Consider the following 111,557-nt stretch of genomic DNA (forward strand, 5'->3'; position numbering starts at 1 on the left):
CAGACGTTTTTCTGCGATCCCTACGCCCCTTGGCAGAAAGGTGGCGTCGAGAATACCATCGGTCGCATGCGCCGCCGGCAGACGTTTTTCTGCGATCCCTACGCCCCTTGGCAGAAAGGTGGCGTCGAGAATACCATCGGTCGCATGCGCCGCCGGATTCCGCGCAAGACAGATCTAGCTACGCTCACCTCCCAGGATCTTGCCGATGCCGTGCTGGCTTACAACAGCACACCCCGAAAGTGCCTTGACTGGCATACCCCCGCCGAGCTCTTTGCTCGACAGCTGTTGCACTTCGAGTGTGAATCCACCTCCCCGCCTTCGCGGGGACGACAATGGAGAGGTTCGCGCGAGTCCGCTAAGCCTTCCCAAGGTGCTCCGTCGCCCACGCATAAAAGCTTCCCGGCATCGGCGCGTCTTTCCCGCGCCCCTTCGGCGAGATGTGGAAGCCCAATATTTCGGGATCGCCAATCAGCCCCGCAAAGTCCGATGGTTCGAAGAACAGCTTCGGCTCGGCATGAACCGCATAATACGACTTCCGCGGCAGCGCGTGATGCTGCGCGCCATGGCGCTTCGCCAGCGCCGTCAGCGATGCCGGGCCGAAGATCGCGACGCGGACGTCGCTCGCGCGCTTCGACCTGTCGCGCAGCTTGCGCCACGTAAAAGCCAGCCGGTGACGCAGTGACATCCAGTCGGGCGTCAATTCGTCCTGCTTGATCAGCGCCTCGAACGCCGCGACGATCGGATCGTCAGGCGGCAGATACAGCACCGAATTGCCGAGCTGACGTCGCTTCTCCCAGGCGAAATAAGGTTTTGCCGGATCGATCTCGATCGACTTCAGCAGCAACACATCCGCGTCGAGCCAGAGGCCGAGACCTTCGGCCATCAGCCGGATGCGAAAGAAATCGCTGAACTGCAGTGGGGTCCAGCCAACCCACGCGCCATCGGGAGCTGATGGGCGCAGCCGCTCGGCGAAAGCCCGCGGCAGCACGGCTTCCGCATCGGCATTGCTCACGCCATCAGGCAGATCGGTGATCGGTGCAAAACTGTAGAGCGTGACGCGGTGGCCGGCCTCGACCTGCGATCTCAGGCACAGCCTGCGCAGCGCATCGAGCGGGCCCTCCCAAAAGGTGACGACGTCAGGAATCACGCGTCACCTTCCGAAGTGAGATCAGGCCCAGGCGCGCGCGGTCTTGAGCTTCTCTTCGTAGCTGTCGATGGAGGCCTTCTTCTCCATCGTCAAGCCGATATCGTCGAGACCGTTGAGCAGGCAGTGCTTGCGGAACGGATCGATTTCGAATTTCACCGTGCCGCCGTCGGGGCCTCGAATTTCCTGGTTCGGCAGATCGATGGTGATCGTCGCATTGGCGCCGCGCTCGGCATCGTCGAACAGCGCGTCGAGATCCTTCTGCGAGACGCGGATCGGCAGCACACCGTTCTTGAAGCAGTTGTTGTAGAAAATGTCGCCGAACGAGGTCGAGATCACGCAGCGGATGCCGAAATCCAGCAGCGCCCACGGCGCGTGTTCGCGCGACGAACCGCAGCCGAAATTATCGCCGGCCACCATGATTTTGGCATTGCGGTAGGCCGGCTTGTTGAGCACGAAATCCGGGTTCTCGCTGCCGTCATCGAGGTAGCGCGCTTCCGAGAACAAACCCTTGCCGAGACCGGTACGCTTGATGGTCTTCAGATACTGCTTCGGGATGATCATGTCGGTATCGACATTGATGATCTTCAGCGGCGCCGCGACGCCTTCCAGCGTGGTGAACTTGTCCATGAACATATCCTCGGATTGAGCGGGCGTTTTAGCCCGATCGGGCGGCCCGTCCAAGGGTGATTTATGCAGGGCTAATCGGCGACGCCAGCCTCGATCGCCTCCATATCGGCATCCGACAGGCCGAAATGGTGGCCGATCTCGTGGATCAGCACGTGGCGGACGATATGGCCGAGGGTTTCGTCGTGTTCGGCCCAGTAATCCAGGATCGGCCGGCGATACAGCCAGATCATGTTGGGCAACTGCCCGGTATTGTCCTGGCTCTGGAATGGCAGGCCGACACCCTGGAACAGGCCCAGCAGATCGAATTCGGTCTCGGCCTGCATCTCCTCCAGCACCTCATCGGTCGGGAAATCGTCGACCCGGATGATCACGCCCGCGCAGAGCCTGCGGAAATCCTCCGGCAGGAGGGCCAGCATGGCATGGGTCATGTCCTCCATTTCCGCGAGATCGGGAGCTTTTGCCTGGTGCCACATGTTTCCCTGTCTAGCCAATTCCCGTGACATGGCAATGCGCCGGTGCAGTGCGTTCACCAGCGGTTGACGGACGGGCGTCAATCAGAGACTTTGCGGCGTTGTTTGAAGCATGATCCCTCGACAAACGAACCCGTTTGTCGGCGAAAACCGGCATTTACTTTTCGGGATCATGCCCATGGCGGTTTGGGGCGTTAAAATGCGGATCATGATGGCGGCACTGGGATTGGCGGTTGCGCTCGGCGCGTTGCCGATGGTTGGCGTCGCACAGGCACAGACGGCCACGCAGGTCGCCCAATCCGACGACAGCGTTCAACCTCGCCGTGCCCGTCCGCGCGTTCGCATCTATCGCACACCGGACGAACGCGGTGTCTATCCCAGCTACAATCCCGGCCCGAATGCCGTGCGCGATTGCACCGCCAATCTGGTGCAGGAATATCGCCCGAGCGGCACCGTGATCGTGCCGCGCATGAACTGCTACTGGCGCCGCGGCTGAGCCGACACTTCATACTTTAATTTTCAATGACGTCGGGCCGAAACTTTGCAACTGCGGAGATGGCGGTCGCATGCGCTGACTTTCGTTCCAGCGATGCGTCACAAAACCCTGCGACATATCGCACCGAGCATATTCACATCGCGTTCACCTCCTGCGCCCTAGCGTCATGCACATGGGCGATGATCCATTCGTGAAGCTGCATCTCGACATGAACGCAGCAGACTCAGGAGAGAACACGTGAACGTGAAGAAATTTTTTGGCCTAGCCGCCATCGCAGGATTGCTGTTCGTCGCAGCGCCGACGCAGCAGGCAAATGCAGTCTCGCTGAACAGCCCGGGCATCGTATCGTCCGTGCAAGGCGGTGAGAAGCTGACGACTGAGGTGCAGTATCGTCATCACCACAATCGCGGCTATCGCGGGCATCACGGCATGCGGCGTCACCACGGTTGGCATCGTCCGCATCACATCCGCCGCCATCACGGCTGGCACCGGCCGCATCACGTGCGTCGTCACGGCTGGCGCTACTGAGACTCCCTCTAAAGTCCAAACAGGCGTGCGCAAGCGCGCCTGTTTTCTTTGACGAGATGTTGACCGCGTCGGTCTGTCGCGGGAAATCGTTGCAGCTATATGCGTTATGGGGTGAAGGCGACGAAAGACGATCGATGGAAAGCGATCGAGGCAAGGAAAAATCATGAAGAACTGGGTAGGCGCAGCCATGCTGGCTGCAACACTTTCACTCGGTGGCGCATTGACCAGCGCGCCCGCAATGGCTGACGCACAGACGCCTCAAAAGGCTGCGGCAGACAACAAGGCCAAGGCGACGGACTTCAGCGCGCAGCGGCGCCATCGTCACTTTCACCACCGCCATCATCACTTCGGCCACCGGCACTACGGATATCGCGGCTATTACGGCCCGCGCTATGGCTACGGATACGGCTATCGCCCGTACCGCTCCTATTACGGCCCGGCCTATTACGGACGCCCCTATGCCTATCGCCCTGCTTACTACGGCGGATACGGCTACCGGCCCTACGGCTATTACGGCGGCTATCGTCCCTACGGCGCCTATGGTTACGGCCCGGGCGTCGGCTTCGGCGGAGGCCCTCTCAGCGTCGGCTTCAGCTTCGGCCGCTGGTAATTTCCGACATTATTAAACGACGTCGACAGGCGCCCTTTGCGGCGCCTGTCTTTTTGTGCGCGCCGCGCGGCTTCCGCCTGCGTCATTCATGACGCGTTCAGATCGACATCCTTAATTTTCGGTCAAGGCGCGACAATTCACGTGACACGACCATGCGCAAACGCACCGTTCGCGCAAGCGAGGACCTGCACTGTTAGGTTTGCGCGATCGATGTCCCATGCGCCGATCGAGGGAGGATGTTTCCGATGAGAGATGTTCAGAATCGACAACCTGTCCTGAATGCCGATCGAGGTTTTGCGATCAGACAATTCATGACGCGCTCACTCGGCGTGGCTGCCGCCGCAGCGATGATGATATCGCTGACGCCATCGGCACGGGCAGTCTCGCTGATCAATCCCGGCGCGGCACCCGCAGCCAAGCAGGCGAGCGACGCGCTGCTCACGCAGGTCCAGCATCGCGGTGGACGCGGCGGCGGTGGCGGTGGCGGTTTCCGCGGCGGTGGCGGCGGTCACGCCTTTCATGGCGGAGGCGGCGGCGGATTTCGTGGCGGCGGCATGCCGGCGTTTCGGGGTGGAGGTGGCGGTGGCGGTGGAGGCTTCCGAGCCGCAGCGCCGGCATTCCGTGGCGGAGGCGGTTTCCGTCCGGGCCCGGCCTTTGTCGGCGGCGGTTTCCGGCGTGGCCCCGCGTTCCATGGCGGTGGCTATCGATACGCGGCGCCATTGATCGCCCGGCGCCCTTATTATGCGCCGACACGCTACTACGGCGCGCGCCATTACGGCTATCGCCGCCATTTCCGGCCGCACTATTACGCCTATGCGCCGAGCTACTATTACGGGCCACGCTACTACCAGCCGCGTCGTTTCTGCCGGATCGTCTGGACCTATTACGGCCCACGCAAGATCTGCCGCTATCGCCCCTGGCATCACCGCCACTGGCACCACCGGCGGCATTACCATCGCTTCAATATTTATTGGTGAGATGGATCGGGTTGACTGAAGCGACTCTCCACACACTCCATCATGGCCGGGCATAGCGCGAAGCGCGGCTTCGCTGGATGTCCCGGCCATCCACGTCTTTGCTTGTTGCCAAGACGTGGATCCGCTGGTCAAGGCCGCGGATGACGACGGAGTGTAGTGCACGCGCCGGAGCTCACTGCCCGAGCTGAAACGCCTCGAACCGCCCGAGCTCTTCCTCGATGCGGCGCTTCCATTCCTTGCGCGGCGTTTTCGACTTCGCACCATCACCGACCCAGCTCCATTGCTGCATCAGCAATTTGCGCTTCTGCCGATCGGTCTTGAGATCAACCGCTGCAACGATCTGATCATCCACCAGCACCGGCAGTGCGAAGTAGCCGAGCTGGCGTTTTTCCTTCGGCACATAGGCCTCGAAGCGATGGTCATGCCCGAAGAACAGATTCGTGCGCTTGCGCTGGATCACGAGAGGATCGAACGGTGACAGCACATGGACCAGCCCGGCCTCGCCCGTGCTAGGGTCCTCGATCGCCGCGGGCGTCGTCCAGTGTTCCTGCTTGCCGGCGCCATCAAGCGCGACGGCCACCAACTCACCCTTGCGTACCCGCGCTTCAATCAGCTTGCGTATGCCGGCCTTGCTCGGTGCATCCAGGTGGCAGATCGAGTCCAGACTGACGATGCCCTGCGACCGCAGCGCGCGGTTCAGCAGATAGGCGAATTTCTCCGTGGCGCTCGCCGCTTTCGGCAGCGTCTCCCAACCGAAATGCCGCAGCAGAAGATCATAGGTCTTCAGCATGCCCTGCCGTTCGGAGATCGTGAGATGCCCCTCATAAAACGCGAGCTGCAGCGCCCGCTTTGACGGCTTGCGGCTGGCCCATTCATGATCCTTCTCGCGCAGCACATCGTCATCGATATCGCGGATCGACAACGGGCCGGCCCTGGCCAGCCGCATGACCTTGCGCTTGTCCGCCGGCGTCACCGAAGCGAACCAGCCATGGCCCTCACGGCGATAATATTTCATGTCCGGCACGAAGAAACCGATGTCATCGGTCGGCACGTAAGCGAGCGCGTGGGTCCAGTATTCGAACACGCTCTTGTCGTGCGTCTGCGCTTGCCTGAGATCGGCGCGTTTGTAGTTCGGGATCCGTGAGAACAGGATGTGATGGTGACTGCGCTCGATCACATTGATGGTGTCGATCTGCACATAGCCGAGATGCTGGACCGCGGCCTTCACGGCCTCCGCGCCATCACCGAACGGCGCCCGCGTATCGAGCCGCTGCGCGCGCAACCAGATGCGGCGGGCCGTCGTGTTGGTCAGTGCGATCGGTTTGACGGGTGCGCGAGGCATGCGTGACAAATTGCGAAGCTCATAGAAAGACGACCTGCATCAGCAGGCCGTCGATCTTACCGAGGATGCGTCGCCCCGTGCAGCTAAATTAATACCACTCGCGGATATCGACGAAGTGCCCCGCGATCGCAGCCGCAGCCGCCATCGCCGGCGACACCAGATGGGTGCGGCCCTTATGGCCCTGACGACCCTCGAAGTTGCGGTTCGAGGTGGCAGCGCAGCGTTCTTCCGGCGCCAGCTTGTCGGGGTTCATCGCCAGGCACATGGAGCAACCCGGCTCGCGCCATTCGAAGCCGGCCTTCAGGAAGATCTTGTCGAGACCTTCGGCTTCCGCCTGTTCCTTCACCAGACCCGAGCCCGGCACGATCATCGCCGAGACATGACCATTGACGGTCTTGCCGTCGACGACCTTGGCCGCGGCGCGCAAGTCCTCGATGCGGCCATTGGTGCAGGAGCCGATGAACACACGATCCAGCTTGATGTCGGTGATCTTGGTGCCCGCGGTCAAACCCATATAGGCCAGCGCGCGCTCCTTGGAGAGGCGCTTGGCTTCATCGGCGATGTCAGCGGGATTCGGCACCTTGCCGGTGATCGAGATGACGTCCTCGGGCGACGTGCCCCAGGTGACGATCGGCGGCAGCTTCGCCGCATCGAGACGAATCTCGTGATCGAAATGCGCGCCTTCGTCGGAGCGCAGTGTTTCCCAGTAGCGCACGGCCTGTTCCCACATCTCGCCTTTCGGCGACATCGGGCGACCTTTCAGGAATTCATAGGCCTTCTCGTCGGGCGCGATCAGGCCGGCACGGGCGCCGCCTTCGATCGACATGTTGCAGACCGTCATGCGGCCTTCCATCGACAGCGCACGGATCGCCTCGCCGGCATATTCCAGCACATAGCCGGTGCCGCCGGCGGTGCCTATCTCGCCGATGATGGCCAGGATGATGTCCTTGCCGGTGACGCCGTCGGGCAATTTGCCGTCGACGGTAGCGCGCATGTTCTTCGCCTTCTTCTGGATCAGCGTCTGCGTCGCCAGCACGTGCTCGACTTCCGACGTGCCAATGCCATGCGCCAGCGCGCCGAATGCGCCGTGCGTCGAGGTGTGGCTGTCACCGCAAACGATCGTCGTGCCCGGCAGCGTAAAACCCTGCTCGGGACCGATGACGTGGACGATGCCCTGGCGCTTGTCGAACTCGTTGTAATATTCGATGCCGAATTCGCGCACGTTCTCGGCCAGCGTTGCGATTTGCTCGGTGCTTTCCGGATCGGGATTGGGCTGTGTGCGATCGGTGGTCGGCACGTTGTGATCGACGACGGCGAGCGTCTTCTCCGGCGCATGCACACGGCGGCCGGCGGCGCGCAGGCCTTCGAACGCCTGCGGGCTCGTCACTTCGTGCACCAGATGGCGATCGATATAGAGCAGGCAGGTGCCGTCAGCGGCTTCCTCGACCAGATGGTCGTTCCAGATCTTGTCGTACAGGGTGGTCGGCTTTGCAGAGTCAGTCATGAGATCAGGCCTCAAAAGAAAACGTGGGCCAGTTGCGTGCTGCTAAATGATCTGCCGCATCGGCGGCGCAAAGCGCACAACTGAGAAACGGGAAAAGAAACGCGTGAGATTGCTCACGCGCTTCTAAGCGCGCCCACGATCGACGTGGTGAAGCGACCGAAGAAGCGACCGGGCAGCCGACTATGATCGTCGATGACGATGCGCAAAGAGTGCTGGTGCAGGTCTAGAAACATTCCAGTCATATAGCACTCAGCGATCACGACGCCAATGCGACGGAGGTATGCAGTCTTCACGTAACAAAAAAGCGCGGCTTGCGCCGCGCTTTTCGCCTCGCACATTCGATGGTGCGGAAAATTACTTGGCAGCAGCCGCAGCAGCGACCTTGGCCGGACGCTCGGTCTTCTTCTCGACGATGCGGGCCGACTTGCCGCGCAGATCGCGCAGGTAATACAGCTTGGCGCGACGCACCTTGCCGCGACGCACAACCTTGATCGAGTCGATCATCGGGGAGAGCAGCGGGAACACGCGCTCGACACCTTCGCCGTAGGAGATCTTGCGAACGGTGAAGCTCTCATTGATGCCACCGCCGTTACGGCCGATGCAGACGCCTTCATAGGCCTGCACGCGGGAGCGCTCGCCTTCGACAACCTTCACGTTGACGATGAGGGTGTCGCCGGGACCGAATTCCGGGATCGACTTGGTGGCGGAAAGGCGGTCGAACTGCTCTTTTTCAAGCGTCTGAATCAGGTTCATCGAAAATCTCCATCGGCGGCGCGCCCAGACGTTGCGCGGGCTGCGCTCGAAACTCTTACCCTGCCATTGCACGGATTTGGCGCTGCTATACGGGAAAGCGAAGCCGTTGTCACCCGTCTCTGTCACTCGCCCGTCGTGATTTTTGGCGGTTTTCGCTTTTTGCCTGATTCTGGCGCTTTCGGACGGGCCGCCCACAAATCGGGCCGCCGCGCCGCGGTCAGCGCCTCCGCCTCGGCCAGCCGCCATTTGGCAACCCTGGCGTGGTCGCCCGAAATCAGGACATCCGGGATGGGGCTGCCCTCGAAAACCTGCGGGCGGGTATATTGCGGGTATTCCAGTAGCCCATCGGAGAAACTCTCGTCGGTCCCCGAAGCCAGTTTGCCCATGACCCCCGGCAAAAGCCGCACACAGGCATCAATCAGCGTCATGGCGGCGATTTCGCCGCCGGACAGCACGTAGTCGCCGATCGAGACTTCCTCGAGCGCCCGGGCGTCGATGACCCGCTGGTCGATGCCCTCGAAGCGGCCGCAGACGATCAGCGGCCCCGGCCCGGCCGCCAGCTCCGCCACCCGCGCCTGGGTCAATGGCCGACCGCGCGGGCTCATCACCAGCCTGGGGCGATCCTGCGCATCCGCCGCATCAATCGCCGCCCCCAGCACGTCAGCCCGCAGCACCATGCCCGGTCCGCCGCCGGCAGGCGTGTCATCGACGCTGCGATGCTTGTCGGTGGCCGAGGCGCGGATGTCCCGTGCCTCCAGCGCCCACAGGCCGGAAGCCAGCGCCTTGCCGGCAAGGCTGATGCCGAGCGGGCCCGGAAACATCTCGGGAAACAGCGTCAGCACCGTCGCGCGCCATGGCGCGGATGAAGGATCGGAAGTCATGGCCTTCCATCGCGCGTCCGGCGCGAGGCGTCAAACCCCGGTGATAGCCGCGTCAGGCCGCCGACATCTGCTCGCTGGTGTCACCGGCATCGAAGGCGGCGCGAGCGGCCTTGATCTCCGCAAAGCTGCGCTCAGCCCAGTCGATCAGGCCGGCCAGCGGCCCGAGGGCCGATTGTCCCAGCGGCGACAGCCGATATTCGACCGAAAGCAGAGCGACAAAACAGTCCCATACGTTCGTCTGCCGGAAGCCGAATTCAAGGCCATCATGCTCAATGCGGGCCTTCCGGAAGAACTCGCGGATCTGATCGCGACGTCAAACACGACGGCAGCCGACGGCGCGCTGTTCGATGACAGCCATACGCTGAGTAAGCTGATCGGGCGGAAGACGACGCCGTTCGCAACAACGATAGCGGAGGCGTTGAAAGCGTAAACCTTACGCCGCGGTGGGATCGTCGCCGATGATCTCACCGGGCAATTCGATCACGACCTTGCCGGCCTTGATATCGACCGTTGGCACCACCGCATTGGTGAACGGCAACAGCAGGGTCGCGCCCTCTAGCGGCGCGATCTCGATGATATCGCCGGCGCCGAAATTATGGATACCGACGACACGGCCGATCGCATCGCCCGCGGCATTGACCGCAGCGAGGCCGATCAGGTCGGCGTGGTAATATTCATCGTCTTCGGTGTCGGGCAGCGCGTCGCGCGCCACATAGAGCTCGACGCCATTGAGACGCTCGGCGTCTTCGCGGGTGGCGACGCCTTTCAGCGTCGCGACCAGATGACCCTTGGCCTCGCGCACATCATCGACCTCGAAACTCCGCTTGCCGTCCTTGGTGGCAAGCGGACCGTAGTCGCACACGGCGAATGGATCTTCGGTGAAGGTCCACAGCCGGACCTGACCGCGCACACCATGCGGCGCGCCGATGCGCGCGACGCAGATTTGCGCGGAGGTCATTCCGCCTTACTTCTTGGCGGCGGCTTCAGCGTTGGCCTTGCGCTCCTTGCGCGGCACGGCCTTCTCGGGATTGTTGCGGGCTTCGCGCTTCTGAACGCCAGCGGCATCGAGGAAACGAGCAACGCGATCCGACGGCTGTGCGCCCTTGGCGATCCAGGCCTTGGTCTTGTCGAGGTCGAGCTTCAAGCGCAGCTCGTTGTCCTTGGCGAGCAGCGGATTGAAGTAACCGAGACGCTCGATGAAGCGGCCATCGCGGGGAAAACGCGAGTCGGCGACGACGACGTGATAGACGGGGCGCTTCTTGGTGCCTGCACGAGCGAGGCGGATAACGACGGACATGGGATTCTCCTAAGTGTGTTCGATTTGAATGTGAGTTGAATGGGTCGCGTTATTTCTTTTTCCCGAGACCGGGAAAGCCGCCGAGTCCCGGCAGCGTCGGTTTGCCCAGGCCCGACAGGCCCGGGAAATCTTTCGGCAATGACGGCATACCCTGCGGCATCCCGCCCGGCATCTTCTCGGCCATCGCCTTCATCTGTTCGGGCGACGGCATGCCGCCGCCACCGAAGCCCATGGCCTGCGCGATGCCGGCCATCGGGCCGCGCTTGCCGGAGCCCATGGCCTTCATCATGTCGGCCATGTTCCGGTGCATCTTCAGCACCTTGTTGACTTCCTCGACCTTGAGGCCGGCGCCGGCAGCGATACGCTTCTTGCGGCTGGCCTTGAGGATGTCGGGATTCTTGCGCTCCTGACGCGTCATTGAATCAATAACCGCGATCTGGCGCTTCACCACGCGGTCATCGAGACCGGCAGAGGCGATCTGGTTCTTCATCTTGGCAATGCCGGGCATCATGCCCATCAGGCCGGAGAGACCGCCCATATTGGTCATCTGGATCAGCTGCTCACGCATGTCGGTCAGATCGAACTGACCCTTGCGCATGCGCTCGGCGGTGCGCGCAGCTTTTTCCGCATCGATATTCGCAGCAGCGCGCTCGACCAGCGACACCACGTCGCCCATGCCGAGAATGCGGCCGGCGATGCGGCTCGGATGGAAGTCTTCCAGCGCATCGGTCTTTTCACCGGTGCCGATCAGTTTGATCGGCTTGCCGGTGACCGCACGCATCGAGAGTGCAGCACCGCCGCGGCCATCGCCGTCCACACGGGTCAGCGCGATACCGGTGAGGCCGACGCGTTCGTTGAAGGAGCGTGCAAGATTGACGGCGTCCTGACCGGTCAGCGCGTCCGCGATCAGCAGCACTTCGTGCGGGTTAGCAATCGCTTTGATCTCGATCGCTTCCGACATCATCTCTTCGTCGAGCGTGGTGCGGCCGGCAGTGTCGAGCAGCACGACGTCGTAACCGCCAAGCTTGGCGGCCGACAGCGCGCGCTTGGCGATCTCAGCGGGCTTCTGGCCTTCGACGATCGGCAACGTCTGAATGTCGAGATCGCGGCCGAGCACCGCGAGCTGTTCCATGGCGGCCGGACGATAGACGTCGAGCGAGGCCATCAGCACCTTGCGCTTGTCGCGCTGGGTGAGACGGCGGGCGAGCTTTGCAGTGGTGGTGGTTTTACCGGAACCCTGCAGACCGACCATCATGATGGCGACGGGTGGCACGGCTTGCAGATCGATGCCGCCTTCACCGTCGGCGCCGAGCGTGGCGACCAGCTCGTCATGGACGATCTTGACGACCATCTGGCCGGGGGTGACCGACTTGACGACGGTGGCGCCGATGGCCTGTTCACGGACACGATCGATGAAGCTGCGGACCACGTCGAGCGAGACGTCGGCCTCGAGCAGCGCCCGGCGGACTTCGCGCATGGCGGCATCGACATCAGCCTCCGACAGCGCACCGCGCCCGGTGAGCCGATCGAGAATTCCGCCAAGCCGTTCCGACAGACTGTCGAACATCGATTGTCGCTTCCGCTCGTGCCATCCCCATGATGGCAAATAACCAAACACTTTTGCGCCCGAGGGCGCATCGCGCTGTCGGGCGTTGACCTCCGGTCTCCAGGACCGGTCGGCGGGTCGAAAAGAGAACTTTTCGAGAAGTGGCGGGATTTACAGTGCTGGAGCCCGATAAGTCAAGGTTTGCAGGGCGATCGCCTGGTCAGGCGGCCGCGCTCCGGGTTCCGCCGGCATCATAGTGCTGCTGTGCCTCAAGCACCTGGCCCATATGGTTTTCAGCCCAGACCCGCAGCGCATCGACGGTATCCGACAGGGTTCGTCCGAGCGGAGTGATCGCATATTCGACCGTGACCGGCACGGTGGGGATCGCCTTGCGGCTCACCAGGCCATCGCGCTCCAGGCTTTTCAGGGTCTGCGACAGCATTTTCTGCGAGATTCCCTCGATCTGCCGCCGCAGCTGGTTGAAGCGAACGGGGCCGTCCGTGAGCAGGCCCAGCACCAGAACCGCCCATTTATCGGCGATCCGGTCCAGAACCAGCCGGGTTGGGCAGCTGCTCGCATAGACGTTGCCGGCTTTCCAGCGCTGGGCGGCGCTTTCGATATCGGTCTGCATGGCGGCGGTCTCCTCGGGGTAACCAGCTAACGCAAAAGTGCCTTCTTCACAGCTACTGCCGAAATGAATAGCAAGTTTCTATTGGTTACTACATGGAGATATCAAATGAAAATCGCCCTGATCGGCGCCACCGGCCGCGCCGGCTCGCAAATTGTCGCTGAACTGTCCCGCCGCGGTCATACCGTCACCGCCATCGCCCGCAACCCGGAGAAAGCCCCTGTTCTGGCCGGGGTGACGCCACTGAAGGCCGACGCCAACGATGTTGCCGGTCTCACTGCCGCCCTGAAGGGCCACGACGTCGCCGTCAGCGCGATCCATTTCCTCGTCAGCGACCCGCACAAGCTGATCGCGGCCGTGAAGGCGGCGGGCGTTCCGCGCTATCTGGTGGTCGGCGGCGCCGGCAGCCTCGAAGTCGCTCCCGGCCTGAAGCTGATCGAGACCCCGGGATTTCCGGCGGAATACCGGGCCGAGGCCGCGGTGGGCGGCCTGTTCCTCGACATCCTGCGCCACGACAAGGAGCTCAACTGGACCTTCCTGTCGCCCTCGGCCCTGTTCATCCCGGGCGAGCGCACCGGGACATTCCGGCTTGGCGGCGATCAACTGCTCGCCAACGACAAGGGCAGCAGCATTTCCTTTGAGGATTATGCCATCGCCATGGCCGACGAGATCGAGACGCCTGCGCATGCGCGCAAGCGGTTCACCGTCGGCTACTGAGCGAACAAAGGATCGGCGCGGGTTGCGGAATCCACTGACAAATTCCATGTGATGCGGGCTGCGCCTCGTTGGGCGCAGCTCGTCGTCCCACCGGATTTGATCCAGCTCCATGATTCTCACCCGCCGCCGCCTTCTGACGTCGCTGGGCGGTCTCGCCGCAGCCGCTGGGCTGTCGGCCTTCTGGGCTTCCCGCATGACCAATTATGACGGCCCCGTCTCCGATCACTTCGACGGCAAGATCTTCTTCGATCCCGACGGCGTGCCGCCCAAGTCACTCGGCGAAGTGCTGCGGTGGCAATTCGGCGGCGGCCGTACGCGCGAGGTCTGGCCTGACTGGGTCGAGAACGAGTTTGCCGATACGCCGCCGGCCAAGGTCGAGGGTACGGGCGTTCGCTTTAGTTACGTGGGTCACGCGAGCTGGCTGATCCAGACCGCGGGAATCAACATCCTGTTCGACCCGGTGTGGTCTGACCGTGTCTCGCCATTCTCGTTCGCCGGCCCGAAGCGCCACACCGCACCCGGCATCGCGTTCGACAAGCTCCCCAAGATCGATGTCGTGCTGGTGTCGCACGGTCACTACGACCATCTCGATCTTCCGACCCTGTCGAAGCTATCAGCGAAATTTGCGCCGCGCGTGATCACGCCGCTTGGCAATGACATCACCATGAAGAGCGCCGACAGCACGATCAAGGCCGAGGCCTATGACTGGACAGATCGCGTCGAGCTCGGCAACGGCCTCGCCGTTACGCTGGTGCCGACGCGGCACTGGACGGCGCGCGGCCTGTTCGACCGCAACAAGTCGCTGTGGGCGAGCTTCGTGCTGGAGACGCCGGCGGGCAAGATCTACATCATCGGCGACAGCGGCTATGGCGACGGCCTGCACTTCCGCCGCGTGCGCGAAGCCCATGGTGCTATCAGACTCGCTATCCTGCCGATCGGTGCCTATGAGCCACGCTGGTTCATGAAGGACCAGCACATGAATCCGGAAGACGCCGTGAAGGCCCTTAGCGATTGCGGAGCGCAGCAGGCGCTGGCCAGCCATCACAGCACATTCCAGCTCACCGATGAGGCGATTGACGGACCGGTGAAAGGATTGGCTGCCGCATGCAGCGCGGCGGAATTACCCAGTGAGAAGTTTATGGCGCTTAAGCCGGGACAGGTGGTGGAGATTTAAGGAGAGCACGAACTCTCAGTCGTCATGCCCGACCAACGCGAAGCGAGCTTCGCTAGATGTGCCGGGCATCCAGGTCTTTAGCGAAGACTGAAGACTAAGGCATGGATGGCCGGGACATCTGGCGAAGCCGCGCTTCGCGCTTTGCCCGGCCATGACCGAGTTTGTAGTTACTGCGCCGGCTTGATTTCCCAGCTCACGCTGACATTCACGCGCAGCACTTCCTCGCCTTGCGCCACCGGAGCCGATGCCACATCGGCGCCCATCTTGCGCAACATCATTGGCGCTGGCGCGCTGCCGGAGTCCTCGGAAATGCTGATCGGCGCGCCGAGCTTGACGCCGGCAGCCTTGGCGTAAATTTCCGCCTTGCGCCGCGCATCCGCGATCGCGTCGCTGCGCGCATCGTCGAGCAATTGCGACGCCTTGGTCACCATGAAATTGATGCCGCCGACCTCATTGGCACCCGACGACACCAGCGCGTCGATCGTGCCGGCCACCTTGGTCACGTCGCGCACCCGGATGGTGACGCGGTTGCTGGCGCGATAGCCCGAGATGACATTGGGGCCAGGATTGGGATTGGGACGGGTCTGCTGCGCATACTGCGGAAACAGCGACAGCCGCGATGTCTGCATGTCCTTCTCGGCAATGCCGGCGCTCTTCAGGGCCGCAAGCACCTTGGCCATCGCGGCATTGTTGGCCTCTGCCGCCTCGCGTGCCGTCTTGGCATCAGTCGTGACACCGCCATCGACGACAGCGAGATCTGGCGGCACCGACACGGTGCCTTCGCCGGAGACGGAAATCACCGGCGGGGGATTGACCTGCGCGAGCGCAGGAGTGGCGATGAGCGCAATGCCGACAACGGCCAGAGTCAGATGATTTTTCATGCCCGATCTCTCGCGACCGTCCAAGGCTTTCTTGTGACCAGAGATTCGTTATCGCCGGCCGTCGCTTCTACTACTTCAGCGGCACATAGACATTAATGACCAGCTTGTCTTCCGCCGTCTTCAAGGGATCGGTCATGTATTCCTCGATGAAGGTGTCTTTCGCCTCTAGCTTCTTGTCATCGAGGTGATTGGTGATCGCCTCATAGGTGTTGTCCATATTGTCGTAGGAGCCGCGATGGACGAACTTCAGCGCCTTGCCATCCGGCGACAGGCCCATCTTCATCGCCTTCGGCAGATTTTTCACCTCCTGATCGACCGGGATTTCCGCGAGGAAGGTGAAGCCGGTGTCGTCGGTGGTCGTATAGACGATCATCGGATTGCCGGATGATTTGACGCTCTGTTTGTCGAGCACGGTGGTGATCTGCTTGAACGCATCCATCAGCGTATCGAAGGCTGAGTCCCAATTCGCCTTGCCGACGAACGTCACCATCTGCTTCGGCGACAGCGTGATTTCCTCGCCGAACGGATCGGCAACCTGGACCTGAGGCGCGGGTGGCGTTGCAGGGGCCTGCGCCGCGGCGGGCGGCGTTGCCGGCGCGGCGGGGGCCGGCGTCTCCGGTGTGGCGGGAGCGGGTGTGGCGGGAGCCGTTGCCGCCGGAGCTGGTGTCGCCGGCGCGGGCGGGGTGGCCGGGGAGCTTGCCGCTGGCGGCGTGGCAGGCGGAGATTGCGCCCAAGCCGCGGCGTTCAGCGTCAGCGCGGCTGCCGGGATCAGCGCCGCAGTGGCGAGGCGGGACAGGCGAGAACGGGTCATTCGAAGGGTCTCCAGTGACATCCTGCAGCGCAGCGTCCGGCAACATGCGCGATACGGCATCATGGTAACACGCAGCCGCAGCTTTCGTCCCCTCCCCAAATTGCGCAGGGCCATTCAAAACAACCGACACAGAATCGCCGCACTGGCCAATCTGCCCGGCCTCGCCATATAAGGCAGGGATAACGGGACACGACATGAGCGCACTGGCCAACCATTCCTTCGCCAAGATGAACGGCATCGGCAACGAGATCGTCGTGATCGACCTGCGCGATACGACATCCGGTATCACGCCTGCCGACGCCCGCGCTGTGGCCACCCCCGAAGGCGTGCCCTATGACCAGTTGATGGTGCTGCAGAAGCCCCGGCTGGCCGGCACCGACGCCTTCGTCTCGATCTACAACAATGACGGCTCCGAAGCCGGCGCCTGCGGCAACGGCATGCGCTGCGTGGCGCGGCAGACGTTTGCCGGCGGCGACAAGACGGCACTCACATTCGAGACCAAGGCCGGCCTGATCAATTGCTGGCAAGGCCCCGCGCCTGACCTTTACACGGTGGACATGGGCACGCCTAAGTTCGGCTGGCAGGACATTCCGCTGGCGGAGGAGTTTCGTGACACCCGCGGCATTGAGCTGCAGATCGGCCCGATCGACGCGCCCATCCTGCACACCCCATCAGTCGTCTCGATGGGCAACCCGCATGCGATCTTCTGGGTCGACGACATCCAGGCCTATGATCTCGAAAAGTTCGGCCCGCTCTTAGAAAACCACCCGATTTTCCCGGACCGCGCCAATATCACGCTGGCCCATATCGTCGATCGCGATCACATCGTGATGCGCACCTGGGAGCGCGGCGCCGGACTCACCAAGGCTTGTGGCTCCGCGGCTTGCGCAACCGCTGTTGCCGCCGCTCGCCTGCGCCGGACCAATCGCACTGTGCATATGACACTGCCTGGCGGTGAACTCACCATCGAATGGCGCGAGAGCGACGACCACGTGCTGATGACGGGGCCGGCCGCGTTTGAATATGAAGGCACGTTCGATCCGAAGCTGTTCGCTTCGGTCGCGTAAGCCCTATTCCCCGTTCCAGCCGCACTCCTTCAGCCGCTCATGCAGATGCGGCGGGGCCGGTGCGACTACACGAATCGGGTCCTTGTTGCGCGAAATCGGAATCACGATCTCGCGGGCATGCAGATGCAGTGTCGGCTCGCCGAAGCGTGGCCCGTTGCCGTAGATATTGTCGCCGACAATCGGAAATCCGGATGACGCAGAGTGCACGCGGAGCTGATGCGTGCGACCCGTCACCGGCTCCAGCGCCAGCCAGCTCATGCCACCGCCACGGCCGAGCACCGTGAAGTTCGAGACGGCCTTAAGCCCCTCGGGATCCGGCTTCATCCACCAGCCCCGGTCGGCATTGAGCCGCCCGAGCGGCATGTCGATCACGCCCGAATCTTCGGCAGGCCCGCCCTCGACCACCGCCCAATAGGTTTTGCGGATACGGCTGTGCTTGAACAGGAGGCCCAGCGACGCAGTCGCCTTGCGGTGCCGGCCGAGCACCAGGCAGCCCGACGTATCCCTGTCCAGCCGATGCGCCAGAACCGGCGCACGCGGCAGGCCATAGCGCAGGAATTCGAACGAAGTTTCCAGATTGGCGCCGCCCTTGGGGCCGCGATGCACCGGCAGGCCGGCGGGCTTGTCGATTACCAGCATCAGGCCGTCACGGTGCAGCACCCGCGCCAGAATCTCGGTCTCGGTCAGCTCCACCGCATCGGTGCGGGGTTCCAGCCGGGGCTCGGCCTCCAAGCTTACGTCTTCGTCACTTTCACTGGTCATACTTTGAATCATGGCGCGAAACGGCTAACACACCCCCGACATGAGCGACACTCCCGAAACGCCAAAACTGAGCTGGTGGCGACGGCTCTCCGGCGGGTTGAAGCGCACCTCGAGCGCCCTTGGCACCGCGGTCGCCGACCTCGTGACCAAGCGCAAGCTCGACCGCGCCATGCTCGAGGACATCGAGGACGTGCTGCTGCGCGCCGATCTGGGTACCGAAGTGGCGGCGCGGATTTCCGCCGCTGTCGGCCATGGCCGCTACGACAAGGCGATCTCGGCCGACGAGGTCAAAACCGTTGTGGCCACCGAGGTCGAGAAGGTGCTCTCGGCGGTCGCCAAGCCGTTGGTGATCGATACTTCGCACAAGCCGTTCGTGATCCTCGTGGTCGGCGTCAACGGTTCCGGCAAGACCACCACCATCGGCAAACTGGCGTCCACCTTCTCCGCCGAAGGCCGCAAGGTGATGCTCGCCGCCGGCGATACGTTTCGCGCGGCAGCCATCGAGCAGCTCAAGGTCTGGGGCGAACGCAACAAGGTGCCGGTCATCGCCGGCGCGCAGGGTTCGGATTCCGCGAGCCTCGCCTTCACCGCCGTCACCGCGGCCCGCGACGACAATCGCGACGTGCTGCTGATCGACACCGCCGGTCGGCTGCAGAACAAGACCGAACTGATGGTCGAGCTTGAGAAGGTCGTGCGCGTGATCAAGAAGGTCGATGCCACAGCGCCGCATGCGGTACTGCTGGTCCTCGACGCCACAGTGGGACAAAACGCGCTGTCGCAAGTCGAGGCGTTTCATCGTACGGCTGGCGTCACCGGCCTTGTGATGACCAAGCTCGACGGCACCGCGCGCGGCGGCATCCTCGTGGCACTGTCGGAAAAGTACAAACTGCCGGTGCATTTCATCGGCGTTGGCGAAGGCATCGACGATCTCGCGCCATTCACCGCCAGGGATTTCGCGCAGGCGATTGCAGGAATTGAAAGCTGATATGACTGACGTGATCGACAAGAAGCAGCCGCACCCGCTATTCAAGCTCGCCACCGAGCTCGGTCCGCTGATCGTGTTCTTCGTCGCCAATGCCAAGTTCAACCTGTTCGTCGCCACCGGCGCCTTCATGGTGGCCATCGTTGCGGCGATGATCGCGTCCTATGTCGTGGTCAGGCATGTGCCGATCATGGCGCTTGTCACCGCCGTCATCGTGCTGGTGTTCGGCACGCTGACGCTGGTGCTGCATGACGAGACCTTCATCAAGGTCAAGCCGACCATCATCTATGTCCTGTTCGCAGCGATCCTCGGCGGCGGCCTGTTGTTCGGCCGATCCTTCATCGCCATCATGTTCGACCAGATGTTCAATCTCACACACGAAGGCTGGCGCGCGCTGACGAAGCGCTGGGCGCTGTTCTTCTTCGCCATGGCGCTTCTGAACGAAGCGATCTGGCGCACCCAGAGCACGGATTTCTGGGTGGCCTTCAAGGCGTTCGGCGTCATCCCGCTGACCATGGTCTTCGCGGTGGCGCAGATGCCGCTGATCAAGCGCTACGGCATCGAGCCGGCTACGCTCGCGGAGAGCGCGGCGGACGAAGGCGATCTGAGGAAGTAGAAACGGCTCTTACTTAACCTCGCCCCGCTTGCGGGGAGAGGTCGGGTTGCGAGCGCAGCGAGTAATCCGGGTGAGGGGGAGCCAGTGTTTCACTCGCTAGCTCCCCCTCACCCGTCGCGGACTTCGTCCGCGCCACCCTCTCCCCGCAAGCGGGGAGAAGGAAAACATCACACCGCCAGCGTGCCGGCCTTTGCCGCCGCATAGCGCTCGCCGACCTTGGTCCAGTTGACCGTATTCCACCACGCCTTGAGATAATCAGCGCGACGGTTCTGGTAGGTCAGATAATAAGCGTGCTCCCAGACGTCGTTACCCATCAGCGCGCGCTTGCCGTCCATGATCGGATTGTCCTGATTCGGACGCGTCTCGATCGACAGCTTGCCGTCCTTGTCGACGATCACGAACACCCAGCCAGAACCGAACTGACGGCCGCCGGCGGCGTTGAAATCGGTCTGGAATTTCTCGAGGCCGCCGAGGTCGCGATCGATCGCCGCGAGCACATCGCCTTCCGGCTTGCCGCCATTCGGGCCCATGATCTGCCAGAACATGGTGTGGTTGGCATGGCCGCCGAGATTGTTGCGCACGCCGGTGCGGATCGCGTCAGGCACGCTGTTGAGATTGCCGAGCACCTCGACCAGCGGCTTCTCGCCGATCACCGGGGTATCCTTGGCAAAATTGTTCATGTTGGCAACGTAGGCGGCGTGATGCCTGTCGTGATGGATCTCCATCGTCTTGGCATCGATATGCGGTTCAAACGCCGTGACCGGATAGGTCAGCGGCGGCAGGATGAATGGCGCATTGCCGGCAGTAGGGGTGGCCGGCGCAGCCGCCTGGGCGAAAGCAAGACGGGGCGCGACGGCCGCGGCAGCGATGCCGGTCGCAGCGAGCATGAGATGGCGTCGGGACATCGATGACATGGGGCTTCTCCCTTGAATATGGACTGCTACGTCTGGCAAATACGCACCGCATCTCTGGCAGTTTCGTGTGCGGGCATTGTGACGCAGCGCGACATAGCACATCACAGATCTGAGATACCGTCTCACATGGGGCGAATCAGGATTCACCGGGCCGGACGCTGCGTTGGCCGTCGCGGCGCTTCAGGAGATAATGCAGGCCGACCAGGGCCGCAGCCATTCCCGAGATCGCGCCGATGGCTAGCGCCCAGCGCGGACCGAATCGATCAGCGGCCCAGCCGACAATCGGCGCACCGATCGGCGTACCACCAAGTGCAATGGCTAGCAGGATCGCCATCACGCGACCGCGCATGGCCGGCTCGGTCGAGAGCTGTACCAGGCTGCTTGTCGAGGTGGTCACGGTTTGAGCTGCCATACCGATCACGATCAGCGTAAGACCGAACAACCAGTAATTCGGCATGGCGGCGGCGAGGGCGAAGCCCGCGCTGAACACAGCGGCCCCGACGATCAGAAGACTGAGGCGCGGCCTGTCGCGCCGCGCTGCCAGCAGCGAACCGATCACCGACCCGATCGCCATGACCGATGTCAGGACGCCATATTGACCGGCGCCGGCATGAAATGCCGTGACCGACATGGTCGAGATGAAAATCGGAAAGTTCAAACCGAAGGTGCCGATCAGGAACAGCATCAGCAGGATGGCTTTCAGGTCCGGCCGTTTCCAGACATAGCGAAAGCCTTCGACCAGACTGCCGCGGCCACCTGCAGCACGCTGCGCCGGATACATCTCATCAACGCGCAGAAGCATGAGGGAGCCAAGCACCGCCATAAACGAGGCCGCATTGAGAATGAACACCCAGCCGGAGCCGACATGGGCAATCAGGAGGCCAGCAACCGCCGGACCGATCATCCGCGCCGCGTTGAACGAAGTAGAGTTGAGCGCAACGGCATTCGACAGATCGGCCTCGATGACTAGTTCGGAGACGAAGGTCTGCCGGGCCGGAAAATCGAACGCCGCAACACAGCCGAGCAGGAACGCGAACACATAGACATGCCAGAGCTGCACGTGACCGCTGATGAGGAGCAGACCCAGCCCGAGCGCCAGCACTCCCATCGCCACCTGTGTCGCGATCAGCAATTTGCGGCGATCCAGATGATCGGCGGCATAACCCGTGAACGGCAACAGCAGAAGCATCGGCCCGAACTGCAGCGCCATCACGATGCCAACCGCGGTGGCGTTGTTGTCGGTGAGTTGCGTGAGCACTACCCAGTCCTGCGTGGTGCGCTGCATCCACGAGCCGATATTCGACACCAGCGCACCACCTGCCCAGACGCGATAGTTGAAACCGCGCAGCGAGCGGAACGTACCGGTGGCCGATATACTCATGAACCGAGCGGTGTGTTGCCGCCGTGAAGGCGCCCGAACAGCCGCGCCGTAAAGATTGCCATCAGCAGAGCACCAAGACCGAAAGCGGTGACATCGATCGTGGAATGCAGATCGAAATCACCGACGCGGACGACGAGGAGATAGCCGATCACCAGGTTGGCGAAGCCCCAGATCACGTTGACCGTCGAGGACGACAGTCCCTTGCCCGGCGGCTTCGCGAACGGACTTTGAAACGGCCGGCCGGATACGCCGCTCACGAGGTGCGGGATCACATTGATGAGGAAAGCGCCACCGAAGAACCAGGCGAGATAATGAAGCCAAAGCATCTCACGCACTCCGTTTGTCGAGCAGGTTGATGACGTCCTGCGTGGTGCCGGTCTCACCGAGACGGGGGAAGACTTTGGCGATACTGCAATCATGCGCTTCGGCGCGCATATCCGTCATCGCATCGACGGCGAGCGTGACGTTGAAGCCCGCTTCATAGGCTTGGCGCGCAGTGGCTTCGACACCGGTCCCCGTCGCAACACCGGCGATGACGACTTGCGTGACACCGCGCGACTTCAGTTGCTGTTGGAGATCGGTCGTGGCGAACGCGCCCCAGCTATGCTTGGTCACGGTGATATCGCGGGGTTGCTGATTTAGTTCAGGGATGAGATCGGTCCAGTCCTCGGCAAGCGGCACCGATCGGCGCGGCTGTTCGGTGCGGCCCGGCGCACCGCCGGCCACGTTGACGAGCACGACCGGCAATTCGCGGACGCGAAACGCGTCGAGCAACAAACGTGTCTGTTTCACGACGTCCCCGATCGGATGCACCGTCGGCAGCGCGACGATGCCTTGCTGCAGATCGACGACAACAAGTGCCGTGTTCAGATCGAGCGTGGTGAGTGGCATGGGGCTGTCCTTTGAATGCGGCGGCGCGATCAGGATTCGACGATGCGCTTGAGCAACCCGATGCTGCCGGCGAGCTGATCCTGCTCCACGGCGGTCAGGGTTTTCTGGATGGCGTGGAACAGCCAGTCCTCACGGGCGGCGCGACCGACACGGATCCATTCCTTACAGGCGGGGGTGAGCGCCCAAATGGTCTGGCGACCGTCATTCGGATCGGGGGTGCCGCTGACCAGCCCGGTGGTCTCCAGCGCTGCCACCGTGGCGCCCATGGATTGCGGCCGCACGCCCTCGGCGCGAGCAAGGTGGGTCACCGTCGCCGGGCCATCGCGATCCAGCCGGCTCAGCACCGCCACCTGGGACATCGTCAGGTCGCCGATGCCGGCCTTTTCGCGCAATCTGCGCTTCACCTGACCGATCAGGTCGCGAATCTCGGTCGCCAATGCCAGTGCCTGGGCATCTTCGGGGTTGTCGTGATGGTCCGTCATGACCTCGGATTACAGGATACGAAGGAAAACTACAAAGGAAAGCTTCATATATGTCGATCACATCGCCGTGTCATTTCAGACCTCGCAGTGATGGGGGCAGGTGTCTTGCTGCGCCTAACAAAAAGGGCGGCCTTTCGGCCGCCCTTTCGTACTTCGCAATGTCGCGAAAATTACTCCGCTGCAGTCGCGCCTTCGGCAGCCTTCTGCTTGGCTTCGAGATCTTCACCGGTCTCCTGATCGACAGCCTTCATCGACAAACGCGTTTTGCCGCGATCGTCGAAGCCGAGCAGCTTGACCTTGACCTTGTCGCCTTCCTTGACGACGTCGGAGGTCTTCTGCACGCGGCCGCCGGCGAGCTGGCTGATGTGAACCAGACCGTCCTTGGCGCCGAAGAAGTTCACGAATGCACCGAACTCCATGACCTTGACCACGGTGCCTTCATAGATCGCGTTGAGCTCCGGATCCGAAGCGATCGACTTGATCCACTTGATCGCAGCCTTGATCGACTCACCATCCGACGAAGCCACCTTCACGGTGCCGTCGTCTTCGATGTTGACCTTGGCGCCGGTCTTTTCGACGATTTCGCGGATCACCTTGCCGCCGGTGCCGATCACTTCACGGATCTTGTCGGTAGCGATCTTGAAGGTCTCGATGCGCGGTGCGTATTCGCCGAGCTCGGCACGGGCGTTGTTGAGCGCCTTCGACATCTCACCGAGAATGTGAATGCGGCCTTCCTTGGCCTGACCCAGAGCGACCTTCATGATCTCTTCGGTGATACCGGCGATCTTGATGTCCATCTGCAGCGAGGTGATGCCGGTATCGGTACCAGCCACCTTGAAGTCCATGTCGCCGAGGTGATCTTCATCACCCAGGATGTCCGACAGAACCGCGTAGCGTGCGCCTTCGAGAATCAGGCCCATGGCGATACCCGCCGTCGGACGCTTCATCGGAACGCCCGCATCCATCAGCGCCAGCGAAGCACCGCAAACCGATGCCATCGACGACGAACCGTTGGACTCGGTGATCTCCGACACCACGCGCACGGTGTACGGGAATTCGTGGTGACCCGGCAGAACCGGATGGATTGCGCGCCAGGCGAGCTTGCCGTGGCCGATTTCGCGACGCTTGGTGCCGCCCATACGACCGGTCTCGCCGACCGAGTAGGGAGGGAAGTTGTAGTGCAGCAGGAACGTCTCTTTGTACGTTCCCGACAGCGAGTCGATGTACTGCTCGTCTTCACCGGTGCCGAGCGTGGTCACGACCAGCGCCTGGGTTTCACCGCGGGTGAACAGCGCCGAACCGTGGGCGCGCGGCAGCACGCCGACTTCGGCGACGATCGGACGAACCGTCGTCAGGTCGCGGCCGTCGATGCGCTTCTTGGTGTCGAGGATGTTCCAGCGAACGATCTTCGATTCCAGTTCCTTGAACACGCCGGCGATGCGGAGCTTGTCGTATTTCGGCTCCTGACCTTCCGGGAAGTAGTGCGCCATCGCCTTCGCCTTGACGGCGCCGACGGCAGCGTAGCGGTCCTGCTTCACAGGGATCGCGTAAGCAGCGCGCAGCTCGGTTTCGACGAGACCGAGCATTTCCTTCTCGATTTCGCTGTCATCGATGGTCTTGACCTCGCGCGGCTCCTTTGCGGCCTTCTCGGCGAGCTCGATGATCGCCTTGATGACCGGCTGGAAGTGGCGGTGACCGAACATCACGGCGCCGAGCATCACGTCTTCGTTGAGCTCCTTGGCTTCCGATTCCACCATCAGCACGGCATCGCCGGTGCCGGCGACGACGAGGTCGAGATTGGTGTCGGCCATTTCGTCGAGGGTCGGGTTGAGCACGTATTCATCATTGATGAAGCCGACGCGGGCTGCACCGATCGGGCCCTGGAACGGGGCGCCGGAAATCGTCAGGGCAGCCGAGGTGGCGACCAGCGCGAGAATGTCCGGATCGTTTTCCATGTCGTGCGACAGCACGGTAACGACGATCTGGGTTTCATTGCGCCAGCCATCGACGAACAGCGGGCGGATCGGACGATCGATCAGGCGGGAGACCAGCGTCTCCTTCTCGGTCGGACGACCTTCGCGCTTGAAGTAGCCACCGGGAATGCGGCCGGCTGCATAGGTCTTCTCGATGTAGTCGACGGTCAGCGGCAGGAAGTCGATGCCATCCTTGGCAGTCTTCGCGGCGACGACGGTGGCGATAACGACGGTCTCGCCATAGGTGGCGATGACGGCGCCGTCAGCCTGACGGGCAACCTTGCCGGTTTCCAGCTTGAGCGGACGACCGCCCCAATCGATCTCGACGGAGTGAACATTAAACATCTTAGGTTTCTTTCATGGGTTCACGGAGGACGTGACGGCCAAAAACACTGAAGTCCAAAACACAAAAGCCATGCGCAAGACGGCAAGAGGCTGCTCGCGATGTCGCGAAATCAGCGTCCGGCGATCCTGCCATGGCTCTGGTATTCTGAATGGCGTCCATCCTTCCGATGGTCGCGGGGATCTTTGGAGGATCGCGCCGCGCGACGGGCACCTTGCCCGTCATCGTCCAGTTGCCGGATTGCTTCTGAACGTTATCGCGAAAGCCGCACATGGCTTCCGCTACAAAAAACGCGCGCAAAGGGTTTTTGCGCGCGTGATTTCGCTTAGCGGCGAATGTTGTGCTTCTCGAGCAGCGCCTTGTAGCGCGCCTCGTCCTTGCGCTTGATGTAGTCAAGCAGCGAACGACGCGTGGAGACGAGCTTCAAAAGACCACGGCGGGAATGGTTGTCCTTGGTGTGGGTCTTGAAGTGTCCGGTCAGGTTGGCAATGCGCTCGGAGAGGATCGCAACCTGGACTTCCGGCGAACCAGTGTCGCCGGTCTTGTTGGCATTGGTCTTGATGACTTCCGCTTTGCGTTCTGCGGTAATCGACATCGTCAGTTACTTTCTTTGCGGGCCGAACTGGCGGTCAGTCCGGTCAGGTTAAACACGCGCTTGGGGATGAGTTCGCCGTTGCCAACTTCAGCGAGGGCCAATAATCGCCCTGCCACCGTGACATAAACTGTGCCGCTACAATCGGGCGCATCCCGTCCGCGCAACAAAACGGCTTGGCCCCGATGGAGCCTTGCCGCATCCGCCCGTGTGACGGCCAGTGCCGGGATGTCGTCCAGCGCGGTCTCAACGGGCAGTAGCGCGTCGGCGAGGCTACCCTCGCCAGACGCGGCTCTATCGCACAAAGCCTCCAACTGTTCCAGCGGAATCATGTCGGCTTCGGCGAAAGGTCCGACCAGGGTACGCCGGAGCGCACTGATATGGCCGTAGCAGCCGAGTAAACGGCCGATATCGCGGGCCAGCGCACGCACGTAAGTGCCCTTGCCGCACTCGGCTTCGAACACGGCATGGTCGCTATCTGGCTGTTCTGTCAGGACTAATTCGTGAATCACAACCGGTCGGGGAACCAGCGGCACCACCTCGCCGTCGCGGGCGAGATCATAGGCGCGCTCGCCCTGGATCTTGATCGCCGAGTATTGCGGCGGGGTCTGTTCGATATTGCCGGTAAATTGCGGCAGCAGAGCCCTGATCTGGTCGGCCGTTGGCCTATTCGGGCTGGTGAAGGTCGCACGGCCCTCGGTGTCGTCGGTATCGCGTTCCTCGCCCCAAGCGACCGTAAAGCGATAGCGCTTGCGGCCGTCCATCACGAACGGAACCGTCTTGGTGGCTTCGCCGAGCGCGATCGGCAGACCGCCGGACGCCAACGGATCAAGGGTACCGGCATGGCCGGCGCGCTTGGCCTGGAACAGGCGCTTGGCGATCGCCACGGCCTGGGTCGAGGTCATGCCGATCGGCTTGTCGAGGATCACCCAGCCATGAACGTCGCGCTTATCGCGCCGGACCTGGCCCTGCTGACGCTGCTTGCCGCCCTGATGGCGGGGATCGTTATTGCCGCGATGGCCCTGATGCTGACGCTGGTCATTGCCGCCGCGGTCACCTTGCTGACCGTGGTCGCCGTGCTGCACGGCCGGAGACAGGGTGGGCTCGCCATTGCCCGCTTCATCGAGGCGTGAATCGAGGGCGGCGGCTGGGGTCGTCACAGTCATTCGTTTTCGTCCGAGTCTGGTTTGAGGTCGCGCGCAACGGCAGGCGTGCGCAAAAGTTTGTCGATGCGTTCGGCTTCGTCGAAGCGCTCATCGATGCGGAAGCGAAGATCGGGGGCGTATTTGAGGTTCACGCGATACGCGACCTCGGTTCGCAGGAAGCTCTTGTTCGCCGCGAGCGCCTTCAGCACCGGTTCGGTGTTCTGGCCGCCGAGCGGCATCACATAGACGGTGGCGAGCTTGAGATCGGGCGACATCTTCACCTCGGGCACGGTGATGATGGTGGTCTGCAGAACGGGATCGTGGACCCCACCCTGCGACAGGATATCGGCAATCGCGTGGCGCATCAGCTCGCCGACGCGCAATTGACGCTGCGAGCCGCCCGGCGCGGCGGACTTCTGGTGATGCTTGGGCATCGGTTTCCCTACGAAAACAAAATTCGTCATGGCCGGGTTTGTCCCGGCCATCCACGACTGCTCTTTTGAAATTCAAAGACGTGGATGCCCGGCCATCTAGCGAAGCTAGCTTCGCGCAGGCCGGGCATGACGTCTCGTTTAAATCCGGTCTCTCTGTAAGATTTGGACTTACAGCGAGCGCTGGATGGTCTCCACGCGGTAACACTCAATCACGTCGCCGGCGCGCATGTCGCCGTAGTTCTCGAACGCCATGCCGCATTCCTGGCCTGACGCCACTTCCTTCACTTCGTCCTTGAAGCGCTTCAGTGTCGACAGCTTGCCTTCGTGCACCACGACGTTGTCGCGGATCAGGCGCACATTCGCGCCGCGTTCCACGGTTCCGTCGGTGACGCGGCAACCCGCAACCTTGCCGACCTTCGAGATGTTGAACACTTCGAGGATCTGCGCATTGCCCAGCATGGTTTCGCGCAGCGTGGGCGCGAGCAGACCGGACATGGCTTTCTTCACGTCATCCACGAGATCGTAGATGATGTTGTAGTAGCGGATTTCGATGCCGTTGCGCTTGGCAGCAGCAGCGGCTTCCTTGTTGGCACGAACCGAGAAGCCGATGATGGCGGCGTTGAAGCCTTCCGCCAGCGTGACGTCCGATTCCGAAATGCCGCCGACGCCCGCATGCAGGATGCGCGCAGCGACTTCATCGGTGCCGAGCTTCTCGAGCGAGCCGAGAATCGCTTCAAGCGAACCCTGCACGTCGGCCTTGATGATCAGCGGGAAGTCCTTGCGACCCGAGGTCTTCAGCTGGCTCATCATCTGCTCGAGCGAACCGCGCATGCCGTTGGTGGAAGCCGCGGACTTCTCGCGCTTCTGATGGGCACGGTAGCCGGTGATTTCACGGGCGCGAGCTTCGTTCTCGACCACGGCCATACGATCGCCAGCTTCCGGCGGACCGTTGAAACCGAGCACTTCGACTGGCACCGACGGACCTGCCGCGGTCAGCGTCTCGCCCTGATCGGAGATCAGCGCGCGGACACGGCCCATTTCGGCGCCGGCCACGATGATGTCGCCGACCTTCAGGGTGCCGCGCTGAACCAGCACGGTCGCCACCGGACCACGACCACGATCGAGCTTGGCTTCGATCACGGTACCTTCCGCCGGACGCTCCGAATTGGTCTTCAGGTCGAGAATATCGGCCTGCAGTGCGATCATTTCCAGGAGCTTGTCGAGGTTGGTCTTGTTCTTCGCCGACACTTCGACGTCGACCACGTCGCCGCCGAAGGATTCGACCTGCACGTCATGCTGCAGCAGTTCGGTGCGCACGCGCTCCGCCTTGGCATCGGGCTTGTCGATCTTGTTGATCGCCACGATCATCGGCACGCCGGCTGCCTTGGCGTGGTTGATGGCTTCGATGGTCTGCGGCATGACGCCGTCATCGGCCGCCACCACAAGGATGACGATATCCGTGACCTTGGCGCCGCGGGCACGCATCGCGGTGAACGCAGCGTGGCCTGGCGTATCGATGAAGGTGATCTTCTTGCCGCTCTCGGGCGACGTGACCTGATAAGCGCCGATATGCTGCGTGATGCCGCCGGCTTCGCCGGACACCACATTGGCATGACGCAACGCATCGAGCAGCGAGGTCTTGCCGTGGTCGACGTGGCCCATGACGGTCACGACCGGCGAACGCGGCTCGGTATCGGTGGAATCATCGACCTTGTCGAACAGACCTTCTTCAACGTCCGATTCGGCGACGCGCTTGACCGTGTGGCCCATTTCCTCGGCCACCAGCTGCGCGGTGTCGGCGTCGATGACGTCGTTGATCTTGTGGATCGCGCCCTGCTTCATGAGCAGGCGGATCACGTCAACGGCGCGCTCGGCCATACGGTTGGCGAGCTCCTGAATCGTAATCGCTTCCGGGATCGTGACTTCACGAACCAGCTTTTCCTTCGGCTCGTTCGACTGATGACCCTTCAGACGCTGGGTGCGGCGACGGAACGAGGCGATCGAACGCTCGCGGACGTCGCCGGCCGACAGCGCGGTGACGACGGTGAGACGACCGCGCTCCTTCTGCGGACCGGGCTTGGCAGTGGGCTTCGGCGCAATCACGGGGCGCGCGGCGCCGCCGGGACCACGGCGAATGACGCGTGGACCTTCATCCTCGTCGGTGCCGTCGGCAGCGACGCCGGGCGCACGCGCAGGCGTAGTTGAGGTGGCGCCGGGACGGGCCGTCGTCGTGGCCGGCTTGGCGGCCTTCGCATCGGCTTCAGCCTGACGGCGCTTGGCCTCGACTTCGGCGCGGCGCTTGGTTTCTTCTTCCTGGCGGTGACGCTCTTCCTCGGCCTTGCGACGGGCTTCGGCAGCTTCACGCTCTTCCTGTTCCTTGAATTCCTTGGTGTTGCGGCGGGCAGCCTCGATCTCGGCGAGGCGACGCTCTTCCTGCTCGCGCACGCGGGCATCGGCCAGCGCGCTGGCGCGGGCATTGCGCTCTTCTTCGGTCAGGGTGCGGAGCACGACGCCCGAACCCGAACGGGCCGGAGGCTGCGGGCGCTGCGGCGCGCGCGACGGCGGCGCTGCGGGAGGCGGAGCGGAGCTGCGTCCTGCGGGAGAAGGGGCAGCAGTGCGGGAAGCCGGTGCGGCCGGTGCAGGCGCAGCAGCGCGCGCAACCGGCGCCGCGGGCGCAGCAGTTGCAGCGGGAGCAGCCGGCGCAGCAGCAACGGGAGCTGGTGCAGCAGTCTCGACAGGTGCGGGAGCAGCAGTTGCTGGTGCGGCGACAGGCGCAGCCGCGGGCGCATCGCCGGGCATACGGCGCTTGCCGCGCTTCTCGACCACCACCTGCTTGGTGCGGCCATGGCTGAAGCTCTGGCGCACAGTGCCCTGCTCGACGCGCGGCTTGAGCGTCAAGGTCTTGCTGGGAACGCTCAGAGTCTTGTCACCAGGCGTTTTCGTATCAACCATTCAGCAGTCCTAATCTTGTTGCGTTGTGCGCGGTCGCACAGTCGTCGAAGTTTCGATCAGCGAGATCGTTGGCGTCAGCGGCTCCGTCTCCGGCGCAGCAGTTGTCAGCGAAGCTTTGGCGCTTGCGTTGATGTCGTCGTCAGCCAGCCGGTATTGGACCAGAGTCTGGCTGCGCGACAGGAACGTTTTGCCCGCCGGGCCCGTAAGCACGGCAGCATGTATCACATTTGACCGCCCCAATGCCAAATCCAATTCATCGGAGCTTAAAACCGTAATGATCGGCAGTTTCGGCGCGTCGTCGCCGGATTCCGCGTCAAATTCCACGCGTTGCCGGGCAACGCTGTCCAGTTTACGGATTCCGTCGGGGGCGCCGTTGGAGGCGTGGAGAAGAACACCGACCGTTCCGCGGCGCAGGGCGTCTTCGACCTTGGTGAAGCCGGAAACCACCTGACCGGCCTTGGCAGTTATGGCCAGCGCCTCGATGACGCCGCGCACCATGAGCTTGTCGGTGTCGTCGGCCAGGGTCGGCGACGCCTTGACCGCTTTCTTGAAGCCCTTGGCAAAAAGATTGCGCTTCGCCGCCTCGGTCACCGCCTTGCGGGAGGCCGTGACCCAGAGGCCGCGGCCGGGAAGCTTGCGCTTCAGATCCGGGATCGCCTCGCCCGTGGGCGCGACGACGAACCGGATCAGATCATCGATCGGGCGCACGCTCCGCGTGACCACGCACATCCGCTCGGTCCCGGGCTTGGTGCTCCGGGGGCCGTTATCCAGATCTGCTTGGTCAGCAATGGCGAGCATGCGCGTGGCATTGTCCTTACGCTTCTTCGGTGGCGTCGAGCGGCGCACCCTTGTCGAGATCGGCCTGGGTGATCCAGCCGGCCACGACGCGGGCCTGCATGATCAGATGCTCGGCGTCTTCGCGCGAAATTTCGCTGGCATCGAGAATGCCCGGGTGCTTGGTCGGCTCGGAGCCTTCCTTGCGTTCGGTCCAGCCCACCAGATCGTCAGTGGCGCAGCCGGCAAGATCCTCGACGGTCTTGATGTCGTTTTCGCCGAACTTGACCATCATCTTGAGGGTCACGCCCGGAACGTCCTTCAAAGCGTCTTCCACACCCAGTTCCTTACGTTTGCCTTCGAGTTCAGCTTCGAGCTGCTCGAGGTATTCACGTGCACGGCTCTGCAATTCGGCCGCTGTTTCGTCGTCGAAGCCCTCGATGCCCGACAGTTCCTTGGCATCGACCATCGAAAGTTCTTCCACCGAGGTGAAACCTTCCGACGCGAGCAGCTGACCGACGACTTCGTCGACGTTCAGCGCTTCCATGAAGACGCGCGTGGAATTTTCGAAATCGGCCTGGCGACGTTCGGATTCTTCCTGCTCGGTCAGGATGTCGATATCCCAGCCGGTCAGCTGCGAAGCCAGGCGCACATTCTGGCCGCGACGACCGATCGCAAGGGATAGCTGGTTATTCGTGTCGGGAACGACAACCTCGATGCGCTCACGATCTTCATCGATCACGACTTTCGAGACTTCCGCCGGCGCCAGCGCGTTCACCACGAAAGTGGCGATATCCGGCGACCATGGAATGATGTCGATCTTCTCGCCCTGCAGCTCGTTGACCACGGCCTGCACGCGGGAACCACGCATACCGACGCAAGCGCCGACCGGATCCACCGACGAGTCGCGCGAGATCACGCCGATCTTTGCACGCGAACCGGGATCGCGGGCCACGGCCTTGATCTCGACGATACCGTCATAGATTTCAGGCACTTCCTGCGCGAACAACTTGGCCATGAACTGCGGATGGGTGCGCGACAGGAAGATCTGCGGACCACGGGTCTCGCGGCGCACGTCGAACACATAGGCGCGAACGCGGTCGCCGTTGCGGAACACTTCGCGCGGCAGCATCTCGTCGCGGCGCACGATGGCTTCGCTGCGGCCAAGATCGACGATCACCGAACCGTATTCGACGCGCTTGACGATGCCGTTGACGATCTCGCCGATGCGATCCTTGAATTCCTGGTACTGCCGGTCACGCTCGGCTTCGCGCACCTTCTGCACGATGACCTGCTTGGCGGACTGCGCGGCGATACGGCCGTATTCCAGCGGCGGCAGCGTGTCGGCGATGGTGTCGCCGATCTGCGCTCCCGGATTGGCGCGCTGCGCGTCAAACAGCGAGGTCTGGAAAGACGAATTCTCGACGTCCTCTACCACCAGCATGTGGCGGGTCAGAGAGAGCTGGCCGGTCTTGGGATGAATCTCGGCATGCACATCGGTCTCGGAACCGTAACGCGCGCGGGCTGCTTTCGCGATCGCCTCTTCCATCGCCTGGATGACGATGTTGCGGTCGATCGATTTTTCGCGCGCGACGGCGTCGGCGATCTGCAGCAGTTCGAGTTTATTGGCGCTGACAGCGGCCATAGCTCATTCTCCTTCGATGGGATCGATTTCGCCTCGGCGCGCACGGTCGGCGGCCAGACGATGTTCTTTGGTATTCTTCGGCAAAGGCTTCTTGGTAGCTTTCGCGACCTTGAGTTTCGGCTTCGGCGCAAAGCTCTTTTTCGGATCGCTGCGCTTGGCATGCGGTGCCGGCGGCGGCGCGAGACCGAGCTCCCGCTTGAGATCAAGCTCGGCGTGCTTGCCGCGGCGCATGGACTCGGCGATCAGCTCGTCGGTCAACACCAGGCTGGCATTGGAGATATCTTCCAGCGGCAACCGCGTGATGGGGTCCTCGCCGTCGCGGGCGCCTTCCCGATCGATCAGTACGACGTCGCCTTCGATAGCGCCGAGCAGGCCACGGAAGCGTTTGCGGCCGCCGACGGCGACAGCCATCTCGATCTTAACCAGATAGCCATGATAGCGCTCGAAATCGGAGCGTCGGACCAGCGGACGATCGATGCCGGGCGAGGAAATTTCGAGGCGATAGGCGCGCTGGATCGGATCGGCGACATCCATCACCGGCGACAGCGCGTGTGAGATCGCCTCGCAGTCCTCGACCAGCATGGTGCCATCCGGCCGCTCCGCCATGATCTGCACGGTGCAGCCGAGCTCGCCGGAAATTTTGATCCGCACCAGCCGGTAACCGAGGTTTTCGAGCACGGGCGTGGCGACTGCCGATACCCGCGCCGCAGCACCCGGCTCGATCACCAGGCGCGGCTCGGAAAGCAGCTCGGTATCAACGGTTTCTGGGTTTTGGTCGGTCATGTCCAGGATCGAAGTATTCCGGTTGGAGGATGTCTGAATGCGCGTGCAGCCTGCAGAAGTGTATCGCGTCGGGCTTTCGGCCCTTTTGGACCCTGCGAGCCCCGCCGGATTATGGCCAAGGTCCGTTCAGGTAATAAAAAAGAGCGGGTCCCGAGGGGCCCACTCTCAAACGCGATCGTATGAGAACCTAATAAGTTGTGGGCGATATAGCCCTTTTCCGGCGCCCCGGCAAGGCCGCAGTGGCTGCCCCGCAATATTTCTGCAACCCGCGGTAGCCCAATCCTGCGGACTAACCGTTCCTTCATCAACCCCATCTAGGGTGCCCCAGCCTTTCCGTATGGTGGTGTTGAGTATTTTTTGATGGCTGAGGCGAAATCGCTCATTCCCGGGCTGGAGAACATCGTCAGAGATGGCGATCCCAAGCGGCGCGGCGAGGCGGTGCGTAAGATTTCCGAGCTTTTCCTAAGGGGCGCATCCCGTTTTCAGCCGGCCCATGTCGATCTGTTCGACGGCGTTCTGACGAGTCTGGTTCCACAAACCGAGGTCGAAGCACGCACCGAGCTGGCCGAACGGCTGTCTGATCTCGTCAACGCACCGCCGCAACTGGTGGCCTTGCTCGTCCGCGATGACGAGATCCTGATCGCCGGGCCGCTGTTGCGCCGCTCACCCTTGATCGACGAACCGACACTGGTCGACATCGCCAAGGCCCAAGGCCAGTCGCATCTGCTGGCGATCTCCGATCGCTCGACGCTGACCCCGCGCATTACCGACGTGATCGTCCGCCGCGGCGACCGCGACGTGATCCGCCGGGTCGCCGGCAATGCCGGTGCCGCTTTCTCGCAGCTCGGCTATACCGGCCTCATTCGCCGCGCCAGCGACGATGGCGCCCTCGCCGTCACGGTCGGGCAGCGCGACGATCTCGCGCCGGAACAACTCAAACACCTGTTGGCACAGTCGGTCGAGGTGGTTCGCCGTCGGCTGTTCGACGCCGCCGCCCCCCAACTGCGCAACGCGATCAACCGCGCGATGCAGGACATCACCGGTACGCCGACGCATCTGGCCGTCACCCGCGACTTCGCCACCGCGCAGCGTGCCATTCGCAAGCTCCACCAGGCCGACGAGCTGGACGAAGGCGCTTTGTTGCGCTTTGCCCGCGCCCATCAATATGAGGAAACCGCCGCCGCCCTCGCCGCTCTGTCGGGCGTGCGGATCGGGACCATCGACCAGCTCCTCAAAGGCGACCGCGACGATCCGATGCTGATCCTCGGCAAATCGATCGGAATTTCCTGGGCCACCGTCCGCGCCCTGATGACGCTGCGTCTCGGCCCTGGCCGTTCGCCTGCCGCCGCCGATGTCGAGGAAGCCCGGCAGAATTTCGAGCGCCTGGTGCCCGCCACGGCACAGCGCGTGCTGACCTTCTGGCAGACCCGCGAGACCACCTCAGCGATCCCCCTGCCGCTCTGATCCGCTGGGGTTCTCCGGGGCGGCTGCCCGCCGCTCCCGTTTGCGCCACTCCGCCACAAAATTCACGAACGCCGCCAAAGCCGGCGGCGGCTGCCGACGGCTTGGATAATACAGGAACGGCCCCGGGAATGGCGGCAGCCAGTCCTCCAGCACGCTGACCAACCTCCCGGTCGCGAGGTCGTCCCGCACATAGCCCTCAAACACCGCGTAAAAGCCAAGTCCGTCCCGAGCCGCTTCCAGCCCGAGCCGGGAATAACTCGCCAGCAGCGGCCCCCGCGGGGGAATCCTGACCACCTGGCCGTCCCTTTCGAACTCCCATTCCGGGATAGAACCGTTGTCGAAACGCGTTCTGATGCAGCAATGCTGCAGCAATTGCTGCGGTGCAATAGGTCGCCCATGCTGCGCAATATATTGCGAAGAAGCCACCATCACGAAGCGTTGCGGCGGCCCCAGCGAGACTGCGATCATGTCCTGCGCCAGATCCTCGCCATAGCGAATGCCGGCGTCGAAACCCTTGGCGACGATGTCGATCAATGACGTCTCGGCAACGATCTCAAGTTCAACCTGCGGATATTGCTGCAGAAATGGCGTGACCATCGGCGCCACCACGATATCGATGGCTGGTGCCGGACCGTTGATCCTGAGGCGGCCAGACGGCACATCACCGAAATCGCGAACTTGCTGCAGCGCAGCATGGACATCGCCCATAGCCGGAGCGATTTTGCGCTGCAGCAATTCTCCGGCTTCGGTAAGCGCAACACTGCGCGTTGTGCGATGCAGCAAACGAACGCCAAGCCGCTCTTCCATATCGCGCAGCCGCTGGCTCAGGCTAGACACCGAGACATGGGTCTCTACCGCAGCCCGCCGGAAATTCCGGGTCCTGGCCACGGCCAGAAAGGCCGCCAGATCGCGCAGATCGAGATCGCTCATTGTTCGACAGAGTGAACAAGCCTTTCGGGATTGTCCAGCTTATCGGATCAATGGAGCGGGCTCATATCGGGGCGGCAGCGGCAAAGGATCGGTCCGGCCGCCTTCTGGGAGAACCACAGTGAACCACCTTCAACTCGGAAAGACTGGCCCCACAGTGGGCGCGCTCGGCCTCGGCTGCATGGGCATGTCGGATGTCTACGGCCCGGCCGACCGAGGCGAAAGCATTGCCACCATCCACGCCGCGCTGGAGGCCGGCGTCACCCTGATCGACACCGGCGACTTCTACGCCATGGGCCACAACGAACTCCTGATCGCCGAAGCCCTGCGCGGCCGCGACCACGATAACCTGCAGCTTTCGGTCAAATTCGGCGGTATGCGCGATCCCGCCGGTGCCTTCATGGGCTTCGACAACCGCCCGATAGCGATCAAGAATTTCGTGGCCTATTCGCTGGTGCGGCTCGGCGTCGAGGTCATCGACATCTACCGCCCCGCGCGGCTCGACCCCAATGTACCCATCGAGGACACCGTCGGCGCCATCGCCGACCTGATCAAGGCCGGCTATGTCAAACATATCGGCCTGTCCGAAGTCGGCTCCGAGACCATCCGCCGTGCCCACAAGGTGCATCCGATCACCGACCTGCAGATCGAATATTCGCTGATCTCGCGCGGTATCGAGGATGACATCCTGCCGACCTGCCGCGAGCTCGGCATCGGCATCACGGCTTACGGTGTGCTGTCGCGCGGCCTGATCGGCGGCCACTTCACCAAGAACGGCATGAACGCGAAGGACTATCGCAGCCACAGCCCACGCTTCAGCGCCGCGAATATCGATCAGAATCTGGCTCTGGTTGAAAAAATCCGCACCATCGCCGACGACATCGGTGCCTCGGTCGCACAGGTCGCCATCGCTTGGGTCGCCGCACAGGGCCAGGATATTCTGCCCGTGGTCGGTGCCCGCCGACGGGATCGGCTCACTGAAGCGCTGGGATCGCTGGATGTGAAACTCAAGGCCGCGCATCTCAGGGCGCTGGCGGAGGCGATCCCGGCCGATGCGGCAGCCGGCGGCCGTTATCCGGACGAGCATCTCGCGCATATGGACAGTGAAAAGAAACGGGCGTGAGACGACACAGGCCAATGGCATCCCTCCCCCCCTTGCGGGGAGGGATTAAGAAAGCGCCTCACAAATATGCACTCAAATCCCTGATGCTCGGCGCATCCCCGTTCAGCGGATTCGCCGGATCGCGCCCGTAACGCAGCGTCTCGAAGCGCATGTTGCGGGCGTCGATCATCAGCAGACGCCCGACCAGCCCTTCGCCAAAGCCCACGATCTCGCGGATCGCTTCCAGCGCCATCATCGAGCCAACCATGCCGGCCAGCGCGCCCATCACGCCGGCTTCCTGACAGCTCGGCACCGTGCCCGGCGGCGGCGCTTCGGGGAACAGGCAGCGATAGGTCGGGTTCAACACACCTGCGGCATTAGTCTCATGCGCGCGGATCGTGGTCAGCGACGCATCGAAAGTGCCGAGCGCCGCGGAGATCAACGGCTTCTTTGCAAGATAGCAAGCATCCGACAGCAGATAGCGCGTGGTGAAATTGTCGGAACCATCGAGCACGATGTCGTAGCCCGACAACAGCGTCATCGCATTAGCTGCATTGAGCCTGACGGCATGGCCGATAAATCTGACATGCGGATTGAGCGCATGGATCTTTGCGGCAGCGCTGTCGGTCTTCAGCGCGCCGATATCCGGCGTTGCGTGAATGACCTGCCGCTGCAAATTCGACAGTGATACCGTGTCGTCGTCGACCACACCGAGCGTGCCGATGCCCGCGGCCGCCAGATACATCAGCGCCGGTGCGCCAAGCCCGCCGGCGCCGATCACCAGCACTTTCGCGCCCTGTAGCGCAGTCTGGCCGGGACCGCCGACCTCGCGGAGCACAATGTGACGCGCATAGCGCTCGAGTTCATCGGCATTCAGCATCGCAATAGTCGCTCCAAACTCCGACCCTCATGGTGAGGAGCGCGCTTCTTGCGCGCGTCTCGAACCATGAGATGAACAGCTCATCCTTCGAGACGGCGCTGAAGAAGCGCCTCCTCAGGATGAAGCCACAGATCAGGTCCCGCATTGTCGTGAACCCTTCCCGCGCTGTCACCGACCCACGAGATGTGCTTAATTCCACCGAAATCAATCACCAGCTTCAAGACCGGACATGTCATGAGATCGATGCTTTCAGCAACATTGATGATCGTGGCAGCCTCTGCGGCTCACGCACAGGTGCAGGCGACGCCTCCCGCGGTGCAGGGCATCAAGCCGAAGCCGGTCACCACCACACCGATCCGCCCGGCGCTGCAGACCCCTGCCGACACCGCCAATGCCATGGCGCAGGCCGAGCGGCTCGGCATTCAATCGGATCTGGCGTGGACCGGACAGTATAACGGCGCCATTACCGGCGAGGTCTCGGATCGCATGGTCAATGCGATCAAGACGTTCCAGAAGGACAACGGCGCCAAGCAAACCGGCGTCCTGAACCCGCAGGAGCGCGATCTGCTGCGCGCCGCAGCGAAGAAACTTCAGGACAATGTCGGCTGGAAAATGGTCACCGACATGGTGACCGGCGCACGGCTTGGCATTCCCGGCAAGCTGGTGCCGCAGCAGGCCTCCGACGCGAACGGCAGCAAATGGTCGTCCTCCACCGGCACGATCCAGATCACGCTGGCGCGCCGCAAGGAGGACGCGCCCTCCACCGCGAAACTCGCCGAGGCCGAGCGCAAGGAGCCCGGCCGCAAAATCGACTATCAGGTGGTGAAGCCAGATTTCTTCGTGCTGTCCGGCCTGCAGAACCAGAAGAAGTTCTACATCCGCGGCCAGTTCAAGGACTCCGAGGTCCGCATCCTCTCGATCTTCTACGATCAGGCCACCGAAGGCACCATGGAGCCGGTGGTGATCGCGATGTCGTCTGCCTTCAACGCATTCCCCGCAGGGGCGCAGGCGATGGGTCCGCCGCCGCGCAAGAAGGTCGAATATGCCAGCGGAATCGTCGTGAGCGATGACGGCGCCATCGTCACCGATCGCCAGGCGGTGGACGGCTGCATGTCGATCGTGGTCGCCGGTTACGGCAATGCCGACAAAGTCGCCGAGGACAAGGTGCGCGATCTCGCATTGCTGCGTATCTATGGCGCGCGCGAGCTGAAGCCGCTGTCGCTCGGCGCAGGCGCACCGAAGCCCAATCTCGATCTCGTGGGGATTGCCGATCCGCAGAACCAGGGCGGCGGCGCAGCCGTCACCAGCGTGAAGGCGTCCACCACGCCGGTCGGCACCGGCAGCGAACTGGCCCTCTCACCCGCACCGGGGTTCGGTTTTTCCGGCGCAGCCGCCATCGACAGCGACGGCAAATTTGCGGGCCTCGCGCAGTTGAAGCCACTGCTCGTTGCCGGCCCGCCGAATGCGGCACCGCTGGCGGCGCTGGTGCCCGCGGAACTCGTGCTGAATTTCGTGAAAGCGAATGGCGTGAACGCGAACGGCAGCTCGGCCGATGCGAAGGCTGCGATGGTGCGTGTGATCTGCGTGCGGAAGTAGCTGTCGGGCTCCGAAGCCCGCAGACGTTTGCTAGTCCACTTCCTCGTACATCGAATCCATCTGCGCCGCGAACGGCGTCGCGCGCGGCGGCGGCGCTGCGGGCGCGCGGATGATCCGGCGTTCGAGCTGTTCGCGGTTCTGCTGCTCGACGAATTTCACTGCGAAACCGCCCTCGAGATGGCGCACCACGCGGCCGACGCAGGCGCCGACGGCGAGCGGCGTTCCGACCTCCGGCTGCACATCGGCAGAGACTGCAGCGCCGGACACCGACATGTCGATGACAAAGCAGCTTTTCATACTGCCGTCGGCGAACGTCAGCATGGAATGCGGGCTCGCGGGAATGAGGCGGGCCTGCTTGCGCTCCTCGCGCACCGTAGGGTCTTTCTGGAATTTCTCCAGCCAGGTCAGCTTGTCCGAGAGCTTCTGACGCATCGGCGGCGTCATGTTGAGTTCGAGCAGGAAGCTGCCGGAGATGGTGTCGCTGATGCGGCCTTCGAGCTGACCGAAGTCGCCGAAATAAGGCGTGATGCGATCGCCGATACGACCGACCACCGGCACATCGACAATCATCCGGAACGGCGAGACGCGGCTGGTCCGGCAGGCAAAGCTGCGCGGATTGCCTGCGGAATCCAGCCAGTTCGACAGCGTATATTGCCCGCTGACGACAACGTTGACGGCCCGCTGCTTGAGGAATTTTTCGACGGACACAGGTTCATCCTCTACGGTACATTTCCACCACCATAGAAAACCCAACCACGCCAGCATTTGCGCCCGCCTTGGTTATTGCGTTACTTATATACCCCTTCAAGTTGAGGAAATATTACCGGCAAAATCCCGGCGATTGGCACTATGGAGGCCAGAGGATGCTCTGCCTCAGCCGAGCACCCGCCCCTTGATGGCATTGGCGCGGGCACTGCAGGTGATACGGCCGGTTGCATCCTCCGAAAGTCCCGTCCGGACGCGCGATTTGAGCTGCACAATCTCCTCCGGAGTCATCGCCGTCAGAGCTGCCTTCACCGATGGCCCTGCAGACGAGGCCGACCAGAAGTCGTCGAAATCGGTGAAGGCACGGGTGACATCGATCACGCGGGTTTCGACGTCCACCAGGCCGGCGGAGGTCCACAGCGACTGCATCACGTCGAGGCGCGATGCGTCCACGCTCGGCGGAAGCGACGGCATCTGGCCCATCTTCAGCAATTCACCCAGGATCGGCTGCAGCGGAAAGCCGCCGCCATCCATATCCCACGCATAGGCGGCCACCGTGCCGCCGGGTGACACGACACGCACCATCTCCGCAACGCCCTTCGACGGCTCCGGCACGAAGAAGATCACCAGCGCCATCACGGCGACATCGAAGGACTTGTCGGAGAACGGCAGCGCCATTGCGTCGCCCAGATGAAACGCCGCCATCGCAGCACCCGGCCGCGTCCGCGCATAAGCAAGCTGCGGCTCCGAGGGATCGATGCCGTCGATCACCGACGGCGCATGGCGCTCGGCGATCAGCTGCGTGAAGGCGCCGTTGCCGCAGCCGACATCGACCCAGGCAAGACCCGGCTTTGGCGCCACCCAATCCAGAAAGACCTCGCCGGCGCTGCGGCTCCAGACGCCCATCATCCGCTCATAGGACGCGCCGTCATTGAAGCGGATGGAGGGAGACGATGCGTCGGTCATGGGGAGTCCTCAATACAGTGTTGGCGGCAGATCATGGCCGGAAATGCCGGGCGCGCAACCACGTTGCCTTCACGGTGGGATCGGCGTGATGCGCACGCATCGGCACAGTTGTTGCTTGGTTTATCGCAAGCAGAACAGTTCGCGACGTCCCGAGGCGTCACCCTGTTACAGAGGAGAGCGAGATGAAGGTCGGCGTATTCATTCCAATCGGGAACAATGGCTGGTTGCTCTCTGAAAATGCCCCGCAATACATGCCGACTTTCGACCTCAACAAGGAGGTGACGCTAAAAGCCGAACATTACGGACTCGATTTTGTGCTCTCGATGATCAAATTGCGTGGCTTCGGCGGGAAAACCGAATTCTGGGATCACAATCTGGAATCCTTCACCTTGATGGCCGGGTTGGCCGCAGTGACCAAGCGAATAAAACTGTTCGCCACGGCAGCGACGCTCGTGATGCCTCCCGCGATTGCCGCACGCATGGCTGTGACCATCGATTCGATTTCACATGGCCGCTTCGGCCTCAACCTCATCACCGGCTGGCAACGTCCCGAATATTCGCAGATGGGGCTTTGGCCGGGCGATGAATATTTCGCACGCCGTTACGAATATCTTTCGGAATATGTCGAGATCCTCCGCGAGCTTTGGCAGACCGGCGCCTCCGATCGCAAAGGCGAATTCTTCCGGATGGAAGACTGCCGCGTTAGCCCGCGGCCGCAAGCCGATATGAAGATCATTTGCGCCGGCCAGAGCGGCGCCGGAATGGCCTTCTCCGCAAAATACGCCGACTACAATTTCTGCTTCGGCAAGGGCATCAACACCCCGACCGATTTCGCACCCGCCGCCGAACGGCTGGCCGAGGCTACGCATGACACCGGCCGGCACGTGACGACCTATGTGCTGTTCATGGTGATCGCGGCCGAGACCGATGAAGCCGCGTTCGCAAAGTGGGAGCACTACAAAGCCGGCGTGGATCACGAAGCGGTCGCCTGGCTGGGCGTACAGGGTGCCGTCGACACCAAGTCAGGCAAGGACACCAACATCCGCCAGATGGCGGACCCGACATCAGCGGTCAATATCAATATGGGGACCTTCGTCGGCTCTTTCGCCAATGTCGCCCGCATGCTCGACGACGTCGCCACTGTGCCGGGGACCGAGGGCGTGTTGCTCACCTTCGACGATTTCGTTCAGGGCGTTGAAAACTTCGGACAGCGCATTCAACCCTTGATGACATCGCGCAAGGGAGTGGCAGAGGCCGCAGCCGCCGCGTTGAAGGACATGTAACTGTCGATATCAAACAACGAGTCGCCGACAAGGCCGGCCCGACGCGGTGTTACCTCTGACACTTCGGGCACCAGAAGGTCGACCGCCCGTTCTGCACGAAACGTTTCACGATGCCCTCGCAGCCATCGGTCTGGCACGGCTCGCCTTCGCGGTCATAGACCTGAAACGAATGCTGGAAGTAACCGAGCTCGCCATCGGTCTGGCGGTGATCGCGCAGCGACGAGCCGCCGGCCTTGATGGCCTGGTTCAGCACCTCGTGGATTGCCGTGACCAGTCGTCTGGAATGATCGGTCGGCTCGCCCTTCTTGGTCGCCAGTGTCGCGGCCAGCCGCCGCGGCGACAAATGCGAGCGAAACAGCGCTTCGCAGACATAGATGTTGCCGAGGCCCGCGACGACGCGCTGATCGAGCAGCGCGGCCTTGAGGCTGGTCTTCTTGCCTGCGGTGGCGCCGGCCAGCATCGCCGCATCGAAGGCGTTGCCCAGCGGCTCGGGGCCGATGTCCTTCAGGAACGGCTCGTTCTCGATCTCGCTGCGCGCAAAGATCTTCATGAAGCCGAAACGGCGGGGATCGTTGTAGATCACTGACGGGCCCGACGACATATGGAAGACGACGTGATCGTGTGCCCGCTCGTCGCTGCGCGGATGATGGAAGGCGCCCGGCATCACGTTTTCTTCATCACCTGCGACAGCAGCGGGCGCATCGGACACCACCCGGAACGAACCGGACATGCCCAGATGCATCAAGAGCACATCGCCGGAATCCAGATCCGCCAGCAGATATTTGGCGCGGCGGCCAAGGCTGGCGACGGTCCGGCCCTGCAACCTGTTGGCAAAATCCGGCTGAAACGGAAACCGCAGGTCTTTTCGCCGCAGCTCCAGACGGGTGATCTTCGACCCCTCCATGGCCGGCTGCAGGCCCCGGCGGACGGTCTCGACTTCGGGTAATTCAGGCATGATTCACGTCATTCACCTTGAGATGCTGACGTGATAGCCCCATTGCCGCAGGCGCGCTATGGTCCGCCGCGATGAGGCTTTTGAGATGAAAACGATGGATCAGCCGGGCGAAACCACCCATTTCGGCTTCAGGGATGTCCCCGTAGGCGACAAGCAGACGCTGGTGAACGATGTGTTCCACAGCGTGGCCCGGCGCTACGACCTGATGAACGATCTGATGTCCGGCGGCATGCATCGCGTCTGGAAGGACGTGATGATCAACGCGCTCAACCCGCCGCGCTCGGACGCGCCTTTCGCCCTGCTGGACGTTGCCGGTGGCACCGGCGACATTTCCTTCCGCGCTGCCAAGGCGTCGGGCCTCGGCTTCTCGGCGACGGTCTGCGACATCAACACCGGCATGCTCGATGTCGGCCGCGAGCGCGCCATTACCCACCATCTCGAACATCAGGTCTCCTTCGTCGAGGGCAATGCAGAAGAGTTGCCATTCGCCGACAAGAGCTATGACGCCTATACGATCGCCTTCGGCATCCGCAACGTGCCGCGCATCGACCGCGCGCTCGCTGAGGCCTATCGCGTGCTGAAGCCGGGCAGCCGTTTTCTCTGTCTCGAATTCTCGACCGTGGATGTGCCCGGCCTCGACAAGATCTATGACCTGTTTTCGTTCAAGGTCATCCCGCCGCTCGGCAAGGCCGTCACCGGCGATTCCGAATCCTATCAGTATCTCGTCGAATCGATCCGCAAGTTTCCGAAGCCGCCAATTTTCGCCGACATGATCCGCGAGGCCGGCTTCTCCCGCGTGAAATACGAACTCCTCTCGGGCGGCATCGTCGCGCTGCATTCGGGCTGGCGTTTGTGATCTCGGCACTCAATCATATGGCGCGGCTGGCCCGCGCCGGCTTCGTGTTTGCGCGCGAAGGCGTGTTCGGCGTCGTCGATCCCTCGCTGGTGCCGCCGCCGGGACAGCTCGCGCTACGCATGGCGCGGCTCATTGAGCGGCCCGGCGCGAAATCGGGCGCGCGGCTGTCGCGCGCGCTGACCCGGCTGGGACCTGCCTATCTCAAGCTCGGCCAGTTTCTCGCGACACGGCCCGACGTGGTCGGCGTCGCCATGGCGCGCGATCTCGAAAGCCTGCAGGACCGGCTTCCGCCGTTCTCCCTGACCGAAGCCGAAGGCGTCGTCGCCGCTTCGCTGGAACGCCCTGTGGCGCAGCTCTATGCGAGCTTCAGTCCGCCGGTCGCCGCGGCCTCGATCGCACAGGTGCATCGCGCCGAGATCGACAAGGATGGTGTCCGCAAGGTCTACGCCGTGAAAGTGCTGCGCCCGAATGTCGCCGCGCAATTCCGCCGCGACCTCGGCGATTTCGCTTACGTCGCCCACAAGGCCGAAGAGCATTTTTCCGAAGCGCGGCGCCTGCGCTTGATCGAGATCATCACCACCATGTCGCGCTCGGTGGCGATGGAGATGGATCTTCGGCTCGAAGCCGCAGCACTCTCCGAGATGGCGGAGAACACCCGCAACGATTCGGATTTCCGCGTGCCGGAAGTGGACTGGGATCGCACCTCGCACAATGTGCTGACGATGGAGTGGATCGACGGCATCGCACTGAACGATCACAAGGGCCTGGAAGAATCCAACGTCGATCTGCCGGACCTTGGCCGCAAGGTTATCCAGAGCTTCCTGCGCCATGCGCTGCGTGACGGCTTCTTCCATGCCGACATGCACCCCGGCAATCTGTTCCTCGATCCTGACGGCCGCCTCGTCGCCGTCGACTTCGGCATCATGGGCCGGCTCGGTCTGAAGGAGCGCCGCTTCCTCGCGGAGATTCTGCTGGGCTTCATCACCCGCAACTATCGCCGCGTCGCCGAAGTCCACTTCGAGGCCGGCTATGTGCCCGGTCACCATTCAGTAGAAAATTTCGCGCAGGCGATCCGTGCCATCGGCGAGCCGATTCACAATCGCACGGCCGAAGAGATCTCGATGGCCAAGCTGCTGACGCTGCTGCTTGAGGTCACCGGCCTCTTTGATATGCGCACGCGGCCGGAATTGATCCTGCTGCAGAAGACCATGGTCGTGGTCGAAGGTGTCGCACGAAGCTTCGATCCCAAGCTCGACATCTGGAAGGTCGCCGATCCCGTCGTCCGCGAATGGATCGAGCGCAATCTCGGCCCATTGGGCAAGATTCAGGGTGCGCTCGCCGGCGCCGGCGAACTCGGCAAGGTCGCCGGCAGTCTGCCGGCCTTGGCAACACGGGCGCTGACGGTGCTTGAGCAGTTGGAGACCATGACCCGCGACGGCGTCAGGCTCGACGACGCGACCATCGCCGCCATCGCGCGGGCGCGGGCCAAGCAGCTCCGCTGGCGCACCGTGGGCGTCTGGGTGATCGCGCTGTCGTTCCTCGGGCTGCTGCTGTCGATCCGCTAGAATGATTGCAATGCCGGCACTTTATGCTAGCATTGCTGTCAAAATAGCGCGAGACGCCTCATGGCCAGCCTGACGATCCGCAAGCTCGACGACGCCATTCGCGACGAATTGCGACTGCGTGCTGCCCGCAACGGACGGTCGGTCGAGGACGAGGTGCGGGTCATTTTGCGTGAGGCGTCGCAAGACGGCCTCAAGGCTGACGCAAGATTTCCGCAAGACGCGCCAAACCCCGAAAAGCCATCCAAGCCATTGAAATACATCGGCGATCAGCTTCGCGTCACGCTGATCATCGGCGGCGGAATCGCGGCCTATAAAGCGCTCGATCTGATCCGCCGGCTGAAGGAGCGGCAGATCCATGTCCGCGTGGTACTGACCCGCGCCGCGCAGCAATTCGTCACGCCGCTGGCCGCCAGCGCGCTGTCCAACGAGCGCGCCTATACCGACCTGTTCGATCCACAGAGCGAATTCGATGCCGGGCATATTCGCCTTGCGCGTGAATGCGATCTCATTGTTGTGGCACCTGCGACGGCGGACTTGATGGCGAAGATGGCCAATGGCCTTGCCGATGATCTGGCCTCTGCGATTCTACTCGCGGCCGACAAACCGATCCTGATCGCGCCGGCGATGAATCCGCTGATGTGGAATAACGCCGCGACGCGCCGCAATGTCGCGCAGTTGCAGCGTGACGGCATCAGGATGATCGGACCGAATGCCGGCGAGATGGCCGAACGCAACGAAGCCGGCGTCGGTCGGATGGCCGAGCCGACGGAGATTGCGATTGCGGCTCACACCTTCCTGCGACCGCCGCGCGCACAACCGCTGGCGGGCAAGCGCGTGCTGATCACTGCAGGCCCGACGCATGAGCCGATCGATCCGGTGCGCTACATCGCCAATCGCTCGTCCGGCAAGCAGGGCTATGCGATCGCCGCGGCGGCACGGGACGCGGGCGCCGAGGTCATTCTCGTCTCGGGCCCGGTCGATCTCGACGAGGTACCGGGCGTGACGATGACGCATGTCGAAGCCGCGCGCGACATGCTCGCTGCAGTTCAGGCCGCGCTGCCGGTCGACATCGCGATCTTCGCGGCGGCCGTGGCCGACTGGCGCGTCGTCAATGAAGGCGCCCAGAAGCTGAAGAAGACCGCCGGTGCTGCGATGGCGCCGCTGCAGCTCACGGAAAATCCCGACATCCTCGCGACGATCTCGAAACTCCCCGAACATCGTCCACCCCTCGTGATCGGTTTCGCCGCCGAGACCGAACACCTGATCGACAACGCCAAAGCCAAGATCGCGCGCAAGGGCTGCGACTGGATCGTCGCCAATGACGTATCGCCCGCAACCGGCATCATGGGCGGCGACGACAATACCGTGCATCTGCTGACGCGCAGCACGGACAGCGCGGATATCGCCGTTGATTCGTGGGCGCCGATGAGCAAGGAACAGGTCGCGACGACCTTGGTCGCACGAATCGCCGACACCGTGACGCAATCCACGAAAGACCAATCATGAGCGCTGCCATCCCCGTTCAGGTCGACGTCCAGCAGCTCCCGCATGGCGCTGGCCTGGCGCTACCGGCCTATCAGACCGCGCATGCTGCCGGCCTCGATCTGCTCGCCGCGGTCCCCGAAGACCAACCGATGATTCTCGCCCGCGGCAAATATGCGCTGGTGCCGACCGCGCTGACCATCGCGCTGCCGCCGGGCTATGAGGCGCAGGTGCGCCCGCGCTCCGGCCTTGCCGCCAAGCACGGCATCACCGTGCTGAATTCACCAGGCACCATCGACGCCGATTACCGCGGCGAGATTGGCGTGCTGCTGATCAATCACGGCCCCGCGGATTTCACGATCAAACGCGGCGAGCGAATCGCCCAGATGGTGATCGCGCCGGTCACGCATGCGGAACTCGTGGTGGTCGCGGCGCTCAGCGAAACCGAACGCGGCAGCGGCGGCTTCGGATCCACCGGCCGCTAGCGCGTATTTCGTCACATCGTGCAGCATTTGAATCAAATCCGCCTGCATTTTTTAACCGGGGACTCTGCGTTCACGGTCTGGACTCTTACCCGGCGACTCCCGAAGCGGATATTGTCGAACGATTCGCGATCGGGAGGGGCTGGTCGGGAAGACGTGCGGTTTGGGGCGAATGATGTCAGGCGTGATCGCGGCGATGCGTCGGACCTTGCTGTCGTGCACTTCTATGGTGCGCGACGGGCTTGTCGGCATCAGTGCGTCTGCACTTCTGGCCACCTCCTCGGCGTCGGCCGCTGACGAACCCTTCATTACCCAGACGCTCGCCAATCTGCTCGATCTCGATCGCCAGGAAATCGCCGCGCTGACGACCGCCACAGCGGTGCTCGGCTTCTCCGTCGTTTCCGCCATCCTGTTGATGCACAATCGTATTCGCTCGGCCAAGACCGAGGCGAAGCTGCGCGCGGAGCTGCATACGCTGCAGGTCGAATCCGACCGCTTTCGCGCCTTGCTGTTCACTGAGCCGCAGGTTCTGATCGCCTGGGCCGCAGGCGAAACCCGTCCCGATATCTCCGGCGACACCGCATTGATGATGTCGCAGGACCCGCAGCAGCATCAGCCGCAGCGCATTCTCGCGTTCGTAACATGGCTGCCGCCGGAACCCGCGCTGCGGATGGATCATGCCGTCGACGCACTGCTCGATGCCGGCGAAGGTTTCCTGCTCAATCTGACGACCTCCAGTGGCCGCGCCATCGAGGCGATGGGCCGCGCCATCGGCGGTCAGGCCATTGTCCGGATTCGCGAATTGAGCGGTTTACGCCGCGAGCTCGCCGAAGTCTCGCTGCGTCACAAGGAACTGGCCGAGGAAGCCGAGATTCTCCGCGGCTTCGCCAATGCCGCGCCATGGCCGATCTGGGCCAAGCATGCCGATGGCCGATTGAGCTTCGTCAATGCCGCCTATGCGCGTGCGACTGAAGCGGCTGATACGGGCGATGCGGTCGGTCGCAATCTGGAACTGCTGGACAGCGACGACCGCAGCAGTCTGGCGCGTGCGCTGAACGACAACCAGCCATTTGCCGCGCGCGTGCCGATCGTGATTTCCGGCGAACGCCGCATCTTCGACGTCCACGCCGCCAAGGTCGCCAGCGGCAGTGCCGGCATGGCGATCGACGCCAGCGAAGCTGCCGCGCTATCAGCCGCTTTGGTGCGGATGGCCGAGGCGCATCGCCGCACGCTCGACCAGCTGTCGTCGGGCGTCGCCGTATTCGACGGCCAGCGCCGCCTCGCCTTCTACAACGACTCCTATCGTCGGCTGTGGGATCTCGACCGCACCTTCCTCGACGGTAATCCCGACGATTCCAGCGTGCTCGACCGTCTCCGTGCTGCGCGCAAACTGCCGGAACAGCCGGACTTCCGCGCCTGGAAGGCCAAGCTGCACGAAGCCTATCGTGCCGTCGAAGCCCATAAGGATGTCTGGTATCTGCCGGATGGTCGCGCGCTCTCGATCGTCACCACGCCGAATCCCGAGGGCGGCGTTACCTATCTGTTCGACGATGTCACCGAGAGCCTCGAACTGGCGCGGCGCTTCGATGGCCTGATCCGCGTTCAGCGCGAAACGCTCGACAATCTGGCCGAAGCCGTCGCGGTGTTTGGCAGCAACGGCCGCGCGCAACTGTTCAATCCGGCTTTCGCCAAGATGTGGAAGCTGTCGGACGAAGCGCTGGAGCAGCGTCCGCATATCGAAATGGTCGAAACCTGGTGCCGGCCATTGTTCGACGACACTCCTACATGGCAGGCGATCCGCAGCGCCATTACCGGGATCGACAATCGCAAGTCTGTTCCGCTCAAGCTCGAGCGCAAGGACGGCAGCGTGCTGGCGTGCATGACCATGCCGCTGCCTGATGGCGCGACCATGCTCACCTTCCAGGACATTTCGGACGCCGAGAATGTCGAGCGCGCGCTGCGCGAGCGCAACGAGGCGCTCGAGACCGCCGACCAGATGAAGGTCGACTTCGTCCACCACGTCTCCTACGAGCTGCGCTCGCCGCTGACCACGATCATCGGCTTCGCGCATCTGCTCAGCGATCCCGTGACCGGCCCGCTGATGCCGAAGCAGGCCGAATATCTCGATTACATCACCACCTCGACCGGCGCGCTGCTGGCGATCATCAATAACATCCTGGATCTCGCCACCATCGATGCCGGCGCGATGACGCTGAATCTCGGCCCGATCGATATCCGCAAGACCATCTTGGCGGCGGCCGAAGGCATTCAGGATCGCCTGGTGCGCGACCGCATCGCACTGCAGATCGATGTCGATCCCGCGATCGGCAGCTTTACCGGCGACGAAAGCCGCGTCGTGCAGGTGCTGTATAATCTGCTCGCCAATGCCGTCGGCTTCTCGCCGCATGATGCCGCGATCACGCTGACCGCGCGACGGTCCGAACACACCATCACCTTCACCGTGACCGATCGCGGGCCAGGCATTCCGCCCGAGGTGAAGGACAAGGTGTTCGACTGGTTCGAGAGCCACGCCAATGGCTCGCGCCACCGCGGCGCCGGGCTCGGCCTGTCGCTGGTGCGTTCCTTCGTCGAATTGCATGGCGGCAAGGTCCGCGTCGATTCCGCGGTCGGCAAGGGCACCACCGTCAGCTGCGACTTCCCCATCGACCAGACCGCGCATCGTAACGCCGCCGAATGAGCGAACCCATCATAAACGAGCCCTGCACATTTTCGCTGGCGCTCGCAAATGAGACCGCCACTGCGCAATTGATGGCCGACCTCGCTCTGCTGATCGGCCCTGGCGATGTCATCACCCTCTCGGGCGATCTCGGCGCCGGCAAGACGGCCGCGGCACGCGCGATGATCCGCTATCTCGCTAGCGATTCTGAACTCGAAGTGCCGAGCCCAACCTTCACGCTGGCGCAGAACTATGACCTGCCGTCGTTTCCTCTCATCCATGCCGATCTCTATCGTATCAACGACGCGAGCGAACTCGAGGAGATCGGCCTGTCGCCGTTGCCGGACGACGTGGTGGCGCTGATCGAATGGCCGGAGCGCGCCGATGGTACGCTGCCGCCGGATCGTATCGATATTGCGCTCAGCCATCGTCCGGCACTGGGCTCCGTGGCGCGTGCCGCGGAGATCACCGGTCACGGCAAGGCCGCATCGGTCGTTCTGCGCCTGAAAGCACTGCGTGAATTTCTCGAAGAAGCGCGCTATCTCGATGCTATCAGACAGCGCATGGCCGGTGATGCCTCAACGCGCTCCTATGCGCGGCTAATCCGCGGTGATGACGTCTTCATCCTGATGAATGCGCCTAAGCGGCCGGACGGTGCGCCGGTCTATGACGGCAAGTCCTATAGTGCGGCAGTGCATCTGGCCGAGGACGTCAGACCGTTCGTCGCCATTGCGAACGGACTACGCGCGCAGGGTATCTCCGCTCCGGCGATCCATCACGCCGATCTTGATGCGGGTTTCCTCATCACCGAGGATTTCGGCACTGTGCCGGTGACCGAAGGCGAGCCGCCGGCGCCGATCGCCGAACGCTATCAGGCCGCGACCGATATGCTCGCAATGCTGCACGGCAAGACGTTGCCGGAGATGCTGCCGCTGTTGCCGCATGTCGATTACGCCATTCCCGTCTTCGACACGGATGCATTGCTGGTCGAGATCGGCCTGATGCCGGAATGGTATCTGCCGGACCGCGACGCGCCGCTCGCAGATGACGCACGCACTGAATTTGTCACGATGTGGCGCGAGCTGCTGGCGAAACCCGCTGCGGCGCCAAAGACCTGGGTACTACGCGACTTCCATTCGCCGAATATCATCTGGCTCGACGATCGCGAGGGCATCAACAAGGTCGGTGTAATCGATTTCCAGGACACGGTGCTCGGCCCCGCCGCCTATGATCTCGTCTCGCTGCTGCAGGACGCACGTATCGACGTGCCCGAGCATCTGGAGCTGACCATGCTGACGCGCTACATCAAGGCGCGACGCGCGGCCGATCCCGCTTTCGATGCCGCGGCCTTTGCCGAGCTCTATGCAATCATGTCGGCACAGCGAAACACACGACTGCTCGGTACATTCGCGCGGCTCAACCGCCGCGACGGCAAGCCGCATTATCTCAAGCACCAGCCGCGGATCTGGACCTATCTCAACCGCTCGCTGGCGCATCCGACGCTGGCGCCGTTCCAGCAGTGGTATGCGGCGCATGTACCACCGCCCCGCGGTTAGAGGCCCTTCCTTCCGAGACGAATTACGACCTCTGCGTCGTCATTGCGAGGAGCCCTTGCGACGAAGCAATCCAGCCCTCGCTTGTTACCTTCTGGATTGCTTCGTTCGGCAAAATCGCAAGAGCAATTTTGCCGGCTCGCAATGACGGAGCCGTTGGTCCCGCTGATCGACTCACGCTCTAACACTTCCTTAACCACTTATTAGTCGCACACACTCTATCCTGCGCTTGAGCCCTGCACGTGCGGGGCTTGGCGTACTGGACAAGGGACGTGCCATGACGGAGCGGCGTGCCGGAGATCGGGTCGTTTTCGAGCGCGGCTTTCCTGCGCACATGATGGGCATCGACGGCACCTGGCGTCGCTCCTGCATCATGGAAGATATTTCCGAGACCGGCGCCAAGCTAACCGTCGATGGTTCTGTCGAAGGATTGAACCTGAAAGAATTCTTCCTTCTGCTCTCATCAACCGGACTTGCCTATCGCCGCTGCGAACTCGGCTGGGTCAATGGCGACCAGATTGGTGTGAATTTTCTCAAACCCAACGACAAAAAGAAAAAGACGAAACGTTCCGAGACGCAGGAGGCAGAAACGTGACTGTGCAGGCGGGTGTAATTGTCGCATCCGCGTCATCTCGGCCCATTATGGCTCGATAGGTTCATGCATGCGACACGCCGCCGTGCTACCATCATTTCAGCTCAAAAATTCAAGAACGATTCCATCAAGGCCCATCATTCTACCAAGGCCAATGTCGCTATGTCCGTAAAACCCACCAAAGCAATGGTTCTCGCCGCCGGTCTCGGCCTGCGCATGCGACCGCTCACCGATAATCTGCCGAAGCCGCTGGTCCCTGTCGCAGGACAGCCGCTGCTGGATCACGTGCTCGACAAGCTCGCCGCTGCAGGCGTGACCGAAGCCGTCGTCAATGTGCATTACCTGCCCGACCAGATCATCGATCATGTCGCGACGCGCACCAAACCGAAGATCACCATTTCCGATGAGCGCGATCAGGTGCTCGGCACTGGCGGTGCCGTGGTGAAGGCACTGCCGCTGCTCGGCTCCGAGCCGTTCTATCATCTCAATGCCGACACGATGTGGATTGACGGCGTGCAGCCGAATCTCGCGCGTCTTGCGGAGGCCTTCGATCCCGCACGTATGGACATCCTGCTGCTGATGGCGCCGACCGCCAACAGCATCGGCTACGCCGGATGCGGTGACTACGCGATGCTTACCGATGGTGCGCTGCGTCGCCGCAAGGAGAATCAGGTCGTGCCGTTCGTCTATGCCGGTGTCGCGATCCTGTCACCGGCGCTCTTCAAGGATGCGCCATCCGGTGAATTTTCGCTGACCAAACTGTTCGACAAGGCCAACGAGCAGGAACGCCTGTTCGGGCTGCGCATGGAAGGCGTCTGGATGCATGTCGGCACGCCCGACGCCGTGCGCGCCGCGGAAGACGCGTTCCTCGCCAGCGTCGCCTGAGTTTCCTGCGACTCCCGTCGCCTTTCCAGCCATGCCATGATGCACCCTGATCACGAATCAGGGTGTTCATGCGCGTCTTCAACATTCCATCCTCTGCGCCGTTCCTGCGCACGCTGATCACCGCGCTTGTCGACGGTGATCTCGTCGAGGGATTTTCCGCGCGCGGCGCGCCGGAGAAACTGGCTGAAGTCACCCTGTATCTGCCGACACGCCGCGCCGGCCGCATGGCGCAGGAGATATTCCTCGACGTGCTCGGGACCGACGCCGTGCTGCTGCCGCGTATCGTTCCGCTCGGCGATGTCGACGAGGAAGAACTGGCCTTCGCGCAGGCAGCATCGCCTGAGGCGCTCGAAAGGCTCGATGCACCTCCCGCGCTCGACGGATTGCAGCGCCGGCTTCTGCTGGCGCAACTGATTGCCGCATGGGCGAAGCAACTTGCACCGAGCGATCCCACGCGGACACCGCTCGTGGTCGGTGGCCCCGCCTCCACGCTCGCTCTGGCCGACGATCTGGCGCGGCTGATGGACGACATGGCGACGCGCAAGGTCGACTGGAGCGCGCTGGACGGGCTGGTGCCCGACGCGCTCGATCAGTATTGGCAACTCACGCTGCAGTTTCTGAGCATCGCCAGGAACGTATGGCCAGACATCCTCGCCGCACACAATGCGATTGAGCCTGCGGTGCGCCGCGATCTGCTGATCGATGCTGAAGCTTCGCGCCTGAAGGCCCACAAAGGCGGCCCCATCATCGCCGCCGGCTCGACCGGCTCGATGCCGACCACCGCGAAGTTCCTGCGCGAGGTCGCGCAGCTGCCGCAGGGTGCCGTCGTGCTGCCGGGCCTCGATACCGACCTCGACGACACCGCGTGGAATATGATCGGCGGCACGAAGGATGCGTTCGGTCGCACAGAGTCGTCCGCATCGAACCATCCGCAATTCGCGCTCCATGCGCTGCTGGAACGTTTCGGCATCACGCGCCGCGACGTGATGACGTTCGGCACGCCGTCGCCGCAGGGCCGCGAATTGCTGGCCTCGGAGGCGATGCGGCCATCCAATGCCACGGCGCAGTGGCATACGCGTCTCGCTCAGCCGGCCGTCGAACAGAAAATCGCGGCCGGCATGCAGAACCTTGCTGTGATCGCCGCCGCGAATCCGGAAATGGAAGCACTGGCCATCGCGATCGCCATGCGCGAAGCCCATGAACTCAAGAAGTCCGCCGCACTGGTGACGCCCGACCGCGCACTGGCGCGCCGGGTGATGGCCGCGCTGGGCCGCTGGAATCTCGTCTTCGACGATTCCGGCGGCGATGCGCTGACTGAGACCTCGGCCGGCATCTTCGCGCGTCTCATCGCCGAGGCGGCAGCGGAGCAGCTCGAACCGGCGACATTGTTGGCGCTGCTGAAACATCCGCTGTTTCGGCTGGGCGCGGCGCCGAACGCCTGGAAAGACGCGATCGAGACGCTCGAACTCGCGCTGCTGCGCGGCACGCGGCCGACGCCCGGCACCGCCGGACTGGCGCAGGACTTCTCGCGCTTCCGCGACGAGCTCGGCAAGCTGCGCCGCCGCGAAGCGTCGATGCTGCATGGCGCGGAGCCGCGCGCAAAACTCGACGACGACCGTCTTGACCGCGCGGAAGAACTGATCGCCGGATTGCGCACCGCGCTGGCGCCGCTGGAAGGCATCCACCCCATCAGGCCGATCGATTTCGCTGAAGTTGCCTTGCGGCATCGTGAGGCGATCAAGCTGCTGTCGCGCGACGACAGGGGCAACGATGTCGCGCTTGTGGGGCGCGAAGGAACAGCGCTCACCAAGGCGTTCGACGATCTCGTCGTCATGGAGACTGTCGCGACCGAGAGCGGCGACGAGGAGCGGCTGCGCCCCAGCGGGTTGATGATGCAGCTCCGCGATTATTCCGATGTGTTTCAGACCGCCTTCGCTGACCGCATCGTGCGCCGGCCCGAAGTCGCCAATGCCAGCTTGCGCATCTATGGCCAGCTCGAAGCGCGACTGACGCAATCGGACCGCGTGATCCTCGGCGGCCTCGTCGAAGGCATCTGGCCGCCGTCGCCGCGCATCGATCCCTGGCTGAGCCGCCCGATGCGGCATCAGCTCGGGCTCGATCTTCCGGAACGCCGTATCGGCCTCACTGCGCATGACTTCGTGCAATTGCTCGGCACCGAGGACGTCATCCTGAGCCACGCCGCGAAAGTCGGCGGCGCGCCGGCCGTCGCGTCGCGCTTTCTGCACCGGCTCGAAGCTGTTGCCGGCGAGACCCGCTGGGACGCGGCGCTGGCCGCGGGCGAGCACTATGTTCGCTATGCCGAAGAGCTCGATAAACCCGACACCGTCACGCCGATCGCCCAGCCGGAGCCGCGGCCGCCGCGTACAGCGCGGCCGCTCAGGCTGTCGGTCACCGCCATCGAGGACTGGCTGCGCGATCCCTATACGATCTATGCCAAATATATTCTGGGCCTGGCGCCGCTCGATCCCGTCGACATGCCGCTCTCGGCAGCCGACCGGGGATCGGCGATTCACGCGTCGCTCGGCGACTTCACGATGGAATACAGCAAGGCGCTGCCTGACGATCCCGCCCGGGAGCTGCGCCGGATCGGCGACCGGCATTTTGCGCCCCTGCTGGCGCGACCCGAGGCGCGCGCATTGTGGTGGCCGCGTTTCCTGCGCATCGCGTCGTGGTTTGGCGCTTGGGAAATCGACCGCCGCATCAATGTCGCCAGCATCGACGCGGAAGTGCGCGGCGAGATCAAGATCCCACTCGATCACGGCCGCGTCTTCCATCTCTCGGCGCGAGCCGACCGCATCGAACATCGCAGCGACCGCACTTTCGCGCTGCTCGACTACAAAACTGGCCAGCCGCCCACGGGCAAGCAGGTGCGCATGGGCCTGTCACCGCAGCTCACGCTGGAAGCCGCGATCCTGCGCGAGGGCGGATTTGCCGGCATTGCCGCGGGATCGTCGGTCAGCGAACTGATCTATGTCCGGCTCAGCGGCAACAATCCGCCCGGCGAAGAGCGGCTGCTTGAACTGAAGATCGAGCGCAAGGACGAGCCGCAGTTGCCCGACGATGCCGCGATCGAAGCGCGCGCCAAGCTGGAAGCGCTGATCCGCAGCTTCGAGGACGAAGCCACCGCCTATACGTCGCTCAGCCTGTCCATGTGGTCGAACCGCTATGGCAGTTATGACGATCTGGCGCGGATCAAGGAGTGGTCGGCCAATGGTGGCGGCGGGGGAGGCGAGTCATGAGCGGCCCGCGCAATATCCCGCCCGCCGCGAGCGCCAAGCAGCAGCTCGCGTCGGATCCGGCTTCCTCGGTGTTCGTCTCGGCGAATGCCGGTTCCGGGAAGACCTATGTGCTGGTCAACCGCGTGATCCGGCTGCTGCTCAACGACGTCCCCCCAGAGAAAATTCTCTGCGTGACCTTCACCAAGGCCGCAGCGGCCAACATGGCGGAGCGGGTGTTTACGCGACTTGGCCATTGGGTCACGCTTGACGACGCCGCGCTCGACGCGGAGATCAGAAATGCCGGCGCTGTTCCCAGCCGTAAAGTGCGCGAGCGCGCTCGCGAGCTGTTCGCCAGTGCGCTGGAGACTCCTGGCGGCCTGAAAGTCCAGACCATCCACGCGCTGTGTACGCGGCTGCTGCAACAGTTTCCGTTCGAGGCCAATGTGCCGGCGCGATTCAGCGTGCTCGATGACCGCGACCAGAACGAGATGATGGAGCGCGCCAGCCTGCAGGTGCTGCTGCATGCAGCGGCCGCGCCCGACAGCGCCGAAGGCCGCGCGCTGACAACGGCCATGACCTCGGCCGCCGACGTGACGTTCCGCGACGTGGTGCGCGAGGCGAGCCTGAGCCGTGACCAGTTCCTGGCCTGGATCGAGCGCGCCGGCTCAACAGATGCCGCGATGGCGCAGCTGTCGGCGACGCTGGGCGTGACGGCCGGCGATACGAGAGAGAGCGTCGAGCTGGAAATTATCGACGGGCCGCATCTGCCACGCGAGCGCTGGGTCCCCGCCGCCGAAATCTTCGAGACCGGTAGCAAGACGGACAACGATCAGGCAGCGCGGCTGCGTGAGGCTTTGGCGTTGTCGGGCACCGAACAGGTCGAGAAATACCTCGAACTGTTCCTGACCAAGGACCAGAGCTTACGCAAATCGCTGGCGACCAAGAAGATCGCCGACAGCCGACCGGATCTGCTGGCGGCTTTGCAACGCGAAGGCGATCGCGTGATCCCGCTGCTGGACCGGCGCCGCGCCGTCGCCATGCGCGAACGCACCCAGTCGCTGCTGGTGATCGCCAGCCAGGTCGCGGAGAATTATCGCCGCGAGAAGAACGAACGCGGCTTGCTGGACTATGACGACCTGATTGCGCGTACGCTGGAGATGCTCGACAGGGTGTCGTCGAGCTGGGTGCATTTCAAGCTCGACCGCGGCGTCGATCATGTGCTGATCGACGAGGCGCAGGACACCAGCCCGCGGCAGTGGGACATCATCACCCATCTGATCTCGGAATTCACCTCCGGCGAAGGCGCGCGCGACGGTCTCAAGCGCACGATCTTTGCCGTTGGCGACGAGAAGCAATCGATCTTCTCGTTCCAGGGCGCGGCGCCCCGCGAATTCGACCTGCGCCGCAAGGCACTCCAAAGCCGCTTCAAGAACGCCGGGATGAAGTTCGATCCCATCGCGTTCAGCCATTCGTTCCGGTCGGGCTCGGCCATTCTGCAATCGGTCGATCATGTGTTTCGTGAGGAAGCGATCTTTCGCAGCATCCATGCTGTCGAGAACGGCTATCCGATCCATGAAACGCTGGAGGATGCCGGCCCGAGCCTGATCGACCTCTGGGAGCTGGAGCAGCCGGACGACCGGCCGAGTATCGAAGGCTGGCAGGCGCCATTCGACAAGCGCTCGGAGACCAGCCCAGAAGTGAAGCTCGCACGCCGACTCCAGACCGAAATCAAGGACCTGATTGCGGCGAAAACCGAGACAGGACCGATCGGCAAGCGTCGTGCACTGCGCTATGGCGACATGCTGGTGCTGGTGCGCCGCCGCGGCAAGGCCTTCGACGCCATCATCCAGGCGCTGAAACATGCCGGCATTCCCGTCGCCGGTGCCGACCGGCTCAAGCTCACCGAACATATCGCCATCATCGACCTGATGAATCTGGCCGACGCGCTGCTGCTGCCGCAGGACGATCTGGCATTGGCGACCGCGTTGAAGAGCCCACTATTCGGCCTCGATGACGATGACCTGTTCAAGCTGGCCTATGAGCGCACGGGATCGCTGCGCGACGCACTCGGCGAAAAGGCGGCGAGCGATCCTAAGCTCAGCGGCGCTTTCAAGCGGCTCATCGCTTGCGAGAAGCGCTTTGCCAGCGAGACGCCTTTTGCGTTCTATGCCTGGCTGCTCGGCGGTGATCACGGCCGCGCGCGCATCCTGCGTCGGCTCGGCCATGAGGCCAATGACGCGCTCGACGAATTTCTCGAACTCGCGCTGGGCTATGAGCGCAAGGCGCCGGCGTCGCTGCAGGGCTTCGTCGCCTGGCTGCGCGCCGCCGACACGGAAGTGAAGCGCGACATGGAGATCACCCGCGACGAAGTCCGCGTGATGACCGTGCATGGCGCCAAAGGCCTGGAAGCGCCGGTCGTATTCCTGGTCGATACCACATCGTCGCCGGCGGATTCGCAGCGACTCAATTTGATCCATCTCCCGCAGGGCAACGCCGCACCGAACAGCCCGGGCGTCGTGGTCTGGGCCGGCAAGAAGGCGGACGATCCGCCAGCAGTCGCGGCGGCGCGCGCCGACATGATCCGCGATACCGAGGACGAATATCGCCGGCTGCTTTATGTGGCGATGACGCGCGCGGCCGATCGCCTGATCGTTGGCGGCTGCATGCCCGGCAACCGCAACGAGGTGCGGCCGCTGTCCTGGTACGACCTGATCCAGAAGGGCCTGGAGAATTCCGGGCTGCAGATGCAGAGCGTGCCGCCGCCGGACGGCGTGGTGAAACGCTATACGCGCGTGGAAGACGTGACACCGGCGCCTGGCGCGATGGCGTCTGTCGCAGCAGGTGCGCCCATCGTGCTGCCATCCTGGATGCGCGACAAGGTCGGCGACCAGCCGCGCCGCGAAAGCCTGTTGCGCCCATCGGATGCCGACGACGATGACGACGGCCGCGGACAGCGCTCGGGCGAATCCGAACGGCTGCGCCAACTGGCCTTACAGCGCGGCAACCTCGTGCATCGTCTGTTGCAATCGCTGCCCGACATCACCGCCGAGAAGCGTCGCGAGACCGCCCTGAATTTCCTCGCCCGCAACGCCCATGACTGGACCGATCTCGACCGCGTAGCGCTGGCCACGCAGGTGCTGTCGCTGATCGGCGATCAACGCCTTGCCGAGCTGTTTGCCCCCGGCAGTCGCGCGGAGGTGGCAGTGGCCGGACGACTGACGCGAAAGGACGGATCGCCCGTGCTCGTCTCGGGTCAGATCGACCGGCTGGTTCTGACCAAGACCGAGATCCGGATCGTCGACTACAAGACCAACCACAACCCGCCGCGCAAGCTGATCGAGGCGCCCAAGGCCTATATCCGGCAGCTGGCGCTGTATCGCGGCGTGCTCGCCAAGTTATACCCAGATCGACCGATCCGGGCCGCGCTGCTCTGGACGGAAACGCTTGAAATGATGGAGATTTCCGGTGCTGCGCTGGACGCGGAGCTGGCCGCCATCATCTCGGCGTGACCAACCTTGACCCGGCAAGGGGGCGTTCATAGGTTGGATGCATCATTCCAGCGCGCGAATCTTCTGGCGCGCCTTTCATTGAACAGGACGAGGATACGACCATGGCCGTTGGCAAGGTGACAGACGCCGATTTCGAAGCGGAAGTGCTCAAGGCGACCGGCCCGGTCGTGATCGATTTCTGGGCCGAGTGGTGCGGTCCCTGCCGCATGATCGCGCCGGCGCTCGACGAAATCTCCGCTGCCATGGGCGAAAAGGTCACCATCCTGAAGCTCAATGTCGACGAGAACCCGAAAACCGCATCGAAGTATGGCGTGATGTCGATCCCGACGCTGATGATCTTCAAGGGCGGCGAAATGGCCTCGCGCCAGGTCGGCGCCGCGCCGAAGGCGAAGCTGCAGCAGTGGATCAGCGCTGCGGTCTGATCACGCGCTTTATTCGAGAATTTACGGCCGGTGATTTTCACCGGCCGTTTTTGTTTTGTGTACCTAATCTCGCCCCGCTTGCGGGGAGAGGTCGACTTTCACATGCGGAGCATGTGGAAGGCGGGTGAGGGGGAGCCAGTGTTTCACTCGCTGGCTCCCCCTCACCCGCCGCGGACTTCGTCCGCGCCACCCTCYCCCCGCAAGCGGGGCGAGGGAAGCGACGCCGACCGTTTTTCTTTACATCAGCGAATCCATCCCGTCGCCAGTGCGCTCGCCCATTCCGGTCGCTGGTTCTGCAATGCCAACTCCGCCATCGCCTGATGATCGTAAGGCACCTGACGAAACGTCACCTGCCAGCGGCCTGAGCTGGAATCCAGAATCGCATAGCAGGCGTCGGGCGTGCCGACTTCCAGCGTGTGCGGATAGGGCGTGACGTCGCGATAGCCGGGGCCGCCGACGCTGCCGGGATTGACGATCATGCGGCCGTCGCGAAGCCGCACCGATCGCGCGATGTGGGTGTGGGCGCAGAGAATCAGCGATTGCGTGATGCCCTTGGCCTTCTCCTCGATGGCTTCGATCGCGGCCATATGCACGATGCCTTCGGGGGTCACCGCTTCCATCCAGTAGGCGTTGTCGTCATCGGGCGTCGCGTGAACGAGATAGACCTCGCCCTGATAAATCGTGCTGAAGGGCAGCGCACGCAGCCAGTCCATCTGCTCTGGTTCTAGCTGGCTGTGGGCCAGCCGATCGGACGGCCACATGTCGTCAAGCTTGTAGTCGGTGATGTAACGATCATGATTGCCGCGGATATTGGTGGCATTGAGGCCCATCATGATGTCCACCGCACGGCGCGCATCGAGCGCACCGCTGGCCATATCACCAAGATTGACGATGTCGGTGATGCCTTGGGTACGGATATCGGCGACAACCGCCTCAAGGGCAAAGTGGTTGCCGTGAACATCGGCAATGGCAGCGAAGCGCATCGAACCTCCCTAAAATCAAGCAGATCAATCAGAGATCCCTTGTATCGATGCCGTTCTATGCAGGGAGCGTGCCGTTCTCCGCAAGTACATGACCGGCCAGATAGAGCGAGCCTGCAATCAGGATCCGCGGAGGTACTTCATAGGCGAGCCGGGTGAGGGATTGCAGCGCATCGGCGACGCTCGGCGCCGTCTCGACGCGCATGCCGAGACTCCGCGCGGCATCGGCCAGCGCCTCCGGCGCCATGGCGCCGTCGCGGCCAGGGATTTTCACCGCAATGATATGGCGGGTCTGGCCGGCGAAATTCGCCAGGAAGCCCGTCGCATCCTTGTTGGCCATCATGCCGGCGATCACCACCAGAGGCCGCGGCACGCGCTCTTCGAGATCGCCAAGCGCGGCTGCGATGACGCGCCCGCCATCGGCATTGTGGCCGCCGTCAAGCCAGACTTCGGAATCGGCGGGCGCCACCGCGACGAGCTTGCCCGATGTCAGCCGCTGCATCCGCGCCGGCCATTCGGCGCGCGCGACACCTGTCTCATAGGCGGCCGGATCGATCTTGAAGATATCTAGCGCGCGCAATGTCGCAATGGCCAGACCCGCATTGCCGAACTGATGGCGCCCGAACAGGCGTGGTGCGGCGATATCCATCAGCCCGCGATCGTCCTGATACACGAGGCGGCCGCGCTCGATATTGACGTGCCATTCCTGCCCGGCGCTGATGAGCCGCGCATGCATCCTGCGCGCCTGCTGTTCGATCACATCGGTTACATTAGGCGCTTGCTCGGCCGTGATGACCGGCACGCGGCGCTTGATGATGCCGGCTTTCTCGGTTGCGATTTTCGCGAGCGTGTCGCCGAGGAAGTCGGTGTGATCGATGGTAATCGGCGTGAGCACGCAGGCGGCGGGCGTTTCGATCACGTTGGTCGCATCGAGCCGCCCGCCGAGGCCGACTTCGAGCAGCACGACGTCGGCGGGATGCTTCGCGAACAGATCGAACGCGACGGCGGTCTCGGCCTCGAACAACGTGATCGGCGCGCCAGCGTTAATCGACTCAACATGCGCGAACGCATCACGCAATGCGTCGTCACTCACCAAGGTGCCGGCAAGGCGAATGCTCTCATTCATGCGGACGAGATGCGGTGAGGTGTAGACGTGAACGCGCAGGCCTGCGGCCTCACAGAACGCGCGCAGATAGGCGATGGTCGAGCCCTTGCCGTTGGTGCCGGCCACATGGATCACCGGGGGCAGCTTGCGCTCGGGATTGCCGAGCTGCGCCATCAGCCGCTGCATACGGTCTAGCGACAGATCAATGGTGTTCGGATGCAGCTTCGACAGCCGCGCCAGAATCTCGCCGAGGTCGGGCGACGATGGCGGCGCGGAGGTGCTCACGCGTGTGCGGCCGGCACCGCGTCAGGAGCCACGAGGATCTCGGCCGGAATGCTCTCCGCGCGCGGCGGGCTCGCAATGGCCGGAGACTTCGTCAGCAGACGACAGAGGCGCGCCAGCGTCGGCTTCAGATCGTGGCGATGCACGACCATGTCGATCATGCCGTGGTCACGCAGATATTCGGCGCGCTGGAAACCTTCCGGCAGCTTTTCGCGAATGGTCTGTTCGATCACGCGCGCACCGGCAAAGCCGATCAGCGCGCCGGGCTCGGCGATCTGCACGTCGCCCAGCATCGCATAGGACGCAGTGACGCCGCCGGTGGTCGGGTTGGTGAGCACGACAATGTAAGGCAGCTTGGCCTCGCGCAGCATCTGCACGCCGACGGTGGTGCGCGGCAGCTGCATCAGCGACAGGATGCCCTCCTGCATCCGCGCGCCGCCGGAGGCGGCGAACACGATAAAGGGCGACTTCTTCTCGACGGCGAGCTCGAGCCCGCGCACCAGCGCCTCACCTGCAGCCATGCCGAGCGAGCCGCCCATGAAATCGAAATCCTGTACGGCGACGACGACGCCGGAGCCTTCCATCTTGCCGTAACCGACCTTGACCGAGTCGTTCATGCCGGTCTTGGTGCGCGCATCCTTGATGCGGTCGACATATTTGCGCTCGTCGCGAAACTTCAGCGGATCGGCGATCACCTCGGGCAGCGCGACGTCGTACCAGGTCTCGTTGTCGAAGATCGACTTCATGCGGGCGGTGGCGCCCATGCGCATGTGATAGTTCGAGCCCGGAATGACGAACTGGTTGCTCTCAACGTCCTTGTAGAACACGAGCTGTCCGGTATCCGGGCACTTGATCCAGAGGTTCTCGGGCGTCTCACGACGCAGGATGTTGCGGATTTTCGGCCGGACGACGTTGGTGAGCCAGTTCATATGTGTCTCCGCGTCGCTGAGATGATGCGTCGCTCTGATATCTATATGGCGGCCGGAACGGAGCCCGGCAACCGTTGTTCCCGGTTGATGGAGGCCAATTGTGGCTTATTCCGCAGCCTGTTTGGCCCCATGAACGCCCTGCGCGAGGGCCGCGGCCAGATCGGCGACCGCACTGACAGTCCTGGCCGTGGCCTTGCCATCGGCGTCCAGCGAGCCTTTCAGCGCATCGATCAGCGCGGTGCCGACCACGGCGCCATTGGCATGCCGGGCGATGTCATGCGCGGCTTCCGGCGTCCGGATGCCGAAACCGACACAGACCGGCAGCTTGGTGTGACGCTTGATCCGCGCCACGGCCGTGCTCACGGCGGATGAATCCGCGCTGGCCGAGCCGGTGATGCCGGTGACCGAGACGTAATAGACGAAGCCCGACGTGTTCGCGAGCACCGCCGGGAGGCGCTTGTCATCGGTGGTCGGCGTGGCCAGACGGATGAAATTCAATCCGGCTTTGATCGCCGGCAGGCAGAGCTCTGCGTCTTCTTCCGGCGGCAAATCGACGATGATCAGACCATCGACGCCCGCGGCCTTCGCGTCGGGCAGGAATTTATCGACGCCGTAGATATAGATCGGATTGTAGTAGCCCATCAGGACGATCGGCGTCTTGTTGTCCGTGGCGCGGAAGTCGCGCACGAGCTGCAGCGTCTTGCGCAGCGTCATGCCGGCCTGCAGCGCGCGCAGACCCGCGGCCTGGATCGACGGGCCGTCAGCCATCGGATCGGTAAAGGGCATGCCGATCTCGATGATATCGGCGCCGGCCTTCGGCAGCGCCTTGACGATTTCCAGCGCAGTGGCGGGATCGGGATCGCCGGCCATCACGAAAGTCACGAAAGCCGCGCGGCCTTCGGCCTTGAGTTCGGCGAAACGGGTATCGATGCGGGTGGTCACGACTGCCTGCCCTTCAGGATATCGCCGACCTGCGGGACGTCCTTGTCGCCGCGGCCGGAGAGGTTGACGACCATCAGGTGATCCTTCGGCAGCGTTGGCGCGAGTTCGCTCACCTTGGCGAGGGCATGCGCCGGCTCCAGTGCCGGGATGATGCCTTCGAGTTTCGACAGCAGCTGAAATGCGGTGAGCGCTTCTTCATCCGTCGCCGACAGATACTTCACGCGGCCGATCGTATGCAGCCACGAATGTTCGGGGCCGATGCCAGGATAATCGAGGCCCGCGGAGATCGAATGGCCTTCCTGGATCTGGCCGTCTTCATCCATCAAGAGATAGGTACGGTTGCCATGCAGCACGCCGGGACGGCCGCCAGCAATCGATGCGGCGTGCAGGTTGGTGAGCCCGTGGCCCGCCGCTTCGACGCCGTAGATATCAACCGATGGATCGTCGAGAAACGGATGGAAGAGCCCCATCGCATTGGAGCCGCCGCCGATGCAGGCGATCAACGAATCCGGCAAACGACCTTCGATCTCCTGCATCTGCACACGAGTTTCCTCGCCGATGATCGACTGGAAGTCGCGCACCATCATCGGATACGGATGCGGGCCGGCGACGGTGCCGATGCAATAGAACGTGTTGTGCACATTGGTGACCCAGTCGCGCAGCGCCTCGTTCATCGCATCTTTCAGCGTGCGTGCGCCGACCTGCACCGGCACCACCTTGGCGCCGAGCATTTCCATGCGGATCACATTGGGCTGCTGACGGGCGACGTCCACCGCACCCATATAGACGATGCATTCGAGGCCGAAGCGCGCGCAGAGCGTCGCCGTCGCCACGCCATGCTGGCCGGCGCCGGTCTCGGCGATGATGCGCTTCTTGCCCATGCGGCGCGCAACCATGATCTGGCCGAGCACGTTGTTGACCTTGTGCGAGCCGGTGTGATTCAGCTCCTCGCGCTTCAGATAGATTTTTGCGCCACCGAGATGCTCGGTGAGACGTTCCGCGAAATAGAGCGGCGACGGGCGGCCGACATAGGCCTTGAGATAACCATCCATCTCCTTGCGGAAAGCAGGATCGGCCTTGGCGTCCTCATAGGCCTTCTGCAGATCGAGGATCAGCGGCATCAGCGTCTCGGCGACGAAGCGGCCGCCGAAAATGCCGAAGTGACCGGTATCGTCGGGACCGGACCGGTAGGAATTGGGAATGGCTTGAGTCATCAGGTCGTCAACTCTTGCGTTGCGCGCGCGGCGCGGATGAAAGCGCGGATCATGTCGGGATCCTTGATGCCCGGCGCGCTTTCCACGCCGGACGAAATATCGACACCGCCGGCCCGCGTGATGCGCAGGGCCTCGGCGACATTGGCGGCGGTGAGGCCGCCCGATACCATGAAGGGCAGCTTCAGATCGAGGCCTTCGAGCAGATGCCAGTCGAAGACCGCGCCGAGACCACCCGGACGCGTTGCATCCTTTGGTGGTTTGGCATCGAACAGGATGCGATCGCAGACCGCGGCATAGCCGGGCAACGTAGCGAGATCGGCCCTGGTCTCGACGGCGAGCGCCTTCATCACCGGAAGGCCGAACTTCTGTTTGATATCGCGCACCCGCGCCACACTCTCCTTGCCATGGAGCTGCAGGATATCGGGCTTCAAGGCATCGATACTGTTTTCAAGATCCGCGTCATCGGCATCGACCGACAGCGCGACCTTCACGGCACGGCCCTTCGCCTGCCTGCCCAAAGCCCGGGCAACGTCGAGCGTGACGTGACGCGGCGACGGCGGAAAGAACACGAAGCCGACCATATCCGCGCCGCCGACCAGAGCCGCATCGAGCGTCTCCGGAGTGGACAGGCCGCAAATTTTGACGATCAGAGACATGCTTCAAATGGCCGCTGGCAATACCGGGAATGGCAGGAAAAGCCTATGCGCGGGGTTCTACAACGTCGCGCCGGACTTGTCTCGCTCACCGGCCATATAGGAGGAACCCGGCGCCGGAAGCCGCTGCACACCGTTCCGTGACGTGGTCGCGGTATGGGCGCGCAGATCGGCCAGTTCTGCGCGGGCCCGCCTGATATCGGCCTCATGCTGACGTGCTGCGCGGCGCCAGTGCCCTTGCCTGAACCAGGTCGCCATTCCCCCTGCGATGACGCCCAGGATGGCCGACAGGATGATCACAACGAATAGCGGCATCGTGGCACCGACCGCGGGATCGCTGCTGTTGAACGGATCGAAGGAGACCGTGACCATATGACGGTTGGCGACGGCGAACACGACGAAGACGATCGCGAGGGGGATGATCACCAGGGCTGAGAAGAATTTGCGCATCAACGTCTCTCGCGAAGGCGATGCGGGCGCGCATGCCGCTAATTGGCTCAGACCTGTCGGCCCGAATGCGCGCTACCTCAAAGTTCTTTATGACGCCGCGCTGGCTTCCGGCGCACCATTCTCACGGTTGAGCCGCTCGCGCATTTCCTTGCCGGTCTTGAAGAACGGAACACTCTTCTGGTCTACCGGAACATGCTCGCCAGTCCGCGGATTGCGGCCTGCGCGGGCGGGGCGATGCTTCACCGAGAATGCACCGAAGCCGCGGAGTTCGACACGGTCACCGCGTGCCAGCGCAGCCACGATCTCATCGAGAATCGCATTCACGATGTTCTCAACATCCCGCTGGTAGAGGTGCGGGTTATGCTCAGCGATGCGTTGAACGAGTTCGGATTTGATCATCGAGACGTTGGACTCTGAACGGGAGGATGCATTTCCGTGAAAATGCCTTGAACTGTCAAGACGCTAAATGAATTCGGGCACCTTCGAAAATGCGTGACAAATGCCCGAAACCGTTGTTGCAGCCTTCCTTGCAGTGCGGAAAGAACAGGACGAGCAGTTCCCTAGTTGGTGGTGGCCGGCCGCCACAGCGCCAGCATGCCATCGAGACCGAAGCCGTCCATGGCCTGCGCGAGGCCCGCCTGCTCGACCTGCCGCGCGATCGCGTTGAGACCCACCGCATCGAGTGTGATCGTCGCAGCAGCGCGCAGGAAGGTGAAATCGCTGAATTTAGGTGTCAGCTTGAAGTCGCGAACCGGCAGATCGCTCTTGATTTTCTTCTCGGATACCAGCCACGCCACCGCGGCTTTCTCGTCGCCAAGCTGATCAATCAGCTTGAGGTCCACAGCTTGGCGCCCCGTGAAAACACGGCCATCGGCGACTTTCTGTAGTTGCGCGTCATCCATGGTGCGGCGGCTCTGCACAAGCCCACGGAACCAGCCATAGGAGTCCTTCACGAGCGATTCCAGCGCTGCCCGCGCCTCCGGGCTGGTCGGCTCGAAACCATTGGGCGCCGCCTTCAGGGGCGAGGATTTGACCTGCTCGACCTCGACACCGACGGTCTTCATCAACCCCGTGAAATTGGGAAACTGGAACAGAACACCGATGGAGCCGACCAGCGAGCTCTGCTGCGCAACGATATGGTCGGATGCGAGTGCCGCGATGTAGCCGCCCGATGCGGCCAGGCCCTCGACGACAACGACCATCGGTTTCTTGGCCTTGAGGCGCATCAGCGCGTCATAGAGCTGCTCGGAGCCAGCCGTGGTGCCGCCCGGCGAATTGATATGTACCACCACCGCCGCCGCCGATGATTTCTCCAGCCGCTCCAGCGCCTCGACGCGATCATTGTTGCTCTGAATCAGGCCCTCGATCTTGATGCGCGCAATCGCCCCCGACGACGACAGCCCCTCGGACCCCGACCGCGTCACCACGACGCCGACGACGACCACCGCAGCGACCGCGACCAGCACCGCTGCCACGCGCCAGAACGTCAGCTTGCGACGCATCCTGCGGCGATCGACGATCACATCGGAATCAAGCGACATCGGAAATCTCCTAAGCCCTCGGCGAGAGCTGCGTCTGGCGGATGCTGCATCTGTCGTCCGGGCAGCGTTTACTTGAGGTATCTCAAATACATCAATTGCGAGGCAATATGAAGAAAACATGGTCGAAACAGCAAAAAGGGCCCCGGTGAAACCGGGGCCCCCATTGATAGCAACAAGTGAGTCGAAACTTACTTGCGCGCTTACTTGTCGGTGCTCTGCTTGAGCGCCTTGCCGAGAATGTCGCCGAGGGTCGCGCCCGAATCCGATGATCCGTACTGCGCGATGGCTTCCTTCTCTTCTGCCACTTCGAGAGCCTTGATCGACACCTGGACCTTGCGGGCCTTCTTGTCGAACTGGATCACGCGGGCATCGACCTTCTCGCCGACGGCGAAACGCTCAGCGCGCTGATCCGAGCGCTCACGCGCCAGTTCCGAACGCTTGATGAAGGTCGTGAAGTCGGTGCCGGCGATCTGAACGTCGATGCCGGATTCCTTCACTTCGATCACTTCGCAAGTCACGACAGCGCCCTTCTTGACGTCGCCCGGCTCTGCGAAGGGGTCGCCTTCGAGCTGCTTGACGCCGAGCGAGATGCGCTCCTTCTCGACATCCACGTCGAGGACGATGGCCTTGACCATGTCGCCCTTCTTGAAGTTGTCGATGACCTGCTCGCCCGGCTGCTTCCAGTCGAGGTCGGAGAGATGGACCATGCCGTCCACGTCGCCTTCGAGACCGAGGAACAGACCGAACTCGGTCTTGTTCTTGACTTCGCCTTCGACGGTCGAACCGACCGGGAACTTCTCGACGAACACTTCCCACGGATTGCGCATGGTCTGCTTGAGACCGAGTGAAATGCGGCGCTTGACGCTGTCGACTTCGAGAACCTGCACTTCGACTTCCTGCGAGGTCGAAACGATCTTGCCAGGGTGCATGTTCTTCTTGGTCCACGACATTTCCGACACGTGGATCAGGCCTTCGATGCCCGGCTCCAATTCGACGAATGCGCCGTAGTCTGTGATGTTGGTGACGCGACCTGAGAAGCGTGCGTTCAGCGGGTACTTCGCCTCGATGCCCTGCCACGGATCGTCGAGCAGCTGCTTCATGCCGAGCGAGATACGGTGGGTCTCGTGGTTGATCTTGATGATCTTGACCTTGACCGTCTGACCGATGGTGAGCACTTCGGTCGGATGGTTGACGCGGCGCCACGCGATATCGGTGACGTGCAGCAGGCCGTCGATACCGCCGAGGTCAACGAACGCACCGTAATCGGTGATGTTCTTGACGACGCCGTCGATGACCTGACCCTCTTCAAGGTTCTGGACCAGTTCCTGACGCTGTTCGGCGCGGGTCTCTTCGAGAACCGTACGACGCGACACGACGATGTTGCCGCGGCGGCGATCCATCTTGAGGATCTGGAACGGCTGCGAGTTGTTCATCAGCGGAGCGACGTCGCGGATCGGACGAATGTCCACCTGCGAACGCGGCAGGAAGGCCACTGCACCGTCGAGATCGACGGTGAAGCCACCCTTGACCTGGTTGAAGATGACGCCGTGAACCTTCTCATTGTTGTTGAAGGCCTTCTCGAGCTTGCCCCAGCTCTCTTCGCGGCGGGCCTTGTCGCGCGACAGAACGGCTTCGCCCAGTGCGTTTTCGATCCGGTCGAGGAACACTTCGACTTCGTCGCCGACCTTGAGTTCGCTGTCACGGCCGGGACCGGCGAATTCGCGCAGTGCCACACGGCCTTCAGTCTTCAGGCCGACGTCGATGACGGCCATGTCCTTTTCAATCGCAACCACGATGCCCTTGATAACAGAGCTTTCCTGAAGGTTGCCGCCCGCGAAGGACTCGTCGAGCATTGCCGCGAAATCATCGCGGGAAGGATTATACGAAGAAGCAGTCGAAGCCATTTGTTCTCCAGATGCGGGTATCGCCGGCCGTTCGGGTTAATGGGCGTCTCAAATGTGAAGTGTCAGGGGTCCGCAACCTCTAACGACCGCCTTGCAGGAGGATGCAAGAACGGGCCGGCAGCATGCCTTCACGATCGAAACGTGGGTAGGGTCTTGATGGTGTCCGGAGCCTGAAGCGCGTATCGCAGCTCGAGATCGGGAGCGGGCTTTCCTCCAATGACGGCAACGGTTTTGTCTGAGGTCTTTCGGAAAGAAAGAAAAATCAGACCCGTTGCCGGCCCGCTCGGACGGCCTCGACAATGTCGATGGCGGCCCGGACGCCGCCTTCTATATCCAAATTGGAGTTATCCAGCAAGTATGCATCCGTGGCCGGCTTCAGAGGCGCAATCGGGCGGTTCTGGTCGCGTTCGTCGCGCCTGATGATATCTGCCAGCACGGCGGCCTCATCGGCCACCTCGCCCCGTCCGAGAGCCTCCAGGGTGCGCCGGCGGGCGCGGACCCTGGCATCGGCGACGACGAAGATCTTCACGTCGGCATGGGGGCAGATCACGGTTCCAATGTCCCGGCCGTCGAGCACCGCTCCCGGCGGATCCTCGGCAAAACGCCGCTGGAAGTTCAAAAGGACCTCCCGCACCCGGGGGATGGCCGAGACCACAGAGGCCGCATCGCCGACTTCCTGGGTCTTCAGCGCCGGATTGCCGAATTTCTCGGGATCGAGCTCACTGGCGACAGCCACGGCCTGCGCCTCATCGGTCAGGTCCGCGCCAAGATCGAGCATCGCCTTGGCGACCGCGCGATAGATCACGCCGGTATCGAGGTGCCGGTAACCGTAATGGTGCGCAAGCCGTTTGCCCAGCGTGCCTTTTCCGGATGCGGCGGGACCGTCGATAGCAATAATCATGCGTTGCGCGTGCTCGTCTTGTCACGATGAATGGCGGTGGATCGGGAGTCAGGCTCGCGCGACCTGCGCGGGCTTAGCACCCGTCTCCGGAAATATCCACGCCGGCAACCTCAGGAGAAATCAGCACCCAGCCGACGCATCATCGGGATGAAATCGGGGAAGCTGGTGGCGATGAATGTCGTGTCGTCGATGGTCACCGGTCTGTCGGAAGCGAGGCCCATGGCCAGCGCCGACATGGCGATGCGGTGATCCATATGGGTGGCAACGAGGCCGCCACCGGCAACACGGCCATTGCCGTGCACGATGAGGTCGTCGCCAACGATCTCGACATTGACGCCGTTGACCCGCAGCATCGCCGCAGTGGCTTCCAGACGGTCGGATTCCTTCACACGCAGCTCCTGCAGCCCGCGCATGATGGTCGTGCCCTCTGCGAAAGCCGCAGCCACCGCCAGCACCAGATATTCATCGATCATCGACGGCGCGCGCTCCGGCGGCACTTCGACGCCGTGCAGCTTCGACGCTGTGATCCGGAACTGCGCCATCGGTTCGCCGGCATCGCCGCGGATATCGCTTTCCTCGATGGATGCGCCCATCTCGCGCAACGTCGTGAACAGCCCGGTGCGCAGCGGATTGGTCATCACATCGGTGAGTACGATCTCGGAGCCCGGCACGATCAATGCCGCAACCATCGGGAATGCTGCGGAGGACGGATCTGCCGGCACCACGACATCGGCACCCTTCAATTCGGGCTGGCCGGTGAGCGTGATCTTGCGGCCGTGCGCGCCTTCTTTTTCGGAAGTAATCTCGGCGCCGAAATGCTTGAGCATCAGCTCGGTGTGGTCCCGGCTGGCCTCGGTCTCGATGACCGTGGTGGTGCCCGGGGCCGACAGGCCGGCCAGCAGCACGGCTGACTTGATCTGGGCGGAAGCTACCGGGGTACGATAGACGATCGGCAGCGGATCACGCGCGCCTTTGAGCGTCAGCGGCAGACGCCCGCCGTCCTGGCTCGCGGTGACCTTGGCGCCCATGAGTTCCAACGGGTCAACGATCCTGCGCATCGGCCGGCTGCGCAGCGACGCGTCGCCATCGAATGTCGCCTCGATCGGACAGCCGGCGACGGCGCCCATCACCAATCGGCACCCGGTACCCGAATTGCCGAAATCCAGCGGCGCCTTGGGCGCGGCGAAGCCGGCAACGCCAACGCCGTTGACCTTCCACGCGAAATCGCCGGCGCGTTCGACCCTGGCGCCCAGTGCCTGCATCGATTTGGCGGTATTCAGGACGTCCTCGCCCTCCAGCAGCCCCGTGATCCGGGTCTCGCCGACCGCCAGGGCACCCAGAATGAGGGCCCGGTGCGAGATCGACTTGTCGCCGGGCACGCGGGCAGAGCCGCGCAGGGCGCCGGATTTTCGCGCTGTCAGCGGGGTCGGCTGGGCGGCGGCTGTGTCTGATTGGGTCAAGATTGTGTTCCTTCGCGCAGGCGGCTCGTAGCATATGAGCCACGCTGCGTCACGCAGCGGTCATTCTCACGCAAACCGCTATTGACAGGGGCGCGTCAACTAGCCAAGTGAAGCACCGTTTTTCAAAAAATCCCCAGGACCCTTCACGTGGCCAAATCCGATCTCGGAACCAAACGCATTTGCCCCACGACGGGCAAGAAGTTCTACGACCTCAACAAGAGCCCGGTGATTTCGCCTTATACGGGCGAGGTTGTGCCGATTGCGCCGATTGCGCCGCCGCGGACCCGCGCGGATGCAGCCGCACGCGCAGCTGCAGCATCTGCCGCCGCAGAAACTCCGGAAGCCGCCGAGAGCGAAGAATTGGTCTCGCTGGAGGAAGCCGACGCCGAGGAAAATACCGGCAAGAAGGCTGCCGTGCTGGAATCCGAGGACGATATCGAAGTCGATGACACCATCGATGACGATGAAGACGATGATTCGACCTTCATTGCCGACGAAGAAGAAGGCGATGAGGACGTGACCGACATCATCGGCGACGTCTCGGGCGACGAAGAAAGTTAAGCTCAGAAGAGACTTGAGATCACTCCTGATATGTGATCTTGGTTTGCCGCGCGACGCCCCACCCAGTGCGTCGCAGGTATTGGGGCCATAGCTCAGCTGGGAGAGCGCTTGCATGGCATGCAAGAGGTCGGCGGTTCGATCCCGCCTGGCTCCACCACGCTCCGCCAAGTGGCTACGCGTGGCGCAGCCGCGCTTAGCCACTTGGCGGAGCGTGGTGTCCGGCGAGGCCCAAAGGGCGAAGACGGACTGAAGTTCCCACTTTATTGCTTGATGTACTTCCCAATCGGGTCGAGCCACGATGTGGTACGTCTACATCATCCGCAGCATCAACTTCCCAGATCAGGAATATATCGGCGCGACAGAAGATCTGAAGCGGCGACTCACCGAGCACAATGCCGGGAGATCAACACACACGGCAAAGTTCATGCCGTGGGAACTGGCCTGGTACAGCGCTTTCCCGGACAAACAGCGCGCGCTCGCTTTCGAGAAAGATCTGAAATCCCATTCCGGCCGCGCCTTCGCAAAGAAGCGCCTCTGACGACCTTTTTTGCCTCACCAGCGCCTTTTGCTCATCCGATCCCTCAGCGCAACCGACCGCCATTCGAGGATAGTACGGCAGCTCACTTTCTTTCCGCTTCCGCCAGAGTCTGTATCAGTGCACGAATCGGCAGCAGCCAGTTATCCGCATTTAGAAGTGGTTCAACGTCGTTGGCCTTACCGTCACTCGTCAGCACTTCACGAGACCCGTTCTCGTAGAGTTTCACGAAGCCTCCTATCGCCCGAGCAACCTCCGCAAGATATTTCTCTGCAGCTTCGCCCATACCGACTCGCCGCGCGTCGGTGAGAACTCTTGCCGACCAGACTTTGCCCGTCGGCTCCACGCAGGCGAGCGTGATCGCTCCAGCTTCCGGCGACTTCCAACGAAGAAAGAGCGATTTCCCCCCGAGCTCCGGCGTAACGCCCAGTTCGGCTAACTTATCGATGAACGCTTGAAGCAATATAGGCAGGCCTGGACGCTTTTGCTCAAGCTGAGCGTAGAATTCAGCCTCCGATGTCGTCTGAGCTCGGGGGCCGGCCAGAGACTTGCCCTGACCGCCAACCGGCGGATCAATCCGTATCCGGTTAGCTTCGTCGATCCTGACAATGCCGCGTTCAACGAGCACGGTTTTCAAAGGGATGCGCGGCACCACAAGAAGACCGCCATCAATCCCCGTCCAAATTGAAAGATCGACCAGCGCCAGTCCGGCATGCATGCCTGCATGGAGCTGCAGATGGCCCGTGAGGGCTTCGACGCCCTCTTGAATTCCATCTCCTATGATCAAGATCATAAAATGGCCAACGCGCAGCCGTCTCTCTACTGCGTCGACAAACTCGATTTCAGTCGTCTCGTCCTGCACGAGCTCCCAGAGCTTACGGTTTGGGATTTTAAGTTTGTTTTGCGACGTTTTCTGAACGGCGCTTTCCAATTGCTCGTAGGTCCAACCGGACATAGCTCGCGCATAGTCAAGTGCTTGGACGACCACTTCGCGACGAGCTTGAGGATTCTTGACGAGCTTGCATTCGCCTAGAACAATTCCTCCCGCTGGAGTGATCCATAGGTTGTCCAGAGAGCCGGCTCCGGTTGATAATTCCGTGCAAACCGGAATCAGCGGCGTGAAGGCCGGCTCAATATCCGACATCGGGATCAGTTCGGGGCAATCATAAACGAGATTTTGAACGAAATCCTCGCGCTGTTCGCCGTCGTGTCCTTGCCCTCCGAGATTGATGCGCGTGAGAGTTATAGCCTCCTTGCCGATGGGGTGAAAAATAGGAGCAGAGTGACGAGACTTTGGTGAAATCACGTGATCGCCCTTCGATGGCCACAAGAACAATCCACAACCTAGAAGATTGCATCACCGCTTAAAAGCTTTGTCTGTCGTTTCCCTCGTGGTTTCCGACTTGACGAAGCACCTGCCCGCAAGAGCAACCTCTACTGCCTATTCTTCCAGCGCTGCGTTCAGCCGATCACGTAGCGCCACGAGTTCATTTTTCATCGCGGCCATTTCACCGACCGTGCAAGCTGACGCCGCGAGGATTCCCTGCGGTACGGCCTTGGCTTTTTCACGCAGCGCCTGACCTTGCGCCGTCAATGCGATCAGCATCTGCCGCTCGTCTTCGATGCTGCGGGTGCGCTTGATCAGGCCAGCGGCTTCCAGCCGCTTCAGCAGCGGCGTCAGCGTGCCGGAATCGAGAAACAGCCGCTCGCCGATATCCTTCACCGGGACATTGTCATGCTCCCACAGCACCAGCATCGCCAGATATTGCGGATAGGTCAGCTTCAATCGGTCCAGCAACGGCTTGTAGACGCGGTTGAACGCGTGGCCGGTCGAATAGACGGCAAAGCAGAGCTGGTTATCGAGCTGCAGCAGCGGAACAGGTGCGGGTTTCTTGGCCATGATTATCTCCGGAGCTTATTTGGCCACAGCTGACGCCAGACCCCAACCCCTTCACGATCAGTTGAGCACAATTCGATTGCGCCGCGCATTTTATACATTGTGCACAATCTAATTGTGCGCAATTATAATTGTGCAAGATGCAAACAACAAGGAGACGATTATGTCTGTGAATGTGCTCTACAAGACCAGCGCCAAGGCAACCGGTGGCCGCGATGGCCACGCCGCTACGCTTGATGGCGCTCTCGACGTCAAGCTCACCACGCCGAAGGAACTCGGCGGCGCAGGCGGCGCCGGCAATAATCCCGAGCAGCTGTTCGCGGCCGGCTATGCTGCCTGTTTCATCGGCGCGATGAAGTTCGTGGGCTCGCAGGGCGGCCCGAAGGTACCCGCCGATGTGACGGTCACTTCCACCGTGGGCATCGGCCCGCGTTCGGCCGGTGGTTTCGGCCTCGATGTCGAACTCGCGGTCTCCTTGCCGGGTCTGGCGCGCGCAGAAGCTGAAGCGCTGGTCGAGAAAGCGCATCAGGTCTGCCCGTATTCTAACGCCACACGCGGCAATATCGACGTCCGCACCGTGATCGTCTGAGTCACAGCGACGCAAACGAATTAACTCTCGATACGAACGGGCTCGGCCATCGGCCGAGCCCGTTCGCGTTCGTCTGGCGGTTGCGCCATACCCTCGCTCTGGCCATAGCCGCTGCCCGGACAAGGCCATTGCTGACCAGCCGGAAGCCCGCTAGCTCTGACAGCCCTTACATGCTCTCTGGCATAAAAATATCCCAACGACACTTGAGAGAAGGCTGATTGAATGAGCTTGCCCATAGCTCCCGGCGCGATTGCCGGCCTGCGCGTGATCGATCTGTCGCGCGTTCTTGGCGGACCCTATTGCACCCAGATCCTGGCCGACCACGGCGCTGACGTCGTCAAGGTCGAGCCGCCGGCCGGCGACGAGACTCGCGACTGGGGCCCCCCCTTCCACGACGACGACGCGGCCTATTTCATCGGCACCAACCGCAACAAGCGCTCGATCGGTCTCGACCTCGCGTCCGAGGGCGGTCGTACTGTGCTGATGCGAATGCTCGAAAATGCCGACGTGATGATCGAGAACTTCAAGCCCGGCACGCTCGACAAATGGGGAATCGGCAACGATTTCCTGCGCGAGAAATTCCCGCAGCTGATCCATTGCCGCATCTCCGGCTTCGGCGGCGACGGCCCACATGGCGGGCACCCCGGCTATGACGCGATCATCCAGTCGATGGTCGGCCTGATGGCATCGACCGGCTCACAGGAAAGCGGCCCGACCCGCATCGGCGTCGCGCTTGTCGACATGGCGACCGGTCTCTATGCCTGCGTCGGCATCCTGATGGCGCTCGCCGAGCGCGCCAAATCGGGTCTCGGTCAATTCGTCGAGGCGACATTGTACGAAACCGGTCTCGCGATCATGCACCCGCATACCGCGAACTATTTCTACAACGGTGGCAAGCCGCCGGCGCTGACCGGCAACGAGCATCCGAACCTGGTGCCCTATGCCGTGTTCGCTGCCCGCGACGGCAACATCTTCATGGGCGTCGGCAATGACGGCACCTTCCGGAAGCTGTGCCGCGAACTTGGCAAGCCGGAACTCGGCACGGACGTGCGCTTCGCACGCAACCGCGACCGCGTACAGAATCGCGATGCGCTGCGGGCCGAACTGGAAGCGATCCTGAAGGATCACGACAGCGCGCCGCTGTGCGAGCGTCTGCTTGGCGCCGGCCTCCCCGCCGGTCCGGTGCAGTCGATCGACAAGGCGCTCGCCAATGCCCACACGAAGCATCGCGGCGATATCATCGAGAAGGACTGGTACAAGGGCGTCGCCTCGCCGGTCCGCTTCGACCGCACCAAAGCGAGCCTGCGCCACGTGCCGCCGAAGTTCAACGAGCACTTCAACGAGATCCTCACCGAGTTCGGCTACTCCGGTGATGAAATCAAAGAGCTGGTCGCCAAAGGAACCGTGAGCGGCTCCGAGCGCAAGCGATAAAACAACACGGGGCTGCGCGATCTGCAGCCCCGTTCGTCTTCGACTTTTTGCGGCTTCCCAACGCCGCCATTTCCCGCCTAGCATCCGCGCTGTCAAAATGTCGCATGCACGTCATCCGGCGCAGCTTTGTTGCAACGAGACGATGACGGCTAACGGGAGAAACTGGATGATCCGCCCCCAATTCGCACTCGCCACTCTGTTCGCATGCACGCTGGCGCTCGCTTCGCCCGCGCAAGCGGTGACGGAGATCCAGTGGTGGCACGCGATGACCGGCGGCAACAACGACATCGTCAACAAGCTCGCGGCTGACTTCAATGCCAGCCAACCGGACTACAAGGTGGTCCCGACCTTCAAGGGCAGCTATCCCGACACCATGAATGCCGGCATCGCAGCATTTCGCGCCGGCACCGCACCGCACATCCTGCAGGTCTTCGAGGTCGGTACCGCGACCATGATGAGCGCCAAGGGTGCCGTCAAACCTGTCTACCAGCTGATGAAGGATGCGGGCGAGCCGTTCGATCCAAACAACTACCTGCCCGCGATCACCGGTTACTACTCGACATCGAAGGGCGAGATGCTGTCGTTTCCCTTCAACTCATCGTCGATGGTGATGTGGGTCAATCTGGATGCGCTGAAGAAGGCCAATATTGCCGAAATTCCCAGGACCTGGCCCGAAGTGTTCGAGGGCGCCAAGAAGCTCAAGGCGGCTGGCTATGCGACCTGCGGCTTCTCCAACGCCTGGGCGACCTGGGCCAATATCGAGCAGTTCTCGGCATGGCACAACGTGCCGATCGGCACGAAGGCGAACGGACTCGACGGCTTCGACACCGAGCTGAAATTCAATTCGCCACTCCATGTCCAACATCTGCAGACACTGATCGAATTGCAGAAGGACAAGACCTACGATTATTCCGGTCGCGCCAACGCCAGCGAGAGTCGCTTCGGCTCCGGCGAATGCCCGCTCTTCATGACCTCGTCCGGCTATTACGCGACGGCGAAGGGTACCGCCAAATTCGCCTTTACCTCGGTGCCGATGCCCTACTATCCCGACGTCACCGGCGCGCCACAGAATTCGATCATCGGCGGCGCCTCGCTGTGGGTGATGGGCGGCAAGAAGCCTGAGGAATACAAGGGCATCGCAAAATTCTTCAGCTTCCTGTCCGACACAGATCGGCAGGCCAAGCTGCATCAGGAGTCCGGTTATCTGCCGATCACCAAGGCCGCCTATGAAAAGACCAAGGCCGACGGCTTCTATGACAAGAACCCGATCCTGCAGACCCCGCTGAAGGAGCTGACCAACAAGGAGCCGACCGAAAATTCGCGCGGCCTGCGGTTCGGCAACATGGTGCAGTTGCGAGACATCTGGTCCGAGGAGATCGAGGCTGCGCTGGGTGGCCAGAAGACGGCACAACAGGCACTCGACACCGCCGTGAGCCGCGGCAACGCCATGTTGCGGACCTTCGAAAAGACTGCGAAGTAGTATTCAAGCGGACGCTGTCGTTGCCCGGCCTCGCGCGCAATTGCGCGCTTGGACGGGCGATGACATGAGCAGAATGAGGCTGCTTTCTGGGGCACGACGAACTGCATGGAAAAGTCCGCGGTCTTCAAGGGTAAGCTGCTGCCATATTTGTTGCTCGTGCCGCAGCTGGTCATCACCCTGGTGTTTTTCTACTGGCCGGCCAGCCAGGCTGTCTGGCAATCGTTTTTGCGCGAGGACGCGTTCGGCCTGAACTCGGAATTCATCGGGCTGGAGAACTATCAGGCGCTGCTTGCCCAGCCGGAATACTACAAGGCAATGGCGACGACCGTGGTGTTCTCGTCGCTGGTCGCGGCGCTCTCGCTGTCGATCGCATTGTTGTTCGCCACCCAGGCCGACAAGAATCTGAAAGCCGCGCCGACCTTCAAGGTCATGATGATCTGGCCCTATGCAGTGGCTCCCGCGGTCGCCGGCGTGCTGTGGCTGTTCATCTTCCACCCGACGCTCGGCACCATGGCACGGCCGCTGCGCATGATGGGCTTCAACTGGAATCCGATGTTGAATGGCAACCACGCCATGGCGCTCGTCGTCATGGCCGCGGTGTGGAAGCAGATCGCCTATAATTTCCTGTTCTTCCTGGCCGGCCTGCAGGCGATCCCGCGCAGCGTACTCGAGGCCGGGGCGATTGATGGCGCCGGGCCATATCGGCGATTCTGGACGATCACGTTCCCGCTGCTGTCGCCGACCACGTTCTTCCTGCTGGTCGTCAACGTCGTCTATGTGTTCTTCGACACTTTCGGCATCATCGACGCCGTCACGGGTGGTGGGCCGGCCGGGGCGACGACCACCATGGTCTACAAGGTCTATGCCGACGGCAGGCTCGGCGGCGACCTCGGCGGATCGGCAGCGCAGTCGGTGATCCTGATGGTGATCGTGATCGCGCTCACGGCGATCCAGTTTCGCTACGTCGAGCGCAAGGTGCAATACTGATGGTCGAGCACCGCCGCTGGAACGACATCCTCGCTTACGCGATCCTGACTTTCGGCGTGTTCATCGTCGTATTCCCTGTCTATGTCGCGCTGATCGCCTCGACCCACGACGCAGCAACGGTGGTCAACGGCAACATGCCGATGCTGCCGGGCAGTCATACGCTGGAGAACTATTACCGGGCCATCTTCGTCGGCGGATCGCGCGCCAGCCGCGAGCCGGTCGGCCATATGCTGATGAACTCGTTCGTCATGGCAATGGGCATCGCGCTCGGCAAGATCGTGATCTCGATCCTCTCCGCCTATGCGGTGGTGTATTTCCGTTTTCCGTTCCGCCAGACGGCGTTCTGGATCATCTTCGTGACGCTGATGCTGCCGGTCGAGGTCCGTATCTATCCGACCTACAAGGTAATCGCCGATCTGAAGATGCTCGACACCTATGCCGGGCTGATCCTGCCGTTGATCGCATCGGCCACCGGCACGCTGCTGTTTCGCCAGTTCTTCATGACCATCCCCGATGAACTGCTCGAAGCCTCGCGCATCGACGGCGCCGGCCCCTTTCGCTTTTTCAAGGATACGTTGCTGCCGCTGTCGGTCACCACAATGGCAGCGCTGTTCGTGATCCAGTTCATCTATGGCTGGAACCAGTATCTGTGGCCGCTTCTGATCACGACGCAGGAATCCATGCAGACCATCGTCACCGGCATCAAGAAGATGCTGACGACGACGGATGAACTCGCCGAATGGCAGCTCGCGATGGCGACGGCGATTCTTGCGATGGTGCCTCCTGTCGCCGTGGTGGTGTTCATGCAGCGGCTGTTCGTGCGCGGCCTGGTCGAGACGGAGAAGTAAGTTCAGATGGCCAATGTTTCGCTGCGCAACGTCCGCAAGACCTATCCCGGCGGCTTCGAGGCCATCAAGGGCATCGAGTTCGAAATCGGCGACGGCCAGTTCTGTGTGCTCGTCGGGCCAAGCGGCTGTGGCAAGTCGACCTTGCTGCGCATGGTTGCCGGCCTTGAGACCGTCACCTCCGGCGAGGTCGATATTGGCGGCCGTGTCGTCAACGAGATCGAGCCGGCCGATCGCGACATCGCCATGGTGTTCCAGAACTACGCGCTCTATCCGCATATGAGCGTCTACAACAACATGGCTTACGGCCTGCGCAACAGGGGCATGCCGAAGCCGGAGATCGATACGCGCGTGCGCGAAGCCGCGCAGACGCTCGAACTCGCCGGCATGCTCGATCGCAAGCCCAGACAATTATCCGGCGGCCAGCGCCAGCGCGTTGCCATGGGGCGCGCCATCGTCCGCCAGCCGAAAGTGTTCCTGTTCGACGAGCCACTGTCCAATCTCGACGCCAAGCTGCGCGTCGCCATGCGGGTCGAAATCCGCAAGCTGCAACGTCGCCTCAAGACGACGTCGATCTACGTCACCCACGATCAGTTGGAGGCGATGACGCTGGCGGATATTCTGGTGGTGATGAACGGCGGCCAGGTCGAGCAGATCGGCAGTCCGCTCGATATCTACCGCAAGCCGGCGACCACTTTCGTCGCCTCCTTCATCGGCGCGCCACCGATGAACCTGATCAAGCTGGGCGGCAATGAGATCCGTGCGCAGTTCGCCGGCGACAGCCGCAGCGCCGCCGACGCCGGTATCCTGGGCGTCCGGCCGGAAGACCTTACGATTTCCGGCGCGGCCGCAACTGACGGCGGCATCACGCTGAACCTGACGGTCGAGGCCATCGAACGGGTCGGCGCGGAAACCTTCGTCTATGGCACCCGTGCGCGGGCCGAGAAGGCCGTCAGCGCCACTCCGGGCGAGCTGCCCGAGGGCGAGGTCATCGTGCGTATCCCCGGCCAGGATGCCCCGGCCATCGGTGCTTCGATCCGCGCCACGGCTCCCCGCGACAAACTGCACCTGTTCAGCGTCGATGGCCGCAATCGGATCGATATCTGATCGGTTTCAAGGCCTTAGTAACGGTTTCCCGGCAATTTAGAGGTGCTTGAACCGGGCTTTGGCATGCCCATATTGTTGATTGACCGGTTGGCAGAGTGCCGATTGGCCAGGGGTGCCGTAAGGGCCCCTCAAAGTCGCTTCGAGAGGGCTTTGTAGGTATGTCTCGTGTTCCTTCGTTATCTAGTCCGTTCCTTTTGGGATTCGACGAGATTGAGCGTGCGCTCGATCGCGTCGTCAAAGGTGCCGACGGTTATCCTCCTTACAACATCGAGCGGTGCGACCGTAATAACGGTCAACCCGAACGCCTGCGGATCACGCTGGCGGTCGCAGGTTTCACCCGCGATCAGCTCGATGTGACCACCGAGGAAAACCAGCTCGTGATCCGGGGCCGCCAGCAGGACGACAAGACCCGGCAATACATCCATCGCGGCATCGCCGCGCGCCACTTCCAGCGCACTTTCGTGCTGGCAGAGGGGATGCTGGTGCTGGGTGCGGATCTGAAGAACGGGCTGTTGTCGATTGATCTGGCCAGGCCTGAGCCTGAAAGGGTCATTAAGACAATCGCTATCAATGAACACGAATAATGCATGACGCGACAAACTGGTTTCCGGTTTTCGATCAGGTCATGCATCCTGAGTATGGAACGAGTAGCGGACTCGACCGCTTGATCTCATAGAAGGAGTCGAGACGATGACTGAAGTTGTTACGATCAATGAAAATGCCGCCGTCACCACCGAAGCATTGGCGCATCTGGGCGAAGGTATGATCGCCTATGTGAAGCCGGTTCGCTCGGAAGATGTGCCGGGACTGTTCCCGCAGGCGCCGGAGATTGCGCCCGGATTGCAGCTGTTCGCGCTGCACGCCGCCGACGGCACGCCGATCATGCTCACCGACAGCCGTGAAGCGGCGATCGCGAATGCATGGAGCCAGGAATTGCAGACCGTCAGCGTTCACTAACGCGAACTGGCCAGCATGCAGACGTCAGGATACGCGGTGACAGCCGCGTATCCCAATGTCGAGTATCCCAGCGTCCAAACGACGATCATCACGCGCAGGTGCTCGGCTTGCATGACGCGGTATCTATTTAACCCGTCGTCAATATCGCGAGCACATCATCGGACGCAATCGATCCGCACGCGACCTCTCATCCGCTGCGCCATCTGAAAAACTGATCCCCCCATCAATAGCAATCTGGATATCCGGCGCGATGGCATCATTGCGCCTGATCTTTGCTGCCGTTTCACAGAAGAAAATGGTGACCACGCATTCACCATGACTTGAGAAAATCTAGTCATGTTGAGATTCGAGGTCGCCATGAATGGATCGACACAAGCCCAGATAATTCAAGTCGAAGACTTGCTACGGAGCTTCGGTGCAACGATCACCGCTCCGAAATCAGAGGCAGTTCCCCGGACCGGCTCCTGGGATTTTGATAGTCGGCCGGTGATCGCAGCCTGTTTCGCGATCCTCGTCTTTGCACCGGGCTGCGCAGCTGCCACCGTATTCTTGATGCGCGCCGACGGCACCGTCCCTCCCATCACCGCACCCGACAGTAGCCCGCCTTTCGTGACCAAGTCAGACCGCTTGCCGCTCGGGCAATGGAGTATCGAGGCCGTTCAGAGCCTCGGCACTCTAAATAACGCGCGCCTTGCGACGGCTGCTGCACTCGCACATCCCATATTTCTCTCACCAATCCTGATCCGCGGCAGCCTCGAGGACGGCACGCTCACGACCTTCGCCGAGCCCGCGGCCATGCCTGGGCCGACCATGCTGCTGTCAAAGCTGCGGGTGAAGCGTGACGTCCGGCGCCCCAAGCCACCCAAACTCGTCGCTGAAATCACTCACCCCGAGCCGCCACAACCAACCTTCTTCGAAAAGCTGTTCGGACGACGTTTCAACTAGCTCAGTCACTCTTCTCACAAGCGAGGAACACAATGCAAAACACTGCCGCGATGAACTCGGACGTCAAAGCTCTCCTCACTTTGCTGTTGCTGAAGACCGGCACCAGTTCGCCGGAGATTCACAATGCTCTGCAGCTTGCTGCCGCATCGCGGGTAATGATGGCGGAAGAATATGCCAATCCGATGCGCATGCAGGGCATAGAAGCTTCAGGCAGCAACGTCGCCAAGCTTCGTCCCGCAACCGCCGTCAACGTTCCTGAAACGTCAGCGGCCGTGCGACGCATGAAGCAGAGCGCAGACGCGATGAATTCCGACGTCAAGGCGCTGCTGACGTTGCTGCTGCTCAAGAGCGGCGCGGATTCCAACGAGATCCAGACCGCACTGCGGATGGCAGCATCGTCGCGCGCAGTCGCTGCAGCGGAAGAAGCAGAATCGATCCGTGCCGAAACGCAAGCCGAAGCTGCCTCTGCGGCTATGAACGAGCTCGCATCGATCACCGCGCGGCAGGCGGTGCGCAACGAGTCGCTCGCTCCAATCTCGGCCAAGGAATTCGCGGCGTAAGCTGGCGAGGCCAACCGGCCTTCTATCTCCGCGCAAGCAGGGATCTGGCTCGGAATAGGAGAATCGCCCGGTCCAACCGGGCGATTCCAGCGTAAGCTGCGGGGTAAGATAGTTAGGCGGCTGTCGCTGGCGGCAAAGCGAGCACCGAATAGATCGCCTGAGCGTCACGGGAGGCACGCAGCTTTTTGGCGACGTCCTGATCGCGCAGCAGACGTGCAATCCGTGCCAGCGCCTTCAGATGATCGGCGCCCGCACCTTCCGGCGCCAGCAACAGAAACACCAGATCGACCGGCTGGCCGTCCATGGCCTCGAAATCGATCGGACGATCGAGGCGCGCAAACAGGCCGAACAGCTTGTCGAGCTTCGGCAACTTGCCATGCGGAATGGCAACGCCATAGCCCACGGCCGTCGTACCGAGCTTCTCACGCTGCAACAGCACCTCGAAAATGGCGCGGTCGTTCTGACCGGTGAGCGCGGAAGCGCGCGCAGCGAGCTCCTGCAGCGCCTGCTTCTTGCTGTTGACCTTCAACGCCGGGATTATCGCCTCGGGCGCGACCAGATCGGTAATCGTCATTGACCGTTCCGAGGATGTTTGACCGTCAGCGGGTAGTTAGAACCAAAACCGGCAGCGTCAAGAAAGACTGGAAAGGGACATCGTTCCTGTGATGGAAAACGCGCCGGGCGCGAACGCCCGGACGTACTCTAGCACCGGAACCCCCCATGCGAAATCCATTGACCGGTATAACCCTGTCAAAGGCGGCGGACCATAGGGAGGGGCCGTTTGGGCGTCAATGCCGTCAGGACGGTTTAACCACCGGTGGATCGACCCAACCCACGTTACCGTCGCCTCGGCGGTACACGATATTCACCCGACCGGTACTGCCATGCAGGAATAGCACGACGGCCGCGCCGGTGAAATCAAGTTCCATGACAGCTTCGCTCACCGAGAACCGCTTCAGCGACCTGGTCGATTCGGCAATGATGACCGGATCGTAGCCACTGTCGGCATCGCCCTCATGATCGGGCGCCTCAAGGATGTAGCTCGGCGCGTCCAAAGTCGGAGCCGTGAGTTCGGCCATCGCCTGATTTTCAGCATGCGTCTTGCGCGCGGAACGATCCTTCAGCCGGCTCTTGTAGCGACGCAAACGTTTCTCGATCTGAAGCAGCGCCTGATCGGCGCTGGCGTAAGCATCCGCTGCATTGGAGTCCGCTTCGAGCGTAATTCCGGAATCAAGATGCAACGCACAATCGGTGCGGAAGCCGAAGCCGTCTTTGCTGAGCGTGATGTGACCGGAATAGTTGCCATCGAAATATTTGCGAAGGACCTCATCGGTCCGCTCGCTCACGCGGCCTCGCAAAGCGTCTCCGACATTGATGCTTTTTCCCGAGATACGAAGGGTCATGCTGATGCCTCGATTCTTCTGCCTTGAACCGACAGTATCCCGTTTCCACGGGAGTGCAATCAAGCTGGTGCAGTGTCGCGGGATCGGTCGGGTGCCCTATCGGACGGAGTGACGGGTGCCGTGAGTGCATTTCCGAGCATACTCTGCTTGTCGCGTCGGCGCTGAACTGAAGACGGGATACGCATGGCTTCACGGTATTTGGCAACGGTACGGCGCGCGATATCAATTCCGGCTTCGCGCAAGCGTTCCACGATCGTGTCGTCCGAAAGAATAAGAGAAGGACTTTCTCCATCAATCAATTGCTTGATGTGATGTCGCACCGCTTCAGCCGAATGCGCTTCGCCACCATCAGCCGATGCGATCGATGCCGTAAAGAAGTATTTCAATTCAAAGCTGCCGCGATTTGTCGCCATGTATTTATTGGCGGTAACGCGCGACACCGTCGATTCATGCATTTGAATGGCATCAGCAACCGCCTTGAGATTCAGCGGCCGAAGATGCGCAACACCCTGCGTAAAGAAGCCATCCTGTTGCCGGACGATCTCTGTCGCAACCTTCAGGATAGTACGCGCGCGCTGATCGAGCGCACGCACCAGCCAGGTCGCGTTCTGTAGACAATCGGTGAAGTACGATTTGTCGCCATCCTTGCGGATCGTTTTCGACAATTCGGAATAATAAACCTGGTTCACGAGAACGCGCGGCAGCGTGTCGCTGTTCAACTCGACATGCCAGCCGCCATCAGGACCCGGCCGCACATAGACATCAGGCACTACGGTCTGTGTTCGCGCCGAGCCAAACTTCAGACCGGGCTTCGGATCGAGTCTGCGAATCTCACCGATCATGTCGGTCAGATCTTCGTCGTCGACGCCGCAGATTTTTCTGAGATTGCCGATGTCGCGCTTGGCCAGAAGATCGAGATGCTCGACCAATGCCTGCATCGCGGGGTCGTAACGGTTCTGTTCACGCAACTGGATTGCGAGACATTCGCTGAGACTGCGCGCGCAGACACCCGGCGGATCGAATTTCTGCAACGCACCGAGAACGCTTTGGACATCGTCCACAGAGGCGCCCAGCCGCTCATGCACGTCGCCGAGATCTTGCGGCAGGTAGCCGGCCTCATCGACGAGATCGATCAGATACTGACCGATCATGCGCTGCGCGGGCGACGAGAACGCCACCGAGAGCTGTTCGGCGAGATGGCTGCCGAGCGTCACTTCCGCGGCAACGAAGGCCTCGAGATTGTAGCTGTCGTCGTTGGAGGCGCCGCCGCCCCATTCGGTATAGGCGGTCGGAGCAGCGTCTTGTGCGTTGCGTGCGGCGGCTTCGGCCGGCTCTTCGGAAAAGACGTTATCCAGCCCGGTGTCCAGGGTCTGTTCGATCTCGGCGCGGGTGCCGAGTTCGCGGTTCATCCACTCGTCGGGCGCCGGCGCATCGAAGCTGTCGCCGCCTGAACGATCGGAAAAATCGGAATGGTCGCCGCCATCGTCGTGGCCGGAGGCATAGCCCGCCTCATCCTGGCTCGAAAACTCGCTGCGCTCGGGGCTGGCCTCGCCAGCCACCGGTGGCTCAGGACCGTCGCTGGCGCGCTCCAGCAGCGGATTGCGCTCCAGTTCATCTTCGACAAAGGTTGCGAGATCGAGATTCGACAGCTGCAGCAGCTTGATGGCCTGCATCAGCTGCGGCGTCATCACCAGCGACTGGGATTGCCGGAACTCTAGTCTCTGCGTCAGCGCCATGGAGGCAAAAACCGATCCAAAAGTTGGTCCGTTTCTTGCTTATCTCTTTCCCGGCCTGATGTACACGGCTTGACGAATTGTAAATTTGGTCTAGAGGCGGAATTCCTCGCCAAGGTAAAGGCGACGCACGTCCGGGTCAGCAACGATCTCCTCTGGAGATCCCTCCGTCAGGATTTCACCAGCATAGACGATGTAGGCGCGGTCTGTCAGCCCCAGCGTTTCGCGCACGTTGTGGTCGGTGATGAGCACGCCGATGCCGCGATTGGTCAGGTGACGGACCAGGTCCTGAATATCCCCCACCGCAATCGGGTCGATGCCGGCAAAGGGCTCGTCGAGCAGCATGTAATTCGGCCGCGTCGCCAGCGCGCGCGCAATTTCAACGCGGCGGCGCTCACCGCCGGACAGCGCGATCGACGGCGACTTGCGCAGTCTCTGGATGTTGAACTCTTCGAGCAGCCCGTCGAGCTCGCGCTCGCGTTTCTTGCGGCTGGGCTCGACGACCTCCAGCACCGCACGGATGTTCTGCTCGACCGTGAGGCCGCGAAAAATCGAGGCTTCCTGCGGTAGATAGCCGATGCCGAGGCGCGCACGCTGATACATCGGCAGCTGGGTGACGTCGTGGCCGTCAAGCTCAATAGCGCCGCTGTCGGGCTTGATCAGGCCGGTGATCATGTAGAACACCGTGGTCTTGCCGGCGCCGTTCGGTCCGAGCAGACCGACGGCCTCGCCGCGGCGAACATAAATGCTGACGCCGCGGGTAACCTGGCGTGAACCGAAGCTCTTTTTCACATTATGGACGGCCAGATAACCCGCGCGCGGGGTCGCTTTTGGCGCGGCGGCGCCGTTGGTCCGGGGCCGCGGCGGCGCCTTGTCCGGACGACGGGCCGGTGCAGGCTGCGGGGCACGCGGCGCCTCACCCCCGGCCTGCGGAACCTGCGGCGTATCGGCCGGGGCGGTGCGCGCCAGTGGCGGCGCCTCACGGCTGGGATTGCCCAGCATGTCGCCCATGCTGTCGCCGAGCGCCGTGATGTCGACCGGCGACCGCGCAAAACCCTGCGGACCGCGTTTTGGAGCGCGCCGACGGAACATGCCGAGGAAATCAACCATTCGCGCTTCGATCAGCCTTTAAACGTCATCCGCGCCAGATCGCGGCATGTTCGATCACTGGGAACAGCATGGCGGACTAGATGTCCCTTGCCCAGCCGAACGCCAAGCCTTCCATGTCGATTAAAACAATGGCGATAACGGGTTACGCAGCCAGATTCAACCGGATCCCGCTCGTCCATATCGGCAAACCCTTCAAGTTACTTGGGTTTTCCGCCTGCAGGTCCGGGTATGATTGAGGTCGGGCCACCGCCACCTTTCTGGCCGGACGACTCGAACATGCCTTGGACCCTGCCGCTGTTGGATTCGACGCGTGATGTACCCGTGGTCATATCCACGGTCAGACGATCGCCGCGCAGTACGTTCTTGCCCTGGGTGAGCACAACATTGCCCTGCATGGTGACGAGATTGGTCCGGGTGTCGAACACCGCCGTCTCGCCGGTGACGACCTGGTCTTTCTGGGTGACGATGACGCCGCCGCGCGCTTCAAGCCGCTTGATCGCCGACGAGCCGCCCGGGCCCGGCTGCGCCGCCTTGATCGGCGCCTTGGGCGCAGCCTTGGCCGCCGGTTCGTTCGCGGAGCCGCCGCCGTCATAGAAGACCACGAGAGTCTTCGACTTCATCGTGGTGTCGCCCTGCACGACCTTCACATCGCCTGCGAAAGTCGCTTCCTTTTTCTTGTCGCGCATTTCCAGCGATGCGGCCTCGATCTGAATGGGCTGATCGCGATTCTGCGAGAAGCCCTGCATGGCATTCGGCACACCCTGCACCGCGCTCTGCGCATGTGCATCGGCCGTCAAAGCCAGCACGAGCACGGCGATCGCAGCGCCGGTCACCCCGCGAAATCGGACATTGCTTACGGGAAAAATCATCACATTCATTTCGCGTTGGCGCGCTTGCCGTTGGCGGCCCGCGGTTTCACGGGCTCCGGCGCGACTTCGGGCTCTGCCGCGGTCTCAGGCTGAGCCGAAGCATCCGGCGAAGGCGGGTCCATCTTCAGGTTCATCGACACACCACCCTCGAACCGAACCAGCTCACCGTGTTCCGTGATGCGCATCCGTTGCCCGAGCAAAGTGCCGTTAAGAAGTTTGACATCGACCGGTTCGTCCGACGTGACCGTGCCATTGGCAATATCAATGTTCGCCTGTGTCAGCTTGGCTTCGTAGCCGGTCGTCGTTTGCAGGAAAATGTCCTGATACAGATAGAGCATCTGCGATTTCGAATTGAACTTCCCGGTGCGGGCATCCATCGTCATCGTCGACTTGTCTTCCATCATCACCTTGGCGCGCAAGGTTGTCAGTTCGACATTGTCGGGGTCCGTCAGATCCTGCGTCGCGGCCTTGGCCCATAACTCATATGGCCGTCCGTCCGGCGAGAAACCGGCCAGATGCGGCGTCTCCATGGTGATCTTGGTCCCCGAAACGACCAGATTGCCCATGTCGAGCGGCAATTTGGCGAGGATCCGGAACGGATTGAAGATCGACACGCCGACAATTGCCGCCATCGACAGGATCACGACGGCAGGGACAGCAATCCGCAGCAGACGCACCAGACGGCTATGGCGTGCCGCGGCCCTGAACCGCGCATCCATGCCCGCCTGATAGCTGGGAATCTGAACTGAACTCACCGTCGCTCCAACGGGCCATGCCGAAAAGGGCCACACCGAAAGGCCTGCCAAACCGGCGCCAGTCTACGCTGAAATGCACCGGTTTGCAGCCCCGCCCACCAGAACGAGGAGTATGACCGAAACGCGGCGGGAGGGACCCTGAACTGTTTCAGAAAGTCACTTCGCCGCAGGCCGGTCACGAATGAGCGAAAATGTCCTCGTTTTCCCAGCCCGAGAGGTCCAGTTTGGCCCGGGTCGGGAGGAAGTCGAAACAGGCCTGCGCCAGTTCGGTGCGGCCCTCCCGTGCCAGCATGACGTTCAGCCGCTCGCGCAGCCCATGCAGATGCAGCACGTCCGACGCCGCGTAGGAGAGCTGGGCCTCGCTGAGGGTCTGACTGCCCCAGTCGCTCGACTGCTGCTGCTTCGACAGATCGACGCCGAGGACTTCGCGGACCAGATCCTTGAGACCATGCCTGTCGGTATAGGTGCGGCACAGGCGGGAAGCGATCTTGGTGCAATAGACCGGCTCGGGCATGACGCCGAGCGCATTGTAGAGAGCGGCGAGATCGAACCGCGCAAAGTGAAAGATCTTGGTCACCTTGGGATCGCCGAGCAGCTTCTTCAGGTTCGGCGCGTCCGTGTGGCCCATCGGGATCTGCACGACATCGGCGCTGCCATCGCCCGGCGAGAGCTGCACCACGCATAGCCGGTCCCGATGCGGATTGAGACCCATGGTCTCGGTGTCGATCGCAACCGAATCGGTGTAGCGGCTCAAATCCGGCAAATCGCCGCGATGCAGGCGGATGGTCATGGTCTCAATTGCCTCTTTCAGCGCCCGCGATTCGCGGGATTTGGGTGACTTTACCGCGCAATGGCCGGGCTGACGAGAGATACGCTCCCCCAGGCATGTTTCGCCTGCAGCAAAAAGCTGACAGACTGAGCGGGCCATTCATCCAGCGGGCAGAGGTTGCAGATGAACGTCGCACAGCAGCGTTTGCCCCGTTTCGCGGTCCTGATCGATGCCGACAACACGTCTCCGCAGATTGCCGGCAGCTTGTTCGAGGAAATCTCCAAATTCGGCGAAGCCAGCGTTCGCCGGATCTACGGCGACTTCTCAAGTCCGCAGCTCAGATCCTGGGCCGACATCCTGCAAAAGCACGCCATCGATCCTTATCAGCAGTTCGCCTACACTAAGGGCAAGAACTCGTCCGACATCGCGCTGGTGATCGACGCGATGGACCTGCTGCATAGCGGGCGGTTCGACGGCTTTTGCCTGGCGTCCTCCGATAGCGACTTCACACGTCTCGCCTCACGGCTGCGCGAGCAGGGCGCTGACGTCTACGGCTTCGGCACGCGGAAAACACCCGAGAGTTTTCGGCAGGCGTGCCGGCGCTTCATCTATACGGAGAACCTGAGACCCGAACGCGCAACGGCAAGCACAGAGCAACCATCAAAACCAGCAGCCTTGCAAAGCCCCGCTGCCGCAGTTCCCATTCTGGAAAAGGTGGTATCCCAACTGAGCAACGAAGACGGCTGGGTCAATCTGGACCGGGTCGGAGAACAACTTCCGAACACCGTGTCCGACTTTGACGTCCGCACCTACGGCTTCAAGAAGCTGAGCGACCTGGTGCGCAAAATGGAGACATTCGAGGTCGGAGAGGGCTCAACCGGACGTTTGCGACTTCGGATCAAACCGAAGACGGCCACGCCGGCCGAGAAACCTTCCGAAGAAGCAGCGGTCGCGCCACAAAGAAAGCGCGCCGCCATCAGGAGGAGACGCGAAACGGCTCAGGCCGGGTCGAAATAGTGGATTTCCATCAACACGCAGCCGCCGACCGACTTGAACGGGCCGTGATAGGCACCGGGCGGACGGCAAGCATAGGTGTTCGGTTTGAAGGACTCGCCGCCGTTGCCCTGCTTGTCATTGCCGACGATCAGGTCGCCGGTGAACAGGAACACTTCTTCCCAATATTCGTGCACGAACGGCTCGGTGGTGTAGACGCCTGGCTCAAAGCGCAGCAGGCGGGTGCGGCTGCCACGCTTGTTCACTTCGTCGAGCGCCCCCGACAAGATTTTCTGCTGGATGCCTGCCGGATAGCCCGCGGGCGTCTCCCATCCCGAAGACATATCGACGGTACGGAATTCATCGTGAAGTTTATTGATGGCCATGGTCGGTTTTCCTGAAGGGACAGATCAAGCGACAGCGCGCGGCGAGGCAGCCGGCGCCGTTAAGGTGGAGACTTCGTCGGCTAGGTCATAGCTGGACAGCATTTTGTCGAGCAACGCCGCCGACCTCATCCAGTCATAGGTGCGGAAGGCATGGCCCTTGGTGACGAAGGTCGCGCCGGCGAAAAACATCTCGTATTGCGAGTGACGCGAGGCGAATTCGGAGCCGACCGCGTCCCAGGCCAGCTTGTAAAACTTGACCTTCTCGGTCGCGCTGGCCGCGGGGGACTGCTGGGTCTTGCCGATCAGACGCGCCAATTCCGGATTGGCGAAGTCCTTCACCGAGGACGGCAGCATGATCATGCCGCCGCCGGCGAGCTCGCGCAGCGTGTTGATGACCTTGGAATAGAGCTGCTGGGTGAGGACCTGTGCCGAATACAGCATCGCCCGGTCCGGCACGTAATAAGCGCCGCGCTGCGTGCCCTTGGTCTCCATCGCAACGACGAAGGCTTCGACCATCGACACTTCGGCTACGAGCTGGCCTAGCATTTCCCTGACCTGCGGAAAGCCGGCGATACCATTGGTCTCGGCGGTCCGGTGCGCGATCCCGATCAGGAAGCGCAGCTTCACCGAGAGCCGGATCATGGCCTGATAGTTCTGATACACATGCGCCGGGGTCGCGTGGAACTGCTTCTGGCACATCGCGATGTCATCGACGATGAACACCCGATCCCAAGGCACCTTCACGTCGTCGAAATACAGCACGGCATCGTTTTCATCGAAGCGGCTCGACAGCGGATTGTCGAACACCGACGGCGACGCGGCTTCATAGGACTTCCGCGACAGGACCTTCAGACCCTTGGTATTCATCGGAATCGCGAAAGACACCGCATATTTCTCGTCGCCGGGCTGCAGCGGCTGGATACAGGTGACGAACACCTCGTTGGCCATGATGCCACCGGTGGCCAACATCTTGGCGCCACGGATCGTCAGACCCTCGGCATCGCGCGACACCACGCCTGCTGACAGGAACGGATCGGCTTGCTCGGCGGCGCTCTTGGAGCGGTCGGCCTGCGGGTTGATGATCACATAAGTGAGGTAGAGGTCGTTGTCGCGGGCGTAGCGATAGTAATCCGCCAGCGCCTTGGCGCGATCCTCGTTGTAGGCTTCGAATACCTCGACGCCCATATACATGCCGGCGATGCAGGAGGCGACGTGATCCGGCGCGCGGCCCATGAAGCCGGCATGCAGCTCGGTCCAGGCTTCCAGCCCGCGGCGACGATTGACCAGCGCATCATAGCTGCCGGGCAATTCCCAGATCCGGTTGGCTCGGGTGCCAGTCTCGGTCTCGAAAGTCATCAGCTCGCGATTTTCCGGCGCGCTCTGGAAATCGAACATCCGTCCGATCGAAGCCACCGCCCCCCGGAAGGCCGGATGGGTGGTCACGTCATCCACCAGCTCGCCATCGAGATAGATTTCACGGCCGTCGCGCAGGCTCGCGATATGCTGTTCGCCGGTCTTGATCATGGGTTGCCTCGATCACTTTCAGTCATGGATAGCATTTTCAGGTGCGTTATTTCAGTAGTGCATCGGCAGCGGCCATTCCGGGCTGCGCTCGGTGCTTGCAAGGCTGCGATAGGCCCCACGGAAGAAGACCAACGGCTCGTTGGCCGGATAGGCGCTGAACTTCACCACCCGGCCGACGAAGATCACATGGTCCCCGCCGTCATATTGCGCGTATGGCGCACATTCGAAGTGTGCGAGCGCGCCGGCGATCAGGGGCGCCGCCTCATGGCCCAGCGTATGTTCGACCGCCGCCCACTTGTCGCCGAGCGCCCTGGCGAACTTGTTCGACAGATGCTCCTGATCGCGGCCGAGGATGTTCACGGCATAACCTTTGGCCTCGGTCATCGCCTTGAGGCTGAAGGCCTTGCGGTCGATCGAGAACAGGATCAGCGGCGGGTCCACCGAGACCGAGTTGAACGAACTCATGGTCAAGCCGATCGCCTGGCCATCGGCCGCTTCGGCCGTGATCACGGCGACGCCGGTGGCAAACTGTCCGAGCGCCTGTCGGAAGGCGCGAGGATCCACGTCCGCAGTGGCGCCCATGGTCATCTCCTGATCGCGAAACCTGAACGACGCGCATTAGCTTTATAACAAAGCTATATTATCGAACGAAAGTGCGCACTGTCAAGCATGGCTGGCCTGCTATCAAAACGCACTGGTTCCAACTTGTTTGTGCGTAACGCCGCCGCTATACGACTCATAGGTGTGCGGGGACCTGATGGCGATTAAGAGCAAATCACGTAAAATGAAGGTAGAACCGACGATTTCGCGGCCACAATTGATGGTCGACGGATCGGATCGGGCTTTCCGTCAATTTGTCCATGACACATTGGCGTTTTCGGCGCGGCTTCAGGCTGTGCGCGGGCAACTCGGCGCAGTGATCGGCCTGTCCGGCACGCAATACACCGTGCTGATCGCCATTGCTCATTTGAGCGGCACGGATGAGAAGATCGGCGTCAATCAGGTCGCCGAGCACCTGCACTTCAGCGGCGCGTTCATTACGATCGAGATCAACAAGCTGGTATCAAACGGCCTTGTTGAAAAAGAGACCGATGAGGAAGATCGCCGCCGCGTCATTCTGACCATCACGCCGAAAGCGCGCGCGCTGCTCAATGAATTGGCACCCGTTCAGCGTCCGGTGAACGATATGCTGTTTCGCAGCATGTCGGCTGCGGATTTCGAGCGAACGCGCAAGCTGATGTCGGAGATGGTGGACGCCGCCGACGAGGCGATCCGGCTGCTGGACTACAACGCACCGGCATCGGTCGCCCGGCAGACCAAATAACCTGCTGTTTGACGGGTTTGTCGTTAGCTATTCTCCGGCGCGCAGCCGGTAGCCGATACCCGTTTCGGTCAGGACGAATTGCGGGCGCTCCGGATCGAGCTCGATCTTTTGACGCAGCTGGCGGACATAAACGCGCAGATATTGTGCGTCGGTGAGCTCGTCCCACAATTCCTTCAGCAGAAACCGATGGGTCAGCACTTTGCCGGCATGCTGCACCAGGACCCGCAGCAACTCATATTCCTTTGGTGACAGTTTCACCTCACGGTCACCCACCTTGACGATGCGGCGCACCAGATCGACCGACAATTCCCCGGAGCGGAATACCGGCCGCTCGCCATGAACCTGCAGCTGATGCCTGAGCGCGGCCCGCATGCGCGCCAGCAGTTCATCCATGCCGAACGGCTTGGTGAGATAGTCGTCGGCACCGAGATCGAGCGCCTGCACCTTGCCAGCCTCGTCCCCGCGGCTGGACAGCACCACGATCGGCACGCTGTCATCGCGCGCGCGAATCATCTGCAGCAGATCGTGGCCCTGGATGTCCGGCAGGCCCAGATCGAGGATGATCAAAGCGGGTTTCTCCGCCAGTTTCTCCAGCGCGATCTTGCCGTTGCTGGCCTCAAGGATGTCATAGCCCTGGGTGCTGAGGCCCATGCGCAGCAATTTGCGGATCGGCGGCTCATCATCGATGACTAGGACCTTGATGGCGGCGATGTTCATGCGGCGGTGTCCAGAGCTTCGGAGGCCGGCGGGATGGGAAGGCGGATGGTCAGCACGGCGCCTGATCGGTCGGCGCGATTGGTGGCCGAAATGGTGCCATGCATTGCCTCAACAAAGCCCCGGGAGATCGCAAGGCCGAGGCCGGTGCCCGCCCGAACGTGATCGCCCTTGTTGGCGCGATAGAATTTATCGAACACCTGCTCGAGATCGGCGGGTGGAATGCCTGCCCCCTCGTCCGTCACCTGCAGCGAAACTGAGTCCGCATCGCGTATGGCCCTGATCGCGATGGTGGTGTCATCCGGGGCATATTTCGCGGCATTATCAAGCAAATTGAACAGCACCTGCTCGAACAGTACCGCATCGAGCTCCAGCATGGGCAGGTTTGGCGCCAGATCGAGCGCGACGCGATGCCTGCTGAGGATCTTGCCGGCCCGGCGCAGCGCGCTGCCGACGATCTCCGCGAGATCCTGCAGCGTTGCATTCGGCACCACGGCACCGGACTCCAGTTTGGTCATATCCAGCAGATTAGCGATGAAACGGTTCAGCCGCTCGGATTCGTCGATCACCGTGCCGAGCAGATCGGCCTTCTCGGCCTCGCTGAGCTTCGGCGATAGATCGCGCAGCGTGGAAGCCGCACCGAGCACGGAGGCCAGCGGCGTCTTCAGGTCATGCGAGATCGAGGTCAGCAGCGCCTGACGCAACCTATCGGATTCGACGTTGCGCTGCGCACGGTCCATGTCTTCCACAAGTTGCACGCGCTCGATGGCGAGTGCGCTCTGATCCACAAGCGCATCCAGCAACCGGCGCTGGTCGGGTGTTAGCAATGGCCCAGTGCGATCATCGTCGATGCCGATCACACCGATCGGTCCACGACCGGTCCGCATCGGCAGAAACAGCCGCTTCGCGCCGGGCAATGTTTCAGAGCCACGACCGGCGGGGCGATCATTGCTCCAGGCCCAGTTGGCAGCGGCCAGATCCGCCTTGTCCAATTCGTCCTCAGGCGGATATCCGGCCTTGACGGTGATCACACCCTGCTCCGGCAACAGCAACACAACCCGCACCTTCAGCATCAATGCGATCTGATACGCGCTCGCCCACAGCACGTCGTCAAGCGCCGCCGTACCCGCGAGTTTGCGGCTGAACGCATAGAGCGACTCGGTTGTGCGCACACGGCCAAAGGCCGAGACGGCCTGGGTGCGCACCCGCGCCGCGACATTGGACACGAGAATGGCGATCAGCATGAAGAAGAAGAAGGCCGCCACATTGGTCGGATCGGTGATGGTGAGCGTATAGACCGGCGGCAGGAAGAAAAAATTATAGCTCAGCGATGCCACCACGCTCGCCAGCAGCGATGGCCAGAGACCAAAGCGCACGGCGACGCCGACCACGGCGGTGAGAAACATCAGATCGACATTCTCGATCCCGAAGATCGGACGCAGCAGCGTTGCGGCTCCAAGAGCCAGCGCCACGACTGCCAGCGCCGCAATATAGGGCTTTGCATCGAACGGCTCGACGCGATCGGTCATCTGCGCACGTTTCGCAGCTGGCTCCGCTGGCAACGCATCGCCGGCGATCACATGCACACTGATATTGCCGGCGCGCCGCACGAGATCATGCACCACCGAACCGCGCACCAGCTCGAACCACCACGACCGTGATGCCTTGCCAATCACAATCTGGGTAACGTTGTTGGCATGGGCATAACCGAGCAGATCGTCGGCGATGCGCCGGCCTGCGCCCGGAATCGTCAGCGCTTCGGCGCCAAGTGCCTCGGCAAGCCGCAGCGTATCGGCCAGCCGGTCGCGCTGTTCTTCGGTGAGTTGAAGGCTGCGTCGCGTCTCGATGCTGACCGCCGTCCACGGCGCGTGAAGCCGGTCCGCGAGACGCTTGGTGTAGCGCACCAGCCCGGCTGAGCGCGGGTCCTCACTGATACAGACCAGAATGCGTTCGCCGGCAGCCCACGGGCCGGCAATGGCATTGGCCTGCATATGCGTGAGCAATTGCTCATCGACCCGGTCGGCCGTGCGGCGCAACGCCAGCTCGCGCAACGCCGTGAGATTGCCGGGCGAGAAATAATGTTCCAGCGCACGCTCGGCCTGTTTGGGAACGTAGACCTTGCCTTCCTTCAGTCGCTGGATCAGATCGTCCGGGGTGAGGTCGATCAGCTCGATGGCGTCTGCACGATCGAACACCGAATCCGGCACGGTCTCGCGCACCCGCACATGAGTGATTTGGGCGACCACATCATTCAGGCTTTCGATGTGCTGGATATTGACTGCCGTGTAGACGTCGATCCCTGCGGCCAATAATTCTGCGGCGTCGAGATAACGTTTCGGATGCCGGCTGCCGGACGCGTTGGTATGGGCGAGTTCGTCCACCAATGCGATCTGCGGGCGCCGCGCAATCAGCGCATCGAGGTCCATTTCCTCGAGGACCTGACCCTTGTGATCGATCCGGCGCCGGGGAATGACTTCAAGGCCCGTGAGCAGCGCCTCGGTCTCCGCGCGGCCGTGGGTCTCGACGACACCGACCACCACATCGACACCCGCCTTGCGCCTGGCATGGGCGCTTTGCAGCATCTCGTAGGTCTTGCCGACGCCGGGAGCGGCGCCGACAAAAATCTTCAACCGCCCGGCCGCACCTTCCTCGCGCCTCGCTGTTTCCAGCAAGGCTTCAGGCGAAGGTCGTTGATCGGGATCGCGGCGCTGATTTGCCATAAGGCAATATAGTCTCCGCTACGGCTGCGGCCTAGACGGCCTACTTCAGTGCGGCGGCGTCCAGCGCGAGATTCAAGGCAAGAACGTTAACGCGCGGTTCGCCCAGCAGACCGCCGAGGCGGCCTTCGACCTTATCTGTCACCAGCTGGCGGACGCGGTCCTCCGGCAGCTTGCGCGCCTTGGCGATGCGGGGCACCTGAAACAGCGCACCCTCCGGCGAAATGTTCGGGTCGAGACCGCTGCCCGAGGTGGTCACGAGATCGATCGGCACCGGCATCGACGGATTCTCCGCCTTCAATTTCTCGACGTCCTCCTTCACGCGGTCGATCAGCGCCTTGCTGGTCGGGCCAAGATTGGAGCCCATCGAGTTGATGGCATTGTAAGGCTGCGGCACCGTCTTGGTGGAATCCTGCGGGTCGGGACCCAGGGTCGCCGACGGGCGGCCGTGGAAGTATTCATCACCCTTGAATTCCTGACCGATCAGGGACGAGCCAACAACCTTGCCGTCCCGTTCGATGAGGCTGCCTTGCGCCTGGTTCGGCATGATCGCTTCGGCGACGCCCGTCATCGCGAGCGGATAGGCGAGGCCGGTGATGGCCGTGAGACCGAGCAGCAGAACGATGGCCGGACGAATTTCTCTCAACATAACGTAACTCCTCAAACCAGGTGCAGGGCGGTGACGACGAGGTCGATCGCCTTGATACCGATGAACGGAATGATGATGCCGCCGAGGCCGTAGATCAGCAGGTTGCGGCCGAGCAGTGCGCCGGCGCCGATCGGGCGATAGGCGACGCCTTTCAGGGCGAGCGGGATCAGCGCGATGATGATGATCGCATTGAAGATGATGGCCGACAGGATGGCACTCTGCGGGCTCGCCAACTTCATGACATTGAGCGCTTCAAGCTGCGGATAGAAGGCGAGGAAGATCGCCGGGATGATGGCGAAATACTTCGCCACGTCATTGGCGATCGAGAACGTGGTCAGCGCACCTCGCGTCATCAGGAGCTGCTTGCCGATTTCGACGACCTCGATGAGCTTGGTCGGATTGGAGTCCAGATCGACCATGTTGCCCGCCTCGCGCGCCGCCTGCGTGCCGGTGTTCATCGCGACGCCCACATCGGCCTGCGCCAGTGCCGGCGCGTCGTTGGTGCCGTCGCCGCACATCGCCACCAACTTGCCCTTGGCCTGCTCGTCGCGGATAAGCTGCAGCTTGTCCTCGGGTGTCGCCTGCGCCAGGAAATCATCGACGCCGGCTTCGGCTGCGATGGCTGCGGCGGTCATCGGATTGTCGCCGGTGATCATGATGGTACGGATGCCCATGCGGCGCAGCTCGGCGAAACGCTCACGGATGCCGCCCTTGACGATGTCCTTCAAATGGATGACGCCGAGCAACTTGCCATCGCGCGCGACCGCCAACGGGGTGCCGCCGCCCTTTGCAATCTCGTCGGAGATCGCCTGGATTTCACGTGCCGTGTCCGACATCGTGGCCGGCTGCATCGCACGCACGGTGTTGCCGGACGCCACGGCGAACGACGCGCCACCGTTGACGTAAGCGAGTATCGAATCCACCGCGCCCTTGCGAACCGACGAGCCGCCGGCATCGACACCGCTCATCCGGGTCTGTGCGGTGAACGGCACGAAAGTCGCTGACAGTTCGGCCATGTCGCGGCCGCGGATGCCGTATTTCTCCTTGGCCAGCACGACGATGGAGCGGCCTTCCGGGGTTTCGTCCGCGAGCGATGCAAGCTGCGCCGCATCGGCCAGTTCCTGTTCGGTCACGCCGCGCACCGGACGGAAGGCTGTCGCCTGACGATTGCCGAGCGTGATGGTGCCGGTCTTGTCGAGCAGCAGCGTATCGACGTCGCCGGCAGCTTCCACCGCACGACCGGACATCGCCAACACGTTGAAGCGCACCAGACGATCCATGCCGGCAATGCCGATCGCCGACAACAGCGCGCCGATGGTGGTCGGGATCAGGGTCACGAATAAAGCCACCAGCACCACCACCGAGATCGAACCACCGGCATAAGCCGCATAGCTCGGGATCGTCACCGTCGCGAACACGAAGATGATGGTAAGGCCAACCAGGAGAATGTTCAGCGCGATCTCGTTCGGCGTTTTCTGCCGCTCGGCGCCTTCGACCAGCTTGATCATGCGGTCGATAAAGGTCGAGCCTTGCGCCGCGGTGATGCGGACGCGAATCCAGTCGGACAGCACCTGCGTGCCGCCGGTCACCGCCGAGCGATCGCCGCCGGATTCACGAATGACAGGTGCGGACTCGCCGGTGATCGCCGCCTCATTAACTGAAGCCACGCCTTCGATCACTTCACCGTCGGACGGGATGTTGTCGCCGGCTTCCACCAGCACGACATCGCCGACCTTCAGGCTGGTGCCCGAGACCATGCGGTAGCTCTTGTCGCCGCTGTCGCTGCCGGTGAGCAGCTTGGCCTGGCTTTCGGTGCGGGTCTTCTTCAGCGATTCCGCCTGCGCCTTGCCGCGCCCTTCGGCGATGGCTTCGGCAAAGTTGGCAAACAGCACCGTGAACCAGAGCCAGAGGATGATCTGGAACGCAAATCCCAGATCGCTTCCGCTGGTGATGACGTTCTTGATGAAGATCACCGTGGTGAGTGCGGCGACGACCTCGACCACGAACATCACGGGATTCTTGATCATCAGCCGCGGATCAAGCTTTTTGAAAGCCGAGCCGATGGCTGGGATGACAATTTTCGAATCGAGCATGGCCGAGACCGGCACCCGCTTCTGCAGTTTCAACGTTTCCATGGACATAACTCCAAATCCGATCAGAACAGGGTGCTGGCGGTCATCGCGAGGTGCTCGACGATCGGCCCGAGCGCGAGTGCCGGGAAGAAAGTGAGACCGCCGATGATCAGGATCACGCCGATGACGAGGCCGACGAACAATCCGCCGGTGGTCGGCAAGGTACCGGCCGAAGCCGGAATCGACTTCTTCGCGGCCAATGATCCGGCCAGCGCCATGGCGGGCACGATCATGAAGAAGCGGCCGACGAACATCGAACTCGCCAGTGTGAGGTTGTAAAAGAAGGTGTTGCCGGTGAGCCCGCCGAAGGCCGAGCCGTTATTGCCGGTGGCTGAGGTGAAGGCGTAGAGCACTTCGGTGAAGCCATGCGGCCCAGCATTGGCCATGGAGGCCACGGCCGAGGGCAGCACCACCGCCACCGCGGTCCAACCGAGATACATCAGCGGCAGGACGAGAATGGCAAGCATCGCCATCTTTACTTCGCGCGCCTCGATCTTCTTGCCGACATATTCCGGTGTGCGACCGACCATCAGACCAGCGACGAAGATCGCCAGTACGACGAACAGCAGCATGCCATAGAGACCGGCACCGACGCCGCCAACGATGATCTCGCCGAGTTGCATATTGATCAGCGGAATCATGCCGCCAATCGCTGTAAACGAGTCATGCATCGCATTGACCGCACCGCAGGACGCTGCCGTGGTGATGACCGCGAACAGGCTGGAGGCGACGATGCCGAAGCGCAGCTCCTTGCCTTCCATATTGCCGCCGGTGAGGCCGAGTGCATTCAGGCCTGTGGTGCCCGAGGCTTCGGCGCCATAGGTGACGGCAACGCCGACAATAAACAGCACACCCATCACTGCCAGAATCGCCCAGCCTTGCCTGGGGTTGCCGACCATGCGGCCGAACACATTGGTCATCGCCGCACCCAGCGCGAAGATCGAGATCATCTGGATGAAGTTCGACAGCGCCGTCGGGTTCTCGAACGGATGCGCCGCATTGGCGTTGAAGAAGCCGCCGCCATTGGTGCCGAGCATCTTGATGGCAACCTGCGACGCAACGGGGCCAACCGCGATGGTCTGCTTCGCACCTTCAAGCGTCGTCGCATCGACATAGGCGCCGAGCGTCTGCGGCATGCCCTGCCAAACCAGGAACAGCGTGTAGACGATGCAGATCGGCAGCAGCACATAGAGCGTGCAACGGGTAATATCGACCCAGAAATTTCCGATGGTGCGCATCGACGAGCGTGCGAAGCCGCGGATCAGCGCAACCGCCAAAGCAATGCCAGCGGCCGCCGACAGGAAGTTGTGCACCGTCAGACCCAGCATCTGGGTCAGATACGACATGGTGCTTTCGCCGCCGTAGTTCTGCCAGTTGGTGTTGGTGATGAAGGAGATCGCGGTGTTGAAGGAGAGATCTTCGGCGACCGCGGACTGCCCGGCAGGATTGAACGGCAGCACAGCCTGCAGCCGCATGATCGCGTAGAGGCTGAGGAAGCCGACCACGTGGAACAGCAGCATGGCAACCGTATAGGTCAGCCAGTGCTGCTCACGTTTCTCGTCGACGCCACCGATCCAGTACAGCCCGGCTTCGACCGGTCGCAGAATCGGAGAGAGGAAAGTACGCTCGCCGTTGAAAACGGATGTCATGTAGCCGCCGAGCGGCTTCACCAGCGCGAGAACCACCGCGCAGTACAGAGCAATTTGAATCCAGCCAATCATTGTCATGTCAGTTGACCTTTTGAGGTGCGCGCGCTCAGAACCGCTCGGGCCGCAGCAGCGCGTAAGTGAGATAGATCAGCAATGCCGCGGACACGAAGCCGGCGAGCGTGTAATCGAAAATCATGATGCGCTCCTCACAGCCGCTCGCAGGCATAGGCGTAGCCCAGGGTGAGAATGAAGAAGCCGAGCCCGAGGGCCAGCATGACGATGTCCAGCATGGAATGCTCCTGATGCAATGACTGCGGCGGCACGGAGCAAACGGCTCGCGCGCCCGATGCACGATCAGGTGCCATTCAGGACGTAGGTTTTCGAGATGAGGCCAGCAGCGAACTTATAGGAATCTCATAAAGACGTGGCGGAGCGCGTGCGCGTGCGCCGCTAGTCCTCGGGCGCTTATGCAGCCTTTATATCTTTGTGCCCGAAGCTGCCTCGTATTCAAATGACGGACTACGGATATTGCATGATGCGGTCTTCCGAAGATCGCGCTGTTCATGGAGACCCGTCATGTCGTTCATCTCGATTCAGCGAACGCCCCTTTCCGAGGCGCCCTCCGAAACGGCTCCGCTTGACGCTACGAGTTTCACCGCGATCTGCCTCGCCGCCTGCAAGCGCCTGCCGGCAATGCGCCGCACAGCGGAGGCCCAGCGCCTCGATCGCCTGGTCGCTGCCGGCGCCTGGACCGATGCCGCGCTTGCCCTGATCGCGATCGAACTGCCGCGGTGGCAACTGCGTCGGCTCGCTTATGACGAAGGTGAATGGCATTGCGCTCTCTCGAACCAGCGTGACCTTCCTGACTGGTTGGACAGCGCCGTCGAGACGCATCACCCAGACATGGCGATGGCGATCCTGGATGCATTTCGCGCTGTTGCTAGCCGCGGAGGCACGCCGCATCTGACGCAAGCGCCCGTGCGCGCGATTCAACCCACCGATTCCGAGCCGATGCTGTGTGAGAATTACTGTTGAGCGAAGAGGGGCGGTGCGAAATGCTGTAGCTAGACTGCCGCGAACAGCCTTCCAAGAGTGAAGCTTTCGGCTATGCTCGGCACGAATTCGTGCCATGACAAGCCAGAGCAAAACGTGACATCAGACAAACCGGCTTTCGTCGCGGTCGACTGGGGCACCAGCAGCTTTCGAGGCTGGTTGATGGCCGCCGATGGCAGCGTGCTTGCGGAGACGCGCGGGCCCGAAGGCATGCTGCATTGCGCGGCTGCAGGCTTCGCTCCGGTGCTCGCCGATCATCTTGCCAAACTTGGCGGAATGCAGAACCTGCCTGTGTTGATCTGTGGTATGGCCGGCGCACGACAGGGCTGGATCGAGGCGCCCTATCTGCACACACCGACACGCCTCGACGCCTTGCACGACGGTGCGCAGCGTGTCGACACGCAAGGCGACGTGCGTATCCTACCCGGTATTGCCCAGGCCGACGCCGCGGTGCCCGACGTCATGCGCGGCGAAGAGACGCAACTGCTCGGCGTGACCGAACCCGACTTCACCGGTCTGGTCTGCATTCCCGGCACCCATAGCAAATGGGTCTGGATCGACGCCGGCAGCGTGGTGTCATTCACGACCTATATGACCGGCGAGCTCTTTTCGGTCATCACTCAACACAGCATCCTGAAACACGCGGTGGATCACGACGCACCGTCGCCCGCCGCGAATGACGCGTTCCGCGATGGCCTGCAACGCGCGCTCGATGCGCCGGTCGGCTTGACCGCCTCGCTATTCAGCTTGCGCGCGGCGCAACTGCTCGGCTTCCAGCAACAGGCCGACGGCGCGGCGCGCCTGTCGGGCCTCCTGATCGGCACGGAAATCGCCGATGCCGGATCGCGCTATGGCACGCGGCATCCGGTACGCCTGATCGGCGCCGGCGCGCTCAAGGATCTCTATGCGTCGGCGCTTGCAGCTGCCGGCTTCGAGGTCGCCATCGTTGATGCCGAACGCGCGTCGCAACACGGCCTGACCAAGGCCGCAATCCATCTGTGGGGAGCTCAGTTCACATGAACCAGCCAATCCGTTGGCCCTCCGTGAAGCGTCCGCTCGTCGCCATCCTGCGCGGCGTGCAGCCCGACGAGGTGGAGAGCATCGTCGAGACGTTGATCGATACCGGCTTCGAGCTGATCGAAGTGCCGCTGAACTCGCCCGATCCGTTCGAATCCATCGCACGGATCTGCAAACGATTTGGCAACGACACCCTGATCGGCGCCGGCACCGTCCTCACCGCGAATGACTGCGCCCGCGTCGCCGATGTCGGCGGGCGTCTGATGGTGAGCCCGAATGTCGATGTCGATGTGCTGGCGATGGCGGTGAGCCGCGGCATGGTCACGATGCCCGGCGTGTTCTCGCCGACCGAAGCTTTCCTCGCCCTACGTGCAGGAGCTTCCGCCCTGAAATTCTTTCCGGCATCGATCCTCGGCCCGTCCGGCATCGCCGCCATTCGCGCGGTTCTGCCCAGGGACGTCGTGATCGGGGCTGTTGGTGGTGTTTCCGATCGGAATTTCGCGGACTATGTCGCCGCCGGCATACAGGCCTTCGGTCTTGGCAGCAGCCTGTATCGGCCCGGAATGAGCGCTATCGAAGTGAAGGCGACCGCACAGGCTTCTGTCGCGGCCTATGATCAGGCGATGGCCCGTTAGAAACAGGGTGCAATGTCTGTTCGCGGTTGGCGCGCGCTTCGCGGCGGCGGCAAGGCAGAAACACCTCCGCGCCCGCACGCATCGACCGCGCAGCCTCAAACTGTCAAATTCATTGAATTGCTCTGAATATCAGAGACTTAGGAGCACCGTGGTGCCCAGGAAAGGACTCGAACCTTCACGGCCGTTAAGCCACTGGCACCTGAAGCCAGCGCGTCTACCAATTCCGCCACCTGGGCACGTGCGAGGCACGTGGCGCGGTTAGTAGGGGGCCGTTACGCGCTTGTCAAATTGCTTCGTTCAATTCCAAATCCGCTGTACAGGCCTCGCGCGTTGGCGTATCGCGAATTGGTCTAAATTCCCCCGTTTTGCCCTTGCATGACTGACTCAAGGAACTGATCCATGGCTGCCCCCATCGACACCCTCGTTACGGTTTTCGGCGGATCCGGCTTCGTGGGACGCCATGTGGTCCGCGCGCTGGCCAAGCGCGAATATCGGATCAGGGTCGCCGTGCGTCGGCCGGAACTGGCCGGCCATCTGCAACCGCTTGGCCGTGTCGGACAGATCAATATCGTTCAGGCCAATTTGCGCCACCCCGCCTCGATCAAGGCCGCGATGCGCGACGCCAGCATCGTCGTCAATCTGGTGGGTATCCTGACCGAAAGCGGCGCGCAGACCTTTGATGCCGTGCAGGCGCGGGGCGCCGGCGCGGTGGCGCAGGCCGCCGCCGAGATCGGCGCGCGGATGGTGCAGTTTTCAGCCATCGGCGCCGATGCCGATTCCGAATCGGCCTATGCCCGTGCCAAGGCAGCCGGCGAGCAGGCCGTGCTGGCGGCTGTGCCTTCCGCGACCATCCTGCGCCCATCGATCGTATTCGGCCCCGAGGATCAGTTCACCAATCGATTTGCCAATCTCGCCCGGATGGCCCCGGTGATGCCGGTGTTCGGCGCCACGACCAAGATGCAGCCGGTCTATGTGGGCGATGTCGCCCAGGCTGCGGCCGATGCCGTCGACGGCAAGACCAAGCCGGGCGCCACTTACGAACTCGGCGGTCCGGAAGTGCTGACGATGAGTGAAATCATCGACATCATCCTCGCGACCATCGAGCGCAAGCGCATGACGCTGCCGGTCCCGACGGCCATCGCCAAGCTTCAGTCCTATTTCCTGCAATTTGCCCCGGGCGACTTCAAGCTGACGCCGGATCAGGTCACCATGCTTGGTGTCGACAATGTGGTGTCGGAAGCCGCCAAGGCGGCCGGTCTAACGCTGGATGGCTTGGGTATTGCCGCTGATTCACTGGAAGCGATTGCACCACAATATCTCTGGCGCTTCCGCGCCACCGGTCAGTTCGCACATAACGGCATAAACTGACGATATTGTCGTCCCCGCCAGGCACGCCGAAGGCGTGCGCGGAGCGGGGATGACAGCAGAGTGTTTGGCAAAATTCAGTAGCCCAGCGCCAGCGCGATCAGCCCGAGCGTACCGACGATCACGCGCCACCATGCGAACAACGCGAAGCCGTGGCGCGTCACGTAGCCGAGAAAGCTTTTCACCACGATGATCGCGGTGATGAATGACACCACGAAACCGATGGCGATGATCACGCCGTGATCGACCGAGAGATCGGCCCGGCTCTTGTAGAGATCGTAGACGAAGGCGCCGACCATGGTCGGGATCGCCAGGAAGAACGAGAACTCCGCCGCTGCGCGCTTCTCGGCGCCGAGCAGCATGGCACCGACGATGGTCGCGCCGGAGCGCGACACCCCGGGAATCATCGCCACGCATTGCGCCAGACCGATCTTCAGATACATCGGCAATGGAAACGTCGTGGCATCGTGATGCACGGGCTCAAGATCGAGCTGATCGACCCAGAGCAGGATCGCCCCGCCAACGATCAGCGAGAAACACACGACCCACGGATTGAACAAATAGCTTTTGACATAGCCGCCGGCAGCGGCGCCGATGATGGCAGCAGGCAGGAACGCGATCAGTACGCCGATCACGAAACGGCGCGCCGCAGCGTCGCCTTTGAACAGGTTCAGCGCGATATGCCACAACTTGCCGAAGTAAAGTGCAAGGATTGCCAGAATGGCGCCGAGCTGGATCAGCACGGCAAAGCTCTTCCAGAAATTGTCCTCGCCCAGATCGAAGAAGCGTTCCGCGAGCAGCAGATGCCCCGTTGAGGAAACCGGCAGGAACTCGGTGACACCCTCGACAATGCCGAGAATCACCGCCCTTATCGCATCAGACATCATCCGCTTATCTGTCCTTCGTCAGTGTGGGCCTGAAAAAGCCGGGTTCTTCTCGCCTATTCCCTTCATTGCTGCAATCGCAAATACCATCACATTCGCGGGTTGCCTCAGAGCCAAGCTTCGCTAGTTTGGCGCGCGCCGCGTGACACTTTTACCACCGACGCAACCGAGACGCTTTCTTAACGACCGCATAACTATCAAGGCCCGCATGTACACGCTTTACCATCACTCGTTCTGTCCGCATTCCCGCTTCATTCGTCTCGTACTCGGCGAATACGGACTCGACCTCACACTGGTGGACGAGCGGCCGTGGGATCGGCGCGAGGCATTTCTGGCGCTCAATCCTGCGGGAACTACGCCTGTGGTGCTCACCGATGGTTTCCCGCCCATTCCTGGCGCCGGGATCATTGCCGAATATATCGACGAGACCCATGGACCGGAGATGGGCGATCGCCGCCTGCTACCTGTCGCGATGGCGGAACGCATTGAAGTGCGCCGGCTGATGGCGTGGTTCAACGAGAAATTCTTCGAGGAAGCGTCCGGCCCACTGGTCACCGAGCGCATCTACAAGCGCTTCATGAGCGAAGAGGTCGGCGGCGGCGCCCCGGCGATGGATGTGATTCGCGCAGCCACCGCAAATGTGCGCTATCATCTGGCCTATATCGGTTGGCTGGCGCGGACGCGCAATTTTCTGGCCGGTGACCGACTGACTTATGCGGATCTGGTCGCGGCAGCTCATCTGTCGGCGATCGACTATCTGGGCGATGTGCCATGGAGCGAGGACGACGCAGCGAAGGCGTGGTACGCGCGGGTGAAATCCCGTCCGTCGTTCCGACCGCTGCTGAGCGAATGGCTGGCAGGCGTGCCGGCATCGCGGACCTATGTGGATCTCGATTTCTGAGCCCATCCGCTGACGACGACCGCGCCACGCTTCCCGCCGATCTCAAGGATAGGCTGACGCGCGAGGCGAAGGCGCTTGGCTTCGATTCAATCGGGATCACCGATCCGGACGCCATCGCCGGCGTGCGCGAGCGGCTGCAGGAATTTCTCAATGCCGGCGCCCATGGCGACATGGAGTGGCTCGCCGACAATCCGGACCGCCGCGCCGATCCCAAAGTGATGTGGCAGGACGTGCGCTCCGTCATCATGCTCGGCGTCAATTACGGACCCGACGAGAATCCGCTCGAGATCCTCAGGCAACGCTCGCACGCTGCGATCTCGGTCTATGCCCGCGGCGACGATTATCATGACCTCATCAAGAAGCGCCTGAAGCTGCTGGCGCGCTGGCTGATCGCGCAAGCCGGCGGCGATGTGAAAGTGTTTGTCGATACGGCTGCCGTGATGGAAAAGCCGCTCGCCGGCGCCGCAGGATTGGGCTGGCAGGGCAAGCATACCAATCTCGTCTCGCGCGAATTCGGCTCGTGGCTGTTTCTCGGCGCGATCTTCACCACGCTCGAACTGCCGCGCGATGCGCGCACCATCGATCACTGCGGCTCGTGCCAGGCCTGCCTCGACAGCTGCCCGACATCGGCTTTCCCCGCGCCCTACAAGCTCGATGCGCGGCGCTGCATTTCCTACCTCACGATCGAGAACAAGGGGCCGATCCCGCACGAATTCCGCAAGCCCATGGGCAATCGCATCTATGGCTGCGACGATTGCCTCGCCGCCTGCCCATGGAACAAATTCGCTCAGGAGGGCCGCGAGATCAAACTCGCCGCACGCGATGAGTTGCGCGCGCCGTCGCTGGCCGAACTTGCAAGGCTCGATGATCCGTCTTTCCGCACATTCTTCACGAAGTCACCCGTGAAGCGCATTGGCCGTAACCGCTTCATTCGCAATGTGCTGATCGCCATCGGCAATTCGAACGACCTGTCGCTGATGGACGACGCGCAGCGACTGCTCGGCGATGAAAGCCCTATGGTCCGCGGGGCAGCAGTGTGGGCGTTGTCGCAACTGATGCCTGCGGATGCGTTTGCTGCATTGGCTGGGCAGTTCACCGAAGCAGAACAGGACGAGAGCGTCGGTAGCGAGTGGCGACTGGCGCTCAGTTCGTCAGGTGTCGCGCCATCTCCGGTCGCGCTTTGAGCGCTTCACCCTGCTTGGCGACGATCTTGGCGATGCGCTCCGGCGCGAAATGCAGATCGACGAAAGCCGGTGCCGTATTGGCCACTTCGTGATAGCTCACGATCTTGCCGTCACGCAGCGTCATGATCGCAACGCCCTCGAACATCGCGCGGCCGCCATTGGCTTCCGGGAGTTTCGAGCGATAACTGAATGTATAGCGCGCATAGAGCGTGGTGCCGTCGCTGACGGGCGTGTGCATGTCCCAACGAAAATCTTCCGCGGTCCGATAGAA

The 111,557-nt window shown here is 62.3% G+C and carries 111 protein-coding genes, 2 tRNA genes and 1 pseudogene (1 of these 114 running past the window's edge); 47 read left to right on the plus strand and 67 right to left on the minus strand.

The window, feature by feature from the left end; genetic code table 11:
- Window positions 1-78: 78 nt before the first annotated feature.
- A pseudogene (locus AC1DUY_RS07570) lies at window positions 79-285 on the plus strand (transposase); the annotation flags it as partial.
- A gap of 70 nt (window positions 286-355) precedes the next feature.
- On the opposite strand, the gene AC1DUY_RS07575 reads toward AC1DUY_RS07570, so the two are convergent.
- The 3 genes from AC1DUY_RS07575 to AC1DUY_RS07585 form a co-directional block, all read right to left on the minus strand.
- Entirely contained in the window at window positions 356-1,147 is a 792-nt protein-coding gene (locus AC1DUY_RS07575; protein ID WP_478113401.1) for a glycosyltransferase family 32 protein, read from the minus strand.
- A 21-nt stretch (window positions 1,148-1,168) separates the two neighbouring features.
- A complete protein-coding gene (gene leuD / locus AC1DUY_RS07580) occupies window positions 1,169-1,774 on the minus strand; it encodes a 3-isopropylmalate dehydratase small subunit (RefSeq protein ID WP_089266479.1) in 606 nt (201 codons plus the stop codon).
- Between the two features lie 71 nt (window positions 1,775-1,845).
- Window positions 1,846-2,247, minus strand: coding sequence for a metallopeptidase family protein (locus tag AC1DUY_RS07585; protein WP_478113403.1), 402 nt, complete (start codon window positions 2,245-2,247; stop codon window positions 1,846-1,848).
- Between the two features lie 205 nt (window positions 2,248-2,452).
- Between AC1DUY_RS07585 and AC1DUY_RS07590 the strand changes: the two genes are divergently transcribed.
- From AC1DUY_RS07590 to AC1DUY_RS07605, 4 genes are all read left to right on the plus strand, one after another.
- Window positions 2,453-2,740 (plus strand): hypothetical protein, encoded by a 288-nt coding sequence (locus AC1DUY_RS07590; RefSeq protein WP_439088556.1) that lies wholly within the window; start codon window positions 2,453-2,455, stop codon window positions 2,738-2,740.
- 237 nt (window positions 2,741-2,977) lie between these two features.
- Complete coding sequence (locus AC1DUY_RS07595) at window positions 2,978-3,268, plus strand: hypothetical protein (protein WP_478113405.1); 291 nt, start codon at window positions 2,978-2,980, stop codon at window positions 3,266-3,268.
- 163 nt (window positions 3,269-3,431) lie between these two features.
- Window positions 3,432-3,878: a hypothetical protein gene (locus tag AC1DUY_RS07600; protein ID WP_478113407.1), complete on the plus strand. Its 447-nt coding sequence runs from the start codon at window positions 3,432-3,434 to the stop codon at window positions 3,876-3,878.
- 311 nt (window positions 3,879-4,189) lie between these two features.
- The gene (locus tag AC1DUY_RS07605; protein ID WP_478113409.1) at window positions 4,190-4,855 is read left to right on the plus strand and encodes a hypothetical protein; all 666 of its coding nucleotides are present in this window, start codon (window positions 4,190-4,192) and stop codon (window positions 4,853-4,855) included.
- A gap of 172 nt (window positions 4,856-5,027) precedes the next feature.
- On the opposite strand, the gene AC1DUY_RS07610 is transcribed toward AC1DUY_RS07605, so the two are convergent.
- From AC1DUY_RS07610 to trmD, 4 genes are all read right to left on the minus strand, one after another.
- A complete protein-coding gene (locus AC1DUY_RS07610; protein ID WP_478113411.1) occupies window positions 5,028-6,197 on the minus strand; it encodes a winged helix-turn-helix domain-containing protein in 1,170 nt (389 codons plus the stop codon).
- Window positions 6,198-6,285: 88 nt separating this feature from the next.
- Window positions 6,286-7,701 (minus strand): 3-isopropylmalate dehydratase large subunit, encoded by a 1,416-nt coding sequence (leuC, locus tag AC1DUY_RS07615; RefSeq protein ID WP_478113413.1) that lies wholly within the window; start codon window positions 7,699-7,701, stop codon window positions 6,286-6,288.
- Between the two features lie 354 nt (window positions 7,702-8,055).
- On the minus strand, window positions 8,056-8,454 hold the full coding sequence (gene rplS / locus AC1DUY_RS07620) for a 50S ribosomal protein L19 (RefSeq protein WP_441228331.1): 399 nt from the start codon (window positions 8,452-8,454) through the stop codon (window positions 8,056-8,058).
- 122 nt (window positions 8,455-8,576) lie between these two features.
- On the minus strand, window positions 8,577-9,335 hold the full coding sequence (gene trmD, locus AC1DUY_RS07625; RefSeq protein ID WP_478113416.1) for a tRNA (guanosine(37)-N1)-methyltransferase TrmD: 759 nt from the start codon (window positions 9,333-9,335) through the stop codon (window positions 8,577-8,579).
- Here trmD and AC1DUY_RS07630 point away from each other — a divergent pair.
- Window positions 9,334-9,765 carry a hypothetical protein gene (locus AC1DUY_RS07630; RefSeq protein WP_478113418.1) on the plus strand — a complete coding sequence of 144 codons (432 nt, stop codon included), beginning with the start codon at window positions 9,334-9,336 and terminating at the stop codon, window positions 9,763-9,765. The genes trmD and AC1DUY_RS07630 overlap by 2 nt on opposite strands.
- Before the next feature lie 3 nt (window positions 9,766-9,768).
- Here the strand turns inward: AC1DUY_RS07630 and rimM are convergent, their stop codons facing one another.
- From rimM to AC1DUY_RS07650, 4 genes are all read right to left on the minus strand, one after another.
- Complete coding sequence (rimM, locus tag AC1DUY_RS07635; RefSeq protein ID WP_478113420.1) at window positions 9,769-10,293, minus strand: ribosome maturation factor RimM; 525 nt, start codon at window positions 10,291-10,293, stop codon at window positions 9,769-9,771.
- Between the two features lie 6 nt (window positions 10,294-10,299).
- Entirely contained in the window at window positions 10,300-10,632 is a 333-nt protein-coding gene (rpsP, locus tag AC1DUY_RS07640; protein ID WP_089266465.1) for a 30S ribosomal protein S16, read from the minus strand.
- A 49-nt stretch (window positions 10,633-10,681) separates the two neighbouring features.
- Window positions 10,682-12,199: a signal recognition particle protein gene (gene ffh, locus AC1DUY_RS07645; RefSeq protein ID WP_478113422.1), complete on the minus strand. Its 1,518-nt coding sequence runs from the start codon at window positions 12,197-12,199 to the stop codon at window positions 10,682-10,684.
- A 199-nt stretch (window positions 12,200-12,398) separates the two neighbouring features.
- On the minus strand, window positions 12,399-12,809 hold the full coding sequence (locus AC1DUY_RS07650) for a winged helix-turn-helix transcriptional regulator (RefSeq protein WP_089266461.1): 411 nt from the start codon (window positions 12,807-12,809) through the stop codon (window positions 12,399-12,401).
- A gap of 105 nt (window positions 12,810-12,914) precedes the next feature.
- Between AC1DUY_RS07650 and AC1DUY_RS07655 the strand changes: the two genes are divergently transcribed.
- On the plus strand, window positions 12,915-13,523 hold the full coding sequence (locus tag AC1DUY_RS07655) for an NAD(P)-dependent oxidoreductase (RefSeq protein WP_184512636.1): 609 nt from the start codon (window positions 12,915-12,917) through the stop codon (window positions 13,521-13,523).
- A 109-nt stretch (window positions 13,524-13,632) separates the two neighbouring features.
- The gene (locus tag AC1DUY_RS07660; RefSeq protein ID WP_478113425.1) at window positions 13,633-14,697 is read left to right on the plus strand and encodes an MBL fold metallo-hydrolase; all 1,065 of its coding nucleotides are present in this window, start codon (window positions 13,633-13,635) and stop codon (window positions 14,695-14,697) included.
- Window positions 14,698-14,864: 167 nt separating this feature from the next.
- Here the strand turns inward: AC1DUY_RS07660 and AC1DUY_RS07665 are convergent, their stop codons facing one another.
- Both AC1DUY_RS07665 and AC1DUY_RS07670 read right to left on the minus strand, forming a co-directional pair.
- Complete coding sequence (locus tag AC1DUY_RS07665) at window positions 14,865-15,578, minus strand: SIMPL domain-containing protein (protein ID WP_478113427.1); 714 nt, start codon at window positions 15,576-15,578, stop codon at window positions 14,865-14,867.
- A gap of 70 nt (window positions 15,579-15,648) precedes the next feature.
- Window positions 15,649-16,389, minus strand: a complete 741-nt coding sequence (locus AC1DUY_RS07670; protein ID WP_478113429.1) for a GyrI-like domain-containing protein — start codon at window positions 16,387-16,389, stop codon at window positions 15,649-15,651.
- A gap of 194 nt (window positions 16,390-16,583) precedes the next feature.
- Here AC1DUY_RS07670 and dapF point away from each other — a divergent pair, with 194 nt between their 5' ends.
- Window positions 16,584-17,456, plus strand: a complete 873-nt coding sequence (dapF, locus tag AC1DUY_RS07675) for a diaminopimelate epimerase (protein ID WP_478113431.1) — start codon at window positions 16,584-16,586, stop codon at window positions 17,454-17,456.
- A 3-nt stretch (window positions 17,457-17,459) separates the two neighbouring features.
- Here the strand turns inward: dapF and AC1DUY_RS07680 are convergent, their stop codons facing one another.
- On the minus strand, window positions 17,460-18,095 hold the full coding sequence (locus tag AC1DUY_RS07680; RefSeq protein ID WP_439065942.1) for an RluA family pseudouridine synthase: 636 nt from the start codon (window positions 18,093-18,095) through the stop codon (window positions 17,460-17,462).
- Between the two features lie 163 nt (window positions 18,096-18,258).
- On the opposite strand from AC1DUY_RS07680, the gene ftsY reads away from it, so the two are divergent.
- Both ftsY and AC1DUY_RS07690 read left to right on the plus strand, forming a co-directional pair.
- A complete protein-coding gene (ftsY, locus tag AC1DUY_RS07685; protein ID WP_439060311.1) occupies window positions 18,259-19,203 on the plus strand; it encodes a signal recognition particle-docking protein FtsY in 945 nt (314 codons plus the stop codon).
- A gap of 13 nt (window positions 19,204-19,216) precedes the next feature.
- The gene (locus AC1DUY_RS07690) at window positions 19,217-19,816 is read left to right on the plus strand and encodes a septation protein A (RefSeq protein ID WP_478114017.1); all 600 of its coding nucleotides are present in this window, start codon (window positions 19,217-19,219) and stop codon (window positions 19,814-19,816) included.
- Window positions 19,817-19,983: 167 nt separating this feature from the next.
- On the opposite strand, the gene AC1DUY_RS07695 is transcribed toward AC1DUY_RS07690, so the two are convergent.
- From AC1DUY_RS07695 to rimP, 13 genes are all read right to left on the minus strand, one after another.
- Entirely contained in the window at window positions 19,984-20,730 is a 747-nt protein-coding gene (locus AC1DUY_RS07695) for a superoxide dismutase (protein WP_309941256.1), read from the minus strand.
- Window positions 20,731-20,866: 136 nt separating this feature from the next.
- The gene (locus AC1DUY_RS07700) at window positions 20,867-22,111 is read right to left on the minus strand and encodes an MFS transporter (protein WP_478113433.1); all 1,245 of its coding nucleotides are present in this window, start codon (window positions 22,109-22,111) and stop codon (window positions 20,867-20,869) included.
- On the minus strand, window positions 22,108-22,437 hold the full coding sequence (locus tag AC1DUY_RS07705; protein WP_478113435.1) for a hypothetical protein: 330 nt from the start codon (window positions 22,435-22,437) through the stop codon (window positions 22,108-22,110). Before AC1DUY_RS07705 ends, AC1DUY_RS07700 begins: the two co-directional genes overlap by 4 nt.
- A gap of 1 nt (window position 22,438) precedes the next feature.
- Entirely contained in the window at window positions 22,439-23,002 is a 564-nt protein-coding gene (locus AC1DUY_RS07710) for an isochorismatase family protein (RefSeq protein WP_478113437.1), read from the minus strand.
- Window positions 23,003-23,031: 29 nt separating this feature from the next.
- Window positions 23,032-23,484, minus strand: coding sequence for a MarR family winged helix-turn-helix transcriptional regulator (locus AC1DUY_RS07715; protein WP_478113439.1), 453 nt, complete (start codon window positions 23,482-23,484; stop codon window positions 23,032-23,034).
- A 170-nt stretch (window positions 23,485-23,654) separates the two neighbouring features.
- Window positions 23,655-25,802, minus strand: a complete 2,148-nt coding sequence (pnp, locus tag AC1DUY_RS07720) for a polyribonucleotide nucleotidyltransferase (RefSeq protein ID WP_089266441.1) — start codon at window positions 25,800-25,802, stop codon at window positions 23,655-23,657.
- A 323-nt stretch (window positions 25,803-26,125) separates the two neighbouring features.
- Window positions 26,126-26,395, minus strand: a complete 270-nt coding sequence (gene rpsO / locus AC1DUY_RS07725; RefSeq protein ID WP_068734145.1) for a 30S ribosomal protein S15 — start codon at window positions 26,393-26,395, stop codon at window positions 26,126-26,128.
- Between the two features lie 2 nt (window positions 26,396-26,397).
- On the minus strand, window positions 26,398-27,558 hold the full coding sequence (gene truB, locus AC1DUY_RS07730) for a tRNA pseudouridine(55) synthase TruB (protein WP_093757901.1): 1,161 nt from the start codon (window positions 27,556-27,558) through the stop codon (window positions 26,398-26,400).
- Window positions 27,555-27,971: a 30S ribosome-binding factor RbfA gene (gene rbfA / locus AC1DUY_RS07735; RefSeq protein ID WP_068734171.1), complete on the minus strand. Its 417-nt coding sequence runs from the start codon at window positions 27,969-27,971 to the stop codon at window positions 27,555-27,557. The genes truB and rbfA overlap by 4 nt, the downstream gene beginning before the upstream one ends.
- A 168-nt stretch (window positions 27,972-28,139) precedes the next feature.
- Window positions 28,140-30,923, minus strand: coding sequence for a translation initiation factor IF-2 (gene infB / locus AC1DUY_RS07740; RefSeq protein WP_089266436.1), 2,784 nt, complete (start codon window positions 30,921-30,923; stop codon window positions 28,140-28,142).
- Window positions 30,924-30,932: 9 nt separating this feature from the next.
- Entirely contained in the window at window positions 30,933-31,721 is a 789-nt protein-coding gene (locus AC1DUY_RS07745; protein ID WP_093758215.1) for an RNA-binding protein, read from the minus strand.
- A 16-nt stretch (window positions 31,722-31,737) separates the two neighbouring features.
- Window positions 31,738-33,342 carry a transcription termination factor NusA gene (nusA, locus tag AC1DUY_RS07750; RefSeq protein WP_068734140.1) on the minus strand — a complete coding sequence of 535 codons (1,605 nt, stop codon included), beginning with the start codon at window positions 33,340-33,342 and terminating at the stop codon, window positions 31,738-31,740.
- Window positions 33,343-33,345: 3 nt separating this feature from the next.
- On the minus strand, window positions 33,346-34,125 hold the full coding sequence (rimP, locus tag AC1DUY_RS07755) for a ribosome maturation factor RimP (protein ID WP_093757899.1): 780 nt from the start codon (window positions 34,123-34,125) through the stop codon (window positions 33,346-33,348).
- Window positions 34,126-34,485: 360 nt separating this feature from the next.
- Between rimP and AC1DUY_RS07760 the strand changes: the two genes are divergently transcribed.
- The gene (locus AC1DUY_RS07760) at window positions 34,486-35,589 is read left to right on the plus strand and encodes a DUF2336 domain-containing protein (RefSeq protein WP_441278949.1); all 1,104 of its coding nucleotides are present in this window, start codon (window positions 34,486-34,488) and stop codon (window positions 35,587-35,589) included.
- Here the strand turns inward: AC1DUY_RS07760 and AC1DUY_RS07765 are convergent.
- Window positions 35,566-36,519, minus strand: a complete 954-nt coding sequence (locus AC1DUY_RS07765; RefSeq protein WP_478113444.1) for a LysR family transcriptional regulator — start codon at window positions 36,517-36,519, stop codon at window positions 35,566-35,568. The genes AC1DUY_RS07760 and AC1DUY_RS07765 overlap by 24 nt on opposite strands.
- A gap of 118 nt (window positions 36,520-36,637) precedes the next feature.
- On the opposite strand from AC1DUY_RS07765, the gene AC1DUY_RS07770 reads away from it, so the two are divergent.
- Window positions 36,638-37,639: an aldo/keto reductase gene (locus tag AC1DUY_RS07770; RefSeq protein ID WP_478113447.1), complete on the plus strand. Its 1,002-nt coding sequence runs from the start codon at window positions 36,638-36,640 to the stop codon at window positions 37,637-37,639.
- 58 nt (window positions 37,640-37,697) lie between these two features.
- On the opposite strand, the gene AC1DUY_RS07775 is transcribed toward AC1DUY_RS07770, so the two are convergent.
- Entirely contained in the window at window positions 37,698-38,498 is an 801-nt protein-coding gene (locus tag AC1DUY_RS07775; protein ID WP_439078889.1) for a HesA/MoeB/ThiF family protein, read from the minus strand.
- A gap of 234 nt (window positions 38,499-38,732) precedes the next feature.
- Between AC1DUY_RS07775 and AC1DUY_RS07780 the strand changes: the two genes are divergently transcribed.
- Window positions 38,733-40,094 (plus strand): serine protease, encoded by a 1,362-nt coding sequence (locus AC1DUY_RS07780; RefSeq protein WP_478113449.1) that lies wholly within the window; start codon window positions 38,733-38,735, stop codon window positions 40,092-40,094.
- A gap of 30 nt (window positions 40,095-40,124) precedes the next feature.
- Here the strand turns inward: AC1DUY_RS07780 and AC1DUY_RS07785 are convergent, their stop codons facing one another.
- Together AC1DUY_RS07785 and AC1DUY_RS07790 are read right to left on the minus strand one after the other, a co-directional pair.
- Window positions 40,125-40,802 (minus strand): PilZ domain-containing protein, encoded by a 678-nt coding sequence (locus AC1DUY_RS07785; protein WP_478113451.1) that lies wholly within the window; start codon window positions 40,800-40,802, stop codon window positions 40,125-40,127.
- A 165-nt stretch (window positions 40,803-40,967) separates the two neighbouring features.
- Window positions 40,968-41,765, minus strand: a complete 798-nt coding sequence (locus AC1DUY_RS07790; RefSeq protein ID WP_478113453.1) for a class I SAM-dependent methyltransferase — start codon at window positions 41,763-41,765, stop codon at window positions 40,968-40,970.
- Window positions 41,766-41,947: 182 nt separating this feature from the next.
- On the opposite strand from AC1DUY_RS07790, the gene rutA reads away from it, so the two are divergent.
- Window positions 41,948-43,048, plus strand: coding sequence for a pyrimidine utilization protein A (gene rutA / locus AC1DUY_RS07795; protein WP_478113455.1), 1,101 nt, complete (start codon window positions 41,948-41,950; stop codon window positions 43,046-43,048).
- A gap of 49 nt (window positions 43,049-43,097) precedes the next feature.
- On the opposite strand, the gene mutM is transcribed toward rutA, so the two are convergent.
- Window positions 43,098-44,003, minus strand: coding sequence for a bifunctional DNA-formamidopyrimidine glycosylase/DNA-(apurinic or apyrimidinic site) lyase (mutM, locus tag AC1DUY_RS07800; RefSeq protein ID WP_478113457.1), 906 nt, complete (start codon window positions 44,001-44,003; stop codon window positions 43,098-43,100).
- A 94-nt stretch (window positions 44,004-44,097) separates the two neighbouring features.
- On the opposite strand from mutM, the gene ubiE reads away from it, so the two are divergent.
- The 11 genes from ubiE (at window position 44,098) to trxA (ending at window position 61,265) form a co-directional block, all read left to right on the plus strand.
- Window positions 44,098-44,859, plus strand: coding sequence for a bifunctional demethylmenaquinone methyltransferase/2-methoxy-6-polyprenyl-1,4-benzoquinol methylase UbiE (ubiE, locus tag AC1DUY_RS07805; protein ID WP_120288096.1), 762 nt, complete (start codon window positions 44,098-44,100; stop codon window positions 44,857-44,859).
- The gene (gene ubiB / locus AC1DUY_RS07810) at window positions 44,856-46,424 is read left to right on the plus strand and encodes a 2-polyprenylphenol 6-hydroxylase (protein ID WP_093757889.1); all 1,569 of its coding nucleotides are present in this window, start codon (window positions 44,856-44,858) and stop codon (window positions 46,422-46,424) included. The genes ubiE and ubiB overlap by 4 nt, the downstream gene beginning before the upstream one ends.
- Window positions 46,425-46,484: 60 nt before the next feature.
- Window positions 46,485-47,930 carry a bifunctional phosphopantothenoylcysteine decarboxylase/phosphopantothenate--cysteine ligase CoaBC gene (gene coaBC / locus AC1DUY_RS07815; protein WP_478113459.1) on the plus strand — a complete coding sequence of 482 codons (1,446 nt, stop codon included), beginning with the start codon at window positions 46,485-46,487 and terminating at the stop codon, window positions 47,928-47,930.
- Window positions 47,927-48,391, plus strand: coding sequence for a dUTP diphosphatase (gene dut, locus AC1DUY_RS07820; protein WP_120287740.1), 465 nt, complete (start codon window positions 47,927-47,929; stop codon window positions 48,389-48,391). Before coaBC ends, dut begins: the two co-directional genes overlap by 4 nt.
- 172 nt (window positions 48,392-48,563) lie before the next feature.
- Window positions 48,564-51,086, plus strand: coding sequence for a sensor histidine kinase (locus AC1DUY_RS07825; protein WP_478113462.1), 2,523 nt, complete (start codon window positions 48,564-48,566; stop codon window positions 51,084-51,086).
- Between the two features lie 11 nt (window positions 51,087-51,097).
- A complete protein-coding gene (gene tsaE, locus AC1DUY_RS07830; RefSeq protein ID WP_478114020.1) occupies window positions 51,098-52,621 on the plus strand; it encodes a tRNA (adenosine(37)-N6)-threonylcarbamoyltransferase complex ATPase subunit type 1 TsaE in 1,524 nt (507 codons plus the stop codon).
- Between the two features lie 274 nt (window positions 52,622-52,895).
- Window positions 52,896-53,213, plus strand: coding sequence for a PilZ domain-containing protein (locus AC1DUY_RS07835; protein WP_068734110.1), 318 nt, complete (start codon window positions 52,896-52,898; stop codon window positions 53,211-53,213).
- A gap of 159 nt (window positions 53,214-53,372) precedes the next feature.
- Window positions 53,373-54,095, plus strand: a complete 723-nt coding sequence (locus AC1DUY_RS07840) for a nucleotidyltransferase family protein (RefSeq protein WP_089266886.1) — start codon at window positions 53,373-53,375, stop codon at window positions 54,093-54,095.
- Window positions 54,096-54,163: 68 nt separating this feature from the next.
- Window positions 54,164-57,355, plus strand: a complete 3,192-nt coding sequence (gene addB / locus AC1DUY_RS07845; protein ID WP_478113465.1) for a double-strand break repair protein AddB — start codon at window positions 54,164-54,166, stop codon at window positions 57,353-57,355.
- Entirely contained in the window at window positions 57,352-60,843 is a 3,492-nt protein-coding gene (addA, locus tag AC1DUY_RS07850) for a double-strand break repair helicase AddA (protein ID WP_478113467.1), read from the plus strand. The genes addB and addA overlap by 4 nt, the downstream gene beginning before the upstream one ends.
- A 101-nt stretch (window positions 60,844-60,944) precedes the next feature.
- On the plus strand, window positions 60,945-61,265 hold the full coding sequence (trxA, locus tag AC1DUY_RS07855) for a thioredoxin (protein WP_068734104.1): 321 nt from the start codon (window positions 60,945-60,947) through the stop codon (window positions 61,263-61,265).
- Window positions 61,266-61,507: 242 nt separating this feature from the next.
- Here the strand turns inward: trxA and AC1DUY_RS07860 are convergent, their stop codons facing one another.
- The 12 genes from AC1DUY_RS07860 to aroA all read right to left on the minus strand — a co-directional run bounded on the left by AC1DUY_RS07860 (window position 61,508) and on the right by aroA (window position 73,626).
- Window positions 61,508-62,248, minus strand: coding sequence for a metallophosphoesterase family protein (locus AC1DUY_RS07860; RefSeq protein ID WP_478113470.1), 741 nt, complete (start codon window positions 62,246-62,248; stop codon window positions 61,508-61,510).
- Window positions 62,249-62,303: 55 nt separating this feature from the next.
- Entirely contained in the window at window positions 62,304-63,635 is a 1,332-nt protein-coding gene (locus tag AC1DUY_RS07865) for a bifunctional folylpolyglutamate synthase/dihydrofolate synthase (RefSeq protein WP_478113472.1), read from the minus strand.
- Window positions 63,632-64,561 carry an acetyl-CoA carboxylase, carboxyltransferase subunit beta gene (gene accD, locus AC1DUY_RS07870; protein WP_439065473.1) on the minus strand — a complete coding sequence of 310 codons (930 nt, stop codon included), beginning with the start codon at window positions 64,559-64,561 and terminating at the stop codon, window positions 63,632-63,634. The genes AC1DUY_RS07865 and accD overlap by 4 nt, the downstream gene beginning before the upstream one ends.
- Before the next feature lie 105 nt (window positions 64,562-64,666).
- Window positions 64,667-65,503, minus strand: a complete 837-nt coding sequence (trpA, locus tag AC1DUY_RS07875) for a tryptophan synthase subunit alpha (protein WP_478113474.1) — start codon at window positions 65,501-65,503, stop codon at window positions 64,667-64,669.
- Window positions 65,500-66,717: a tryptophan synthase subunit beta gene (gene trpB, locus AC1DUY_RS07880; RefSeq protein WP_093757880.1), complete on the minus strand. Its 1,218-nt coding sequence runs from the start codon at window positions 66,715-66,717 to the stop codon at window positions 65,500-65,502. The genes trpA and trpB overlap by 4 nt, the downstream gene beginning before the upstream one ends.
- A complete protein-coding gene (locus AC1DUY_RS07885; protein ID WP_478113476.1) occupies window positions 66,717-67,373 on the minus strand; it encodes a phosphoribosylanthranilate isomerase in 657 nt (218 codons plus the stop codon). Before AC1DUY_RS07885 ends, trpB begins: the two co-directional genes overlap by 1 nt.
- Window positions 67,374-67,430: 57 nt before the next feature.
- A complete protein-coding gene (locus AC1DUY_RS07890) occupies window positions 67,431-67,820 on the minus strand; it encodes a LapA family protein (protein WP_199711988.1) in 390 nt (129 codons plus the stop codon).
- Window positions 67,821-67,907: 87 nt separating this feature from the next.
- Window positions 67,908-68,219, minus strand: coding sequence for an integration host factor subunit beta (locus AC1DUY_RS07895; protein ID WP_089266402.1), 312 nt, complete (start codon window positions 68,217-68,219; stop codon window positions 67,908-67,910).
- Window positions 68,220-68,380: 161 nt separating this feature from the next.
- Window positions 68,381-69,361: a signal peptide peptidase SppA gene (gene sppA / locus AC1DUY_RS07900; protein ID WP_478113479.1), complete on the minus strand. Its 981-nt coding sequence runs from the start codon at window positions 69,359-69,361 to the stop codon at window positions 68,381-68,383.
- 200 nt (window positions 69,362-69,561) lie between these two features.
- Window positions 69,562-71,265 (minus strand): 30S ribosomal protein S1, encoded by a 1,704-nt coding sequence (gene rpsA / locus AC1DUY_RS07905; protein WP_068730324.1) that lies wholly within the window; start codon window positions 71,263-71,265, stop codon window positions 69,562-69,564.
- A gap of 262 nt (window positions 71,266-71,527) precedes the next feature.
- Window positions 71,528-72,166: a (d)CMP kinase gene (gene cmk, locus AC1DUY_RS07910; protein ID WP_093757876.1), complete on the minus strand. Its 639-nt coding sequence runs from the start codon at window positions 72,164-72,166 to the stop codon at window positions 71,528-71,530.
- Between the two features lie 110 nt (window positions 72,167-72,276).
- Complete coding sequence (aroA, locus tag AC1DUY_RS07915; protein WP_478113482.1) at window positions 72,277-73,626, minus strand: 3-phosphoshikimate 1-carboxyvinyltransferase; 1,350 nt, start codon at window positions 73,624-73,626, stop codon at window positions 72,277-72,279.
- A 147-nt stretch (window positions 73,627-73,773) separates the two neighbouring features.
- Here aroA and AC1DUY_RS07920 point away from each other — a divergent pair, with 147 nt between their 5' ends.
- The 3 genes from AC1DUY_RS07920 to AC1DUY_RS07930 all read left to right on the plus strand — a co-directional run bounded on the left by AC1DUY_RS07920 (window position 73,774) and on the right by AC1DUY_RS07930 (window position 74,725).
- Window positions 73,774-74,187 (plus strand): TIGR02300 family protein, encoded by a 414-nt coding sequence (locus tag AC1DUY_RS07920; RefSeq protein WP_068730321.1) that lies wholly within the window; start codon window positions 73,774-73,776, stop codon window positions 74,185-74,187.
- Between the two features lie 81 nt (window positions 74,188-74,268).
- A tRNA-Ala gene (locus AC1DUY_RS07925) sits at window positions 74,269-74,344 on the plus strand.
- Between the two features lie 141 nt (window positions 74,345-74,485).
- Window positions 74,486-74,725 carry a GIY-YIG nuclease family protein gene (locus AC1DUY_RS07930; protein WP_478113484.1) on the plus strand — a complete coding sequence of 80 codons (240 nt, stop codon included), beginning with the start codon at window positions 74,486-74,488 and terminating at the stop codon, window positions 74,723-74,725.
- 82 nt (window positions 74,726-74,807) lie between these two features.
- On the opposite strand, the gene AC1DUY_RS07935 is transcribed toward AC1DUY_RS07930, so the two are convergent.
- Window positions 74,808-76,028 (minus strand): hypothetical protein, encoded by a 1,221-nt coding sequence (locus tag AC1DUY_RS07935; protein WP_478113486.1) that lies wholly within the window; start codon window positions 76,026-76,028, stop codon window positions 74,808-74,810.
- Window positions 76,029-76,163: 135 nt separating this feature from the next.
- Window positions 76,164-76,622: a MarR family winged helix-turn-helix transcriptional regulator gene (locus tag AC1DUY_RS07940; RefSeq protein ID WP_478113488.1), complete on the minus strand. Its 459-nt coding sequence runs from the start codon at window positions 76,620-76,622 to the stop codon at window positions 76,164-76,166.
- A 160-nt stretch (window positions 76,623-76,782) separates the two neighbouring features.
- On the opposite strand from AC1DUY_RS07940, the gene AC1DUY_RS07945 reads away from it, so the two are divergent.
- From AC1DUY_RS07945 to AC1DUY_RS07980, 8 genes are all read left to right on the plus strand, one after another.
- Window positions 76,783-77,208: an organic hydroperoxide resistance protein gene (locus tag AC1DUY_RS07945; protein WP_231078587.1), complete on the plus strand. Its 426-nt coding sequence runs from the start codon at window positions 76,783-76,785 to the stop codon at window positions 77,206-77,208.
- 222 nt (window positions 77,209-77,430) lie between these two features.
- Entirely contained in the window at window positions 77,431-78,639 is a 1,209-nt protein-coding gene (locus tag AC1DUY_RS07950; protein WP_184512580.1) for a CaiB/BaiF CoA transferase family protein, read from the plus strand.
- A 166-nt stretch (window positions 78,640-78,805) separates the two neighbouring features.
- Window positions 78,806-80,119 (plus strand): sn-glycerol-3-phosphate ABC transporter substrate-binding protein UgpB, encoded by a 1,314-nt coding sequence (gene ugpB / locus AC1DUY_RS07955; RefSeq protein WP_478113491.1) that lies wholly within the window; start codon window positions 78,806-78,808, stop codon window positions 80,117-80,119.
- 105 nt (window positions 80,120-80,224) lie between these two features.
- Window positions 80,225-81,106 (plus strand): sn-glycerol-3-phosphate ABC transporter permease UgpA, encoded by an 882-nt coding sequence (gene ugpA / locus AC1DUY_RS07960; RefSeq protein ID WP_478113493.1) that lies wholly within the window; start codon window positions 80,225-80,227, stop codon window positions 81,104-81,106.
- On the plus strand, window positions 81,106-81,954 hold the full coding sequence (gene ugpE, locus AC1DUY_RS07965) for a sn-glycerol-3-phosphate ABC transporter permease UgpE (RefSeq protein WP_089266386.1): 849 nt from the start codon (window positions 81,106-81,108) through the stop codon (window positions 81,952-81,954). The genes ugpA and ugpE overlap by 1 nt, the downstream gene beginning before the upstream one ends.
- 6 nt (window positions 81,955-81,960) lie before the next feature.
- The gene (locus AC1DUY_RS07970) at window positions 81,961-83,058 is read left to right on the plus strand and encodes a sn-glycerol-3-phosphate import ATP-binding protein UgpC (protein WP_439065467.1); all 1,098 of its coding nucleotides are present in this window, start codon (window positions 81,961-81,963) and stop codon (window positions 83,056-83,058) included.
- 158 nt (window positions 83,059-83,216) lie between these two features.
- Complete coding sequence (locus tag AC1DUY_RS07975) at window positions 83,217-83,642, plus strand: Hsp20 family protein (RefSeq protein ID WP_068730313.1); 426 nt, start codon at window positions 83,217-83,219, stop codon at window positions 83,640-83,642.
- A gap of 106 nt (window positions 83,643-83,748) precedes the next feature.
- On the plus strand, window positions 83,749-84,015 hold the full coding sequence (locus tag AC1DUY_RS07980; RefSeq protein WP_089266380.1) for a BQ00720 family protein: 267 nt from the start codon (window positions 83,749-83,751) through the stop codon (window positions 84,013-84,015).
- A gap of 138 nt (window positions 84,016-84,153) precedes the next feature.
- Here AC1DUY_RS07980 and AC1DUY_RS07985 read toward each other — a convergent pair whose 3' ends face one another.
- Window positions 84,154-84,321: a hypothetical protein gene (locus AC1DUY_RS07985; RefSeq protein WP_478113497.1), complete on the minus strand. Its 168-nt coding sequence runs from the start codon at window positions 84,319-84,321 to the stop codon at window positions 84,154-84,156.
- 51 nt (window positions 84,322-84,372) lie between these two features.
- On the opposite strand from AC1DUY_RS07985, the gene AC1DUY_RS07990 reads away from it, so the two are divergent.
- Together AC1DUY_RS07990 and AC1DUY_RS07995 are read left to right on the plus strand one after the other, a co-directional pair.
- Complete coding sequence (locus AC1DUY_RS07990; protein WP_478113499.1) at window positions 84,373-84,960, plus strand: hypothetical protein; 588 nt, start codon at window positions 84,373-84,375, stop codon at window positions 84,958-84,960.
- Window positions 84,961-84,992: 32 nt separating this feature from the next.
- Entirely contained in the window at window positions 84,993-85,520 is a 528-nt protein-coding gene (locus AC1DUY_RS07995) for a hypothetical protein (protein WP_139285801.1), read from the plus strand.
- Between the two features lie 112 nt (window positions 85,521-85,632).
- On the opposite strand, the gene ptsN is transcribed toward AC1DUY_RS07995, so the two are convergent.
- The 7 genes from ptsN to AC1DUY_RS08030 form a co-directional block, all read right to left on the minus strand.
- Window positions 85,633-86,094, minus strand: a complete 462-nt coding sequence (ptsN, locus tag AC1DUY_RS08000) for a PTS IIA-like nitrogen regulatory protein PtsN (protein ID WP_089266376.1) — start codon at window positions 86,092-86,094, stop codon at window positions 85,633-85,635.
- 223 nt (window positions 86,095-86,317) lie between these two features.
- The gene (hpf, locus tag AC1DUY_RS08005; RefSeq protein ID WP_089266375.1) at window positions 86,318-86,923 is read right to left on the minus strand and encodes a ribosome hibernation-promoting factor, HPF/YfiA family; all 606 of its coding nucleotides are present in this window, start codon (window positions 86,921-86,923) and stop codon (window positions 86,318-86,320) included.
- 59 nt (window positions 86,924-86,982) lie between these two features.
- A complete protein-coding gene (gene rpoN, locus AC1DUY_RS08010; protein WP_478113502.1) occupies window positions 86,983-88,659 on the minus strand; it encodes an RNA polymerase factor sigma-54 in 1,677 nt (558 codons plus the stop codon).
- 90 nt (window positions 88,660-88,749) lie between these two features.
- A complete protein-coding gene (gene lptB, locus AC1DUY_RS08015; RefSeq protein ID WP_478113504.1) occupies window positions 88,750-89,766 on the minus strand; it encodes an LPS export ABC transporter ATP-binding protein in 1,017 nt (338 codons plus the stop codon).
- A 197-nt stretch (window positions 89,767-89,963) separates the two neighbouring features.
- Window positions 89,964-90,644, minus strand: coding sequence for an LptA/OstA family protein (locus AC1DUY_RS08020; protein WP_478113506.1), 681 nt, complete (start codon window positions 90,642-90,644; stop codon window positions 89,964-89,966).
- A complete protein-coding gene (lptC, locus tag AC1DUY_RS08025; protein ID WP_320446159.1) occupies window positions 90,641-91,390 on the minus strand; it encodes an LPS export ABC transporter periplasmic protein LptC in 750 nt (249 codons plus the stop codon). Before lptC ends, AC1DUY_RS08020 begins: the two co-directional genes overlap by 4 nt.
- A gap of 175 nt (window positions 91,391-91,565) precedes the next feature.
- Window positions 91,566-92,180 carry a ribonuclease D gene (locus AC1DUY_RS08030; RefSeq protein ID WP_068730302.1) on the minus strand — a complete coding sequence of 205 codons (615 nt, stop codon included), beginning with the start codon at window positions 92,178-92,180 and terminating at the stop codon, window positions 91,566-91,568.
- A 162-nt stretch (window positions 92,181-92,342) separates the two neighbouring features.
- Between AC1DUY_RS08030 and AC1DUY_RS08035 the strand changes: the two genes are divergently transcribed.
- The gene (locus AC1DUY_RS08035; protein WP_478113509.1) at window positions 92,343-93,176 is read left to right on the plus strand and encodes an NYN domain-containing protein; all 834 of its coding nucleotides are present in this window, start codon (window positions 92,343-92,345) and stop codon (window positions 93,174-93,176) included.
- Here AC1DUY_RS08035 and AC1DUY_RS08040 read toward each other — a convergent pair.
- From AC1DUY_RS08040 to AC1DUY_RS08050, 3 genes are read right to left on the minus strand one after another with little or no spacing between them, the layout of a single operon-like run.
- Window positions 93,158-93,538 carry a cupin domain-containing protein gene (locus AC1DUY_RS08040; RefSeq protein WP_089266367.1) on the minus strand — a complete coding sequence of 127 codons (381 nt, stop codon included), beginning with the start codon at window positions 93,536-93,538 and terminating at the stop codon, window positions 93,158-93,160. The genes AC1DUY_RS08035 and AC1DUY_RS08040 overlap by 19 nt on opposite strands.
- A gap of 24 nt (window positions 93,539-93,562) precedes the next feature.
- A complete protein-coding gene (locus AC1DUY_RS08045; protein WP_478113511.1) occupies window positions 93,563-95,062 on the minus strand; it encodes a 4-hydroxyphenylacetate 3-hydroxylase family protein in 1,500 nt (499 codons plus the stop codon).
- 51 nt (window positions 95,063-95,113) lie between these two features.
- Window positions 95,114-95,644 (minus strand): flavin reductase family protein, encoded by a 531-nt coding sequence (locus AC1DUY_RS08050; RefSeq protein WP_210269356.1) that lies wholly within the window; start codon window positions 95,642-95,644, stop codon window positions 95,114-95,116.
- 202 nt (window positions 95,645-95,846) lie between these two features.
- Between AC1DUY_RS08050 and AC1DUY_RS08055 the strand changes: the two genes are divergently transcribed.
- Complete coding sequence (locus tag AC1DUY_RS08055) at window positions 95,847-96,386, plus strand: MarR family winged helix-turn-helix transcriptional regulator (RefSeq protein ID WP_158596735.1); 540 nt, start codon at window positions 95,847-95,849, stop codon at window positions 96,384-96,386.
- 27 nt (window positions 96,387-96,413) lie between these two features.
- Here the strand turns inward: AC1DUY_RS08055 and AC1DUY_RS08060 are convergent, their stop codons facing one another.
- Genes AC1DUY_RS08060 through AC1DUY_RS08090 form a run of 7 tightly spaced genes read right to left on the minus strand, consistent with a single transcriptional unit; the run spans window position 96,414 to window position 104,612 of the window.
- Window positions 96,414-97,103 (minus strand): response regulator, encoded by a 690-nt coding sequence (locus AC1DUY_RS08060; protein ID WP_478113514.1) that lies wholly within the window; start codon window positions 97,101-97,103, stop codon window positions 96,414-96,416.
- Window positions 97,100-99,820 carry a DUF4118 domain-containing protein gene (locus tag AC1DUY_RS08065; protein ID WP_478113516.1) on the minus strand — a complete coding sequence of 907 codons (2,721 nt, stop codon included), beginning with the start codon at window positions 99,818-99,820 and terminating at the stop codon, window positions 97,100-97,102. The genes AC1DUY_RS08060 and AC1DUY_RS08065 overlap by 4 nt, the downstream gene beginning before the upstream one ends.
- Window positions 99,821-99,860: 40 nt before the next feature.
- Window positions 99,861-100,466 (minus strand): K(+)-transporting ATPase subunit C, encoded by a 606-nt coding sequence (locus tag AC1DUY_RS08070; protein WP_478113518.1) that lies wholly within the window; start codon window positions 100,464-100,466, stop codon window positions 99,861-99,863.
- An 11-nt stretch (window positions 100,467-100,477) separates the two neighbouring features.
- Window positions 100,478-102,601 (minus strand): potassium-transporting ATPase subunit KdpB, encoded by a 2,124-nt coding sequence (kdpB, locus tag AC1DUY_RS08075; RefSeq protein ID WP_478113520.1) that lies wholly within the window; start codon window positions 102,599-102,601, stop codon window positions 100,478-100,480.
- A 20-nt stretch (window positions 102,602-102,621) separates the two neighbouring features.
- Window positions 102,622-104,325, minus strand: a complete 1,704-nt coding sequence (gene kdpA, locus AC1DUY_RS08080; protein ID WP_478113522.1) for a potassium-transporting ATPase subunit KdpA — start codon at window positions 104,323-104,325, stop codon at window positions 102,622-102,624.
- Window positions 104,326-104,353: 28 nt separating this feature from the next.
- Window positions 104,354-104,443 carry a K(+)-transporting ATPase subunit F gene (locus AC1DUY_RS08085; protein WP_081421711.1) on the minus strand — a complete coding sequence of 30 codons (90 nt, stop codon included), beginning with the start codon at window positions 104,441-104,443 and terminating at the stop codon, window positions 104,354-104,356.
- A 10-nt stretch (window positions 104,444-104,453) separates the two neighbouring features.
- Complete coding sequence (locus tag AC1DUY_RS08090) at window positions 104,454-104,612, minus strand: hypothetical protein (protein WP_158596734.1); 159 nt, start codon at window positions 104,610-104,612, stop codon at window positions 104,454-104,456.
- A gap of 211 nt (window positions 104,613-104,823) precedes the next feature.
- Between AC1DUY_RS08090 and AC1DUY_RS08095 the strand changes: the two genes are divergently transcribed.
- The 3 genes from AC1DUY_RS08095 (at window position 104,824) to AC1DUY_RS08105 (ending at window position 106,952) form a co-directional block, all read left to right on the plus strand.
- The gene (locus AC1DUY_RS08095; protein ID WP_478113525.1) at window positions 104,824-105,282 is read left to right on the plus strand and encodes a hypothetical protein; all 459 of its coding nucleotides are present in this window, start codon (window positions 104,824-104,826) and stop codon (window positions 105,280-105,282) included.
- Between the two features lie 114 nt (window positions 105,283-105,396).
- Entirely contained in the window at window positions 105,397-106,320 is a 924-nt protein-coding gene (locus AC1DUY_RS08100) for a 2-dehydro-3-deoxygalactonokinase (protein WP_478113527.1), read from the plus strand.
- Window positions 106,317-106,952, plus strand: a complete 636-nt coding sequence (locus AC1DUY_RS08105; RefSeq protein ID WP_439065455.1) for a 2-dehydro-3-deoxy-6-phosphogalactonate aldolase — start codon at window positions 106,317-106,319, stop codon at window positions 106,950-106,952. Before AC1DUY_RS08100 ends, AC1DUY_RS08105 begins: the two co-directional genes overlap by 4 nt.
- 149 nt (window positions 106,953-107,101) lie before the next feature.
- Here AC1DUY_RS08105 and AC1DUY_RS08110 read toward each other — a convergent pair.
- Window positions 107,102-107,188 (minus strand) — tRNA-Leu (locus AC1DUY_RS08110).
- Window positions 107,189-107,351: 163 nt separating this feature from the next.
- On the opposite strand from AC1DUY_RS08110, the gene AC1DUY_RS08115 reads away from it, so the two are divergent.
- Window positions 107,352-108,320: a complex I NDUFA9 subunit family protein gene (locus AC1DUY_RS08115; RefSeq protein WP_309941399.1), complete on the plus strand. Its 969-nt coding sequence runs from the start codon at window positions 107,352-107,354 to the stop codon at window positions 108,318-108,320.
- A 74-nt stretch (window positions 108,321-108,394) separates the two neighbouring features.
- Here the strand turns inward: AC1DUY_RS08115 and AC1DUY_RS08120 are convergent, their stop codons facing one another.
- Window positions 108,395-109,204 carry an undecaprenyl-diphosphate phosphatase gene (locus AC1DUY_RS08120; protein WP_170849629.1) on the minus strand — a complete coding sequence of 270 codons (810 nt, stop codon included), beginning with the start codon at window positions 109,202-109,204 and terminating at the stop codon, window positions 108,395-108,397.
- Between the two features lie 205 nt (window positions 109,205-109,409).
- Here AC1DUY_RS08120 and AC1DUY_RS08125 point away from each other — a divergent pair, with 205 nt between their 5' ends.
- Window positions 109,410-110,102: a glutathione S-transferase family protein gene (locus AC1DUY_RS08125; RefSeq protein ID WP_478113530.1), complete on the plus strand. Its 693-nt coding sequence runs from the start codon at window positions 109,410-109,412 to the stop codon at window positions 110,100-110,102.
- Window positions 110,051-111,286 (plus strand): tRNA epoxyqueuosine(34) reductase QueG, encoded by a 1,236-nt coding sequence (queG, locus tag AC1DUY_RS08130; RefSeq protein WP_478113532.1) that lies wholly within the window; start codon window positions 110,051-110,053, stop codon window positions 111,284-111,286. Before AC1DUY_RS08125 ends, queG begins: the two co-directional genes overlap by 52 nt.
- Here queG and AC1DUY_RS08135 read toward each other — a convergent pair.
- On the minus strand, window positions 111,246-111,557 hold the 3' portion of the coding sequence (locus AC1DUY_RS08135; protein ID WP_231078609.1) for a nuclear transport factor 2 family protein. It continues 159 nt past the right edge of the window; only the last 312 of its 471 coding nucleotides appear in the window; its start codon lies beyond the right edge, outside the window; its stop codon occupies window positions 111,246-111,248. The genes queG and AC1DUY_RS08135 overlap by 41 nt on opposite strands.

This window comes from Tardiphaga sp. P4_G1 (genome assembly GCF_056401215.1).

What these genes read in the sequence shown, in the direction of transcription:
- leuD (WP_089266479.1), bottom strand. Translation starts at nt 1,774, where the DNA reads ATGGACAAGTTCACCACGCTGGAAGGCGTCGCGGCGCCGCTGAAGATC.
- AC1DUY_RS07585 (WP_478113403.1), bottom strand. Translation starts at nt 2,247, where the DNA reads ATGTGGCACCAGGCAAAAGCTCCCGATCTCGCGGAAATGGAGGACATG.
- AC1DUY_RS07590 (WP_439088556.1), top strand. Translation starts at nt 2,453, where the DNA reads ATGATGGCGGCACTGGGATTGGCGGTTGCGCTCGGCGCGTTGCCGATG.
- AC1DUY_RS07600 (WP_478113407.1), top strand. Translation starts at nt 3,432, where the DNA reads ATGAAGAACTGGGTAGGCGCAGCCATGCTGGCTGCAACACTTTCACTC.
- AC1DUY_RS07605 (WP_478113409.1), top strand. Translation starts at nt 4,190, where the DNA reads ATGACGCGCTCACTCGGCGTGGCTGCCGCCGCAGCGATGATGATATCG.
- AC1DUY_RS07610 (WP_478113411.1), bottom strand. Translation starts at nt 6,197, where the DNA reads ATGCCTCGCGCACCCGTCAAACCGATCGCACTGACCAACACGACGGCC.
- leuC (WP_478113413.1), bottom strand. Translation starts at nt 7,701, where the DNA reads ATGACTGACTCTGCAAAGCCGACCACCCTGTACGACAAGATCTGGAAC.
- rplS (WP_441228331.1), bottom strand. Translation starts at nt 8,454, where the DNA reads ATGAACCTGATTCAGACGCTTGAAAAAGAGCAGTTCGACCGCCTTTCC.
- AC1DUY_RS07630 (WP_478113418.1), top strand. Translation starts at nt 9,334, where the DNA reads ATGGCCTTCCATCGCGCGTCCGGCGCGAGGCGTCAAACCCCGGTGATA.
- trmD (WP_478113416.1), bottom strand. Translation starts at nt 9,335, where the DNA reads ATGACTTCCGATCCTTCATCCGCGCCATGGCGCGCGACGGTGCTGACG.
- rimM (WP_478113420.1), bottom strand. Translation starts at nt 10,293, where the DNA reads ATGACCTCCGCGCAAATCTGCGTCGCGCGCATCGGCGCGCCGCATGGT.
- rpsP (WP_089266465.1), bottom strand. Translation starts at nt 10,632, where the DNA reads ATGTCCGTCGTTATCCGCCTCGCTCGTGCAGGCACCAAGAAGCGCCCC.
- ffh (WP_478113422.1), bottom strand. Translation starts at nt 12,199, where the DNA reads ATGTTCGACAGTCTGTCGGAACGGCTTGGCGGAATTCTCGATCGGCTC.
- AC1DUY_RS07650 (WP_089266461.1), bottom strand. Translation starts at nt 12,809, where the DNA reads ATGCAGACCGATATCGAAAGCGCCGCCCAGCGCTGGAAAGCCGGCAAC.
- AC1DUY_RS07655 (WP_184512636.1), top strand. Translation starts at nt 12,915, where the DNA reads ATGAAAATCGCCCTGATCGGCGCCACCGGCCGCGCCGGCTCGCAAATT.
- AC1DUY_RS07660 (WP_478113425.1), top strand. Translation starts at nt 13,633, where the DNA reads ATGATTCTCACCCGCCGCCGCCTTCTGACGTCGCTGGGCGGTCTCGCC.
- AC1DUY_RS07665 (WP_478113427.1), bottom strand. Translation starts at nt 15,578, where the DNA reads ATGAAAAATCATCTGACTCTGGCCGTTGTCGGCATTGCGCTCATCGCC.
- AC1DUY_RS07670 (WP_478113429.1), bottom strand. Translation starts at nt 16,389, where the DNA reads ATGACCCGTTCTCGCCTGTCCCGCCTCGCCACTGCGGCGCTGATCCCG.
- dapF (WP_478113431.1), top strand. Translation starts at nt 16,584, where the DNA reads ATGAGCGCACTGGCCAACCATTCCTTCGCCAAGATGAACGGCATCGGC.
- AC1DUY_RS07680 (WP_439065942.1), bottom strand. Translation starts at nt 18,095, where the DNA reads ATGCTGGTAATCGACAAGCCCGCCGGCCTGCCGGTGCATCGCGGCCCC.
- ftsY (WP_439060311.1), top strand. Translation starts at nt 18,259, where the DNA reads ATGAGCGACACTCCCGAAACGCCAAAACTGAGCTGGTGGCGACGGCTC.
- AC1DUY_RS07695 (WP_309941256.1), bottom strand. Translation starts at nt 20,730, where the DNA reads ATGTCATCGATGTCCCGACGCCATCTCATGCTCGCTGCGACCGGCATC.
- AC1DUY_RS07700 (WP_478113433.1), bottom strand. Translation starts at nt 22,111, where the DNA reads ATGAGTATATCGGCCACCGGTACGTTCCGCTCGCTGCGCGGTTTCAAC.
- AC1DUY_RS07705 (WP_478113435.1), bottom strand. Translation starts at nt 22,437, where the DNA reads ATGCTTTGGCTTCATTATCTCGCCTGGTTCTTCGGTGGCGCTTTCCTC.
- AC1DUY_RS07710 (WP_478113437.1), bottom strand. Translation starts at nt 23,002, where the DNA reads ATGCCACTCACCACGCTCGATCTGAACACGGCACTTGTTGTCGTCGAT.
- AC1DUY_RS07715 (WP_478113439.1), bottom strand. Translation starts at nt 23,484, where the DNA reads ATGACGGACCATCACGACAACCCCGAAGATGCCCAGGCACTGGCATTG.
- pnp (WP_089266441.1), bottom strand. Translation starts at nt 25,802, where the DNA reads ATGTTTAATGTTCACTCCGTCGAGATCGATTGGGGCGGTCGTCCGCTC.
- rpsO (WP_068734145.1), bottom strand. Translation starts at nt 26,395, where the DNA reads ATGTCGATTACCGCAGAACGCAAAGCGGAAGTCATCAAGACCAATGCC.
- truB (WP_093757901.1), bottom strand. Translation starts at nt 27,558, where the DNA reads ATGACTGTGACGACCCCAGCCGCCGCCCTCGATTCACGCCTCGATGAA.
- rbfA (WP_068734171.1), bottom strand. Translation starts at nt 27,971, where the DNA reads ATGCCCAAGCATCACCAGAAGTCCGCCGCGCCGGGCGGCTCGCAGCGT.
- infB (WP_089266436.1), bottom strand. Translation starts at nt 30,923, where the DNA reads ATGGTTGATACGAAAACGCCTGGTGACAAGACTCTGAGCGTTCCCAGC.
- AC1DUY_RS07745 (WP_093758215.1), bottom strand. Translation starts at nt 31,721, where the DNA reads ATGCTCGCCATTGCTGACCAAGCAGATCTGGATAACGGCCCCCGGAGC.
- nusA (WP_068734140.1), bottom strand. Translation starts at nt 33,342, where the DNA reads ATGGCCGCTGTCAGCGCCAATAAACTCGAACTGCTGCAGATCGCCGAC.
- rimP (WP_093757899.1), bottom strand. Translation starts at nt 34,125, where the DNA reads ATGACCGACCAAAACCCAGAAACCGTTGATACCGAGCTGCTTTCCGAG.
- AC1DUY_RS07760 (WP_441278949.1), top strand. Translation starts at nt 34,486, where the DNA reads ATGGCTGAGGCGAAATCGCTCATTCCCGGGCTGGAGAACATCGTCAGA.
- AC1DUY_RS07765 (WP_478113444.1), bottom strand. Translation starts at nt 36,519, where the DNA reads ATGAGCGATCTCGATCTGCGCGATCTGGCGGCCTTTCTGGCCGTGGCC.
- AC1DUY_RS07775 (WP_439078889.1), bottom strand. Translation starts at nt 38,498, where the DNA reads ATGCTGAATGCCGATGAACTCGAGCGCTATGCGCGTCACATTGTGCTC.
- AC1DUY_RS07780 (WP_478113449.1), top strand. Translation starts at nt 38,733, where the DNA reads ATGAGATCGATGCTTTCAGCAACATTGATGATCGTGGCAGCCTCTGCG.
- AC1DUY_RS07790 (WP_478113453.1), bottom strand. Translation starts at nt 41,765, where the DNA reads ATGACCGACGCATCGTCTCCCTCCATCCGCTTCAATGACGGCGCGTCC.
- rutA (WP_478113455.1), top strand. Translation starts at nt 41,948, where the DNA reads ATGAAGGTCGGCGTATTCATTCCAATCGGGAACAATGGCTGGTTGCTC.
- mutM (WP_478113457.1), bottom strand. Translation starts at nt 44,003, where the DNA reads ATGCCTGAATTACCCGAAGTCGAGACCGTCCGCCGGGGCCTGCAGCCG.
- ubiE (WP_120288096.1), top strand. Translation starts at nt 44,098, where the DNA reads ATGGATCAGCCGGGCGAAACCACCCATTTCGGCTTCAGGGATGTCCCC.
- coaBC (WP_478113459.1), top strand. Translation starts at nt 46,485, where the DNA reads ATGGCCAGCCTGACGATCCGCAAGCTCGACGACGCCATTCGCGACGAA.
- dut (WP_120287740.1), top strand. Translation starts at nt 47,927, where the DNA reads ATGAGCGCTGCCATCCCCGTTCAGGTCGACGTCCAGCAGCTCCCGCAT.
- AC1DUY_RS07825 (WP_478113462.1), top strand. Translation starts at nt 48,564, where the DNA reads ATGTCAGGCGTGATCGCGGCGATGCGTCGGACCTTGCTGTCGTGCACT.
- AC1DUY_RS07835 (WP_068734110.1), top strand. Translation starts at nt 52,896, where the DNA reads ATGACGGAGCGGCGTGCCGGAGATCGGGTCGTTTTCGAGCGCGGCTTT.
- AC1DUY_RS07840 (WP_089266886.1), top strand. Translation starts at nt 53,373, where the DNA reads ATGTCCGTAAAACCCACCAAAGCAATGGTTCTCGCCGCCGGTCTCGGC.
- addB (WP_478113465.1), top strand. Translation starts at nt 54,164, where the DNA reads ATGCGCGTCTTCAACATTCCATCCTCTGCGCCGTTCCTGCGCACGCTG.
- addA (WP_478113467.1), top strand. Translation starts at nt 57,352, where the DNA reads ATGAGCGGCCCGCGCAATATCCCGCCCGCCGCGAGCGCCAAGCAGCAG.
- trxA (WP_068734104.1), top strand. Translation starts at nt 60,945, where the DNA reads ATGGCCGTTGGCAAGGTGACAGACGCCGATTTCGAAGCGGAAGTGCTC.
- AC1DUY_RS07860 (WP_478113470.1), bottom strand. Translation starts at nt 62,248, where the DNA reads ATGCGCTTCGCTGCCATTGCCGATGTTCACGGCAACCACTTTGCCCTT.
- accD (WP_439065473.1), bottom strand. Translation starts at nt 64,561, where the DNA reads ATGAACTGGCTCACCAACGTCGTCCGGCCGAAAATCCGCAACATCCTG.
- trpB (WP_093757880.1), bottom strand. Translation starts at nt 66,717, where the DNA reads ATGACTCAAGCCATTCCCAATTCCTACCGGTCCGGTCCCGACGATACC.
- AC1DUY_RS07885 (WP_478113476.1), bottom strand. Translation starts at nt 67,373, where the DNA reads ATGTCTCTGATCGTCAAAATTTGCGGCCTGTCCACTCCGGAGACGCTC.
- AC1DUY_RS07890 (WP_199711988.1), bottom strand. Translation starts at nt 67,820, where the DNA reads ATGCGCAAATTCTTCTCAGCCCTGGTGATCATCCCCCTCGCGATCGTC.
- AC1DUY_RS07895 (WP_089266402.1), bottom strand. Translation starts at nt 68,219, where the DNA reads ATGATCAAATCCGAACTCGTTCAACGCATCGCTGAGCATAACCCGCAC.
- sppA (WP_478113479.1), bottom strand. Translation starts at nt 69,361, where the DNA reads ATGTCGCTTGATTCCGATGTGATCGTCGATCGCCGCAGGATGCGTCGC.
- rpsA (WP_068730324.1), bottom strand. Translation starts at nt 71,265, where the DNA reads ATGGCTTCGACTGCTTCTTCGTATAATCCTTCCCGCGATGATTTCGCG.
- cmk (WP_093757876.1), bottom strand. Translation starts at nt 72,166, where the DNA reads ATGATTATTGCTATCGACGGTCCCGCCGCATCCGGAAAAGGCACGCTG.
- AC1DUY_RS07930 (WP_478113484.1), top strand. Translation starts at nt 74,486, where the DNA reads ATGTGGTACGTCTACATCATCCGCAGCATCAACTTCCCAGATCAGGAA.
- AC1DUY_RS07940 (WP_478113488.1), bottom strand. Translation starts at nt 76,622, where the DNA reads ATGGCCAAGAAACCCGCACCTGTTCCGCTGCTGCAGCTCGATAACCAG.
- AC1DUY_RS07945 (WP_231078587.1), top strand. Translation starts at nt 76,783, where the DNA reads ATGTCTGTGAATGTGCTCTACAAGACCAGCGCCAAGGCAACCGGTGGC.
- AC1DUY_RS07950 (WP_184512580.1), top strand. Translation starts at nt 77,431, where the DNA reads ATGAGCTTGCCCATAGCTCCCGGCGCGATTGCCGGCCTGCGCGTGATC.
- ugpB (WP_478113491.1), top strand. Translation starts at nt 78,806, where the DNA reads ATGATCCGCCCCCAATTCGCACTCGCCACTCTGTTCGCATGCACGCTG.
- ugpA (WP_478113493.1), top strand. Translation starts at nt 80,225, where the DNA reads ATGGAAAAGTCCGCGGTCTTCAAGGGTAAGCTGCTGCCATATTTGTTG.
- ugpE (WP_089266386.1), top strand. Translation starts at nt 81,106, where the DNA reads ATGGTCGAGCACCGCCGCTGGAACGACATCCTCGCTTACGCGATCCTG.
- AC1DUY_RS07970 (WP_439065467.1), top strand. Translation starts at nt 81,961, where the DNA reads ATGGCCAATGTTTCGCTGCGCAACGTCCGCAAGACCTATCCCGGCGGC.
- AC1DUY_RS07975 (WP_068730313.1), top strand. Translation starts at nt 83,217, where the DNA reads ATGTCTCGTGTTCCTTCGTTATCTAGTCCGTTCCTTTTGGGATTCGAC.
- AC1DUY_RS07980 (WP_089266380.1), top strand. Translation starts at nt 83,749, where the DNA reads ATGACTGAAGTTGTTACGATCAATGAAAATGCCGCCGTCACCACCGAA.
- AC1DUY_RS07990 (WP_478113499.1), top strand. Translation starts at nt 84,373, where the DNA reads ATGAATGGATCGACACAAGCCCAGATAATTCAAGTCGAAGACTTGCTA.
- AC1DUY_RS07995 (WP_139285801.1), top strand. Translation starts at nt 84,993, where the DNA reads ATGCAAAACACTGCCGCGATGAACTCGGACGTCAAAGCTCTCCTCACT.
- ptsN (WP_089266376.1), bottom strand. Translation starts at nt 86,094, where the DNA reads ATGACGATTACCGATCTGGTCGCGCCCGAGGCGATAATCCCGGCGTTG.
- hpf (WP_089266375.1), bottom strand. Translation starts at nt 86,923, where the DNA reads ATGACCCTTCGTATCTCGGGAAAAAGCATCAATGTCGGAGACGCTTTG.
- rpoN (WP_478113502.1), bottom strand. Translation starts at nt 88,659, where the DNA reads ATGGCGCTGACGCAGAGACTAGAGTTCCGGCAATCCCAGTCGCTGGTG.
- lptB (WP_478113504.1), bottom strand. Translation starts at nt 89,766, where the DNA reads ATGGTTGATTTCCTCGGCATGTTCCGTCGGCGCGCTCCAAAACGCGGT.
- AC1DUY_RS08020 (WP_478113506.1), bottom strand. Translation starts at nt 90,644, where the DNA reads ATGAATGTGATGATTTTTCCCGTAAGCAATGTCCGATTTCGCGGGGTG.
- AC1DUY_RS08030 (WP_068730302.1), bottom strand. Translation starts at nt 92,180, where the DNA reads ATGACCATCCGCCTGCATCGCGGCGATTTGCCGGATTTGAGCCGCTAC.
- AC1DUY_RS08035 (WP_478113509.1), top strand. Translation starts at nt 92,343, where the DNA reads ATGAACGTCGCACAGCAGCGTTTGCCCCGTTTCGCGGTCCTGATCGAT.
- AC1DUY_RS08040 (WP_089266367.1), bottom strand. Translation starts at nt 93,538, where the DNA reads ATGGCCATCAATAAACTTCACGATGAATTCCGTACCGTCGATATGTCT.
- AC1DUY_RS08045 (WP_478113511.1), bottom strand. Translation starts at nt 95,062, where the DNA reads ATGATCAAGACCGGCGAACAGCATATCGCGAGCCTGCGCGACGGCCGT.
- AC1DUY_RS08050 (WP_210269356.1), bottom strand. Translation starts at nt 95,644, where the DNA reads ATGGGCGCCACTGCGGACGTGGATCCTCGCGCCTTCCGACAGGCGCTC.
- AC1DUY_RS08055 (WP_158596735.1), top strand. Translation starts at nt 95,847, where the DNA reads ATGAAGGTAGAACCGACGATTTCGCGGCCACAATTGATGGTCGACGGA.
- AC1DUY_RS08060 (WP_478113514.1), bottom strand. Translation starts at nt 97,103, where the DNA reads ATGAACATCGCCGCCATCAAGGTCCTAGTCATCGATGATGAGCCGCCG.
- AC1DUY_RS08065 (WP_478113516.1), bottom strand. Translation starts at nt 99,820, where the DNA reads ATGGCAAATCAGCGCCGCGATCCCGATCAACGACCTTCGCCTGAAGCC.
- AC1DUY_RS08070 (WP_478113518.1), bottom strand. Translation starts at nt 100,466, where the DNA reads ATGTTGAGAGAAATTCGTCCGGCCATCGTTCTGCTGCTCGGTCTCACG.
- kdpB (WP_478113520.1), bottom strand. Translation starts at nt 102,601, where the DNA reads ATGGAAACGTTGAAACTGCAGAAGCGGGTGCCGGTCTCGGCCATGCTC.
- kdpA (WP_478113522.1), bottom strand. Translation starts at nt 104,325, where the DNA reads ATGACAATGATTGGCTGGATTCAAATTGCTCTGTACTGCGCGGTGGTT.
- AC1DUY_RS08085 (WP_081421711.1), bottom strand. Translation starts at nt 104,443, where the DNA reads ATGATTTTCGATTACACGCTCGCCGGCTTCGTGTCCGCGGCATTGCTG.
- AC1DUY_RS08090 (WP_158596734.1), bottom strand. Translation starts at nt 104,612, where the DNA reads ATGGCACCTGATCGTGCATCGGGCGCGCGAGCCGTTTGCTCCGTGCCG.
- AC1DUY_RS08095 (WP_478113525.1), top strand. Translation starts at nt 104,824, where the DNA reads ATGTCGTTCATCTCGATTCAGCGAACGCCCCTTTCCGAGGCGCCCTCC.
- AC1DUY_RS08105 (WP_439065455.1), top strand. Translation starts at nt 106,317, where the DNA reads ATGAACCAGCCAATCCGTTGGCCCTCCGTGAAGCGTCCGCTCGTCGCC.
- AC1DUY_RS08115 (WP_309941399.1), top strand. Translation starts at nt 107,352, where the DNA reads ATGGCTGCCCCCATCGACACCCTCGTTACGGTTTTCGGCGGATCCGGC.
- AC1DUY_RS08120 (WP_170849629.1), bottom strand. Translation starts at nt 109,204, where the DNA reads ATGATGTCTGATGCGATAAGGGCGGTGATTCTCGGCATTGTCGAGGGT.
- AC1DUY_RS08125 (WP_478113530.1), top strand. Translation starts at nt 109,410, where the DNA reads ATGTACACGCTTTACCATCACTCGTTCTGTCCGCATTCCCGCTTCATT.
- queG (WP_478113532.1), top strand. Translation starts at nt 110,051, where the DNA reads ATGGCTGGCAGGCGTGCCGGCATCGCGGACCTATGTGGATCTCGATTT.